Origin of the sequence: Micromonospora sp. RV43, from assembly GCF_001029515.1 — a bacterium.
Lineage (GTDB): Bacteria > Actinomycetota > Actinomycetes > Mycobacteriales > Micromonosporaceae > Micromonospora > Micromonospora aurantiaca.
The window spans coordinates 172275-253928 of record NZ_LEKG01000001.1; the positions used below are offsets into that span (position 1 = coordinate 172275).

Below are 81654 nucleotides of genomic sequence, written 5' to 3' on the forward strand. Positions count from 1 at the left end.
GCCGACCCGGTCGGGCCCGGGCAGAGGAACTGCTCGTAGCGGGTGTCGTCGTCGACGAACCGCTTCAGCCACGCGACCGTCTGCTTCGCCGTCGGCGTGTTCACGGTCTGCGGGAAGAAGTGGCTCGCGCCGTTCAGCTCCAGGTACGCCTTCTCCGAGGACGCCGGGATGCTGTTGTAGAACGGGATCGAGTGGCTCGCCACCGGTGCCACGCTGTCGCTCTCGCCGCCGATGATGAGCGTCGGCACCCGTACGTCGGACCAGGTCTTGTCCAGGTTCCACGGCGCGAGCGGGACGGCGGCCTGCAACGACGGCCGGGCCGCCGCGGCCTCCAGGCTGCCGCCGCCACCCATCGAGTGCCCGGCCACTGCCAGCCGGGAGGAGTCGATCCGGCCGCGCACCGAACTGCGCTGGGTCAGGTAGTCCAGCGCGGCCAGGAGCTGGCGGCCCCGGCTGTCCGGCTGGTCCAGCCGGGTGTTGGTCTCGATGCCGATCACCACGAAGCCGTGCGAGGCGATCCGCGGTCCGAGCCAGCTCAGGCTGGACCAGGAGGCGGTGTAGCCGGGCGAGATGGCGACCGCGCCGAAGGTGCCCTCGGCGGTGCTGGTCGGGTAGTAGATGACGCCGCCGCCGAAGCCGGTCACGCTCAACGAGGAGACGTTGATCGACGAGGTGGCGAACGGGCCGCGGCTGGCCTCCAGGATGGCGCTCGTGGGCGCCGGGCCGCGCTCGTAGGGGCTGGCCGCGCTCGCCGCGGCCGGGACGGCGAGGGCGCCGCCGGTGGCGAGCAGTGCCGCCACGGCGAGACGGGCGAGGGCACGGACGGGGGTACGGGAACGGGCGGTGGGCACGTCGGTCACTCCTTGCGCCGGAATTACATCGACATGCGTCAGCATCCGTGCCCGGACCGCCGACGCGCATCGGTGAAATCACCGGTCCCGGGGCGGTGACCCGGCCGTGACATGCACAGCGGACGATTGACCCCATGCATCCGACCCGACGGCGCCTGACCCGGCGGCACCTGCTCGGCGCCACAGCGGCGGCGGGCGTCACCGGCCTGGCCACCGGCTGCGACCCGGACCGCCCGGCGGCCGGGACCGCGGTGTCCGACGACGCGCCCGCCCTGGATCCGGCCAGTTGGGACAGCGTCCGCGCCCAGTTCGCGCTCGACCGCTCCCGGGCGCACCTGGCCACGTTCGTCTTCGCCCCGCACCCGGCCCCGGTACGGGCCGCCGTGGCCACCCACCGCGCCGGCCTCGACCGGGACGCCTCCGGCTACCTGGCCGCGAACGAGGAACGGCTGGACCGGGCAGTGCTCGCCGCGGCGGCGGGGCACCTCGGCGCCCGCTCGGACCACATCGCGCTCACCGACTCCACGACCATGGGCCTCGGCCTGGTCTACAGCGCGATCCGACTGCGACCGGGCGACGAGGTGCTGACCACCGAGCACGACTTCTACGCCACCCACGAGTCGCTGCGGCTGCGCGCCGAACGCGACGGGGTGACAGTACGCCGGGCCCGCCTCTACCGCGACGCGGCCACGGCCGGGGCGGACGAGATGGTCGCGGGACTGACCGCGGCGCTCACGCCGCGTACCCGGGTGGTGGCGCTGACCTGGGTGCACTCCAGCACCGGCGTGAAGCTGCCGGTACGCCGGCTGGCCGAGGCGGTCCGCGAGCGCAGCCCGGAGGCGTTGCTCTGCCTCGACGCGGTGCACGGCTTCGGCGCCGACGCGTCCACACCGGAGCAGCTCGGCTGCGACGTGCTCGTCTCCGGCTGCCACAAGTGGCTGCTCGGGCCGCGCGGCACCGGCCTGGTCTGGGCCGCCGAGCGGGCGTGGGCCCGGATGACGCCGGTGATCCCCAGCTTCGACAGGCGCGGCATCGGTCGCTGGCTCGCCGGCGGCACCGGCGGGCAGCCCGTGCCACCGGGCCCGGCGCACACGCCCGGCGGCTACCACAGCTTCGAGCACCGCTGGGCGCTCGCCGACGCGTTCGCGTTCCACCGGCGCATCGGCCCGGCCCGGGTCGCCGGGCGCACCCGGGAACTCGCGGACCTCCTCAAGGAGGGGCTGGCCGGGATCCGGGGCGTCCGGCTGGTCACGCCGCGCGACGCCGACCTGTCCGCCGGGGTGGTCTGCTGCGAGGTGCCGGGCGTGCCGGCGGACCGGGCGGTGGACCGGCTGCGGTCGGCCGGCGTGATCGCCAGCAGCACGCCCTACCGGCCGTCGTACCTGCGCTTCGGCGCGACGATCGCGAACGGCGAGCAGGATGTGGAGGCGGCGCTGCGGGCGGTCCGCACGCTGGTCTGAGCCGCTCCGGCTGTCACTCGGTGAACTCGCAGAAGGACAGCACCCGGTCGAACCGCCGGGCGGCGAGGTCGTCGTGGCGGATCAGGAACCGCGCGTTGACGTACTCCTCGTCCGGTACGCCGAACTGGGCCAGTGGCACCCACTCGCGCATCACCCGCTGCTCCTCCTCGTACAGAGCCACCATCTGCTCCTGGCGGGGTAGCGACCTCGCCTGCCGCTCCCGCTCCATCATGATCACCTCGGGCGGGTCCTGCGCCGAGATGGTTTGACATCCTCTCCGCCCTAAGGGACGGAGATTCCCTCCACGCTGCGCGTGGAACACGCGGCGTCCGGGTGGGTTCCCGCTTCGTTGCGCGCCGCCGGGACGAGCCCCGGTCTTACGTGCGCTCCACGGGCGTTGAAGTCCGCCTGCCCGGCGGCCTTGACGTTCTTCGCGGCGTTCACGTCCCGGTCGTGGGCTGCCCCGCAGGGGCAGTCCCACGCTCGGACGTTGAGCGCCATCTTCTCGTTGATCCGGCCACAGTCGGAGCACATGCGGGTGGACGGGAAGAACCGATCCACCCGGCCGAAGGTGCGTCCGTACCGGGCGGCCTTGTACTCCATCATGGCGGTGAAGCTGGCCCAGCCCGCGTCGTGCACGGACTTCGCGAGCCGCGTCCGGCCGAGACCGACGACGCACAGGTCCTCGACGTACACCGCTTGGTTCTCGCGGATGATCGCCGTGGACAGCTTGTGCTGCCAGTCCCGCCGCATGTCGGCCACCCGGGCGTGCGCCCGTGCGACCTTGACGACGGCCTTCTTGCGGTTGGCCGAGCCCTTCTGCTTGCGGGACAGGTCGTGTTGCAACCGCTTGAGCTTGCGCGCGGCCCGGCGCAGGAACGTCGGCGCCGCCACCTTCGTGCCGTCCGAGAGCACCGCGAAGTGGGTCAGGCCCAGGTCGATCCCGACCTCGGAGTCGACCGGCGGTAACGCCTCGTCCTCGCCCGTCTGCACGACGAACGACGCGAAGTACCGTCCGGCCGCATCCCGGATGATCGCCACCGATGACGGGTCTGAGGGCAGCGTCCGGGACCAGCGGACTGCGAGGTCGCCGATCTTCGGCAACCGCAGCCGGTCGTTGTCGAGGACCTTGAACCGGGAGTTCTTCGTGAAGCGGATGGCCTGCCGGTTGTCCTTGCGGGAGCGGAACCGGGGAGGTGCGACCTTGCGGCCCTTGCGCTTGCCCGTGATCGAGTTGAAGAAGTTGCGGTACGCGGTGTTCAGGTCCGCCAGTGCCTGCTGCAACACCACGGTGGAAACCTCTCCCGGCCACGCGCGTTCCGGCGTCGCCTTCGCCTCGGTGATCAGACGCCGGGACAGCTCCCCGTCGGAGATGTACTTCTCCCCCGCCTCCCGGGCCTGCTGACGCAGGCGCAGCCCGTCGTTGAACACAACCCGCGCGCACCCGAACGCCCGCGCCAGCTCGATCTGCTGGCCAGGCGTCGGGTACACGCGGTAGTTGTACCGGAGCTGCACACACACAAGTGTACACAAGGTTACGATGGCGACTATGAGTGACACCCGCGAAAATGAGATCAGCGTCCGCGAGCTGCGCAAGACGCTCGCCGGAGCGCTCAACGGCGTCGCCGTCTACGGCAAGACCCTTTACGTGACCAACCACGGACGCCGGATCGCTGCCATCGTGCCGGTCCCCGTGGCCGAGCAGAACGAGCGGGCGCGAGGTTAAGGCACTGCTCGGGCCTTGGCGGCCCTCCCAGCGCGGGCCTTCCCCCCTGGCCTGAAGGCCGGAGCACTGGCCCGCACTTCGGTAGCCGCCGATGAAGACGTCCTCCGGCAGCCACGACTGCCGCTCCGGCCAGAGCTGCTCGGCCAGCGCACTCATTGAGGTGCGGCATGTCGCGCAGCAGCCGGATCTGGGTGGCGCTGAGCCACTCCTCCGAGCGGTCCAGCCAGTCCGGCAGGTCCGCCTGGACGGCGGCGTACATCTCGTGCTCGGGGGCGAGGAACGGCTCCAGGTCAGGGGCCTTCGCGTGGCCGCACCGCCGGTGACCAGGTCACGTCGTAGCGCTCGGCGGCCACCGCCTCGGCGAACGCGGTCGCCGCCGCCGGCGAGCCGGCGATGCGCCAGTCCTTCTCCTTGTCCACCTCGAACCAGATCAGCCCGATCAGGTTCGGATAGCGGGGCAGGGCGCGGAACGTGTCCCGGATCCACCGGGCCTTGTGCCCGGCGGCGTCGGCGGCGCCGGTCTCGGTGACCACGAGCGGCTTGCCGGTGACCTTGCGGATCTCCGCGATCGTCGGGCCGAAGATCTGGTCGAACGACCAGTACGTCTTGGTGAAGGCGCCGCTGCCGTAGTAGCCGGTGACACCGACCCAGTCGACGTACTCGTCGCCCGGGTAGAGGCCGGTGAGCCCGGCGGTCGTCTTGTCCCAGCGGGCGTTCGGGCTCCACACCCAGGTGACGTTCGTGGCGCCGGCCGCGGCGAAGAGGTCGTGCACGTGCCGCCAGGCCCGGACGTAGTCGCCGGGGCGGTTTCCGTTGGCCCGCTCGCACCACGGGTACCAGTCGCCGTTCATCTCGTGCGCGAAGCGGATCGCCACCGGGTAGCCCAGCGACCGGACGCCGTCGGCCCAGGAGCGCACGTACGCGTCGAAGTCGCCGCGCGCGATGCGGGCCAGCCGGTAGTCCGGCTGGGTGGCGCGCAGCCGGTCGATCTGCCTGTCGGTCAGGCCGGTGCGGCGGGCCGCCTTGTCGACCGTGTGGTCCCACGGCTCCCAGCCGAGCATCGGCATCATGCCCCGCTCGGCGATCCGGTCGAACAGGCTCCGGTCGAACGCGGCCGACGCCCAGTCGGCGCCGAAGAGCATCACCTGCGGCGACCGCCCTGCCGCGTCGGCGAACCGGTCGACCGGCGCGAAGTCGTACGGTCCCTTGTCGGTCATCACCCCGAAGAACGCCTGCCCGGCCGGCGGGAACGGGCCGCCGCGCGGGCTCGGCACGACCGCCGCCGGCACGTCGGTGCTCGCCTGCGGCGTCGCCGGGGCGGGCCGCCGCACCGCGGCGTCGGTGGCCGGGTCGCGCCACGCGCCCGGCGCCACCACGAAGGCGTACGCGAGCAGCAGCACTCCGGCCAGCGCCAGGCCCATCCGGGGCAGCGTCGGCCTCAGCACGGCACACCACCCTCGGCCACGGTCCGGGGCACCACCTGGGGCTCCCGGGTCACGCCGGCGACCCGGTCCCGGCGCGCCCGCAGACTCTCCACCCAGGAGATCAACGGCGGCGCGAGCCCGGTCAGCAGTGTCAGCGCCGGCCAGACCCGCAGCAGCGGGTAGTCGTGGTCCAGCGCGAAGCTCGCCGCGAGCAGTCCGGCGGCGGCAAGCGCCCAGCACAGGTGCAGCCGGAACGTACGCGGCGACTCGACGGTGCGCAGCGCGCCCTTGGCGGTGACCACGAAGCCGAGTTTGCGGCGCAGCAGGGCGCCCACCGCCGCGGCCACGTAGACCGGTCCGGCGAACAGCGCGAGCGCCATGCCGGCCATGCCCACCTCCTCCCGCTCGTGCGGGGCGATGTTGAAGCGGCGCAGCCACAGCCAGAGCAGGAACCAGGTGCCGATGGTGGACCCCCACAGCGTCGCCCAGACCTGCGGGTCGAGGCGACCCGCGTCGACGCCGGTCAGCAGGTACAGCGCGGTGGCCGCGTTACCCAGCAGCAGGCTCACCGCCACGCTCGGGTAGTAGAACTGGAGCAGCCGGTACTGCCAGCGACGACGGGACGGCAGGTCGCGCGGTGTGCGCAGCTCGCGCCGGAGCAGGATCTCGCAGATCCCGGCCGCCCAGCGCTTCTGCTGATTGAAGTAGTCCGCCCAGGAGGTCGGTCCCTCGCCGAGCGCCACCACGTCCGGGGTGTAGACGCCCTTCCACCGGTTGCCGGTGGCCGGGTTGACGGCGGCGTGCACGCGGATGCTGGTGAGGTGGTCCTCGATGATCGAGTCCTGGTAGCCGCCGATGGTCCGCCAGGCCGCCGGCCGGTAGAGGTGCCCGGTGCCGGTCAGCAGCGGCGCGTCCAGGCCGTTGCCGCCACGGGCGATCAGCCCGTTGTAGAGGTACTGCTGCACCGAGGCGCCGTGGGCGACGAAGTTCTGGTGCATGTTGCCGTACACCTGGGGGGTCACCACGAACGCGACGTCCGGGTCGCGGAAGTAGCCGAGCGTGCGTTCCAGGAAGTTCGGCAGCGGCACGTGGTCCGGGTCGACGTTGGCGACCACGTCGTAGCGGTGCTCGTGCTCGGCCCGCCAGGCGTTGTGGTTGCCGGACTTGGTGCGGGCCCGGAACCCGCCGCCGGGCCGGTTGTACTCGGGCCGGCCCTTGCGGGTGAAGTGGCGTACGCCCAGCCGCGCAGCCATCGCCCGTACCGCCGGGTCGTCGCCCTCGTCGAGGATCCACACGTCGACGTGACCGCAGTAGACGATCTCCCGCAGCCGGCGCAGCGTCCGCTCGGCGACCTCGATCGGCTCCTTGCTCGGCACGATGGTGGTGAGCAGGGCGACCCGCAGGCCGACCGGCGGGTCGACAGGCACCGGATCCCGGGCGTGGAAGGCGAATACCCAGACCACCACGTTCTGCGCCAGGCGGATCAGCTCGACGCCGACGACGACGCAGAACGCGAGCCGGGCGGCGACTGTCTGCCAGCCGCCGAGCCCGACGACGCCGGGGCCGGGTACGTGCTGGGGCAGCAGCAGCCAGCCGACGAAGACCAGCCCGGCGGCGCTGTTGACGAGCACCAGCAGCGTCAGCACCAGCCGCGCGGCGACCGAGGCGGTGGGCCGGAACTCGACCGCCGCGTCGGGGCGCCGGGGCGGGCGCAGCGGACCGGCGGTGGCCCCGCAGCGCGCGTACGCCAGACGGGCGCGGACGTTGCGCTGCCGGCGGTCCGGATCGGCCGGCGTCCCGGGCGGGACGGGTGCGATCGGGCGGGCGCCCGGCGGCCCGGCCGTCGTGGCGCGGGACGGGCGTGTATCGGCGGCGACGGCCACGTTTCCCCCATGGTCTGCTTCCGGCTCAGGAGCCGACCGAATGCTAAGCCGACAATCAACCTCAAAAAGGGCGAATCAGGCAGACATCGCCCGTTCGTCGACCGGTCACGCGGTCAGCCGGGAAGCTGGGCCGCCACGGCGAGCAGCGCGACGAGCGCCAGCACGGCGACGGCCCCGGCGGCACGCGCCCGGGACAGGGCCACCCCGCCGAGCACCGCCCAGGCCGGCACCGTGAACAGCAGGTTCACCGCCGACCAGACCGGCACTGCCTGCGCCAGCGCCAGCAGCCCGAGCGCCGGCACCAGCGCCCAGGCGGTGCAGATCGCGGCGGCGTACCGCAGCGGGAGGCTGAACAGGGCCAGCCCGGCCAGCACGCCGCCGAGCGCGGCGACGCCGAACAGGTCCCCGGGCGTGGCCGCGAGCACTGCGGCACCGGGACGGGCGCCGGACGCGAGGTGCCCGCCGCCACTCAGGCCGGAGGCGAGCAGCGCGGCGACCGGGAGCAGCCCGAGGGCCACGGCGGCCAGCCACCGGAGAGCACAGCGGCGACGGAACGCCAGCACGACCCAGCCGTGGCCGGCGAGCAGCAGCAACGCCACCGGCTGGCACACGCCCAGCAGCAGCACCGCGCCCGCGTAGGGCACGAGCCGGCGCGCGCCCGGCCGGTCGAGCGCGGGCACCACCAGCCAGGTGGCGAGCACGGCGGCGAACACCGCCAGGGCGTACGGCTGCGCCTCCTGCGCGTACCGGATCGAGGCCGGCAGCACCGCGAAGATCACGCCGGCGAGCAGGCCGGCGGCGGGCGTGGCGATCCGGGCGGCGAGCGCGCCGACGAGCGCCGCGGCACCGACCATGGCCAGCAGGGACGGTACGCGCAGTGCGAGGTCCGCCGCGCCGAACAGCGCCGCCCAGCCGCGCATGAGCAGGTGGTACGGCCCGAGCGCGAGGTCGTCGCCGGTCAGCGTGACGCCGATCCCCGGCCAGGGCGACGTGGCCGCGCGCCGGGTCGCGAGTTCTCCGGCGCTCGCCCCGGATTCCGTGATCCGCGCGGCGCCGAGCGCACCCATCAGGACCGCCGGCACCAGCCACGCCGCGATCCGCCACCGGAGCACGCCGGTCGCGGCGCGGACGGTGACCCGGCGCGGCCGGTCCTCGCCCCACGGATCCTCGACCGTGGCGTCCCCGAGCCGGGGCAGGACCATCGTGTCCGCGTCCATCATCGTGACTCACGCATCCCTGTGGGTGCCGGCGACGGGGATCCAGCCGACCGGGCGGCGAGGCGCGATCCGCGCGGCCCCGGGTCACGGGCTGGATGACATCCTGGAGCCTACTGAGTCAAAAACGGCATAACGCCAATATGCACAGAAAGGGTCCGCCGGCCGCCCCGTGGACGACCGGCGGACCCGGCTCAGCGAAGGTCGGTCGTCGTCCAGCGGGGCGAGGCGGCGGTGATCGCGGCGGTGTCGCCGGTCAGCGTCGTCCGCGCCTGGGCGTCGCGCCGGGCGCTCGTGCCGACCCAGACGTCGACCTCCCCGGGCTCCACCACCCGGGTGAGGGTGCGGCCGGTGAACGCCAGCCGCGTGGTGGGGACGGTCAGCTCGACGGTCACCGAGGCGCCCGGCTCCAGGCGCACCCGCCGGTAGCCGAGCAGCTGCGCGACCGGCCGGGTCACCGAGGCGACCAGGTCGCGGCCGTAGAGCTGCACCACGTCGTCACCGGCGACCGGGCCGGTGTTCGTCACGCGCACCGACACCCGCAGCGCCCCGTCGGTCGGCACCTCGGCCGGCACGGTCAGATCGGTGTACGCGAACGTGCTGTAGGACAGCCCGTGCCCGAACGGCGCCACCGGAGTCGCCGGCAGGTTGGTCCCGTTCATGCCCTCCCCCAGCTCCGGGTGCAGGTACGAGTACGGCTGCGCGCCGGCCGAGCCGGGCAGGCTGACCGGCAGCCGGCCGGACGGGTTGACCCGCCCGGAGAGCACACCCGCGATCGCCCCGGCGCCCTCCTCGCCCGGGAAGAACGTCTGCACCACCGCCGCGCACCGGGACAGCGCCCAGCCGAGCGCGTACGGGCGGCCGGTGAGCAGCACGAGGACGACCGGGGTGCCGGTGTCCAGCACCGCCTCGACGAGCTGCCGCTGCACGCCGGGCAGCTCCAGGTCGTCCCGGTCGCAGCCCTCGCCGACGGTGCCGCGGCCGAACAGGCTCGCGTGGTCGCCGACCACGAGAACCGCCACGTCGGCGGCGGACGCGGCGGCGACCGCCTCGTCGAACCCGGACCGGTCCGCCGAGTCCACCTCGCAGCCGGCCGCGAAGGTGACCCGGTCGGCGCCGAACTCGGCGCGCACCGCCTCCAGCACTGTCGGCACCTCGAAGCCGGTCTCCACGCCCGGGTGGTGGGCCAGCACGTGGTTGAGGAACGAGTAGCAGCCGAACAGCGCGCCCTGCCGGTCGGCGTTCGGGCCGACCACGGCCACCCGCCGGCCCGCCGGCAGCGGGAGCACGCCCTCGTTGGCGACCAGGACGACCGACTCCTCGGCGAGCCGGCGGGCGATCGCCCGGTGCTCCGGCGAGTCGAGGTCGATCGCGCCCGGCGGCTCGTCGTCGAACGTGGCGTCGAGCAGTCCGAGTTCCTGCTTCTGGCGCAGGACCCGCAGCACCGCCCGGTCGACCAGCGCCTCGTCGACCTTGCCGGCCCGCACCGTCTCGGTCAGGGTCAGGTAGGCGTCGCCGGTGGGCAGCTCGATGTCGAGGCCCGCGCTCAGCGCCTGCACGGCCGCGTCCGCGTTGTCGGCCGCGACGTGGTGCAGCAGGTTGAGGAAGGCGACCCCGTAGTAGTCGGCCACCACGGTCCCGTCGAACCCCCACCGGTCCCGCAGCAGGTCGGTGAGCATCGTCGGGTCGGCGGCGACCGGCACGCCGTCGATCTCCGCGTACGAGTGCATGACGCTGCGCGCGTCACCGTCGAGGATCGCCATCTCGAACGGCGGCAGCAGCACGTCGGCGAGTTCCCGGGGACCGGCGTGCACCGGGCCGAAGTTGCGCCCGGCCCGCGAGCCGGAGTAGCCGGCGAAGTGCTTCAGCGTCGCGAGCACGCCCTGCGACTGGAGCCCCCGCACGTACGAGGTGCCGATGGTGCCGACGAGGTACGGGTCCTCGGCGATGCACTCGTCGACCCGGCCCCAGCGGGGATCCCTGATCACGTCGAGCACCGGGGACAGTCCCTGGTGGATGCCGAGCGCGCGCATCGAGGCCCCGATCGCCGCCGCCATCTCGGCGACCAGATCGGGATCGAACGCGGCGCCCCAGGCCAGCGGCGTCGGGAAGGTGGCCGCCTTCCACGCCGACAGGCCGGTCAGGCACTCCTCGTGCACGATCGCCGGGATGCCCAGCCGGGTGCCGGTCACCAGGTCCCGCTGGAACTTCCACAGCCAGGCCGCGCGGGCCGCGGCGTCGACCGGGCGGGTGCCGTAGGCGCGGGTGAGGTGACCCAGCCCGTGCCGGGAGAAGTCCTCGAGCCGGCCGGTGTCGGCGAACTCGCCCTGCAGGGGCGCGACCGCCTCACCGTCCTCCTTCTCCCAGAACCCGACGAGCTGCGCGACCTTCTCCTCGATCGTCATGCGAGCGAGCAGTTCCCGTACGCGCGCCTCGGCGTCGTGCCCGTCCGGCCGGTCGTGGTCCGAACCTGCCTGAGCCGGTACCGGCCCGTCCACCACCGCGTGGACCTCTGTCATGGTGTGCCTTTCCACTGGTTGTGCTGGTACCGCTGCCGCTCAGCCCTTGACCGCGCCCTGGAGGCCGCCCACGATCTGCTTCTCCGCCAGGGTGAAGAACAGCAGCGCCGGCAACATCGCCAGCGACGTGAAGGCGAGGACGCCCGCGGTGTCGGTGGTGTACTGGCTGGAGAAGTTCTGCACGCCCAGCGGCAGGGTGTGCAGGTTGACGTCCCCCAGGACGAGCAGCGGCAGGAGGAACGCGTTCCAGCTCGCCACGAACGCGAGGATGCCGACGGTGACGACCGCGGGCCGCGACAGCGGCAGCACGATCCGCCAGAGGAAGCCGAGCCGGCCGGCGCCGTCGATGGCGGCCGCGTCCTCCAGCTCCCGCGGGATGGCCGACAGGAACGGCCGCAGGATGACGATCGTCAGCGGCAACGAGAAGGCCACCTGCGGGAGGATCACCGCGTAGTAGGAGTTGATCAGGTTCAGGTCGCGCAGCATGAGGTACAGCGGCAGGATCGCCGCGCCGGCCGGGAACAGCAGGCCGAGGGTGAAGAACGTGTAGAGCCCCTCGCGGCCCCGGAACGTGTACCGGGCGAGCACGAACGCGGCGGCCATGCCGAGCACCACCACGCCGAGCGTGGTGCCGAGGGCGACCACGGCGCTGTTGAACGCCTGCTTCCAGAAGCCGCTCTGCGTCAGCACCCGGTAGTAGTTCTCCCAGACCCACGGGTCCGGCAGGCCGGCCGGGTCGTTCACGATCTGCGGCGTGGTCCGGAAACCGCCGACGACGACGTACACGACGGGTGCGATCGAGACGGCCGCGACCGCGAGCGCGATCGCGTACGTCAGCGGCGCGCTCCACTGGACCGGCCGGCGCCCGGCCGAGGGGGCGGGTACGGAGTTCACGGCCACTGTCACTTCCCCTTCCGGGTGATGGCGCCCTCGATGTCACGGCGGAGCAGGAAACGCTGGAACAGCAGCGCCGCGACGAAGGAGATGGCGAACAGGATCACGGCCACCGCGTTGCCGTAGCCCCAGAGCCGGGCGAAGAAGCCGTTGTCCACCATGTACGTCGCCATGGTGGCCGAGGCGCCGAGCGAGCGCACGGCCGGCACCGAGGTCACCCAGACCATGTCGAAGACCTGCAACGAGCCGATCATCGACAGGAACATCCAGATCCGGATGGTGGGGCCGAGCAGCGGCAGCGTGACGTGGCGCTGGATCTGCCACCAGCTCGCGCCGTCGATCTCCGCGGCCTCGTTCAACTCCTGCGGCACGTTCGACAGGCCGGCGAGCAGCAGGATGATGGCGAAGCCGACGTACTTCCAGGTGAGGACGAACAGCAGCGTCCAGATCACCACGTCCAGGTCGGCCAGCCACGCCTGCACCAGCCCGCCGAGCCCGATCGACTGCAGCAGCGCGTCGAGCGTGCCGTTCTCGGTCAGGATCAGCTTCCACATGATGCCGACGGTGACCTCGGCCAGCACGTACGGCACGAACACCAGCAGGCGGAACGCCGAGCGCCCGCGGAAGCGGCGGTTGAGCAGGAGGGCGATGCCCAGCGCGACCGGGCCCTGGATCAGCAGCGACCCGAACACGATGATCGCGTTGTTGCGCAGCGCGTCGAGGAAGATCGGGTCCTGGAAGGCGAGCGTGTAGTTGCGGAAGCCGACGTACTCGGTGGGCGGGCCGACGCCGCGCCAGCGGAACAGGCTGTAGTAGAACGCGAAGCCCATCGGCACCAGCACGAACATCACGTAGATGACGATCGCGGGCGTGGTCAGCCCGATGATCTCGTACCACTTGCGACGGGTCTCGGCGCGGCGGGAGGCGGCCCGTGCGCCGGGCCGGAGGCCCGCCGGCGGCGCTTGCGCACCGACGGCGGGCGTACGGGTCTGCGATGCGGACGTCACTTGCTTGCGGCCGCCTTCATGGCCGAGACGACCTTCTCAGGTGTCCCGTTGCCGGCGAAGATCGCGACGATCGCGTCGTTCATCGCGGTGCCGACGGTGCTGCCGTAGGCGGTGTCCAGCCAGAGCTGCACGTAGGTGGCGTCGGACGTGGCCTGGAGGATCGACTTCAGGGCCGGGTCGGTGACGCCGTCGGCCGCGCCCTTGGCGACGGGCAGGCCGGTGCCGGTGGCGGCGTAGCCCTTCTGCACCTCGGGGCTGACGAGGTACTTGAGGAACTCGACGCACTCGGCCGGGGCGTTCTTGGAGCAGGCGAACCCGTCGCCGCCGCCGAGGGCCGCCTTCGGGTCACCGGCGGAGCCGGAGATCGCCGGCACCGGGAACCAGCCGAGGAACTTGCCCAGGGCCGCCTTGTCGGTGGCGACGGTGTCCAGGGTGCCGCGGTTCCAGTCACCCATCAGCTCCATCGCGGCCTTGCCGTTCGCGAGCAGGCCGTTGGCGCTGGTCGGGTCGTTCTGACCCGGCGTGGCGATGAAGTTGTTCTGGAACGGCTTGGTGTCGATGAAGGTCTTGAGGTCCTGGCCGGCCTTGACGAAGCACGGGTCGTCGAAGTTCCGGTCCTTGGTCGCCTTCTTCAGCGTGTCGACCGAGCAGGCACGCAGCGCGAAGTTGTACCACCAGTGCGCGGCGGGCCACTTGTCACCGGCGCCGAGGGCGATCGGGATGACGTTGATGGTCTTGAGCTTGGTGACCGCGGCGTTGAGTTCCTCGAAGGTGGTCGGCGGCGCCGTGATGCCCGCCTTCGCGAACATGTCCTTGTTGTACCAGATGCCCTCGATGCCCATCCGGTACGGCAGGCCGTACTGCTTGCCTTCGACCTGCCAGATCTCGGCGGCGTTGCCGATGTCGGCGACCTCGCCCTTCACCTGGTCGGTGATGTCCTTGAGGTAGTCGGCCTCGACCTGCTCGCGCATCTCGCCGCCGCCCCACGCCTGGAAGATGTCCGGCGGGTCGTTGCTCAGCAGCGCGGCGGGGAGCCGGGTGCGCTGGAGCTGGTTCGTCTCGATCGCCTCGATCTCGATCTTGACGGTCGGGTGGGCCGTGGAGAAGTCCTTGGCGACCTTCTCCCAGTACGTCTTGCCGGGCCCGTCCTGCGACGCGTTGTGCCACCAGGTCAAGGTCACCGGGTTCTTGTACAGCTCGCTCTCGGCGGCCTTCTCCTCGTCGCCACCACCACTGCACGCGGAGGCCAGCAGAGCACTTGTCACAAACAGTGCCAGGACGGCGCCAGCACGGCGCTTCATCACCATAGATGTCTCCTCGACCACTCAGTCGGGTTACCTGCCGGGGAGTTTTACAGGGCCGTAACGTGAAGTCAATCGGTATCGATAACGTTTTCGACATCGTCTTCGATCGACCTGGGAGAGCCCTCTATCATCGTCGGCGTGGTGTTCCAGGAGCGCGTCAAGATGTCGGACGTGGCACGTACGGCCGGCGTCTCGGTGGCAACCGTATCCAAGGTTGTCAATGGCCGGTACGGCGTCGCGCAGGCCACCGTCGAGCGCGTCCAGCAGGTCATCCACGAGCTCGGGTACGAGGCCAGCCTGGGGGCGCAGAGCCTGCGCAGCCACCGCACGAACGTGCTGGGCATCCTGGTCGCCGAGTTCGAGCCGTTCTCGACCGAGCTGCTCAAGGGCGCGTCCCGGGAGGTCGCCGGCAGCGGCTACCAGTTGCTCGCCTACTCCAGCGGTGACGGGGAGGGCGCGGCCATAGGGTGGGAGCGGCGCTCGCTGGCCCGGCTGTCCGGCACACTCATCGACGGCGCGGTGATCGTGACGCCGACAGTGGTCGAGACCAAGCACGGCTTCCACGTGGTGGCCGTCGACCCGCACACCGGCCCGTCCGGTCTGCCCACCGTCGACTCCGACAACTTCGCCGGCGCGGTGCTGGCCACCGACTACCTGCTGTCGCTCGGGCACCGGCGGATCGCGCACATCAGCGGCCGCCCCGACCTGGAGTCGGCCCGCCTGCGCGAGGCCGGGTTCCGCAAGGCGATGGCCGACGCGGGCCTGACGGTGGACGAGCGGCTCGTGCGGGTCGGCGGGTTCCGCACCGAGAGCGCCGCGAGCACGGCCGCCGAGCTGCTCGCGCTCCCCGACCGGCCCACCGCGATCTTCGCCGGCAACGACCTCTCGGCCATCTCCACTGTGGACGTCGCCCGCGGCCTCGGCCTCGGCGTACCGGACGACCTGTCGGTCATCGGCTTCGACAACATCCCGGAGTCGGCGCTCGTCGACCCTCCCCTCACCACGATCCGGCAGCCGCTGCAACGCATGGGCGCCGAGTCGCTGCGTCTGCTGATCGACCTCATCGCGGGCGTCGAGCGGGACACGCACATCCGGCTCCCCACCGAGCTGGTCGTCCGGGCCTCCTGCCGCCCGCTGCGCTGAGGCGCCATCTCACCCTCCCGGCCCGGGTGATTGACGGACGGCTATCGGCGTCCGTAATGTTTCGGGCTACTTCCGGAAGCCAGACCGGAAGTTTCGGAAGCCCGCACCGTCCGTCCACCCGGGCGCCCGCCGGTCCGTTCCACGCCGCGGCGTTCCCGGCACCGCCACCGCCGGCCTCCGGCCGCGCGCACCATCCCGAAAGGAACGACCATGAAGCTGAGACGTTGGCTCGCCGCCGGCGCCGTCGCCGTCGCGACCGCCACCGCCCTCAACGTCGTCCCCGCGACGGCCGGCCGCCCCTACGACCCGGCCGCGCAGAGCCTGCGCGAGCTGGCCAAGCGCCACGGCCTGTACGTGGGCACCGCCGTCGACATGGCCGCCCTCAACGACGCCGCCGAGCCGCGGTACCGCGAGCTGGCCGCATCCGAGTTCTCCACCGTCACCGCCGAGAACGTCATGAAGTGGGAGAGCCTCGAACCCACCCGGGGCACATACAACTGGGGGCCGGCCGACGAGCTGATCGACTTCGCCCGCAAGAACAACCAGCGGGTCCGGGGCCACGTGCTGGTCTGGCACAACCAGCTGCCGGCGTGGCTGACCAGCGGCGTCGCGGACGGCTCGATCAGCAAGGCCGAGCTGCGCCAGATCCTGCGCAACCACATCACCGCCGTGGTCACCCACTTCAAGGGCAAGATCTGGCAGTGGGACGTGGTGAACGAGGCGGTCAGCGACCCCTGGGACACCCCGTCCACCCTGCACTACAAGGGGTTCTGGGCGCAGAACCTCGGACCCGGCTACATCGCCGACGCGTTCCGCTGGGCCCGCGCCGCCGACCCGAAGGCGCTGCTGTTCTACAACGACTACAACATCGAGGCGTTCGGCTCCGGCAACCCGGCCGACGACAAGACGCAGTTCGTCTACGACATGGCCCGTGACCTGCGGGCCAAGGGCGTGCCGATCGACGGCGTAGGCGCACAGGGCCACCTCGGCACCCAGTACGGCAACTTCAGCACGCTCCAGGTGGCCGCGGCCCTGCGCAAGTTCGCCGGGCTCGGGCTGGCCACGGCCCTCACCGAGGTGGACGTGCGCAGCCAGATCACCGAGGGGGTGGAGGCCGGCGACTCCGCGGAGATCAACCCGCGTCTGCAGGCGTCCGCGGCGAACTTCAGCGTGCTGATGCAGGCCTGCCTGGCCGAGCGGCACTGCCTGTCGTTCACCCTCTGGGGCTTCACCGACAAGCACTCCTGGGTACCCGGCGCGTTCTCCGACCCGCCGGAGGGCCTGGCCACCGTCTACGACGAGAACTACCAGCCGAAGCGGGCGTACCACGAGCTGAAGGCCGACCTGATCTTCTCCGGTCCGCCGTACGTGCTGCGGGACATCCCGCAGCACCCGCGCCGCTAGACGACCGGCGCACCACGGCGGGGCCGGTCCGGTGACCGGCCCCGTCGCCTGTGCCCGGCCGGCACACGCTCACGCCGCCCGGCGCCGGCCCAGTTCCGACTCCAGCCGCCCGATGAGCGTCTTGCGGGCCTTGCCGCCGCGTTCCCGGCGCAGCGCCGCGTCGAGCTGGCGGGTGTCGAGGTCACGGACCAGCTTGACCGCCTCGGTAACCGGCAGCTCGTTGATCTGCTCGGCGGCGGTGGCGTCCCGGCGGGCCCGCTTCGCCGGGCCGGTGTTCGGCACGTACTGGCGGCCGGAGCGCGACGCGCGGCGCTTGCGGGTGTCGGTGGCGCGCCGCTCGTTCTCCGACAGCTCCTCCCACGCCTGTTTGGGCAGGTAACGGCGGGTTTCGCCGCCGTTGCGGGCGCGCGTGTCGCCGCTGCGGGTCTGCCACTTCTCGCCGCCCCAGCGTTGCAGCGAGCGCTGCCGTGCGTCCTTCGGGCCCTCGAATCCCCCGCCGGCCTTCTTGTACTCGTTCGTCAGCAGCTGCGACTTGCGGGCCGACCACTGCCCCGGCCGTCCGCCCTTGTCGGAGGCGCGGATCTCGGCCTTGAGGCGCTCCCGCAGTTCCGGCTCGGTGTACTTCGCCATGACGCAGCGTTACCCGGACCGGGAGCGGCCATGCCGGTCAGCCGAGCGCCGGCCGATAGACCAGATCCATCGTGTCGGTGCGGCCCGACCAGTCCAGCCGCAGCCGCCAGCACCCGGCGGCCGGCAGGTCGACGATGGACGGCCGGGTCCGCCCTCCACCTCCCGGACGACCGGGGTGTCCGTCCCGTCCCGCGTCGCGGTGATCACCAGCGGGGTCCGCGGCGCCGGTTCGGACCGGCCGGGATCGGGGCGGGCCACCCAGAGGATCTTGTTGTTCGCGCCGTCCCCGCGCGCGTGCACCAGCGGGTACGCGAACAGGATCGCCACGATGTCGCCCCCGGTGCCGAAGACGTGCCGCACCCGGGTGTCGCCGGTGAACCCGGCGTCCGCCCAGTCCGGCAGCCGGCCGGTCTCCAGCCGCTCGGCACAGGCCGACGGCGCGGCCGGGCCGGTGGCGGGCGTGGTGCCCGGGGCCGTGTCGGGCACGCCGGCCGGGCCGGTGCACCCGGCCAGCAGCAGGACCGACACCAGCAGGACTCTTCTCGGAACGGACATCCGGCCTCCCCCGTCGACGACTCTCGTCAACAGGACACCGCCCGGCGCCCCGGGGTTCCCGGCGCCCTCACTCCAACGAGGACGCGACGTCCAGCGCCTGTTCGCGGGTGAGATCGCCCTCCAGCCGGTAGCTCACCCCGGCCCGCTCCCAGATCAGCGTGGCGGCGGACAACCGCGCGGTGGCGACCCGTTCCGTCCCCGAGCGGTCCACGTACGCGAGCGCGTGCGGCCCACCGACCCAGATAGCGAACTCGCCGCCGACCTGGGTGAGCGTCACGTCCGCCCCGACCGACCGCTTGTGGAACACGATGTCGAGCGAGCCGTCGAACGCGTCCAGCCGGACCGTCCCGCCCCGGTAGAGCAGGCTGACGACCCGGTGGGCGCCGGCACCGTCCGGATCGGCGACCAGCACCCGTTCCGGCGCGCCGAGGCGGGCCGGAACGCGGATCGGGAAGCGGACCTGCCGCTGCGCCTCGGCGAGCGCGACCTGGTGCTGCGCGGGCAACGGCGACGGCGTACCGGCCGGCGGCGGCGCGGGTGCGGTGTCGATGACGACCCCGGAGAACCGCAGCAGCCCGGTCACCGCGCCGGCGACCGCGGCCCGCCCCGGCGGCAGCGCCGCCACCAGCAGGGCGGCGAGCGCGCCGGCCAGCACGTACCGCCACCGGCGGCGCGGCGCGGGCGCGTCGAGCCGGGCCCGGACCCGGTCGGTCAGATCCGGCGTCCGCGCCGGCTCCAGCCAGCCGGTCAGCTCCCGCAGCTCCCGTTCCAGGTCATCCACGGTGCGCCACCTCCCGGTCCAGCAGGGCCCGCAGCTTCGCCAGCGCCCGGTGGGTCCGTGACTTCACGGTGCCCCGGGCCACCCCCAGCACTGTCACCGTCTCGTCCTCGCCGAGGTCGAGCAGGTAGCGGCAGACGATCACCTCGCGGTCGCGGACGGGCAACCGCCGCAGCGCACCCACCAGCGCGGCGCGGCGTTCGGACGCCAGCACGGCGTCGAGCCCGTCGTCGCCGGTGACCGCCGCGACCGGCTCCGCCGCCGCCGCGCGCAGCGTCAGCCCGTCCCGCCGGGTGCGGGCACGGTGCAGGTTCCGGGTCTCGTTGGCGACGATCGCGAGCAGCCAGGACCGGAACGACGCCTCGGCCCGGTAGCGGGACAGTTTCCGGTACGCCTTCACGAACGCCTCCTGGACCACGTCCTCGGCGTCCGGACCGGCGCCGAGCAGCACCGCCGTCCGGTACGCGGACGCGGTGTGCCGGGCGACCAGGGCGTCGTACGCCTCCCGGTCGCCGGCGCGTACGCGGGTGACGAGGTCGTCGTCGTCCAGGGCAGCCTCCGCCGTCGGTCCGCTTTCATGACACCGCCCGGGGCGGCCGGGTTCCATCAGGCGTTTGACCGGGTGCCGGGCCGGAAAGAGTGGCGGGATGAGCTGGGCGAGAAGAGCCGTACCCGCAGCCGTCGCCGCCGTCGCCGCGCTGGCGGCCCGGGACCTGCTGCAACGCGACCACGCGCTGCGCCGCAACTTCCCCGTGCTGGGCCGGGCGCGGTACCTGATCGAGTCGATCGGCCCGGAGCTGCGGCAGTACATCGTGGCCGGCAACGACGAGGAGCGGCCGTTCACCCGCGACCAGCGGCGCTGGGTGTACGCCTCGGCCAAGCAGGAGAACAACTACTTCGGTTTCGGCACCGACAACGACATCGAGCACACCTCCGGCTATCCGATCATCAAGCACCGTACGTTCGGCCGGGCGGTCCCGCCGTCGACGCCGACCGCCGGGCACGACGTGACGCTGCCCTGCGCCAAGGTGCTCGGCGCGGCGCGCGGCCGGGCGCGCGCGTTCCGGCCGGAGTCGGTGGTGAACATCTCCGGGATGAGCTTCGGTTCGCTGTCCGGCAACGCGGTGGAGGCGCTCAACCGGGGCGCCGCACTGGCCGGCTGCCTGCACAACACCGGCGAGGGCGGGCTGTCGCCGTACCACCGCAACGGCGGTGAGCTGGTCTTCCAGCTCGGCACCGCGTACTTCGGCTGCCGCGACGAGCAGGGCCGGTTCAGCCTAGAACGGCTCAAGGACCTGGTGGCGTCGGCGCCGGTACGCGCGCTGGAGATCAAGCTCAGTCAGGGCGCCAAGCCGAGCCTCGGCGGCCTGCTGCCGGCGGCGAAGGTCTCCGCCGAGATCGCCGCCACCCGGGGCATCCCGGCCGGGCGGGACTGCGTCAGCCCGTCCCGGCACGCCGAGTTCTCCGACTGCGACAGTCTGCTCGACTGGGTGGAGCTGCTCGCCGCCGAGACCGGCCTGCCGGTCGGCATCAAGTCCGCCGTCGGTGACCTCGGGTTCTGGGAGGAGATGGCCACGCTGATGCGCGACACCGGGCGCGGCGTGGACTTCGTGACTGTCGACGGGGGCGAGGGCGGCACCGGCGCCGCGCCGCTGATCTTCAGCGACTCGGTCTCGCTGCCGTTCCAGCAGGGCTTCTCCCGGGTCTACCGCACCTTCGCCGAACGCGACCTGCACGAGAGCGTGGTGTTCGTCGGTGCCGGCAAGCTCGGCCTGCCGGACAACGCGGTGGTGGCGTTCGCGCTCGGCGCCGACATGGTCAACGTCGGGCGGGAGGCGATGCTGGCGATCGGCTGCATCCAGGCGCAGAAGTGCCACACCGACACCTGCCCGACCGGCGTCGCCACCCAGAACGCGTGGCTGGCCCGGGGTCTGGACCCGGCCCGCAAGTCGGTGCGGGCCGCGAACTACATCCGTACGCTGCGCCGCGACCTGGTCAAGGTGGCCGAGGCGTGCGGCGTCGAGCATCCCGGGCTGATCGGCACCGACGCGGTGGAGATCCTCGACGGCCGGACCTCGTCGATCCCGCTGGACCGGGCGTTCGGCTACCGGCCGGAGTGGGGGATGCCGTCGGCAGCCGACCGGGCGGAGATCGTGCGGCTGATGACGGCCGAGGCGCCGCAGGGTGGCAGCGCGCCGCCCTCCCCCACCGCCGTCGGCTAGCCGGTTCCCTCGCCGGTGCGGTGCCGGCCCCGGCGGCGCGGCGGGCGCGGCCGGAGCACGACCGGCGCCACCACCAGGACCGCCGCCGCACCGAGCAGTCCCCAGGGGTGGCGGCTGGTCTCGACCACGAACGCCACCGGCCGTTCCGGCAGGTCGACGCGGCCGTGGAGTTCGTGTGCCCCGAGCACGGCGACGTCCACCGGCACCGGGATCTCGTACGTCCGGACCTGCCCTGGGCCGATGGTGCCCAGGGGCGGGGCGGCGACGATGGTGTGCGCCCGTCCGGGCCGGCCGAACAGCAGCGTGAACGTCGGGTAGACCACGTCGGCCGGGCCGGGGTTGCGCAGCGCGACGCGTACGGTGAGCGTCTCGGGCAGCCCGAACCATTCCCGCAGCGGGCGGCGGCCGGCGACGCGCAGCTCGTCGAGGTGCAGTCGCGGCGTGGCGGCCGGCGCGGGCGCCGGGGCGGCGGTCACGCCACTGACCGGCAGCGCGGCGGTGGCCTGGACGGTGCCGGTCAGGGCATGCGCGCGCAGTACGCAGGGGCAGGCGACGGGCGGTGCCGCCAGCACGATCGGCACCGCCGTCGTGCCCTCCGGCACCTGGACGGTGGTGGCCTGCTCGTTGGCGCAGTCGAGCGCGCCCCGGTGGGCGTCGTTGCCGCAGACCGTGAGGTGGACCGGGCCGGCCGGCCAGCCGCGCAGCGTGACGGTGACCCGCTGCCCGACAGTCAGCGGGCCGGACGGCACGACGACAGCGGGCCGCGGCGCCGCGGAGGCCGCACTGGACGACGGCGCGCCCGGGGCGGAGACGGCGGTGCCGTCCGGGGTGGACGGCGGCGCCGGGACCGGCACGGCCAGCGCGAGGATCGCGGCGGCAGCCGGCAGGACCGGGGTCACCGGGCACCGGCCGCCGCGCCGCCCGCCGGGGGTTCGGCCGTCCCCGCGACGGGGGCCCCGGACGCATCCGCCGGCCCGGCGGGAGCGGCCGAGGGCTCGGACACCGACGCCGGCCCGGGCGTGGTGGAGGGCGCGGCCGAGGTGGGACGGCGACGACGGCGACGCAGGTAGAGCCAGGGTCCGGCGGCCGCCAGGGCGGCGAGCAGCAGCCAGGGCGGCGCCCACACGCTCGCGGTGCGCTGCACCGGGGGCAGCGCGGTGTCGACGGTGGTGGGTGCGAGGTCGACTGTCGCGGTCAGCCGCAGCGCGGGCGGCACCCCGGTGACCCGCTCGGTGACAGTGAACTCGGCGCCGGGCAGCAGCTCCGGCAGGTCGACCGGGCTGGTCCGGGACAGCGTCCAGCCACCGGGGCCGGCGACGACCACCGCGCCGGTGCCGCCGACGCGGACGTTGCCGCTGTTGCGGATCCGGTAGGTGACTGTGAGGTCGGCGCGGCCGATCGGGTTGAGCGGGGTGTCGTAGCCGACGCGTACCGATTCGACAGTCACGGCGGGGCGGACCTCGCCGGCCACACGGAGGTAGACCCGGGCGGCGATCCGCTGGTCGAGCCGGACCCGCTGCCCGTCGGCGGTCACGCCGTCCTGGGCGACCGCGGCGATCACGCCGCCGGTGTGGTCGCCCGGCGTGGCGTTGCGCGGCACCGTGAGGCGGAACGGGATGTCCGCGCGCCTGCCGGGCTGGACGGTCCAGCTTCGCCGCTCGACGCCGATCCAGGCGCCGACGTCGGTGGCGGCCCGGTCGGAGGGCAGCAGCGCGAAGGCGCCGTCGGTGGTGGTGTACGCGTCGGTGCCGTACACCGCGAAGGTGAGCGGTCGGTCACCGAGGTTGGTGACGCCGACGTGGTCGGTGACGCTGTCGCCGGGCGCCAGGTCGTACGTGAAGTAGTTGCGCCCGGTCGGCCCGCCGGGCCCGGACGGCTGGACCGCCCAGCGGACGGCACCGGGGTCGGCGGACGGTGCGGGCCGGGGGGCGGCCTCGCCGGCGGCCGGCGGCCCGAGCAGCACCGCGAGCAGCGCGGCGGCGAGCGCGGCGCCGAACCGCGCGGCCGGGCCGGGCGTGCGCCGCCGCGGGGTGCGGGTGGAGGGCGTGAGGAGGGGCATTCCGTGCTCCGCTGCGAGGTGGTCGCCGGGAGGCGGCTGGTGGGGCACGGGCGACGTGCCCGCGCCCCACCAGGTCCGACCCGGTCGGTGAATCAGGAGAGAGTCAGGGTGAGCGTGGCGACGTAGTCACCCGCCGCGGCGGACGCCGGCACACCGAGGTTGAGCTCGGCGCCGCAGGCGAAGACGCCGTTGCTGGTCCCGGCTCCGGCCGTGCACAGGGCCCGGGCCTCACCGAGACCGGCGCCGGGAGCGGCCACCGCGCCCGGGGTGACGGCACCGGTCGTGCCGCCCAGCGGGTCGTCCACCACGCTCGCCGTCGGCGCCCAGCCGAGGTAGTTCCCGGCGATGACGCCACCGGCGGCGGAGGTGAAGTCGGAGACCTGTCCGACCAGGCTCCAGCCGGTGCCGGCGCCGCGCAGGTCGGCCACCGTGGCCGTGTTCAGCGGCGCCCGGGCGTACTCGCCCTTGCCGACCGGCGGCAGGGCGACTGTCGCGCCGGCGACGCTCAGGCTGAGCGGACCGCCGGTCACGGTGCTGGTGATCCGCTGCTGGGCCGAGTTCCCGCCCGCCCCAGTCCGGGTGAACGTGATCGGGGTGAACGTGTCCTGGCGGCGGTCGGCCGAACCGCGGGCGGCGAACGTGATGACGTAGCACTGCACCTCGGTGCAGTCCACCTCGTCGCCGTTGCGGTCGGTGTAGACGGCGCTGATCGGCAGCGTCGTGGTGAAGCTGCCGTCGGCGGCCATCCGGTCCCGGGCGTCGGTCGGCTCGTTGGTCTTGTTGACCCACTTGGTGACCTGGAGGACGCCGGCGTTGGCCCAGTGCTCGTCGACCTTTGGTCCGAACGAGACGTAGATGCCGGCCCCGTTGTTGAAGTCCGGGTCGAAGCCGGTGCCGCGTACGGTGACAGTCGCGCCGGCGGGGTCGAGGCCCTGGGCCGGGTCGACTGTCACCGCCGGGGTGGCGGGCGCGGTGCCGCCTGCCGTGGTGAACGTGAACGACACCGGGTCCAGCGCCTCACCGGCGGCGTAGAAGCCGTTGAAGGCGCCGGCTCCCACGCTGGTGAGCGCCGCGGCGAGGTTGCTGCCGGTCACCGTGTTCCCGCCGGCGGCGGGACTGCCGGTGAGGGTGGCGACGGTGGCCTGCTTCACCGAGACCGGCTCGGTCATCGTGGTGGCCAGGTCGACGTCCGCCTTCAGCGAGGCGGTGCCGCCGGAGACGGCGACGGTCGGGTTGGCCAGCGTGATGGTCAGCAGGTGCGCCGGGTACGAGAACACCACTGTGCCGCCGTACGTGGCGTTGGTCGTACCGGCGGCGGCGTCGTGCGTGCCGCCGGTCGACGGGAACGTGAACGTGCCGTCGGCGTTGACAGTGGCGCCGTTGCTGACAGCGATCGGCGGGTCCCCGTTGCCGCCCTTGACGTAGTTGCGGAAGCTGGCCTTGAAACCCCAGGTCAGGCTGCCACTGGTGATCTCGGCCTCGGCCGCCGAGGCGGGTCCGGCGCCCACGAGCGCACTCGACACGCCGAGGGCGAGCACCGCCGCCCAGCGCATCGACCGGAGGGCTCCGGCTCTGGATCTGAACATGCTGTTCCTCTCGGGAGGGGAAGCGAAGGCATTAGGTTAGGCAAACCTAAGATGATCGGGTGATCCGCGGAGCGTCCCAAGATCTTCAACCGAACGGACCCCTTGCCACCTGCGCGTTTGCCGCTTAGGTTAGCCAAACCTAAGTTGTTGCCCGGTCGGTGCACCCGGCCGGACCTGTCGTGTGAGGAGCCCGATGCGAGCACGGCGCCGCACCATCCTGACCACCGTTCTGCTCACCGCCGCCGTCGTCGCCACGCCCGCGCCGGCTCACGCCGGCACCGCCACCGGCAGCGGCGGTCAGAAGCTCACCGTCACCCCGAGCACCGGCCTGAGCCGCTCCGGCGCCACCGTGTCCGTCTCCGGGCGCGGCTACGACGTCGACAAGGGCATCTACGTCGCGTACTGCGTCGACAACGGACCGGGCGTGGCGGCCACCCCGTGCGGCGGCGGCGCCGACACCACCGGCAGCCTGGGCGCCTCGCAGTGGATCTCGTCGAACCCGCCCGCCTACGCCGAGGGCCTGCCGAAGCCGTACGGCCCGGGCGGCTCCTTCTCGGTGACGGTCAAGGTGACCCCCACCATCGGCGACGTCGACTGCACCGTCCGGCGCTGCGCGGTCGTCACCCGCGCCGACCACACCCGGGCCTCCGACCGGTCCCAGGACGTACGGGTGCCGGTCACGTTCGCCGCCGGCGCCACGAGCGCCCCGCCGAAGGCCGGTCCGGCGCCGAAGGCGACCACGCCCGCCGCCGCGCCCCGGACCGCCACCGCGCAGGACGCACCGGCCCCGGCCGCCTCCGGCAGCGCGCCGGCCGCAGCGGGGGCGGCAGGGGTGACGGGCGCCGCGACCGGGGCCGGGGCGCCGTCGCAGGCCGCGGCCGGCGACCTCCACGTCACCCGGGTCAGCGACACCTCCGGGGCCGGACGCGGATGGACCGCCGGGGTGGTGGCCGCCGCACTGGCCCTGGCCGTCCTGCTCGGCCTCGGCCGGTGGCGGCGCCGTCGCGGTGCCGGCCGGTGAGCCGCCCGCACCGGCGACCAGGCCGGGGACCGCTCGTCGCGCTGCTCGCGGTGACCATGGCGGCGACCGGCTGCGCCGCGCCGGGCCGATCGGGTACGCCGTCCGCCGCCGGCTGCGGGCCGGTCACCGCCACGGTGGACGACGCCGACGTCGAGCCGGTCCGCCCGGCACCCACACCAGCGCTACCAACCACCGTACGCTCCGGCGACGGCACGACGGTGACTGTGGACGACGTCAGCCGCATCCTCCCGGTGAACCTGCACGGCTCGATCGCCGAGATCGTCTTCGGCCTCGGCCTGGGCGGCAACGTCATCGGGCGGGACACCTCGACCACGTTCCCCGCCGCCGCGCACCTGCCGGTGGTCACCCCGGGCGGGCACGACCTCTCCGCCGAGGCGGTGCTCGACCTCGACCCGAGCGTCGTGCTCGTCGACGACGGCGTCGGACCGCCCGAGGTGCTGCGCCAGCTCCGCGCCGCCGGTGTCCCGGTCGTCCAGGTACGCGCCGAGCCGACCCTCGACGGCGTACCGGCCCACATCCGCGCGGTCGCGGCGGCGCTCGGCGTACCCGGGGCCGGGGAGCGGCTGGTGACCCGCGTGCAGAGCGAGACCGCCGCAGCCCGGCGTACCGCCCCGGCGGGCCGGGCGCCACGGATCGCGTTCCTCTACCTCCGCGGCACCGCCGGGGTGTACCTGATCGGCGGCCGGGGCGCCGGGTCCGACGCGATGATCGAGGCGATCGGCGGCGTCGACGCCGGCAGCGCCGCCGGGCTGTCCAGGTTCCGTCCGCTGACCAGCGAGGGCCTCATCAACGCCGCGCCCGACGTGATCCTGGTGATGAGCGCCGGGCTCGCCTCCGTCGGCGGCGTCGACGGCCTGGTGAAGCTGCCCGGCGTGGCGCAGACGCCCGCCGGGGCGAACCGGCGCGTCGTCGACATGGCCGACGGCACGCTGCTCACCTTCGGCGTCCGCTCCGGCCGGGTCGTCCAGGCGCTGGCCCGCGCCGTCTACTCCTGCGAGGACCCGTCGTGACCACGCTACGGAAGCGGCCCGCGCCCGCCGCCGCCCCGGCGGCAGTCACCGGCGCGCCCCGGTCCCCCGGCCGGCGGGGCACCGTGCTGGTGGCCGGGCTCGGCGTCGCCCTCGTGCTCGTCGCCCTGCTGGCCGCCGGGCGCGGCCAGGTGGCGATCTCCCCCGCCGAGGTGCTCGGCTCCGTGCTGCACCGCCTCGGGCTGGACCTCGGTCCGCTGCCGTCGGCGGCGCAGGGCGAGAACGCGCTCTGGATCGTCCGCTTCCCCCGGGTGCTGCTGGCGGCCGTCGTCGGCGCCGCCCTCGGCTGCGCGGGCGCGGTCATGCAGGGCGTCTTCGGCAACCCGCTCGCCGAGCCCGGCGTCATCGGGGTTTCGGCCGGCGCGGCTGTCGGCGCCGCCCTGGCCATCGTCACCGGCGTCACCGTCCTGGGCGGATGGACCGTGCCGCTCGCCGCCTTCGCCGGCGGCCTCGCCACCACCTACCTGGTGTACGTGCTGGCCCGCTCCGGGGGCCGGACCGAGGTGGTGACGCTGGTCCTGACCGGCGTCGCCGTCAACGCGGTCGCCGGCTCGGTGATCGGGCTGCTCATGTTCGTCACCGACCAGTCCGGCGTGCAGGCCATCGCGTTCTGGAACCTCGGCAGCCTCGCCCAGGCCGGCTGGACGGCCGTGGGTCTCGCCGCGCCGTGCCTGCTCGCCGGGCTCGCCGTCGCCTGCGCCGACGCGCGCCGCCTCGACCTGCTCGCCCTCGGCGAACCCGCCGCCCGGCACCTCGGCGTGAACGTCGAACGCCTGCGGCTGCGGCTGATCGTCGTCACCGCGCTTCTCGGCGCCGCCGCTGTCGCGTTCACCGGCATCATCAGCTTCGTCGGACTGGTCGTGCCGCACCTGATCCGGATGGTCGCCGGACCGGGCCACCGGGTGCTGCTGATCGCCAGCGCACTCGGCGGGGCCGTCGTGGTGATCGGCGCCGACCTCGCGGCGCGTACCCTCGTCGAGCACCAGGAGCTGCCCCTCGGCGTGCTCACCGCGGTCATCGGCGGCCCGGCGTTCTTCTGGCTGCTGCGCCGCACCCGCGACCGGGCCGGAGGCTGGGGATGAGCCTCCCACGTACGCCGCGCCGGTTCGCCGCCGCCCGGCCGCCGCGCCCGGCGCCCGCCGGGCACCTCCGGATCCGGGTGGCCGGGCTGCGCGTCGAGCGCGCCGGCCGGACCGTGCTCGACGGGATCGACCTTCAGGTACGCGCCGGCGAGGTGCACGCCCTGGTCGGGCCGAACGGCGCCGGGAAGTCGACGCTGCTCGGCGCGATCAGCGGTGACGTGCCGGCCGCCGCCGGCCGGATCGAGGTCGACGGGCTGCCCCGCGAGTCGTGGAGCCCGGTGGAGCTGGCCTGGCGCCGCGCCGTGCTCACCCAGCGCAACACGCTGAGCTTCCCGTTCACCGTCGGGGAGGTGGTGCGGATGGGCCGGGCGCCGTGGGCGGGGCGGCCGGAGCGGGAACAGGACGACGCCGTCGTCGCCGACGTGCTCGAACGCTGCGACGTCGCCCGTTTCGCGGCCCGGCCGTACCCCGCGCTGTCCGGCGGCGAGCAGGCCCGCGCCGCGCTGGCCCGGGTCCTGGCGCAGCGGGCCACCACGCTGCTGCTCGACGAGCCGACCGCCGCGCTCGACCTGCGGCACCAGGAACTGGTCATGCGCATCGCCCGGGAGCGGGCCCGCGCCGGGGACGCCGTGGTCGTGGTGCTGCACGACCTGACGCTGACCGGGGCGTACGCGGACACCGTGACCCTGCTCGGCGACGGACGCGTCCGCGCCGCCGGGACACCGCGCGAGGTGCTCACCGCCCCGCTGCTCAGCGAGGTCTACCGGTACGACATCGACGTCGTCCCCCACCCCCGTGACGAGCTGCCGCTGATCGTGCCCCGACGCGGCCGGCCCGAAAGACCGTCAGCCGACGAGGAGAGACAGCAGATGGATACACAGACGTTCGCGGCCCGGCTGCGCGCCGAGACACGCGACGCACACCGGAGCGCCGAGTCCCAGCGGTACGTCTCCGCGCTCACCGCCGGTGAACTCGACGTCGCCGGCTACACCGCGCTCGTCGTCGCGCACCACGGCATCTACGCGGCGCTGGAGGGCGTGGCGGACACGATGCGCGACGACCCGCTGGCCGGCCCGTTCGTCGACGACGCGCTGACCCGGCTGCCCGCGCTCGCCGCCGACCTGCGGTTCCTGCTCGGCCCGCGCTGGCGCGAGGTGATGGAGCCTGTTCCGGCCGCTGTCGCGTACGCCGCGCGGATCACCTCGGCCTGCGCCGGATCGCCCGAGCGGTTCATCGCGCACCACTACATCCGCTATCTCGGCGACCTGTCCGGCGGGCGGCACATCGGGCGCTGCGTGGCCCGGTACTACGGGGTGACCGAGGAGGCCGGGGCGTCGTTCTACACGTTCCCGGGGATCAGCGACCCGAAGTCGTACAAGGACGCCTACCGGGCGAGGCTGGACGCGCTCGCGCTGGACGAGGCCGGCCGCTCCGCGCTGCGCGACGAGGTGCTGGTGGCGTACGAGCACAACATCGCGGTCTTCACCGACCTGGGTCGCCTGGTGGCGGCGAGCGGCCGGCAGGGCGCCGCGTGAGCGCCGGTTTCCCGCCGGAGGTGGTCGCCGCCGTCAGCCGGCACATGAACGACGACCACGCCGGGGACGCGCTGCTGATCTGCCGTACGCTCGGCGGCCGGCCGGACGCCACCGAGGCCCGCACCACCGGCCTGGACGCCGACGGCATCGACTTCGCCGTCACAGTCGGCGGCACGGAGGTCCCGGTGCGCGTCCCGTTCGCCCACCGGCTCACCGAACGGGCGCAGATCCGCCGGGAGGTGGTGCGCATGTACCGGGAGGCCTGCGAGCGGGCCGGCGTACCGCCCCGGCCGGCCGGCTGAGCACCGGGACCGTCCGGGCTGCGGAAACCCGGTCGGCTGCCGCACCGCCGCGGCGTACAGTCCGCCGCATGGCTGTGGACACGAGGCCGGCGGTGCGCGCCGGCCGATTCCGGCTGCTCCCGCTGGGCGTGGTCTTCCTGACCGTCGGTCTGTCCACCGCCGTGGTGCTGCCGTTCCTGTCGCTGTTCCTCGACCGCGAGGTCCACGCCAGTCCGTTACGGGTGACCGTGTTCCTGGTCGTCGCCCCGCTGTCCGGGGTGGTCGCCTCCGCGCTGATCGGCCGGCTGTCGGACCGCCTGCCGATCCGGCGCGCGCTTCTCGTCGGCGCCGCGCTGGCCGGTGTGGTGGGCGCGGGAATGACCGCGTACGTCCGGGACTACTGGATCCTGCTGGGGCTGACCGCGACGGCCACCGCGCTGGCGAACTCGCTGTTCCCGCAGTCGTTCGCGTACACCCGGGCGCTGTTCGACAGGGACGATCCGGGGCGGGCCGCGTTCGGCGTCAGCCTCATGCGTACCGTGTTCTCGCTGGCCTGGGTGGCCGGGCCGGCGCTGGCCGCGGTGCTGCTCGACATCGGCGGCTTCCGCCTGGTCTACGGCATGGCCGCCGTCATGTACGCGCTGGCCGCGCTGGTGGCCGCGTTCCGGCTGGAGGAGCTGCCGCTGCCGACGCGGCCGGTCCCCGGCGATCCGGACGGCGCGGTGCCCGCCCCGCCCGGCGCGTCCCGGCTGCGGCTGGCGCTGACGGCGCTCGCGTTCGTCCTGCTCCAGTGCCCGCTGACGCTCGCCGTGCAGGCGCTGCCGCTGTTCATCGACGCCGAACTGAACGACGACCCCTCCCGCGCCGGGCTGGTGCTGGGCCTGTGCGCGGCGCTGGAGATCCCGCTGATGCTCGGGCTGGGCGCACTGACCGCGCGGGTCCGGCTGCGGCCGCTGATCCTGGTCGGCGGCGCCTGCGGGGTCGCCTACTACGCGACCGCCGCGACGGCGCCGGGCGTGGCGGTCCTGTTGCTCGCGCAGCCGGTGAACGCGCTGTTCATCGCCGCGGTGTCCGGCGTCGGCATCGCCTACGTGCAGGATCTGCTGCCGGGCGAGCCGGGCCGGGCCACCACGCTGTTCACCAACACGTTCCCGATCGGCGCCATGCTCGCCGGGCCGCTGCTCGGGCTCTCCGCGCAGGTCGGCTACCGGTGGGCGTACGGAATGAGCACCGCGCTGTGCGCGGCCGGGCTGCTGGTGCTGCTGCTGACCCGGCCGCACGCGCGGGCCTGACCGGCCCGGCGGTCAGCGGCGCCGCACCAGCACCACGTGGTCGATCAGCTCGCCGGTCCGGCCGTCCGGGCCGGTGGCGGTACGGCGCGCCGCGCCCAGCCGCTCGGTGTCCCAGCCGTCCGGGTCGAGGTTCATCGCGGCCAGGATCTCCTCCGGGCTGGCGAACCGGTGGTGGCCGGTGTCGGGCCCGGCCCAGGGCGGCGGCGCGCCGTGCTCGACGACGAGCAGCCGCCCGCCGGGCGCGACCGCCTCGGCCGCCGGGGGCAGCACCTTCTCCCGGGGCAGGACCAGCGGCGACTGGAAGAACTGCGCGGACACCAGGGCGTACCGGCCGGGCGGGAAGCCCTGGGTCAGGTCGTGCCGGACGGTGGTGATCCGGTCCGCCACCCCGGCCCGCTCGGCCTCCACCGCGAGGCGGTCCAGCGCGACGGACGAGATGTCCACGGCGGTGACCCGCCATCCCTTCGACGCGAGCCACACCGCGTCGCCGCCCTCACCGGAGCCCAGGTCGAGCACGGTGCCGGGCGGCAGCGCGCCGGCGACCTCGGCGAGGACCGGGTTCACCCGGCCGCTCCAGATCCGGTCCCGCTGGCCGTACCGCTCGTCCCAGAACCGGGCCGGGTCGGTGTCCGCCGCCGGTTGCTCGTGGTGGTGCCCCGTCATGTCTGCCTCCTCGCCGCCGGCCGTCTCCCGTCCGGTCACGCCATCGTGCGCCGCCGCCGATCGGACAGCAAGGAACCTTGCCGTTCCGGCAAACGAGCACACCGGACGAGCGGGTGGGGGTGGCGGGCGGGCGGACGCTGCGCTACCGTCGAGAGCAGATACCCCCGGGGGTATATGGATCCGGAAGGAGAACGCCCATGCACGAGGTCGACGTGACCACGTTCGCCACCGCCCACGCCGACGGGGCGACTGTCATCGACGTCCGGGAGACCGCCGAGTACCTCGGCGGACACGTCCCGGGTGCCCGTTGTGTGCCGCTGGGCCACCTGGCCACCCAGATGGCGCAGGTGCCGCGCACCGGCCCCGTCTACGTGATCTGCGAGGCCGGCGGGCGGAGCCGGGTCGGCGCCGAGCTGCTGGAACGCGCCGGCATCAACGCCCTGTCGGTGGCCGGCGGCACCTCCGCCTGGGTGCGCTCGGGCCGCCCGGTCACCGCTGGCAGCCGGCCGTGACCGGCCGGAGACGGCAGCCGCTCCGCGCACCGGCTTCCTCCGCCGCCTGCTCGGCCCTCGCGTCGCCCGGGTCACCCCGGCGGAGGCGGCGGCGCTGTCCGGCGCGGGCGCGCTGCTGCTCGACGTCCGCGAGCCGGCCGAGTGGCGGGCCGGACACGCCCCCGGCGCCCGGCACATCCCGCTCGGCCAGCTCGCGGGCCGGCTGTCCGAGGTGCCGGCGGACCGGCCCGTGGTGACCGTCTGCCGCTCCGGCGCGCGGTCGCGACGGGCAGCCAAGCTGCTCGCCGCGGCAGGCCACGAGGTGCACGACCTGACCGGCGGCATGCGGGCGTGGACGAACGCCGGGCTGGCGGTACGAGCCAAGGGCGGCAGGCCGGGCCACGTGGCCTGAGCAGACGCCCGTCCATCACCAGGAGAAGGAGCACGGCCGATGTTGTTCACCCAGTACTACCTCGACTGCCTGTCCCAGGCCTCGTACCTGATCGCCGACGACCGCACCGGCCGGGCCGTGCTCGTCGACCCGCGCCGGGACATCGACGAGTACCTCACCGACGCCAAGGCGCGCGGCCTGACGATCGAGGGGGTCGTCAACACCCACTTCCACGCCGACTTCCTCGCCGGGCACCTGGAGGTGGCCGCCGCGACCGGCGCGTGGATCGGCTACGGGAGCCGGGCCGAGACCGAGTACCCGAGCCGCAAGCTCGCCGACGGCGAACGGATCAGCCTCGGCGACGTGACGCTGGAGATCATGGAGACCCCGGGCCACACGCCCGAGTCGATCAGCATCCTGGTCTACGAGCGCGCCGACGACCCGGTCCCGTACGGCGTGCTGACCGGCGACGCGCTGTTCATCGGCGACGTGGGCCGGCCCGACCTGCTCGCCTCGTTCGGCGTGACCGCCGAGGAACTCGGCCGCATGCTCTACGACAGCGTGCAGCACAAGCTGATGGGCCTGCCCGACGAGGTGCGCGTCTTCCCCGCCCACGGCGCCGGCTCGGCCTGCGGCAAGAACCTGTCCACCGAGCGGCAGTCCACCATCGGCGAGCAGCGCCGCACCAACTACGCCTGCGCGCCGATGAGCGAGGAGCGCTTCCTCGCCCTGGTCACCGGCGGGCAGCCGGCCGCGCCGGGTTACTTCGCCTTCGACGCGGTGCTCAACCGCAAGGCGCGTGAGCTGTTCGACCACGCCCGGCCGGCCCGCCCACTCACCCCGGCCGAGTTCCTGGCCGCCCGGGCCGACGGCGCCGTCGTGGTCGACGCCCGCGACCCGCAGGAGTACGCGACCGGGCACCTGCGCGGCGCGCTCAACGTCCCGGCCGACGGCCGGTTCGCCGAGACCGCCGGCAGTGTCGTGGCGCCCGACCGGCCGGTGCTCGTGGTGGCCCCGCAGGACCGGGAGGAGGAGATCGTCGTCCGCCTCGCCCGGATCGGCTTCGACCGGGTGATCGGCTACCTGCGCGAACCCGAGGGCGCCTTCCTGGAGATGGTCGCCGAGATGACCCGGGCCAGCCGGGTCACCGCCACCGAGCTGCGCGCGGCCCTCGACGGTCCGGACGCGCCGGTGGTGCTGGACGTCCGCAACGCCGGCGAGCGGGAGCAGGGCGCGGTGGACGGCTCCCGGCACATCCCGCTGGCCGAGCTGACCCACCGCCTCGGCGAGGTGCCCACCGACCGCCCCGTCGTCGTGCACTGCGCCGGCGGCTACCGCTCCTCGGTGGCCGCCAGCCTGCTGCGCAACGCCGGTCACGCCGACGTGTCCGACCTGCTCGGCGGCTACGGCGCCTGGCAGGGCCTGCACGCCGCCGCGTGACCCACCGGTCCGGCCCGGGTTGGGGCCACCTCCCCCGCCCGGCCCGGACCGTCCGATCGCGCCGCCAGGATTAGCACTCCCCTCGCATGGGCAGACATTTGTCATCGGACACGCGAACGAGGGAGCTGACGGCATGGCGAAGGGCGACATCGACACCTACCAGCAGGACGGGCAGTGGAAGAACCGCCCGGAGGGCAACGAGCGCGCGACCAGCCGCCACGACACCAAGGCGGAGGCCGAGGCGGCCGGCCGGGAGATGGCGGCCGAGCGCGGCGCCGAGCACGTGATCAAGAAGCAGGACGGCACGATCGGCGAGAAGAACACGTACCCCCGCAGCCGCGACCCCCGGGAGATCCCGGGCTGAGCACGCAGCGCAGGCGATATACGGCGCCGGACCCGAGCGGGTCCGGCGCCGTATCGCATACCGGCAGGTAGTGAGTGGCTGGCTAAAAACTTTTGTTCGGTTCCTACAACGGTCCCCGCTCAGGCTTCGGCCGTTACGACATGGCGCCGCCCGCGCATAGGCGGAAAGGTGAGGCGAGCCGGGGGCATCGCCGCGCCCGGCGCGCCACCGTGGGTCAACCGAAGGGGACGGTCACGTGTTCACCCGTGTCGCCATCGTCAACCGTGGTGAGGCCGCGATGCGGCTCATCCACGCGGTCCGGGAACTGGCCGCGGAGACCGGCAGCCGGATCGAGACCGTCGCGCTGTACACCGACGTCGACCGTACCGCCACCTTCGTCCGCGAGGCGGACGTCGCCTACGACCTGGGCCCCGCGTCGGCCCGCCCGTACCTCGACCTCAAGGCCCTGGAGCGCGCGCTGGTCGAGACCGGCGCGGACGCCGCGTGGGTGGGCTGGGGTTTCGTGGCCGAGGACCCGGCGTTCGCCGAACTGTGCGAGAAGATCGGCGTGACGTTCGTCGGACCGAGCCCGGACGCCATGCGCAAGCTCGGCGACAAGATCGGCGCGAAGCTGATCGCCGAGGAGGTCGGCGTGCCGGTCGCGCCGTGGAGCCGCGGCGCGGTGGAGAGCCTGGACGACGCGCTGCGCGCGGCGGCCTCGATCGGCTACCCGCTGATGCTCAAGGCGACCGCCGGTGGCGGCGGGCGCGGCATCCGGGTGATCCGCAGCGACGCCGAGCTGGCCGACGCCTACGAGCGCACCAGCCAGGAGGCGGCTCGCGCGTTCGGCAGCGGCGTGGTGTTCCTGGAGCGCCTGGTCACCGGCGCCCGGCACGTCGAGGTCCAGGTGATCGCCGATGGACAGGGCACCGCGTGGGCGCTCGGCGTACGGGACTGCTCGGTGCAGCGGCGCAACCAGAAGGTGATCGAGGAGTCCGCGTCGCCGGTGCTGAGCCCCGAGCAGACCGCGGAGCTGAAGGCGTCGGCGGAGCGGCTGGCGGTCGCCGTCGGCTACCGGGGCGCGGCCACAGTCGAGTTCCTCTACCACCCGGGCGACCGGCTGTTCGCGTTCCTGGAGGTCAACACGCGCCTGCAGGTCGAGCACCCGATCACCGAGTCCACCACCGGGTTCGACCTGGTCAAGGCGCAGCTGCACGTGGCCGGCGGCGGCCGGCTCACCGGCGAGCCGCCGGTCGAGCGCGGCCACGCGATCGAGGCCCGGCTCAACGCCGAGGACCCGGACCGCGACTTCGCACCCTCCCCCGGCCGGATCACCCGGCTCGACCTGCCCGCCGGGCCGGGTATCCGGGTCGACACCGGGGTCAGCGAGGGCGACACCATCCCGGCCGACTTCGACTCCATGATCGCGAAGATCATCGCGTACGGCCGGGACCGGGACGAGGCGCTGGGCCGCCTGCGCCGGGCGATGGCGAACACCATTGTGGTCATCGCCGGCGGCGCGACGAACAAGAGCTTCGTGCTCGACCTGCTCGACCAGCCCGAGGTGATCGACGCCAGCGCGGACACCGGCTGGATCGACCGGGTGCGCGGCGAGGGCCGCCTGGTCGCGCACCGGCACTCCGCCGTCGCGCTGGCGGCAGCCGCGATCGAGGCGTACGAGGAGGACGAGACCGCCGAACGGCAGCGGCTGCTGTCCACCGCGGCCGGTGGACGCCCGCAGGTGCAGCACCGCAGCGGCCGGCCGCTGGACCTGAAGCTGCGCGGCGTGACCTACCGGATGCGGGTGGCCCGGGTCGGCGCGCACCGGTTCCGGGTCGGTGTCGAGGCCGGTGGCGACGTGCGCACCGCCGACGTCGAGCTGGACCGCTTCGACCGGCACACCGGTCAGATCGCCGTCAACGGCGCCCGGTTCCGCCTGCTCACCGACACCCACGGCCCGGTGCACCTGGTCGAGGTGGACGGCGTGACGCACCGGGTCAGCCGCGACGAGGGCGGCGTGCTGCGCTCCCCCATGCCGGCGCTGGTGGTCGCCACGCCGCTTCAGGTCGGCGCGGAGGTCGAGGCCGGCGCGCCGGTGCTGGTGCTGGAGGCGATGAAGATGGAGACGGTGCTGCGGGCGCCGTTCCGGGCCCGCCTCAAGGAGTCGTCGGTGGCGGTGGGCACCCAGGTGGAGGCCGGGGCGCCGCTGCTGCGCCTGGAGCCGGTCGCGGAGGACGACGCCGAGGCGGCCGCCGGGCCGGCCGGACCGGCTGTCGAGCTGGACCTGCCCACCGCGCCCGCCGACGTGCCCGCGCGGTCCCGCGCCGAACGCGGCCAGGAGGACCTCTGCTCGCTGCTGCTCGGCTACGACGTGGACCCGCACGACGAGCGCCGGGTGCTCGACGACTACCTGGACGCGCGGCGGGCGGCCACGGAGGCCGGGCACCGGCCGCTGGCCGAGGAACTGGAACTGGTGAACGTCTTCGCCGACCTGGCCGAGCTGAGCCGTAACCGGCCCGGCGGCGACGACGGGCCGGGCGGGCACGTGCACAGCGCCCGCGAGTACTTCCACACCTACCTGCAGAGCCTCGACGTCGAGCGGGCCGGTTCCCCGGAGTCGTTCCGGGCCCGCCTGGCCAAGGCGCTCGCCCACTACGGCGTCACCGAGCTGGACCGCTCGCCCGAGCTGGAGGCCGCGGTCTTCCGGATCTTCCTGGCCCAGCAGCGGGCCGCCGCGGACGCCGCGGTGATCGCCGCGCTGCTGCGCTCCTGGCTGCGCGAGCCGCCGCCGGACGAGGCGCTGCGCGAGCCGGCCGGTCTCACGCTGGAACGCCTCGTCGCGGCCACCCAGGTCCGCTTCCCGGTGGTCGCCGACCTGGCCCGGGGCGTGGTGTTCGCCTGGTTCGCCCAGCCGCTGCTGCGCCGCAACCGGGCCCGCGTCTACGCCCAGGTCCGCACCCACCTGCGGCACCTCGACGCGCAGCCGGACGCGCCGGACCGCGCCGGGCGGATCGCCGAGATGGTGCGCAGCACCGAGCCGCTGGTCCGGCTGCTCGGTCAGCGCCTGGTCCGCAACGACCTGGACAACGCGGCCATGCTGGAGGTGCTGACCCGCCGGTACTACGGCAACAAGGCGCTCACCGAGGTCCGCACCCGCACCGCCGGTGGCTGCACGTTCGTGGTGGCCGGGCGGGACGGGTCGAGTGTCGTCTCGGCCGCCGTCCGCTTCGACGCGCTCGGCGACGCGCTGCGCGGCCTGGCCGAGGTGGCCCGGGACTGCGAGGCCGTCGACGCGGACGTCTACCTGGCCTGGGAGAACCAGCCCGAGGACCTGGACGCCGCCGCCGCCGCGCTGCTGGACGTGGTGAACGCACACCCGCTGCCGCAGCAGGTACGCCGCCTCACCACCACCGTCGCCGGGCGCGGCGGCGCGGTGATGCACCACCACGTCACGTTCCGTCCGGCCGAGGGCGGCGGGATGGCCGAGGAGCGGCTGATCCGCGGCCTGCACCCGTACATCGCGCAGCGGATGCAACTGGAACGGCTGCGCGAGTTCGACCTGACCCGGCTGCCCTCGCTGGACGAGGAGGTCTACCTGTTCCAGGCGGTCGCCCGGCAGAACCCGTCCGACCAGCGGCTGGTCGCGTTCGCGCAGGTACGTGACCTGACCGAGCTGCGGGAGCAGGACGGCCGCCTGGTGGCGCTGCCGACCACCGAGGACACGGTGACGGCCTGCATCGACTCGATCCGCCGGGCGCAGTCGCGGCGGCCGTCGAAGTCGCGGTTCCCGACCAACCGGATCGTCGTCTACGTGTGGCCGCCGAGCGAGCTGACCCGCGAGGAGATGGAGCTGATCGCCGGCCGGGTACGCCCGACCACCGTGGGCGCCGAGCTGGAGGAGATCCTGTTCATCGCCCGGCAGCGCGACCGGCGTACCGGCGAGCTGACGAAGGTCGGCGTGCGGATCACGTTCGACGCCACAGGGCACGCGCAGCTGACAGTGGGCGAGCCGCCGTCCGAGCCGGTCGAGCCGCTTGACGACTACCGGTTGAAGGTGCTGCGGGCGGCCGGCCGCAACACGGTGTACCCGTACGAGCTGACCGGCCTGCTGGGCGACTTCGTCGAGCACGACCTGGACGCCGGTCACGCGCTGGTGCCGGTGGACCGGCCGAAGGGCCGCAACACCGCGGCGATCGTGGCCGGTGTGGTGACCACGCCGACACCGCGGCATCCGCAGGGCGTGACCCGGGTGGTGCTGCTCGGCGACCCGACCAAGTCCCTCGGCGCGCTGTCCGAGCCGGAGTGCCGGCGGGTGATCGCCGCGCTGGACCTCGCGCAGCGGATGGGCGTGCCGCTGGAGTGGTACGCGTTGAGCGCCGGCGCCCGCATCTCGATGACCTCCGGCACCGAGAACATGGACTGGGTGGCCGCGGCGCTCAAGCGCATCGTCGAGTTCACCCAGGACGGCGGTGAGATCAACATCGTGGTGGCGGGCATCAACGTCGGCGCCCAGCCGTACTGGAACGCCGAGGCGACGATGCTCATGCACACCAAGGGCGTGCTGGTCATGACGCCGGACTCGGCGATGGTGCTCACCGGCAAGCAGTCGCTCGACTTCTCCGGCGGTGTCTCGGCCGAGGACAACTTCGGCATCGGCGGCTACGACCGGGTGATGGGCCCGAACGGGCAGGCGCAGTACTGGGCGCCGAGCCTGCCGGCCGCGCGGGACGTGCTGATGGCGCACTACGACCACACGTACGTCGCGCCGGGCGAGGACGCGCCGCGCCGGGCCGTCACGATGGACCCGGTGGACCGGGACATCTGCGGCTACCCGCACGCGGTGGCCGGCAGCGACTTCGCCACGGTGGGCGAGATCTTCTCCGCCACCGCGAACCCGGACCGGAAGAAGCCGTTCGACATCCGTACCGTGATGCGGGCGCTCGCCGACCAGGACCACCCGGTGCTGGAGCGGTGGGCCGGCATGGCCGACGCGGAGACGGCTGTGGTGCAGGACGTGCACCTCGGCGGCATCCCGGTGTGCCTGCTCGGCATCGAGTCCCGCTCGGTGCCCCGGCACGGCTTCCCGCCCACCGACGGCCCGGACACGTACACCGCGGGCACGCTGTTCCCGCGCTCGTCGAAGAAGGCCGCGCGGGCGATCAACGCGGCCAGCGGCAACCGGCCGCTGGTCGTGCTCGCCAACCTCTCCGGCTTCGACGGTTCGCCCGAGTCGATGCGCAAGCTGCAACTGGAGTACGGCGCGGAGATCGGCCGGGCGATCGTCAACTTCCGCGGCCCGATCGTGTTCTGCGTGATCTCGCGCTACCACGGCGGCGCGTTCGTGGTGTTCTCCAAGGCACTCAACCCGGACATGACGGTGCTGGCGATCGAGGGGTCGTTCGCCTCGGTGCTCGGTGGCGCGCCCGCCGCCGCCGTGGTGTTCGCCGGCGAGGTCGCCGCCCGTACGGCCGCCGATCCCCGGGTACGCGACCTGGAGGCGAAGGTCACCGCCGCGGCCGGCACCGAGCGGGCGGCGCTCACCGCCGAGCTGGACGAGCTGCGCTCGTCGGTGCGGGCGGAGAAGCTGGGCGAGGTGGCCGCCGAGTTCGACCGGGTGCACAGCATCCAGCGGGCGGTCGAGGTCGGTTCGGTCGACGCGGTGATCCGCGCCGCCGAGCTGCGTCCCCGCGTCATCGAGGCGATCGAGGCGCGCCTGCGCTGACACGTTGCACCGCCGGGCGGCGGGCGGGCCTTCGGGTCCGCCCGCCGTTTCGCGTGCGCCGGTCCTTGACGGGCCTGCCGCCGCATGGTGTGCTCAATCGGTAATGGAAACCGTGTTCGTTAGCGATGACGGAGGACCCATGTCGCTCACCGTTCCGCCCGCCCTGCTGCACGCCGCCGAGACCGGTCCCGTGGACGAGGAGGCGTTCGTCGCCTGCGTCCGCGACTCCCTGCCGTACGCCTGGGAGACGGTCAGCCGGGTGGCCGCCGACCTGGCCGCGTCCGACGCCGAGTTCGCCGACAACGTGGTGCCGCCGCCGGGCGACGCCGAGCGCGGGCAACTGCTGCGCGCGATGGCCAGCGACGCGATCCGCGCCGGCCTGGAACGGCACTTCGGGGTGACGTTGGCGTTCCAGAACTGCCACCGGGTGGCGGCGTTCCGCCCCGGCGCGGCCGGCTCCGAGGCGTACCGCCGGTTCACCTCCAGCCGCGGCCAGTTGCTGAACCAGTCACCGGCACTGCGCAACTGCTGACGGCGACGCGCCGCGGGCGGGTCACCGCCCGCGGCGGCTCAGGCGGCGCAGCGGTCGCAGGTGCCGAAGATCTCCAGGGTGTGCCCGACGTCGGTGAAGCCGTGCTGCGCGGCGACCTGGTCGGCCCACCGCTCCACGGCCGGGCCGGCCACCTCCACGGCCCGGCCGCAGCGGCGGCAGACCAGGTGGTGGTGATGGCGGCTCTGGCTGCACCGCCGGTAGAGGTGCTCGCCGCCGGGCAGCCGCGCCGAGTCGATCTCGCCGTTGTCGACGAGCATCTGGAGCGTCCGGTACACCGTGGTGAGGCCGACCTTCGCCTGCCGCTGGACGAGCATCTGGTGCAGCTGCTGCGCGCTGTGGAAGCCGTCCAACTCCCGCAGCAGCGCCAGCACCTCGGCGCGCTGACGGGTGTTGCGGGTCGCCCCGGTCGTCGCCTGGGTCACCGTCGCCTCCCTCGTCCGGGCGCCCGCCCGGCACCCTCGTCCGGCCGCGGCCGCGCCCGGCGCGCCACGTGACACCCGGAACCATTATGCCTTCCGGGCGCACCGCCGATCCCGGGTCCGTGACGGCCCGCCGCCCGGGGTGTGACATGCCCGACCGCCCCGGCCGGAACTATCCGGCGTACCGCGCCGACAAACGGTACGAACACCGGATCTTCGAGGGGACGACGTCATGCCCAGCACCACCAGCCGCCGGTTCCTGCGCGCGGCGGCCCTGATCGGCGCCGCCGTGCTCGCCGCGTCGGTCACCGCCTGCGGATCCTCCGGCACGCCGTCCGCCGCCACGTCGGCGTCGGCCTCGGCGTCCGCCTCGGCGTCGGCGGCGGCGAGCGCGGCGGCGGGCGTGCTCACCGTCCGCGACCCGTGGGTGAAGGCCGCCGACAAGGGCATGACCGCCGCGTTCGCCACGCTCGCCAACGACGGCGACACCGACGTCACGATCACCGGCGTGACCACCGACGTGTCCCGGGCCGAGATCCACGAGATGGCCATGACCGACGGGAAGATGGCGATGCGGCTGAAGCAGGGCGGCGTCGTGGTCGCCGCCCGCTCCCAGGCCGCCCTGGAACCCGGCGGCGACCACCTGATGCTGATGGACCTGACCCGCCCGGTGCGCCCCGGCGACCAGCTCGACATCACGCTCACCTTCGCCGACGGCCGTACCCAGACGTTCACCGCCGTGGCGAAGCCGTTCACCGGCGCCCAGGAGAGCTACGCGCCCGGCCACGGCCCGAGCCCGGCGTCATGACCGGCAGGCGGGTGAGCCGGCGCGGCCTGCTCACCGGAGGCGCGATGGCCGCCGGGGGCGCGCTGGCCGGCGCCGGCGCCCTCACCGCCGTCCGTTCCGGCACTCCCGGGGTACGCCCCGGCGACGCCGTCCCGGTGGCTCAGGTCGGCAGCGCGGTCGAGCCGTTCCACGGCGTCCGGCAGTCCGGGGTCACCACCGACCCGCAGGCGCACGCGGCGTTCGTCGCGTTCACGCTGCGCCCCGGCACCGACCGGGCGGCGCTCGGGCGGATGCTGCGGCTGCTCTCCGACGACGCGGCCCGGCTCACCCAGGGCCGCCCCGCGCTGGCCGACACCGAGCCGGAACTGAGCCTCCTGCCGGCCCGGCTGACCGTCACGTTCGGCTTCGGCCCCGGGCTCTACGCCGCCGCCGGGCTCGACGACCGGCGGCCCGCCTCGGTGGCCGAGCTACCCGCGTTCGGCATCGACCGCCTGCAACCCCGCTGGTCCGGCGGGGACCTGCTGCTCCAGATCTGCGCCGACGACCCGCTCACAGTCGCCCACGCCCAGCGGGTCCTGGTCAAGGACAGCCGTCCGTTCGCCGCCGTCCGCTGGGTGCAGCAGGGCTTCCGCCGGGCGGCCGGCGCCGAGCCGGGGCGTACCCAGCGCAACCTGTTCGGGCAGCTCGACGGCACCGCCAACCCCAAGCCCGGCACGCCCGCGGACACCGCGGTGTGGGTGACCGACGGACCGGACTGGTTGCGGGACTCGACCACGCTCGTGGTGCGGCGGATCAGCATGAACCTGGAGACCTGGGACCTGCTGGGCCGCGCCGACCGGGAACTCGCCGTGGGGCGGCGCATCGACACCGGCGCGCCGCTGACCGGCCGGGCCGAACACGACGAGCCGGACTTCGCCGCGCTCGGCCCGGACGGGCTCACCGTGATCCCCGACTTCTCGCACCTGACCCGCGCCCGCGTCACCGACGACCGGCAGAAGATCCTGCGCCGGCCGTACAACTACGACGGCGTGCCGACCCCGGAGGGGACCGCGGACAGCGGGCTCGTCTTCGCCTCGTACCAGGCCGACATCGCCCGGCAGTTCCTGCCCGTCCAGCGCCGGCTCGCCGAGCGCGACCTGCTCAACGAGTGGACCACCCCGATCGGCTCCGCCGTGTTCGCCGTACCGCCCGGCTGCCCCGAGGGCGGCTGGATCGGCTCGCAACTGCTCGGCTGACCACCACAGGAAGGCGCGTCATGCGTACCCGTTCCGTCACCGCGCTGCTCGCCGCGGCCCTCACCGCGCTGCTGCTGGTCCCGGCCACGCCCGCGGCGGCCCACAACTCGCTCCAGGAGGCCACCCCGGCGCGCGACGCCCGGCTCACCGCCGCGCCCACGCAGGTCACGCTGCGGTTCCTGCAGGGGCTGAACCCCTCCTTCACCACCATCACGGTCAGCGACGCGGCCCAGCGCACGGTGCCCACCTCCGCACCGGCGGTGGACGGCGCCACCGGCACGGTGACGATCGACGAGCCGCTGGGCAACGGCACCTACACCGTCGCGTACCGGGTGGTCTCCCGCGACGGCCACCCGGTCCAGGGTTCGTACCGCTTCACAGTGGCCGACCCGGCGGCGCCCGCACCGTCGGCTCCCGCGTCGGCGGCTCCCACGCCGACGGCGGTTGCCGCGTCGGCCGGCGTGGACGGCGCGGACGAGCCGGATGCCTCGGGCGCGCGGTCCGGCGACGACGGCCCGCCGGTCGCGCTGCTGGCGGGTGGGGCGGTCGCCGGGCTGCTCGTGATCACCGGAATCGTGCTGCTGGTCGCACGCCGGGCGCGCGCTCGCCGAACGGACCACTGACGACCGGACCTCGCACGGCGGGGCCGGGCCACGGGTGAGGGGCCGCTACCGCCTCAGCGGGCGGGCGGCGGGCCGACGCTGCGGCGCGGCACCAGCGTCGGCGCGATCGTCTGCCGCAGCGGCCCGACGGTCTGCGACTCGATCTGGGCCAGGAGCAGGTCCAGGCTCGCCGCGGCGACAGCGCCGAAGTCCGGCCGGACGGTGGTCAGCGGCGGGATGAAGTACGCCGCCTCGGGCACGTCGTCGAACCCGACCACGCTGATGTCGTCGGGAACCCGGCGGCCGTGCTCGTGCAGCGCCCGCAGCACGCCCAGCGCCAGGTGGTCGTTGGCGGTGAAGACGGCGGTGACCTCCGGCATCCGGGCCAGCATCTGCCCACACCGGTAGCCCGCCGCCGCCGACCAGTCGGCCGGGACCAGCGGCGGGATCTCGGCTCCCGCCTGCCGCAGCGCCTCGCGCCACCCCTCGATGCGGCCGGCGCTGTCGAACCAGTCCGACGGGCCGGACACGTGCCACACCGTGCGATGCCCGGCGGCGAGGAGGTGCTCGGTGGCGGCCCGGGCGCCGGCGACCTGGTCGACTGTGACCAGCGGGATCGGTCGCCGCGGGTCGCCGTCGACAGTCACCAGCGGTACGTCCTGGGGCAGCCGTTCCAGCGCCTCCCCGGCGGACTCGACCGGGGCGATCACCACGATGCCGGCGACCCGGTGTGCCAGGTGCCGTTCCACGGCGGCCGAGATGGAGCGGTGGTCGAGGTCGCGGACGCTGCCGACGCTCACCGCGAAGCCGGCCTCGGCGGCGGTCTGCTCCAGCGCCGCGAGCAGCGACGCCGGGCCGTAGAGCGTGGTGTTCTGCGCGACCACGCCGATCACCTGGGACCGGCCGGTCACCAGCGCGCGGGCCGCGCGGTTGGGCCGGTAGCCGAGTTCGGTGATGGCGGCCTGCACCCGTAACCGGGTCTGCTCACGCACGTTGGGATGCCCGTTGAGAACCCGGGAGACCGTCTGGTGCGACACCCCGGCGAGGCGGGCCACGTCCGTCATCGCAGGACCGCGCACGGCCACCTCACTTTCGCCACTGCCCGCGGCCACACCCGGTCGATCTCGACCGGACCGTCCCGGGTGGCGACAGTCTACGCCAGCGGTCCCATCGGTATCGGCACCGTTGATCGCCCGTTCCCGCCGTGGCGGGGCGATATCGGGGAATCGACAGGCGGCTCATTCCCTTCCGTTACGCAGTGGCACGAACAGGCAGCTCGGAGCGGGTGGAATTGCGCCCGGGGTGCGGCATTTCCGGCGATTGCCGGAGCCGCACCCCGGGTTGTCGAAGATGTGTCAACGGCCGCGAATGGTGACCGTTGTCACGGTGTCGTCAGGGAGAACTGCCGCACCGTCACCGCGCCGCCGAGGGATTGGGTGGCGTAGTTGAAGAAGCCGAACCGGTAGCCCATGAAGAACTGCCATGCGTTGTTGAGCGTCAGCGCGTTACCGAGCGACACGAAGTTCACCCCGTCGGTGCTGTAGGAGAACCGCGCCTGCCGGCCCGAGCCGGGCCGGATGTCGGCGTTCACCCGCAGCCAGATCCGCCCGCCGGACACCGCCGCACTGGCGATCTCCGTCCCGGTGCTCGTGGTGTTCCAGTTCGAGCCCGTGGTCAGGCCGTTCGTCATCACCACGCGGGTGGCGCCGTTGTCCCGCCGTACGCCGATCCAGGCCGAGCTGTCCCGCAGCATCGCCAGGCCGGCCCGGTCACCGTCGCGCATGGTCGAGTAGTCCAGCTCGATCGTGCCGGTCGAGGTCGGACCCTGGATGCGGTGGGTGAGCGTGTTGCGGGCCCGGTACAGGTCGTTCGTGACGGTGGCGGTCTGCAACCGCAGGCCGTTGTTCACCGACCATCTGCTGTTGTCCGGGTTGTGGTTCCACTCGTACTGCACGCCGAGCGTGGTGCCGGAGAACGTGTCGGTGCCGGTGAGCGGCTTGACCGGGCGGGTCGGCAGCGGGTTGGGGTAGCTCGCGCCCCAGGCGCCGTTGACGGTCTGCACCTGCGGCCAGCCGTCGGAGGTCCAGGTGATCGGCGCCAGCGTCGGCATCCGGCCGCCCGGGTACGCGTCGGTGAACGCCATGTAGTACCAGGCGCCCGTCTGCGTCTGCACCAGCCCGCCCTGGTGCGGCACGCCGCCACCGGAGATCGGGCCGGGCAGGTTGAGCAGCACCTGCCGCTGCTCGTACGGGCCGAACGGGCCGTTCGTGGACTTCGACACGTACTGGCCGTTGGCCGGCCGGGTCAGCCAGATGTAGTACGCGCCGTTGCGCTTGTAGAAGCGCGCGCCCTCCAGCGTGCCGATGCTCGACGGCGTCTGGTAGACCTGCTGGGCCCGGACCTGGCTGCGCCCGTCGGCGGAGAGCTGGGCCACGCTGATCGTGCCGTTGCCGTACGCGACGTACATGGTGTCGTTGTCGTCGATCAGCATGCCGGCGTCGTAGTAGCAGTTGGGGATGGTGGTCAGGCGGTTCCACGCGCCGTCCACGGCGGTGGCGGTGTAGATGTGGGTCTGCGCGAAGTCGATGCACCCGGCCCAGTAGAACGTGCGGTTGCTCGGCCGGTAGTTCAGCGTCGACGCCCAGATGCCGTCCACGTACGCCTGCTCGCTGGCGCTCAGGTCGTACTTGGTGCCGAACTCCAGCCGTGGCACCGAGTGCCCGGCGAACTCCCAGTTCACCAGGTCCCAGGAACGCAGCACCGGCGCGCCGGGCGAGTAGTGCATGGTGGAGGCGGACATGTAGTAGACGTCGCCCACCCGGATGATGTCGACGTCGGCGAAGTCCTGCCAGACGGCCGGGTTGGTGAAGCTGCCGCCCGGGTTGCCCGGGTTGCCGGGGTTGTCGCCGACGCGGACGAGCTGCCACTGCTGGTTCGCGCCGTTCCAGTCGTCGTACTGGACGATGTTACCGCCGTCGGCGGTGGAGGCGTTCTGCACCTCCATCACCTTGTTCGAGTTCCGGTTGATCAGCCGGACGTACCCGCTGTCGGAGTCGGCCAGCCGGAACTGCTGGTTGGTGCCGCCGTGGTCCGTCCACTGCACCACCGCCACGCCGTTGGCTGTGGACGCGCCGGTCACGTCCAGCACCTTGCCGGAGTGCCGGGACCGCAGCCGGTAGTAGCCACCGCTGGAGTCCACGAACTGCCACTGCTGCCAGGCGCCGTCGTTGCGCGTCCACTGGGTGATCCGCGCCCCGTCGTTCGTCGCCTGGTTGTACAGGTCCAGCGCCTTGCCGCTGTTGCGGTTCACCAGCACGTAGTAGGCGCTGGTGTCCACTGTGGCAGCCGATACCGGCGCGGGCACGGCGCCCACCACCACGCCGCCGACAAGCAGTGCCACCACCCCGGCCAGCAACCGGGACAGGCGTCCACGTCCACGGGACAGTCGAGCCGTCACCACGATCCTCCTTCGTCGACCGGAGCCCGGGCACGGCAGTACGCTCCGACGACGGCAGCGTTATCGCTAACAGCGATGCCCACCCAGGCGGGAGTCGGATCCCTGGCAACTGCGGCGCAGATCGCGCCCGGAACGGCCCGCGAGCGGTGCCGGTGACCCTATCCATCGACTGTGAGCGATAACATGCCGTTCGTCAAGGCGTAACACGGACCCCGCCGCACGGGCGGCCCGAGGCGGCCCGTGGCGGCTCAGAAACCCCGGGCGAGCCGGTAGTACGCCTGGTTCCAGCGCAGCTCGTCCGCGAAGCGGTGGGGGCGCGTCTCGGCGTCGATGACCACCAGCTCGGTCCGGGCCATCGCGGCCAGGTCGCGCAGCTCCTCCATGCCGACGGCCTGGGAGAGGACGGTGTGGTGCGGCCCGCCCGCGGTGATCCACGCCTCCGCCGAGCCGGCCAGGTCGGGCTGCGGACGCCACACCGCGCGCGCCACCGGCAGCCGGCGCAGCGGGTGCGGCGGCGGCACCACGTCCACCGCGTTGGCGACCAGCCGGAACCGCTCCCCCATGTCCACCATGCCCAGCACGACCGCCGGGCCGGGCGCGGCGTCGAAGACCAGGCGTACCGGGTCCTCCCGCCCGCCGATGCTCAGCGGGTGCACCTCCGCGCTGGGTACGTCGGCGGCGATGCTCGGGCACACCTCCAGCATGTGCGCGCCGAGGATCAGCTCCTGACCGAACGTCAGGTCGTAGGTGTAGTCCTCCATGAACGAGGTGCCGCCCGGCACGCCGACGGCCATCGCCTTGAGCGTGTGCACCAGCACCGAGGTCTTCCAGTCCCCCTCGCCGCCGAAGCCGTAGCCGTCGGCCATCAGGCGCTGCACCGCGATCCCGGGGAGCTGGCGCAGTCCGCCGAGGTCCTCGAAGTTCGTGGTGAACGCCCGGAAACCGCCGGCGTCGAGGAAGGCACGCAGGCCCAGCTCCTGGCGCGCCGCGTACCGCAGCGAGTCGTGCCGGTCCCCGCCGGGCCGCAGCTCGGACGCGACGCGGAAGGTGTCGTCGTACTCCTTGACCAGGTCGTCGACCTGCGCGTCGGGCACCTGGTCGACGGCGGCGACCAGGTCGTTGACGCCGTAGGTGTTGACCGAGACGCCGAAGCGCAGCTCCGCCTCGACCTTGTCCCCCTCGGTGACCGCGACGTCGCGCATGTTGTCGCCGAAGCGGGCCAGCCGCAGCGTCCGCACCGCCGACCAGCCGATCGCGGCGCGGGCCCAGGCCGCGACCCGCCCGACGACCCGGGGGTCGGTGACGTGCCCGGCGACGGTCTTGCGCGCCACCCCGAGCCGGGTCTGGATGAACCCGAACTCCCGGTCGCCGTGCGCGGCCTGGTTGAGGTTCATGAAGTCCATGTCGATGTCGTCCCACGGCAGCGCCACGTTGGCCTGCGTGTGCAGGTGCAGCAGCGGCGTGCGCAGCGCGTCCAGCCCGGAGATCCACATCTTGGCCGGGGAGAACGTGTGCATCCAGGCGATCACCCCGACCGCGCCCTGCGCGGCCGCGTCCCGGCAGGCGGCGAGGATGTCCGCGCTGGAGGTGAGGACCGGCTTCCAGACCACGCGTACGGGGATGTCCGGCGACTCGTCCAGGCGCGCGGCGATCTGCCGGGACTGCTCGGCGACCTGCCGCAGGGTGTCCTCGCCGTAGAGGCCCTGGCTGCCGGTGAGGAACCAGACCTCGGGCTGGGGGTGAGTTGCCATGTTGTTGCCTTCCGCGCTAGGAACCGTCACTTGAACCGGATGCCGATGAGGCGCTGGAGGAGGATGAACGCGAACAGCAGGCCACCGATCACGATCTTGGTCCACCAGGAGTTGAGGCTGCCGTCGAACGTGATCAGCGTCTGGATCACGCCCAGCACCAGCACGCCGAGCACGGTGCCGAAGACGTACCCGGAACCGCCGGTGAGCACGGTGCCGCCGATCACCACGGCGGCGATCACGTCCAGCTCCATCCCGACGGCGATCAGCGGCGCGCCGGAGAGCGTGTAGAACGACAGCAGGATGCCGCCGATCGCCGAGCAGAGCCCGCTGATCGTGTAGACGGCGATCCGGGTCCGCGCCACCGGCAGGCCCATCAGCAGCGCCGACTGCGCGTTGCCGCCGACCGCGTACACGTTGCGGCCGAACCGGGTGTACGCCAGCACGTACGCCGCGATCAGCACCACCGCGAACGCGATCAGTACGCTGATCGACACGAAGTTGCCGGCCGGGTCGCCGATGCGCTGCTGCGACATCGAGGTCCAGAAACCGTCGGTGATGGAGATGGAGGCGTCGCTGATGAACGTGCACATGCCCCGGGCGAAGAACATCCCGGCGAGTGTCACGATGAACGGCTGGATCTCGAAGAAGTGGATCGCGCAGCCCATCAGAAACCCGAGCGTCGGGCCGATCAGCAGCGCGATCACCAGCACCAGGGCCGCGGGCAGGCCGTCGCGCAGCAGCGCGGCCGACACCATCGCGGTCATCGCCACCACCGAGCCGACGGACAGGTCGATGCCGCCGGTGAGGATCACGAACGTCATGCCGACCGCGACGACGAGCAGGAAGCCGTTGTCGATGAAGACGTTGAAGACGACCTGGACGTTGGAGAAGGCGCGGTACTGGGACACGCCGATGCCGTACATGACCAGCAGCAGGGCGAGCGTGGCCAGCACCGGGACGTGCCGGCGGGGCAGGCTGGGCCGCCAGGACCGGCCGGTGGTCAACGACGTGCTGCTCATGCCGGCACCTGCTCCTTCTCCCGCTGCGGTGCCGCCGGGCCGGGTTCGGTCCCGCGCCGTCGCCGGCGCAGCCGGGCCCGGAACGCCGGGGCCTGGACGAGGCAGACGGCGATGACGACGACCGCCTTGAACAGCAGCGACGTCTGCGGCGAGATGTTCATGGCGTACACGGTGGTGGTCAGGGTCTGGATGATCAGCGCGCCGAGGACGGTGCCGCCGAGGGAGAACCGGCCGCCGGCCAGTGAGGTGCCGCCGATGACGACCGCCAGGATCGCGTCGAGTTCGATCCACAGGCCGGCGGCGTTGCCGTCGGCGCTGGAGACGTTCGCGGTGACCATGAAACCGGCGAGCGCGGCGCAGACGGCGCTGATCACGTAGACGAGGAAGACGATGCGCCGCGACCGGATGCCGGCGAGCCGGCTGGCCTCGGCGTTGCCGCCGACCGACTCGACGATCAGCCCGAGCGCCGTGCGGCGGGTGAACGCGGCCACGAGCAGCGCGGCGGCGAGCGCGATCAGGACGGCCAGCGGCAGCGTCAGGAAGTGCCCGAGCCCGATCGCCCGGTACGGACCGGAGTTGATCGTGATGATCTGGCCCTCGGTGACCAGCTGGGCGATGCCCCGCCCGGCCACCATGAGGATCAGCGTGGCGATGATCGGCTGGATGCCGATGACCGCCACGAGTATCCCGTTCCAGGCGCCGAGCACGAGCGCGGCGCCGAAGGCCAGGGCCAGCGCGGTGGCCACCGTGGCCGGGCTGTTCTGATCGGCCGCCCCGCTGATGTGCAGGCAGGCGATCGCGCCGCTGATCGCGCAGAGCGAACCGACCGACAGGTCGATGCCGCCGGTGGCGATGACGAGCGTCATCCCGAGCGCGACCAGGATCAGCGGCGCGCTCAGCCGGAGGATGTCGATCGGCGTGCCGTACAGGTGGCCGTTCTTGACCTCGACGGCGAGGAAGCCGGGACGGTAGACGGTGTTCGCGGCGATCATGACCACGAGCACGAGCGCCGGCCAGAACAGGCGGTGGCCGGTCAGCGGGCGGAGGCGGTCGGCGACGGCGGTCATGGGGTCACCTCCTCCCGGGGCGTTCCACTGGCGATGGTGCGCATGACGCGGTCGGCGTCGAGCGTGTCGTCGTTGTCGAGCTGGGCGACCATCTCCCGGTCGCGCATGACCGCGACCCGGTGGCTCAGGCGCAGCACCTCCTCCAGCTCGGCGGAGATGAACAGCACCGCCATCCCGCCGTCGGAGAGCTGCACCACCAGCTTCTGGATCTCGGCCTTGGCACCGACGTCGATGCCGCGGGTCGGCTCGTCCAGGATCAGCAGGCGCGGCTCGGTGATCAGCCAGCGGGCCAGCAGCACCTTCTGCTGGTTGCCGCCGGACAGGTTGCGAACCGGCAGTTCCGGGTTGGCCGGGCGGATGCTCAGCGCCTCCACGTACCTGCGGACCAGTTCGTCCTGGCGGCGGCGCGGGATCGGACGCAGCCAGCCGCGCGCGGCCTGCATCGCCAGGATCATGTTCTCCCGTACCGTCAGCTCCGGAACGATGCCCTCGGCCCGGCGGTTCTCCGAGCAGAACCCGACGCCCTGGCCGATGGCCTGCATCGGGTTGCGCACGGGCGCCCGGCCGCCGTCGAGCCGTACCTGGCCGTGGTCGGCCCGGTCGGCGCCGAAGATCAGCCGCGCCACCTCGGTCCGGCCGGAGCCGAGCAGGCCGGCCAGGCCGACCACCTCACCGGCGTGGATGCGGAGGCTGAACGGGGCGACAGCGCCACGCCGGCCCAGTTCGGCGGCGTCCACGAGCGGGGCCTCGCCACCGGCGTCGACTGTGGCGCGCTTCTGCTGCTCGTCGAGCCGCTCCAGCACGTCCAGCTCCTGGCCGATCATCTTCTCGACCAGGCTGAACTGCGGCAGCTCCTCGGTGCGGTACTCCCCCACGAGCGTGCCGTTGCGCAGCACCGTGATCCGGTCGGCGATGCCGTAGACCTGGTCGAGGAAGTGGGTGACGAACAGGATCGCGATCCCCTCGTCACGCAGCTGCCGCATGATCCGGAACAGCTGCGCCACCTCGCCGGCGTCCAGACTGGAGGTCGGCTCGTCCAGGATCAGCACCCGGGCCTGCACGTCGATCGCGCGGGCGATGGCGACCATCTGCTGCACCGCGAGCGAGTACGAGCCGAGCGGCGCGGAGACGTCGAGGTCGAGATCGAGCCGGGCCAGCAGGTCGCGGGCCCGGCGGCGCATCTCGCCCCAGCGCACCGCGCCGAGCCGGCGGGGCTCCCGGCCGATGAAGACGTTCTCCGCCACCGACAGGTTGGTGCAGAGGTTGACCTCCTGGTAGACGGTGCTGACACCGGCCGCTGCGGCCTGCATCGGACCGGTGAACGAGACCTGCTCGCCGTCGAGCGTGACGACGCCCGCGTCGGTCCCGTAGACGCCGGTCAACACCTTGATCAGGGTGGACTTGCCGGCGCCGTTCTCGCCCATCAGGGCGTGGACCTCGCCCGGGAACAGCCGGAAGTCGACGTCGCGCAGTGCGCGGACCCCGGGGAAGGTCTTGCTGATGCCGGTCATGGTCAGGACCGGACGGTTACCCGTCATCCCATCGGACCTCTTCTTCGACGGTGGTGGTACGGGGGCCGCCGTCGGTTGCGACGGCGACCCCCGGGTGACTCAGTACTTGCGGTTGGGCAGTGCCTCCTTGGCCTGCTCCTGGGTGAACGTGGTCTCCTCGGTCTCGATCCGGGCGGGCACCTCCTCGCCGGCCTTGACCTTCTTGACCAGGTCCATCAGCTGCGGGCCGAGCAGCGGGCTGCACTCGGCGATGAAGTTGAACTTGCCGTCCGCGAGGGCCTGCATGCCGTCCTTCACCGCGTCGACGGTGATGATGGTGATGTCCTTGCCGGGCTCCTTGCCCGCCGCGGTGATCGCCTCGAGCGCCCCCAGGCCCATGTCGTCGTTGTGCGCGAAGAGCACGTCGATCTTCGGGTTGGCCTTGAGGAACTGCTCCATCACCTGCTTGCCGCCGGCGCGGGTGAAGTCACCGGTCTGCGAGGCGACGATCTTCAGGTTCGGGTTGGCGGCGATGGCCTCGGCGAAGCCCTTCTTCCGGTCGTTGGCCGGCGCCGAGCCGGTCGTGCCCTGAAGCTCCACGATGTTGACCGGGCCGGACGCCGCCTTCTTCTGCTCCACCAGCCACTCGCCGGCGAGGCGGCCCTCCTTGACGAAGTCCGAGCCGAGGAACGTCTTGTAGAGCGACTTGTCGGCCGAGTCGACGGCGCGGTCGGTCAGGATCACCGGGATCTTGGCGTCCTTGGCCTCCTTGAGCACGGTGTCCCAGCCGGACTCCACCACCGGCGAGAAGGCGATCACGTCGACCTTCTGCTGGATGAAGTTGCGGATCGCCTTGATCTGGTTCTCCTGCTTCTGCTGGGCGTCGTCGAACTTCAGCTCGATGCCCGCCTCGGCCGCCGCCTCCTTGATCGAGGTGGTGTTGGCGGTGCGCCAGCCACTCTCGGCGCCCACCTGGGAGAAGCCCAGGACGATCTTGTCGTTGCCGTCGCCGGAACCGCCGCCGGTGTCGCTGTTGCCGCACGCGGCCATGCTGGCGGCGAGCAGCACGCCGGCGAACGCCGCGATGACAGTGCGTGCCGTGCTCCTGCTTCTCATCGATTCTCCTCCGGGGGTTGGATGTTCCGGGCGCGCGACCGGCGGAAACCGGAGCGGCCCGGATGTGGTGGTGGGGGGTGCGCGGCGCGGTCCGGGGTCAGTGCGCCGACGGGCGTTGGCCGTACACGTTCTGGTAGCGGTCGTAGAGCGAGTCGATGTCGGCCGGCGCGATCGGCACCGGCCGGCCGAGCGCGCGGGCCAGGTGTGCGGTGCGGGCCACGTCCTCGCACATCACCGCGGCCTTGACCGCCGCCCGGGCGTCGCGGCCGATGGTGAAGACGCCGTGGTTGCGCATGAGCACCGCCGGTGAGCGGTGCCCGGACAGCGTGCTGACGATGCCCTTGCCGATGTCGTCGCCGCCGATCAGCGCGAACGGCCCGATCGGGATCTCCCCGCCGAACTCGTCGGCCTGCGCGGTCAGCCAGCACGGGATCGCCTCGCCGCGGGCCGCCCAGGCGGTGGCGTACCCGCTGTGCGTGTGCACGACGCCGCCGACCTCGGGCATCGCGCGGTAGACGTAGGCGTGCGCGGCGGTGTCGCTGGACGGGGCGCCGTCGCCGTCGACGACCGTGCCGTTGAGGTCGCAGACCACCATGGCCCCGGCGGTCAGGTCGTCGTAGTCGACGCCGCTGGGCTTGATGACCATCAGGTCCTGACCGGGTACGCGGGCCGACACGTTGCCGGCGGTCCAGGCCACCAGGTCGTAGCGGGTCAGTTCGCGGTGCAGACGGGCCACCGTCTCGCGTAGCGCGTTGACCTGGCTGTTCATCCGACCACCTCCAGGGTCGCGGCGGTACGGTCCGCGGCGGCGTCGACCGCCGCGTTGCGGATCGCCCGCAGGCGGAGCATGACGTCGTTCGCGCCGCGGCCGAAGTGGTCGTGCAACGCGCGGTACTCGGCGTACAGGGCGTCGTAGGCCCGCACGTTCTCCGGTACGGGCCGGTAGACGGCCTCGTCGATGCGCCCCATCGCGGCGGACGCCTCGTGGATCGTCGGGTACGCCCCAGCGGCGACAGCCGCGTGGATGGCCGAGCCGAGCGCCGGGCCCTGGGCGGAGCCGATGATGCTCAGCGGCCGGTTCGTGACGTCGGCGTAGATCTGCATGAGCAGCCGGTTGGAGGTGAGACCACCGGCCACCACCAGGTCGTCGACCGGCACCCCGGCCTGCCCGAACGCCTCGACGATCATCCGGGTGCCGTACGCGGTCGCCTCCAGCAGCGCGCGGTAGACGTCCGGCGGCCGGGTGGCCAGCGTCAGCCCGACGATCATCCCGCTGAGGTCGTGGTTGACCAGCAGGGACCGGTTGCCGTTCCACCAGTCCAGCGCCACCAGCCCGTGCGCGCCGACCGGCTGGGCGCCGGCGGCCTCGGTGAGCCGCTCGTGCGAGTCGAACCCCGCCGGGGCGGCGTGGCGGACGAACCAGCCGAAGATGTCCCCCACCCCGCTCTGCCCGGCCTCGAAGCCCCAGGCGCCGGGGCTGATGCCGCCGTCGACCACGCCGCACATGCCCGGCACCTCGGCCGGGTGGGTGCCGTTGAGGACGTGGCAGGTGGAGGTGCCCATGATGGCGACCAGCCGGCCGGGCCGCAGCGCCTGGGCCGACGCGGCGGTGACGTGGGCGTCGACGTTGCCCGCCGCGACCGCGATGCCCTCGGGCAGTCCGGTCCAGGCCGCGGCGCGGGCGCTGAGCGTGCCGGCCCGCGCGCCCAGCGGCAGCAGCGGACCGTCCAGCTTGGTCACGAAGTCGGCGAATCCGGGGTCGAGCGCGGCCAGGTAGTCCGGCGACGGGTAGCGGCCGTCCTGCCGGATGCCCTTGTAGCCGGCCGTGCAGACGTTGCGGGTCTCGGCGCCGCACAGCTGCCAGACGATCCAGTCGGCGGCCTCGATGAAGCGCTCGGCCCGCCGGTAGACCTCCGGGTCCTCCTCCAGGATCTGCAGGCCCTTGGCGAACTGCCATTCCGCGGAGATCTTGCCGCCGTAGCGGCCGAGCCACGGTTCGCCGCGTTCTTCCGCCAGCGCGTTGATCCGGTCGGCGTGCGGCTGCGCGGCGTGGTGCTTCCAGAGCTTCACCCAGGCGTGCGGGCGGTCGCGCAGTTGCGGGATCTCGCACAGCGGTGTGCCGTCGGCGAGCGTCGGGAGCACGGTGCAGGCGGTGAAGTCGGTGCCGATGCCCACCACCCGGGACGGGTCCACGCCGGCTTCGGCGAGCGCGGCCGGCACCGCGTGGCGCAGCACGTCGCGGTAGTCGTCCGGGTCCTGGAGGGCCCAGTCCGGGGGCAGCGCCGGGCCGCCGTCGGGAAGCGCGGTCTCGATGACCCCGCGCCGGTACTCGTGCACCGCCGTACCGAGTTCGGCGCCGTCCCGGACGCGGACCACGAGCGCCCGCCCGGACAGCGTGCCGAAATCGACACCGATCACGTACCGGTCGGACGCGTCCACTTCGCTCATTTGCACCTCCGCCGTGTCACGGAGTTAGTGTTAGCGCTCACATATACATCCGTCAAGACACCTCCGGGCAACAGCTACGTAACGAGGAACCACCCTCGCCGGACCACCGCGGCCGGGCGGCACGGACCGGCGGGGCCGCACCCGGAGGAGATCCACACGGACGCGCTCCCGGTCCGGCCCCCGAGTCCCGGCGAGCGCCTTGTTAGCGACAACAATCAATGCCTTAGTGGATCGTCGTGCCGCCGCGATCGGCGCGGCGGGCCCCCGGCCCGCGGAGAGAGCCTCCCGAGGTCGCAAAGCGCCCCTCAGCGGCACTTTTCCCGGCGCCTACACCCGCGCGAACGGTCGCCGACACGGGCCGGGCGGACCGTCACGCTATTTACAGGGTTTGATGTCAGCGATAACATTCTCGCCATCCCTGCTTCGTGGCGCCGCCGTCCGGGAAACCCCGGCGCCGCAGCCGGGCGGCGACGCGGACGGCGACCCCGTCGACCGCCGGACCCACCACCCACGAGCGCCCGCCGGTGACCGGCCGGCCCCTCTCCACTGCCGTGCCGCGTACGTCCCCGCGCACCCCGGGCGACGCCGCGCGATCGGCGGGCCGCTCCCAACCGGACGCCGGCACGGCCGGCGCCCGGCGACCGAGGAGGATCAGTGCGCAGATGGACCCGACGGACGCTCGCCGTCCTGGGCGTCGCGGCGGTGGCGCTCGCCGCGACAGTCACCGACCAGGCCGTGGCCCCGCGTCCCGCCCGGGCGCTGGACAACGGCGTCGCCCGTACCCCGCCGATGGGGTGGAACACCTGGAACACCTTCGGCTGCAACATCAACGAGACCCTCATCCGCCAGACCGCCGACGCGATCGTCAGCAACGGCCTGCGCGACCTCGGGTACAAGTACGTCGTCGTGGACGACTGCTGGTTCGACCCGAACCGGGACTCGCAGGGCAACCTCCAGGCGCACCCGCAGCGGTTCCCCAGCGGGATGAAGTCGCTCGGTGACTACCTGCACGCCCGGGGCCTGCTGTTCGGCATCTACCAGGTGCCGCTGGACAAGACCTGCGCCCAGGTCGGCGGCGCGTTCCCCGGCGCCACCGGCAGCCTCAACCACGAGTACCAGGACGCGCGGCAGTTCGCCGCCTGGGGCGTGGACTACCTGAAGTACGACTGGTGCTCGTCCACCGGCACGATCAACGACCAGGTGGCGCGGTTCGGCATCATGCGCGACGCGCTGGCCTCCACCGGCCGGCCGATCGTCTACAGCATCAACCCCAACAGCTACCACGCCAAGACCGGGCCGCAGCGCAACTGGAGCGACGTGGCGAACCTCTGGCGGACCACCGAGGACATCACCAACGCGTGGAACACCGGTCAGACGAACGGCTACCCGATGGGCATCCAGAACATCGTCGACGTCACGGTGCCGCTGGCCGGGTACGCCGCGCCCGGCGGGTTCAACGACCCGGACATGCTCGAGGTCGGCCGAGGGGGCATGAACGACACGGAGATGCGCAGCCACTTCGCGCTCTGGGCGGTCCTGGCCGCGCCGCTGATGATGGGCAACGACGTACGGTCGGCGAACGCGGCCACGCTGGCGATCCTGCGCAACGCGAACCTGGTCGCGATCAACCAGGACACGCTCGGCCGTCAGGCGGCCCAGGTCTCCTTCGACGGCACCCGGCGGGTGCTGGCCAAGCCGCTGGCCAACGGCGACGTGGCGGTCGCCCTGTTCAACCAGGGCAGCTCGACCACCACGGTCTCCACCACCGCGGCGGCGGTGGGCAAGAGCGGCAGCTCGTTCACGCTGCGCGACGCGTGGACCGACGCCACCTCCACCAGCACCGGCACGATCTCCGCCAGCGTGCCCGCGCACGGCACCGTGGTCTACCGGGTCAGCGGGGGCGGCACCACCACGCCGCCGCCGGTCCCGACCACGTTCCGGCTGCGCAGCGAGTCGTCCGGCCGGTGCCTCGACGTGGACAACGCCGGCACCGCGAACGGCACCGGGACGCTGGTCTGGGACTGCCACAACAACGCCAACCAGCAGTTCACCGCCAGCGGACAGGCGTTGCAGGTGCTGGGCAAGTGCCTGGACGTGCCGACGAACGCGACGGCCGGCACCCGGGTGCAGATCTGGGACTGCAACGGCGGCACCAACCAGCAGTGGACCGTCAACGGCAACGGCACGGTGAGCAACGGGCGCTTCCCGTCGCTGTGCCTGGACGTCGACAACGCGGGCACCGCCAACGGCACCCGGGTGATCGTCTGGACCTGCCACGGCAACGCCAACCAACGGTGGAGCCGGGCGTGAGCGGCTACGGCCGGTGAACGGCGGCCGGCCGGACGAAGGGGCGAGCGTCCGGCCGGCCGTCACCGGGCGCCGGCGGCCCGGCGCTTGTTCCAGATGTCGAACGCCACCGCGACGAGCAGTACCAGGCCCTTGACCACCGACTGGACGGACTGGTCGACGCCCATGAGCTGCATCCCGTTGCTCATCACCGCCATGATCAGGCCACCCACCATGGCGCCGACCACGGTGCCGACGCCACCGGTGACGGCCGCGCCGCCGATGAACGCCGCCGCGATCGCGTCCAGCTCGAACATGTTGCCCGCCGCCGGCTGGGCCCCGTTGGACCGGGACGAGTAGATGACGCCCGCCACGGCGGACAGGAAGCCCATGTTGACGAAGATCCAGAAGTTGACCCGCTTCACCCGTACGCCGGACAGCATCGCCGCGGGCAGGTTGCCGCCGATGGCGTACACCTGGCGGCCGAACACCGTACGGCGGGTGAGCAGGCCGTAGACGAGCACGAGCACGGCGAGCACGATCAGCACGATCGGCAGGCCCCGGGCGTGGGCGAGCTGCCAGGCGAACCACATGACCACGGCGCCGACCACCACGATCCGCAGGACGAACAGCGGGAACGACTCCACCGGCTGCTCGTGGCGCACCCGGGCGATCCGGGTCCGGAACACGCTCACCGCGTACCCGACCACGGCGAAGGCGCCGCTGAACAGCGTGAAGGCGTCGTAGCCCTGGCCGCCCAGCAGACCGTTGAGGAACCCGGCGGCGACCCGCTGGTACTCCTCTGGGAACGGCGACAGCGAGATGTTGTCCAGCACGCGCAGCGTCAGACCCCGGAACAGCAGCATGCCGGCCAGGGTGACGATGAACGCCGGGATGCCGGCGTACGCGACCCAGAGCCCGTGCCACGCACCGACCGCGACGCCCACCGCGAGCGCGGCCAGGACGCCCGCCCACCAGGGCATGCCCTCGCGGATGACGAGCACCGCGGAGACCGCTCCGGTGAGCGCCACCACCGATCCCACGGACAGGTCGATGTGGCCGCCGATGATCACGATGACCATGCCGATCGCGAGCACCAGGATGTAGGAGTACTGGAGGACGATGTTCGTCAGGTTGCCGGGGCTCAGCGAGACGCCGTCGGTGAGGACCGCGAACAGCGCCACGATCACCACCAGGGCGATGTAGATGCCGCTCTGCCGGAGGTTGCCCAGGATCAGCGCGCGCGGATCGCTGGTGCCGGTGTGCAGGGTCGCCGCCGCGCCGGTGTCCGGCGCGGCGATCTTCGTGGCGGGGGGAGGCTTCGTGCTGGTCATCGGACGAGATCCCTGTCCTTGGTCATGAGTTCCATCAGGTTCTCCTGGGTGGCCTCGGCCACCGGCATCTCCCCGGTGATGCGGCCGGCCGCCAGGGTGTAGATGCGGTCGCACATGCCGAGCAGCTCGGGCAGTTCGGAGGAGATGAGCACGACGGCCTTGCCGTCGGCCACCAGCCGGTTGACGATCGTGTAGATCTCGAACTTCGCGCCGACGTCGATGCCCCGGGTCGGTTCGTCGAGGATCAGCACGTCCGGGTCGGTGAACAGCCACTTCGCCAGCACGACCTTCTGCTGGTTGCCGCCGGAGAGCTTGCCCACCACCGACATCACGGTCGGCGCCTTGATGTTCATGTCGCGCCGGCCCCGCTCGGCGACCTGGATCTCGCGGTTGCCGTCGATCCAGCCGTGCCGGGCCAGCTTGTCGAGCGCGGCGGCCGAGACGTTGCCCCGCACGTCGTCGATCAGGTTGAGGCCGTAGTGCTTGCGGTCCTCGGTGGCGTACGCGATGCCGTTGGCGATGGCCTCGGCGACAGTGCGCGCCCGTACCTCGCGGCCCTTGACGAACAGCCGCCCCCTGATGTCCCGGCCGTACGCCCGGCCGAACACGCTCATCGCCAGCTCGGTGCGCCCGGCGCCCATCAGGCCGGCGATGCCGACGACCTCCCCGGCCCGCACGTGCAGCGAGGCCCGGTCGACGACCAGGCGGTCCTGCGTCGGGTGGCGCACCGACCAGTCCTCGATGCGCAGCACCTCGTCGCCGGGGGTCACGCTGCGGGTCGGATAGAAGGCGGCCAGGTCGCGGCCGACCATGCCGCGGATGATCCGGTCCTGGGTGACGGCGCCGTCGGACATGTCCAGCGTCTCGACGGTACGGCCGTCGCGGATGACTGTGGTCGAGTCGGCGACGGCGGTGATCTCGCCGAGCTTGTGCGAGATCATGATGCAGGTGATGCCCTGGTCGCGCAGCCGGCGCATCAGGTCCAGCAGGTGCGCGGAGTCGACGTCGTTGAGTGCCGCTGTGGGCTCGTCGAGGATCAGCAGCCGTACCTTCTTGGACAGCGCCTTGGCGATCTCCACGAGCTGCTGCTTGCCGACACCGAGCTGGATGACCGGGGTGACCGGGTTCTCGTGCAGCCCGACCGACCGCAGCAGCGCCGCGGCCTCCGCGTTGGTCCGGTGCCAGTCGATGAGCCCGCCGCGGCCGCGGCGCTCGTTGCCGAGGAAGATGTTCTCGGCGATCGACAGGTAGGGCACCAGCGCGAGTTCCTGGTGGATGATGACGATGCCGCGGGCCTCGCTGTCCTGGATCCCCCGGAACCCGACCGGCTCGCCGTCGAAGACGATCTGGCCGTCGTAGCTGCCCGCCGGGTAGACGCCGGACAGCACCTTCATCAGGGTCGACTTCCCGGCGCCGTTCTCACCGCAGATCGCGTGGATCTCGCCACGCCGTACGGCGAGCGAGACGTCCTGGAGCGCGGTCACGCCCGGGAAGGTCTTCGTGATGCCACGCATCTCGAGGATGTGATCGCTCATGGATATCCGTCCTGCTCGTGGTCGTGGTGTCCGGAGCGGACGGGCCCGGTGGCGCGGGCGGCCGCCGGGCCCGTCGCCGCGGATCAGCCGGCCCGGCCCGCGGCGACCTCCTGCTCGGTCAGGTAGCCGGAGTCGATCAGGACGGACTTGATGTCCTCCTTGTAGACGGTCTGCACCGGCAGCAGGAACGCCGGCACGACCTTGACGCCGTTGTTGTACGCCTTGGTCTCGTTGGCCTTCGGCTCCTCCTTGCGCAGGAACGCCTCGGCGGCGATCACCGCCTGCTCGGCCAGCAGCCGGGTGTCCTTGAAGACGGTCGAGCTCTGCACGCCGTCGTTGATCAGCTTGACCGAGGCGACCTCGGCGTCCTGGCCGGTCACCACCGGCATCTTCTTGGCGCCGCCGCGGTAGCCGGCGTTCTGCAGCGCGGTGATGATGCCGCGGGACAGGCCGTCGAACGGCGACAGCACGCCGTCGACCTTGCTGCCGTCGTTGTAGCTGGAGGTGAGCAGGTCCTCCATCCGCTTCTGCGCGGTCTCCTACTGCCAGCGCAGGATGGCGGCCTGCTCGATCTTGGTCTGCCCGGACTTGACCTTCAGCGTCCCGGCGTCGAAGTACGGCTTCAGCGTGTCCATCGCGCCGTTGAAGAAGAACCCGGCGTTGTTGTCGTCGAGCGAGCCGGCGAACAGCTCCACGTTGAACGGGCCGGTGGCGGTGCCCTTGGCGCCGTCCTTGGTGAGCAGGCCGAGCCCGACCAGGAGCGCGTTGGCCTGCGCCACGCCGACCTTGTAGTTGTCGAAGCTGACGTAGAAGCTGACGTTCGGGCTGTTGCGGATGAGCCGGTCGTAGGAGATGACCGGGATCTTCGCCGCCGCGGCGGCCTGGAGCTGGCCGCTGAGCGCGGTGCCGTCGATCGGGGCGATGACCAGCACGTCCGCGCCCTGCGTGATCATCTGGTCGATCTGCTGCGACTGGGTCGGGATGTCGTCCCCGGCGTACTGGAGGTCGACCTTGTAGCCCTTGGCCTGGAGCTTCTCCTTCACCGAGTTGCCGTCGGCGATCCACCGTTCCGAGGTCTGCGTCGGCATCGAGACGCCGATCGTCAGGTCGCCGGGCTTGGCCGAGCTGGTGTCTCCGCCGCCTCCCGCGCCCTCGCCGCTGCAGGCGGCCAGGCTGATCGCGAGCGCGGCACCGCTGAGTGCGGCCAGAAGTCGTCTGCGCACGAGCGTCCTCCCTGTCGTGGCGGTCCCTGTGACACAGGTAACCCTCACGGGGAGTGTTAACGCTCACAAGTTGCCCCGTCAACCAATCGCGCGAAATGCGCATGTCTCTTTCTCGTAACAGAGACGACAGTCCAGGTCGGACGGGACGACGTGGCGGAACACCGCGGGGGCGACGGCGCGCCGCCCCCGCGGTGGCCCGGCTCAGGTCGCGGAGCAGGTGGGCGTCATGCCCGATCCGCTGCCGTTGCCCTGGAACCCGAACTCGGTGCTCTGACCGGCGCCGAGCTGGCCGTTGTAGCTCACGTTCGCGAACCGCACCGTGCCGCTGCTCCCGCTCGCGGTGGCGCTCCAGGTGTTGGTGATGCTCGCGCCGCCCGGCAACGTCATGGTGACGGTCCATCCCCGGGTGCCCGACGAGCCCGCGGTCACCTTCACCGTCGCCACGAACCCACCGGTCCAGGAGTTCAGCGACACCGAGGCCGAACACCCGCCCTGACCCGGCGGCGGGGTGGTCGGGTTGTTCGGCGGCGGCGTCGTGGTCGGCGGCGGGTTGTTGCCGCCGGCGTTCAGCGCGTCGAGCACCGCGTTGTACGCCGCCTTCTTGTTGCCCGCGCAGTCGAACAGCAGCGCGTTGTCCGAGCCGCGCCACGAGTCGCAGTCCCGCACGCCCCAGACCGTGATGCCGGTGCAGCGCGACACCGCCAGGCAGGCGCGGGTCACGGCGGCGTAGATGTTCGCCTGGTTGCCACCGGTCATCACGTCCAGCTCGGTGATCTGCACCTCGACGCCCAGGTCGGCGAAGCGCTGGAGGTTGGCCTGGTAGTCGCCGGGGATCGTGGTGCCCAGGTGCGACTGGAAGCCGACGCAGTCGATCGGCACGCCGCGCGACTTGAAGTCGCGGACCATGTTGTAGATGCCCGTCGACTTCGCGTTGATGCCGTCGGTGTTGTAGTCGTTGTAGCAGAGCTTCGCGCCCGGGTCCGCGGCGCGGGCCGCCCGGAACGCCGCCTCGATCCAGTCGTTGCCGGTGCGCTGCAGGTTCGAGTCGCGGCGCCCGCCGCTGCCGCCGTCGGCGAACGCCTCGTTCACCACGTCCCAGGCGTAGATCTGCCCGCGGAAGTGGGTGGCCACCTGGGTGACGTGGTTGATCGCGGCGTTGCGCAGCGCGCTGCCGGACAGGCCCTGTGCCCACGACGGCTGCTGGGCGTGCCAGAGCAGCGTGTGCCCGCGCACCGACATCCCGTTCGCGCGGGCGTGGCTGACCAGCCGGTCGCCGCCGGTGTAGCTGAACCGCCCCTGCTGCGGCTCGGTGGCGTCCCACTTCATCTCGTTCTCGGCCACCACGGAGTTGAACTCGCGGTTCAGCACCGTGGCGTACGTGTTGTCGGACAGCTTGCCGGTGGCGACGGCGGCGCCGAAGTAGCGGCCCTTCTCGGCCGCCGCCGCGCGCAGCGTGGTGCCGGCGCTCGCGGCCGGCGCCAGGGCCACCGCCATCCCGGCGGCGAGCGCGCCGGCCAGGATGCCGGTGGTCAGCAAGGCTCTCTTTCGTCTCATGCGGATTCCTCTTCCGGGGGGTTGCGCGATGGTGGTGGTGCGACTCCCCGACCCCGCGTCCGGTGGCGGTGGTGTCGAGGTACGACCAGCGCGGCTCGCCCGGTGAGCCTTGCGGCGCTCATGCCCTGCCATCGACTGTGAGCGATAACATCCCCCGGCGTCAACCCCTTCGGCTCATCCCGGCCCTAGGGGTACACGTCCTCGTGCGCCTTGCGGTAGTCGACGATCTCGCCCAGCCGTCCGGCGGCGGCGTGCGTCACCCAGGCCGGGTTGCCCAGCAGCGCGCGGCCCAGCGCGACCAGGTCGAACTCCCCGTCTGCCAGCCGCGCCGCCAGGCCCGCCACCGACTCCGGGCCGTCCGGGCGCAGGAAGTCCCGCCGCAGCCCGACCGAGCCGACGGTGATCGACGGCAGGCCGGTGAGACGCTTCGCCCAGCCGGCCAGGTTCAGCGGCGAGCCGGGGAACGCCGGCTGCCAGAAGCGGCGCTGCGAGGCGTGCAGCACGTCCGCGCCGGCCTCGGCGAACGCGCCGAGGATCTGCGCCAGCTCACCCGGGGTCTCGGCGATCCGCGCGTCGAACGCCCGCTCCTTGAACTGGGAGAACCGCACGATCACCGGGTGACGCGCCGGGACCTGCGCGCGGACCGCGCGCACCACCGCCGCCGGGAACGCCGCCCGCCGCTCCGGCGAGCCGCCGAACGCGTCGGTCCGGCGGTTCGTGTACGGCCACAGGAACTCGTCGAGCAGGTAACCGTGCGCGGCGTGGATCTCGATCGCGTCGAACCCGGCCCGCACCGCGACCTCTGCTGCATTCGCGTACGCCGCGAGCAGGGTGTCCACGTCGGCCGCGGTCATCGCGTACGGCGCGGGGCGGCCCGGCTCGCGTACCCCCGAGGGTGTCCACGCCGGACGGCCGTCGACCGGTTCGCGCAGGCTGCCCAGGTGCCACAGCTGCGCGGCGATCCGGCCGCCGGCGGCGTGCACTGCCTCGACCACGTCCCGCCAGCCGGCCTCGGCCGCGCCGGCGGTCATCCGGGGCACGGTGTCCTCGTGCCCCGCGCTGGGATGGTCGACCAGCACACCCTCGGTGACGATCAGGCCGATGCCGGCCGCGGCGCGGCGCCGGTAGTAGTCGGCCATCTCCGGCGTCGGCACGCCGCCCGGCGCGCGGTTACGGGTCATCGGCGCCATCACGAAGCGGGACGGCAACGGCAGCCCGGCGACGGTGACGGGTTCCAGCAGCGGCGTCACCGGCGATCCGGTGTCCAGGGTCGCGTTCATGACCCGACGCTAGGAGTTGACACCGGTGTCAAGGGCAAGCGCTCAGGCGGCCGGATCCCGGGTGTCCTCGGTCACTGTCATGTCGGACACCACGTCGTCGAGCACCGCGACGGCGTGCGCGAGCCATGCCATCTCGGCTGTCATCCGGGTCCGCTCCTCGCGCAGCCGGTCGGTGAGCCACGAGGTGCGGACCTCCGGATCGGTCACGCAGGGCAGCAGCTCGGCCATCCGGCGGCTGCTCAACCCGGCGTCGAACAGCCGCTGGATGAGCCGGACCCGGTCCACGGCCGACTCGGCGAAGACCCGCTGCCCGCTCGCGGTGCGCACGGCGGCGAGCAGGCCCTGCTGCTCGTAGTACCGGATGGACCGGGCGCTCACCCCGGTACGCGCCGACAGCTCCCCGATCCGCATCGCGCCTCCCCGCTCGCCGGACCTCCATCATCGGGCATGCCGCACCGGTCAGGACAGCAGCTCGACGTACCCGTCGGTGCCGTGCACGCGGATCCGCCCACCGTCCGGGATCAGCCGGGTCGCGTCCGGCACCGCCACCACTGCGGGCAGGCCGTACTCACGGGCGATCACCGCGCCGTGCGTCATCAGCCCGCCAACCTCCGTCACCAGGCCCGCGACGGCCACGAACAGCGGCGTCCAGCTCGGGTCGGTGTGTGCGGTGACGAGGATGTCGCCCGGCTCCAGGTCGGCGCCGGCCAGGTCCGCCACGACCCGCGCCCGCCCCTCGACGACGCCGGCCGAGACCGCCAGCCCGGCCAGGGCGCCCGGTGGCACGTCGTCGCGCCGGTACGAGCCGTTCAGCGCCTCGCCGTCGGAGGTGAGCACCCGGGGCGGGGTGAGCGACCGGTGCGCCCGGAACTCCTCCCGGCGCCTGCGGATCAGCGCGGCGTCCACAGAGCCGGTGGCCGCGACCTCGCGGAACTCGTCGAAGGTGAGGTAGAAGGCGTCCTCCGGACCGGCGAGCACACCGGCGCGCACCAGCCGGCCGGCCTCCGCCATGAGCGCCTGCTTGTAGACGGCGTAGCGGCTCACGATGTCGTACTTCGGGTACTCCCGGTAGCCGGCGAACGTCCGTACCCGCTCGATCACGGCCTGCGTCTCGGCGGCCCTACGCTCGCCGTCGGGCAGCGCGCGCAGGCGGTCCAGCACCTCCCGGGCCTTCGCCTCGGCCCGCTCCCGGCCCTGGGCGAAGCGGCGCGCGGCGGCGCCCGGGGCGAAGGTGCGGACGTTGTCCAGGATCAACGGGACGAGCGTGGCCGGGCGCTCGCTCCATCGTGGCCGGGTGATGTCGATCTCGCCGACGCAGCGCATGCCGTACCGGTCGAGGTAGCCGGCGATGGCGTCGCGCGCCCCGACGCCGCCGGGCAGCTTCGGCAGCTCGTCCAGGAACCCGTCGTCGGCGGCGTCCCGCAGGAACGCCACCACCTCGGGGTACGCGCGGACCACGTCCGCCACGTCGAGCAGCGCCAGGCCCATCTCGGCGGTGACGTTGCCGGGCGCGGAGAGAGTGAGCGTGTCGGCGGCGTCGCGTTCACCGAGCCACTCCCCCAGCTTGTCGTTGAGCCACCAGGTGGCCTGCATCCCCGCCATGATCACCTGGGCGCTCACCGGATCGGTGAGCACCCGCTTGTGCTCGGCGAACGCCTCGATCAGGAAGTCGAACAGCTCGGGCCCGGAGCGGCCGCGGACGTCGCGGCGCAGGGCGGCGATCGACTCCCGGCTGCGCTCGACGAGCGTGGTGACGATCGCCGGGTCGGTGTCGATCGAGGGCGGCGGGCCGCCCACGGGCGGGCCGGCCGGGGCCGGGTCCGGCGCGGCCGGTACGACGTCCCGGGCGAGGACCGTGTCCAGCGCGTCCCGGGTGAGCGGGTCGGCCCGGCCGATCATGCCCAGGAACGCGGTACGACCCGCCGCCGTGGACAGGTGCGGCGTGGCGTCGACGAACAGCCGCCCACCCGCCTCGTGCATCGGCGCCATGGCGGTCAGCCGCCACATCGACAGGCCCAGCGGCTTCATCGCGTCGGTCATCATCTGCTGGTGGCCGACCGACAGGTAGACGCGGAACCGCCCGTCGGCGGCCGCCGGCACCGGGAACAGCGTGGTGATCGGCCGGCTCTGGAGGATGTGGATGTCGTCGCCGGTCAGGGCCCACTCGATGTCCTGCGGGCACCCGAAGCGCGCCTCGATCCGCCGTCCCAGCGCGGCGAGGCGTACCGCCTGCGCGTCGGTCAGCGCGGGCTGGGCCTGCCGCGCCGGGTCGACTGGCGTCTCCCGGGTGCCGCCGCCGGGCACCGCGTGCACCGCCCGCGCCTTCGCGCCGATCGTCCGGCCGGCCACCGCGCCGTCGCGCACCGTGAAGACGTCCGGGTTCACCAGGCCGGAGACCAGGGCCTCGCCGAGACCGAAGCCGGCCTCCACCGACACCACCGTCCGGTTCCCGGTCACCGGGTCGGCGGTGAACATGATCCCGGCCGCGTCCGGGACGACCATCAGCTGCACCACCACGGCCATGTCCACGGCACGGTCGTCGATGCCGTGGCGCCGCCGGTAGGTCACCGCCCGGTCGGTGAACAGCGAGGCCCAGCAGCGGCTCACGTGCCGCAGCACCTCGGCCGTGCCGACCACGTTCAGGTAGGTGTCCTCCTGGCCCGCGAACGAGGCGGTCGGCAGGTCCTCGGCGGTCGCGCTCGACCGCACGGCGTACGCGGCGTCCGCGCCAAGCCCGGCCAGCGCGGCGGTGACCGCCGCCGCGACGTCGCCCGGTAGCGCGGTCCGCTCGACGACGCGACGCACCTCGGCAGCGGCCGTCCGGAGCGCCGCCGGGTCGTCCGCGTCCGCGCGGGCGAGCCGGTCCAGCGGGCCGGCCAGCGCCGGCGTCCGCGCCACGGCCAGCCGGAAGGCGTCGGTGGTGACGCAGAAACCCGGGGGTACGCGCACCCCGTCGATCCGCGTCAACGCCCCCAGGTGCGCGCCCTTGCCGCCGACCGCGGCGATCCGCGTCTCGTCGACCTCGTGCAGTTGCCACACGTACCGTCCGGTCATGCCGTGCCCCCGTTTTCGCAGCTCGACCCGCATCGGCCGCTGATTCTGCGGCATCACCGGGGCCTTGCGGCAAGACCCGGGGTGCGATATACGTTGATAGTGGCGAGGAGAGGTGTCTCCTTGCCTTTCGTTTTGCCGCACCACGAACCCCTGCCCTGACCCGCTGCCGTCACGTGAGTCAGATCTCCCCGCCCCGGGTGGAGTGCCGGGGGCGCGACGGGGCAAGAAGCGACCACGAGGCCGCGACGCGGCCCGGACGAGCGGGACCGGACGGGGTGGGGGAGACTCGGGCGATGAGCGGCGCTGACACCGACCCGCGTACGCGCGCCGACGTCTTCGCCGTGGACGCGGAGATCGGGCCGGACCTGGCGCGGATCGACTGGTCGGCGCACCCCCTGGGCCCGCCGGACACCTGGCCGCAGAGCCTGCGGACCGCGGTGCGGATCCTGCTGTCCTCCCGGTTCCCGATGTGGATGGCCTGGGGGCCGCAGCTCAGTTTCTTCTGCAACGCCGCCTACCGGCGGGACACGCTCGGCCGCAAGTACCCGTGGGCGCTGGGGCTGCCGGCGAACGAGGTGTGGGCGGAGATCTGGGACGACATCGGCCCCCGTGTCGACACCGTGCTGCGCACCGGCGAGGCGACCTGGGACGAGGGCCTGCTGCTGTTCCTGGAGCGCGCCGGTTACCGGGAGGAGACGTACCACACGTTCTCCTACAGCCCGCTGCGCGCCGACGACGGCAGCCTGGTCGGGATGCTCTGCGTGGTCAGCGAGGACACCGAGCGGGTCATCGGCGAACGGCGGATGGCCACGCTGCGCGACCTCGGCTCGGACCCGAGCGTCATCCGCACCGAACAGGAGACGCTCGCGTTCGTCAGCCGCCAGCTGGCCCGCAACCCGCAGGACCTGCCGTTCACGCTCACCTACCTGTACGACGACGACGGCGGCGCTCGGCTGGTGGAGGCGACCGGGTTGGCGGCGGGCCATCCGGCGGCCCCCGCCACGCTGTCGCCCGGCGACCCGGCCGCGCCGTGGCCGGCCGGCTCCCTCACCGAGGGCGAGTCGGTGCGGGTCGCGCTCGACGGCCCCGCCTTCACGGACCTGCCCGCCGGTGTCTGGCCCGCCGCGCCGGCCGAGGCGCTCCTGGTGCCGCTGCGGCAGCAGGGCGGAGCGCCGTACGGGTTCCTGGTCGCCGGACTGAACCGCTACCGGGCGCTGGACGACGGGTACCGCGGCTTCGTCGAGCTGACCGCCGGGCATCTGGCCACCGGGATCGCCAGCGCCCGCAGCTACCAGGCGCAGCAGCGGCGGGCCGAGGAACTCGCCGAGCTGGACCGCGCGAAGACCGCGTTCTTCTCCAACATCAGTCACGAGTTCCGCACCCCGCTCACCTTGATCATGGGACCGCTGGACGAGCTGCGCGGCCGGTTGCAGGGCGCCGACGAGCAGGTCCGCACCGAGCTGGACGTCATCCGCCGCAACGGGCTGCGCCTGGGCAAGCTGGTCAACAGCCTGCTCGACTTCTCCCGCATCGAGGCCGGGCGGATGCAGGCCCGCTACGAGCCGGTGGACCTGGCCGCGGTGACCGCCGACCTGGCGAGCGTCTTCCGGTCGGCTATCGAACGGGCCGGTCTGTCCTTCGAGGTGGACTGCCCGCCCCTGCCCGAGCCGGTGCACCTGGACCGCGGCATGTGGGAGAAGGTGGTGCTGAACCTGCTCAGCAACGCGCTGAAGTTCACCTTCGACGGCACGATCCGGGTGGAGCTGCGCGCCGATGGCGACGCGGCGGTGCTGCGGATCTCCGACACCGGCATCGGCGTACCCGCCGACGAGATGCCGCGCCTGTTCGAGCGGTTCCACCGCATCGAGAACGCCCGCTCCCGCTCCGACGAGGGCAGCGGAATCGGCCTGGCCCTGGTCCAGGAGCTGGTCACGCTGCACGGCGGCGACATCGACGCGTCCAGCGCGGTGGGCCGGGGCACCAGCTTCACGATCCGGCTGCCGTTCGGCACCGCCCACCTGCCCGCCGACGCGCTCGCCCCGGCGGGCACCGGCCGGGCGCCGGTGTCGGCCGAGCCGTTCGTGCAGGAGGCGCTGCGCTGGCTGCCCGCCGACCCGGGCGCCGCCGTCGGCGCGGGCGACCCGGCCGAGGGGCCGGTCCAGCCGCTGCCCGGTGGGGCGCCGGCCCGGGTCCTGGTGGCCGACGACAACGCCGACATGCGGGAGTACCTCACCCGGCTGCTGCGCTCGGCCGGACACGAGGTGCGGGCCGTCGCCGACGGGCGGGCCGCGCTGGACGCCGCCCGCGCGCACACCCCCGACCTGGTGGTCAGCGACGTGATGATGCCCCGGCTCGACGGCCTGCAACTGGTGGCCGCGCTGCGCGCCGACCAGCGTACGGCCGGCACTCCGGTGCTGCTGCTGTCCGCCCGCGCCGGTCAGGAGGCCTCGATCGAGGGGTTGGAGGCCGGCGCCGACGACTACCTGGTCAAGCCGTTCCCGGCCGCCGAACTGCTGGCCCGGGTACGCGCGAACGTGGAGCTGGCCCGGCTGCGCAACCACCACGCCCGCTGGCGTACCGCGCTCGTCGACTCGTTGCAGGAGGCGTTCTTCGTCTGCGACGAGGACGGCGCGGTGGTCGAGATCAACGCGGCGTTCACCGGCATCCTCGGGTACGGGACCGAGGACCTGCCCTACCCCGCGGTGCACCCGTGGTGGCCGGACCGGGAGGCCGAGCCCGAGGCGCACCGCCAGGTGGCGGAGGCGTTCTCGAGACTCGTGGGCCAGACCCGTGGCACGTACACCGTGCCGGTGACCCACCGCGACGGGCACCGGATCTGGATCTCGGCCGCGTTCAACCAGGTCGACGACCCGGACAGCGGCCGCCGGATGATCGTCGGCACGTTCCGCGACGTCACCGCCGAGCACTACGCGGTGCAGCGGGAGACCGCCCTGGCCGGGCTCAGCATGCGGCTGTCGCAGGCCGACGACCTCACCGACGCGCTGCACGGGGTGCTGGACGAGCTGCGCAAGCTGTGGCGGGCCGCCGGCGTGCTCACCGCCGTCTTCGGCGACCTGCCCGCCCCCGAGGTGACCGCCACCGACCCGGCGGCCCGGTGGGAGACGTTGCCGCAGGAGCGCCGGCAGGCGTTGCTCGCGCTCCGGGACACCCCGCTGCTGACCCCGGTGGCGACGCGTACGCACGGCGCCGGCATCGCCGTCGAGCATCCGCACGGCACCATGGCGCTCTGGATCGACCTGGGCGAGAAGCGGCCCTGCACCGAGCAGGACCAGACGCTGCTGGCGCTGCTGGCCGGCCACATCGGGCAGGGGCTGCACCGGGTGCACCAGATCGACCAGCAGCGGGAGACCGCGCTGGCCCTGCAACGGGCGATCCTCGGCCCGGCGCAGCTCCCCGCCGGTTTCGCGGTGCGGTACTCCCCCGCCGCGATGCCGCTCAAGGTCGGCGGCGACTGGTACGACACCGTCGAGCTGCCGGACGGGCGCATCGGCATCGTGGTCGGCGACTGCGTGGGACACGGCCTTCAGGCCGCGACGGTGATGGGGCAGCTGCGCAGCGCCTGCCGTGCCCTGCTGTTGCAGGACCCGAGCCCGGCCCGGACGCTCGTGGCGCTGGACCGGTTCGCCGCGCTGCTGCCGGGGGCGTCCTGCGCCACCGTCTTCTGTGGCGTCCTCGACCCGGCCACCGGCCTGATGCGCTACTCCAGCGCCGGTCACCCACCGGCCATCGTGGTCCGCGCCGACGGCACTCCCGAACTGCTGCAGCACGGCCGGTCCCGGCCGCTGGCCGTACGCCCCGGGCAGGAACGTCCCGAGGCGGAGGCGACGGTCCCGCCGCGCGCCACCCTGATGCTCTACACCGACGGCCTGGTGGAACGCCGCCGCCAGCCGATCACCGCCGGCATCGCCCGCGCCACCGACGCCATCCAGCAGGGCCACCACGCGCCGGTCGAGGTGCTGGCGACCGAGATCATGGACCGGCTCACCCCGGACGGCGGCTACCACGACGACGTGGCCCTGCTGCTCTACCGTCACCCCGGGCCGCTGGAACTGGAGTTCCCGGCCGAGTCGACGCGCCTCGCCGAGGTCCGCACCGCGCTGCGGGGATGGCTGGACCGCTGCGGGCTGGCCCCGGCCCACGCGTACAACATCCTGGTGGCGGCCGGGGAGGCGTGCGCCAACGCGATCGAGCACGGGCACCGCGACAACCCGGGCGGCCGGATCCGGCTGCGCGCCGCCGCCACCGCCGGCGCCCTGCGCCTGAGCGTCACCGACAGCGGACACTGGCGCGACCGGGACCAGCCTCCCGACCCGCACCGCGGCCGGGGACTCGTGCTCATGCGCGCGCTGATGGACAACATCAGCGTCACTCCGGGGGCCACCGGCACCACCGTCGACATGCAGGCGAGGATCACGCCATGAGCACGTCCCTGACCCTGACCACGAGCGACAGCCCCGACGGCGTCCGCGTGCTGGCCGCCGTCGGTGAGATCGACATGAGCAACGCGTCCGCCTTCGCCGACGCGCTGGCCGAGGCCGTACGCCCCGACGGCGAGCCCCTGGTCGTGGACCTCACGAAGGTGGAGTACCTGGACAGCGCCGGGCTGGCCGCGCTGTTCCCGCACGCCGACCGGATCGCGCTGATCGCCGGCCCGCTGCTGGAGCCGCTGCTGACCATCTCCGGGCTGGCCGACCTCACCACGGTCCGCAGCGCCTGACGCCGTCGGGGCGTCAGGCGCTGTCGCGGGTCGGGCGCCGTCACGGGCTGTCGCCTGGTCGGGCGCGGTCGCGGGGTCAGGTTCCGTTGCGCACGATCACCAGCGGCGAGTGGGCGTGGTGCAGCACCGCGTGGCTGACCGAGCCGAGCAGCAGCCCGCCCAGCGCGCCCCGTCCGTGCGCGCCGACCACCACGAGCTGGGCGTCCTTCGACTCCTCCACAAGCACCCGGGCCGGGGCGCCGCGCAGCGACCGCTGCCGTACCGGCACGTCGGGGTAACGCTCGGCCCAGCCCGCGATCGACTCGGCGAGGACGCGCCGGGACTCCTCGGCGAGCGCCTCCGGGTCGTACACCAGGGGCAGGATGTCGCCGGGGCCGATCGGGGTGGGGTACAGCCAGGCGTGCACCACGATCAGCGACGCGCCCCGGCGGTCGGCCTCCTCGTACGCGTACCCGACCGCCGCGGTGGACAGCTCGGAGCCGTCCACGCCGACCACGACCGGGCCGTCGGCGCGCGCCTCGCCGCGCGTCACCAGCACCGGGCAGTGCGCGCGGGCCGACACCTGGAGCGTGACCGAGCCGATCAGCAGGCCGGCGAACCCGCCCAGACCGCGGTGGCCGAGCACGATCAGCGCCGCCTCGCTCGACTCGGCGACCAGCACCGCCGCCGGCGCGCCGTCGACCACCACGCCGGTGACCGGTACGTCCGGCGCGACCTTGCCGGCCTCGGCGACCGCCTCGGCGACGACCCGTTCGGCCTGGTTGCGCAGGCCGGCGCCGGCGGGCGCGCCCGGGGCCGGGGTGAGCGGCGCGCGGGTCAGCGGCCAGATGAAGGCGTGCACCACCTGCAGCGGCCGGTTCCGGTCGGCGGCCTCGCGGGCGGCCACCCGGACCGCGTCCAGCGAGGCGGCGGAGCCGTCCACGCCCACCACGACGGGGGCCTGCGAGTGGATCGTCATGTCGTCCTCCTTCACTCGTCCTCAGCCTGCCGGTCAGGCGGCCGGCCCGGCAGGGCCGGCGGGCCCGGCGTGGGGGCCGTTGGTCCCGCGGAAGCGGCGGGTCAGCCGCAGCACCAGCCCGGGCAGCACGCCGATCGCGGCGCAGGCGAGCAGGTCGAGCGCGCTGAGCGGCGAGGTGCCGAGCAGCTCGCGCAGGGGCGGCAGCAGCACGCCCGCCACCTGGAGCACAGCGGAGATCGCTACCGCCACCGGCAGCGCGAGGTTGCGCTCGCGCGAACCCGGGGTACGGATCGCGCGGACCGCCAGCGCCACGCCGAGCTGGGCGAGGCCGAGGACCACGAACACCACCGACTGCCACGGCCGGTCGGCCGCCGCGGCCCACACCCCGGCGCCGAACGTCGCCGCGGCGATCAGCCCGCCGGTGACCAGCACGTCCCGGCCCAGGCCGGCGCCGAGCACCGACTCCTGCGGCGAGCGGGGCGGCCGGCGCAGCGTGCCCGGCTCGGCCGGTTCCGCGCCGAGCGCCACACCGGGTACGCCGTGGGTGAGCAGGTTGATCCAGAGGATCTGCGCCGGCAGCAGCGGCACCGGCAGGCCGAACAGCGGGCCGAGCAGCATCACCGCGATCTCGGCGACGCCACCGGCGAGCGCGTAGCGCAGGAACCGGCGGATGTTGTCGTAGATCCGGCGGCCCTCGCCGATGGCGGTCGCCACGGTGGTCAGGTCGTCGTCGACGAGGACCAGGTCGGAGGCCTGCCGGGCCACCTCGGTGCCGCCGCCCATGGCCACGCCGATGTCCGCGCGGCGCAGCGCCGGGGCGTCGTTGACGCCGTCGCCGGTCATCGCCACCACGTGCCCCCGGTTCTGGAGGCCGGCGATGATGTCGAGCTTCTGTTCCGGCTGGGTCCGCGCGTACACCCGGGTCTCGGGGTGGGCGCGGCCCGGGTCGCCGTCGTCGCCGTTGGCGAGCGGGTCGCCGTCGCGCCAGAGCCCGAGCCGTCCGCCGATGGCGGCGGCGGTCGCCGGATGGTCGCCGGTGATGAGGACCAGCCGGATGCCGGCCTCCTCGAAGCCCGCGGCGATGCCGGGGGCCGCGGCGCGCAGCGGGTCGCCGACCGCGACCAGGCCCAGGGGGCGCAGGCCGGCCGGCCGGGCCGGGTCGGGCAGGGTGTCGACCACCGCGGAGGCCACCGCCAGAACCCGCAGCCCTTCGGTGGCGAGCCGGTGCGCGGCGTCGGTCAGCTCGGCCAGTTCCGCGGCGTCGGCGTCCACCAGCGGCGCGGCCAGCAGGTTCTCCGGCGCGCCCTTGCAGACCACCAGGTAGCGCCCGTCGCAGCGGCGGTGCACCGTGGTCATGCGGCGCAGGTCCTGGTCGAACGGGGCCTCCGCCACGCGGGGCCAGGCGTCGCGGGTGGTGTCCGGGTCCAGGCCGCAGCGGGCGCCGAACGTGACGAGCGCCGCCTCCAGCGGGTCACCGATCGCCGTCCACTCGGGCCGCTCGTCGGTCGGCGGCGTCACTGTGGCGTCGTTGCAGAGCAGCCCGGCGCGGGCGAGAGCGCGCAGCTCGTCGGGGGCGCTCACCGGCTCGCCCCGGTGGTGCACCTCGCCGTCGGGCGCGTAGCCGGTGCCGGTGACGGCGTAGCGGTCGCGGCCGGGGACGACCGCGTACTGCACGGCCATGCGGCCCTCGGTGAGCGTGCCGGTCTTGTCGGAGGCGATCACGGTGACCGAGCCGAGGGTCTCCACCGCGTGCAGCCGGCGGGGGATGGCGCGGCTGCCGGCCATCCGGCGCGCGCCCAGGGCGAGCGCCAGCGTGACGACGGCGGGCAGCGACTCCGGTACGGCCGCCACCACGAGGCTGACGGCGGTGACGGCCATCTGCGTGACCGGCCGCCCGTCGAGCACGCCGATGGCGAAGACCAGCCCGGAGAGCACCACGGCGGTCAGGCCGAGCACCCGGCCGAGCGAGGACAGGCGTCGTTGCAGCGGGGTGGGCGCCGGCCGGGTCGCCGCGACCAGGGCACTGATCCGGCCCAGCGCGCTCGCCGCGCCGGTGCGCGCCACGGTTCCGGTGGCGCGGCCGGTGGTGACCACGGTGCCGGCGCTGGCCTCCTCCCCCGCGACCCGGGCCACCGGCACCGACTCGCCGGTCAGCGCCGACTCGTCCAGGCTGAGGCGTACCGCGTCGGTGAGGTCCAGGTCGGCGGGTACCACGTCGCCGGCCTCCAGCCGGACCAGGTCGCCGCGGACCAGGTCGGCGGCGGGCAGCACGAGGTCACGGCCGTCGCGGACCACACGCGCGGTCGGTGCGGCGAGCCGGTCCAGCGCGGCGACGGCCCGGTCGGCGCGTACCTCCTGCACCACGCCGATCACGGTGTTGATCAGGACGACCAGCACGATCACGGCGGTGTCCGGGTAGTCGCGCAGCAGCGTGGTCACCACGGCAGCGGCCAGCAGCAGCGCCACCAGCGGGTCGGTGAGCTGGCGGAACACCCGGCCGGCCAGCCCGCGCTTGCGCGGGGCGGCCACGGTGTTCGGGCCGTCGGCGCGCAGCCGGGCGGCCGCCTCGGCCGAGCCGAGCCCGGTCGCGGGGGCCGGAGAGATCTCGGTGGGCGTCGTCGCTGTCGCCGGCCCGCCGTTGATCACCACATCGTCCTCCATGTCGTCGCCGCCCGCGCCGGGCAATCCCAGCATGCCGCGCGAACCTACGTGGGTCGCAGGGCCGAGGGCCTGTCGGACCCGGGACCAACGGCCCCCCGCGTACGGGGCAGCGCGGCCCCCGGCTCGTCGGTAACGTCGGCGCGGTGAGCCGGACACGCAGCGCCACCGAGCCGACACCTCTGTCCCGTCACCGATGGGTCCGGTGGACGCTCGCGGTGCTCCTCCTCGCGTCGGCGGGGTGCGGGAGGGGGTTCGGGGAGGAGAGCGGCGACGCGCTGGCGCGTGACACCGCGGCGGCGGAGGCGAAGCAGCTCAACACGGAGCTGGGTCACCGCAACCGGGCGCGGGACGCCGGGTCGATCGCAGCGGCCGAGATCGTCCAGGAGCCGACGGACGCCGCGTCCGGCGGCGGTGCGACAGTCCGGCGGGAGGCGCTGGCCTGGTCCGGGCGCACCGCCGGGAACGAGCGGGCCACCGTCGACGTGCGGTTCGTGGTGACGGTGCCGGAGCAGCCGCCGGTGTCGATCGGTGGCGCGAGCAACAGCGCCGGTGAGGCCGCGCGCTGCTACCGCTACGAGTTCGAGCTCTACCGCTACACGACGTACCACGAGATCGACTGTCCGAGCGGCGCCGCTCCCTCGCCGCCCACCGCCGCGCCGGTGCCGAGGGTGCCCGAGGACGGGCGGCAGCGGCTCACCGCCGTGCTGCGCACCGCCACCCCGGACACGCTTGCGGGCGCGGTGCGGGCGGCCTTCCCACAGGACTGGATCAGCGTCGACACGACAGTGCACGAGGGCGCGCTCGTCGCCGCCGTCGGCGTACCGGCCGAACGGGACTGTCTCCTGCTCGTCCGCACGCCGGCCGGGAAGATCGAGAGTCCCGGGTACGACCGGATCTGGCTGGAGCCGGGCGAGACCGGCTGCCGGACCGCCCTCTACGTGGCGCCGCCGCGCTGACGTACCGGTTTGCCGCGCGGCCGCCGGGGCACCTGACGGTCATGACTGATCCGGAGCAGTTCCAGCGGCAGCAGGAGGGCGCGCTCGAGCGCGGGCAGGTGTTCCAGGACGCCGAGGGACGGCGTACCCGGGATCCGGGCGCCGGGGCGGAGAACGCGGAAAGTGAGGCCGACCGCAACGCCGAGCACCTGGCGCGCGGCGAGGTGGGCCCGGGCGTCCCGGCGGACTGACGCGCCGGGCCGATGTCAATGTAGCGTTGACGGGTGACCCTGGACCGCCTGTCCGAGATCGCCGCGGCCCGGGTCCGGCTGGACGACCGCGAGCTGGACCTGATCGACCGGGCCCGGCACGACGGCGCCACCTGGGCCGACGTCGCGCGGGCGCTGGGCCTGGGCAGCCGGCAGGCCGCCGAGCAGCGCCGGCAACGCCTCGTGGCGGCCCGGCGGACCCGCCTGGCCCGGCTCGACCCGGGCGACTCCCCCGAACTGCCCGTGCTGCGGGCGGCAGTCACCGACCTGCACCGCTGGATCGAGACGGACCGCGCGTGGGACGGGCGCTTCGCCCGCGCGGCGTTGACGCGCCGCACCTGCGCGCTCGCGCTGGACGCCCCCGCCGGGCCGCTGTACGCGCTGGCCGCGCACCTCGCCGACGACCTGGCCGGGGCGGGGCGGCGGCTGCCCGCTCCGGCACGCGACGCCGCCCGGCGCATCGCCGCCGCGCTGTCAACATCGCATTGACGTACGCCCAAGGCATTGCCCCGAGACGGCTCAACTCCGGAGGATGTGAGTCCACCAGACTCAACCTCTCGGGGGATCCATGCGCCGCAACGCCGTCCTGTTCGTGGCCGTCTCGCTGCTGTCCGGCCTCGGCGGCAGCGCCATGGCCCTGGTCTCCGGCATCTGGATCCTCGATCTCACCGGTTCCACCGGGCTCGCCGCGCTGGCCGGGCTCTGCGTCTACGCCCCGACGCTGGCCGGACCGTGGCTCGGCGGCCTGCTCGACCGGGTGCCCCGGCGTCCCCTGGTGATCGGTGTCGACCTCGCGCTCGCCGCCGCGCTGCTGAGCCTGCTGGCGGTGCGAGGGCCCGGCGAGGCGTGGCTGATCTACGCCGTCTCGCTCGCCTACGGCATCGGCTACGTGCTCGTCGACGCCGGCGAGACCGCGTTGCTGCCCGCCGCGCTCCCCCCGGCCCGGCTGGCCGACGTCAACGGCTGGCGGTCGAGCGCACAGGAGGGCATGAAGCTGGTGGCGCCGCTGGCCGGGGCGGGCCTGTACGCGTGGCGGGGCGGGCACGTCGTCGCGGTGCTCGCCGCCGCCGTACCGGTGCTCGCGGCCGCCCTGTACGGCGCGTTGCGCCTGACGCGGACCGCCCCCGCTCCCCCGGCCGCACGCCCGGCGCGGGTGTGGGACGGCCTCGCCGCGCTGCTGGCCCGGCGGGCGGTGCGCGTACCCGTGGCGCTCGCGGCGGTGTCCATCGCGATGTCCGGGTTCACCACCGCAGCGCTGTACGACGTGGTGGTGACGGACCTGGCGCTGCCGTCGACGTTCCTCGGTGTGCTGGCGAGCGCGCAGGGCGGCGGGTCACTGCTCGCCGGGCTCGTCGTCGGCCGGCTCGTCCGTCGCCACGGCGAGATCACGGTCGGTGCCGCGGGCGCGGTCCTGTTCGCCGCCGGCTGTCTGGGGCGCTGCCTGCCCTGGTGGCCGGGCACTGTGGCCGCCTCGGTCGTCGTCGGTGTGGGTCTGCCGTGGACGCTCGTCGCGGCGGTCACCGCCGTGCAGACGTACACGCCGCAGGCGATGCTCGGGCGGGTCGCCGGGACCGCGAACACCGCGATGTTCGGCCCGATCACGCTGGCCATCCCGCTCGGGTCGGCGGCGGTCGCGGTCGGCGGCCGGCCGCCGCTGGTGCTCGCCGCGGTGGCGTGCCTGGCCGCGGCACTGGCGGCGGCCCGGACCGGAGGCCGCGGAGGCGTCATCACCGCGTCGGAGGCCGAGGCCCGGGTCCGGGCCTGACCGGATGCGGCCCGTCCCCAGGGGTGAGGGGGACGGGCCGCACGATCGTCAGCGCCAGGTGTCGCTGACGGCCCGGGTGCCGCCGGCCGGCGTGGTGAACGTCCGGTTCGCGCCGGACTCCCAGATCACCGTGCCGTCCGGGTTCTTCTTGACGTACTTGTACTCGACAGCGGTGTTCGCGGGCAGGTCGACCGTGGCCCGCCAGACCGGATAGGCGGCGGACGAGAGGGCGACGGCGGCGGACGGGTTCCAGCCGCCGAGCGCCGGGATGTTGCCGACCACGAACACGTTCTGTCCGTAGACGGTGGTCGCGGTGACGGAGAACGTGGTGGCCACAGCCGTGCTGACGGTGTCGCCGCGGAACGTCTCGGTCACCGCGTACGTGCCGGTGGCCGGCGTGGTGAGCGTCCGGTTCGCGCCGGACTCCCAGGTGACCGCACCGGCGGTGGTCAGCTTGACGAACTTGAACTCCACGCCGGTGGACCGGGGCAGGCTGACGGTGGCGCGGTAGGTGCCGCCGCCCTGCGCGGCGAGCTTGACGCCGTTCGCGGGCGTCCACGAGCCCAGCTCGGGGATGCTGCCGACGACGTAGACGTCCTGCCCGGCGGCCAGGTTCGCGGCGACGGTGAACGTGGTGGCGATCCGGTCACCCGGGCTGACCGTGGGGGACGCGGTCGGGGAGGCCGTCGGCGACACGGTCGGGGAGGCGGTCGGGGACGGGCTGGCACCCGGCCGGGCGTTCACGTGGATCGCGACCGCGTCGTTGGCCGGGAGGGTCACCGTGGCCCGGCCGCCGGCCACGGTCACCGTGGAGCCGGTGCAGCCGCTGCCGGTGGCGACGCCGGAGATGACGTCGCAGTACCGGCCGTCGGCGAGCCCGGTGACGAAGGTGGCGGTGGTGGCCGAGCCGGAGTCGTTGACGCCGATCCAGGCCCGGTCGCCCCGGTGGAAGCCGATCACGTTGCTGTTCACTGTGGTGAAGTCCGAGACGGTCTTCACCGGCCGGGCGGCGTTGGCCCAGCCGACCATGCCCTTGACGCCGGTGCTGCGGCTCAGGCAGTTCCAGGCGGCGCCGCAGGTCGTGTCGGTGACCCGTCCGGTGCCGTCGTGCGGCGGGGACTGGTTGCGGTTGGACCAGGTGAAGCTGTCGTAGACCGACGGCTTGCCGTGCGGGTAGGCCAGCGCGAAGTAGTTCGCCAGCACGTAGTCGGTGCCGTTCTTGTACGACAGCACCACACCGTCGCGCTCCAGGTCGTGGTTGGTGACCATGGCGAAGACGTTGGCGCTCGGCGCGTCGAGGTTCCAGTTCGGCACGTTCGCCAGCGCCGAGATCGAGCCCTGGAACGCCGAGCGAATGCCCTTGGCGTACGCGAAGTCGAGCACGTCGCCGTTGCCGATGTACGCCCGGGCCTGCAACGCGGGATTACTGGCGCCGTCGAAGATCTCCTGTGCGACGTACGGACGCCGGCCCTCGGCGACGGTGTTGTTCAGCTTGCCCAGGATGGCCGCGAAGTCGTCCTTGCGGATGTGCTTGACCGCGTCGACCCGGAAGCCGTCGACGCCGAGCCCGATCAGGTCGTTGAGGTAGCCCGCGATCTTGTTGCGGACCGCTTCCTTCTCGGTGTAGAGGTCGGACAGCGACAGCAGCTCGCAGCTGGTCACCTGGGCCTCGTTGTTCCAGTCGCTGATCGCGCCGCCGGTCGGGCAGTTGTCGCCGGGGCGGTGGAAGTCGCCGGCGCCGTACGGCACGGCCGGGTAGCTGTAGCCGGAGAACTCGGTGCCGGCGTAGCCGCGCGTGCCGGCCGGGTTGTTGGTGCCGGCCATGTGGTTGACGACCGCGTCGACGTAGACGCGCACACCGGCGTTGTGGCACGCGGTGACCATGGCGGCGAACTGCTGGCGGTTGCCGAACCGGCTGTCCAGCTTGTACGACACCGGCTGGTACACCTCGTACCAGGGGTAGGCGCCGTCGGCGCTGGCGGGCAGCTTCACCGACTCCTGCGGCGGCGCCACCTGCACCGCGCCGTAGCCGGCCGGTCCGAGGTGGTCGGTGCAGGCGGCGGCGACCGAGTTCCAGTTCCATTCCCAGAGGTTGGCGGTCACCTCGCTGTCGTTCAGGACGACGGCGAGGTGACCGCCACCCAACTGG

64 protein-coding genes and 1 pseudogene (1 of these 65 cut by a window edge) are annotated in these 81654 nt (G+C 73.3%); 27 read left to right on the plus strand and 38 right to left on the minus strand.

Annotation, left to right across the window (positions count from 1 at the left end):
- Positions 1-851, minus strand: the 5' portion of a protein-coding gene (locus ABD52_RS00720; protein ID WP_047890432.1) for a lipase. The gene continues 37 nt to the left of window position 1, outside the view; 851 of the gene's 888 nt are visible here — the first part of the coding sequence; it begins with the start codon at positions 849-851; the stop codon falls past the left edge of the window.
- Positions 852-985: 134 nt separating this feature from the next.
- Here ABD52_RS00720 and ABD52_RS00725 point away from each other — a divergent pair, with 134 nt between their 5' ends.
- Positions 986-2311 (plus strand): aminotransferase class V-fold PLP-dependent enzyme, encoded by a 1326-nt coding sequence (locus tag ABD52_RS00725; RefSeq protein WP_047890397.1) that lies wholly within the window; start codon positions 986-988, stop codon positions 2309-2311.
- 13 nt (positions 2312-2324) lie between these two features.
- On the opposite strand, the gene ABD52_RS00730 is transcribed toward ABD52_RS00725, so the two are convergent.
- Together ABD52_RS00730 and ABD52_RS00735 are read right to left on the minus strand one after the other, a co-directional pair.
- The gene (locus ABD52_RS00730) at positions 2325-2543 is read right to left on the minus strand and encodes a hypothetical protein (RefSeq protein ID WP_013286784.1); all 219 of its coding nucleotides are present in this window, start codon (positions 2541-2543) and stop codon (positions 2325-2327) included.
- A gap of 50 nt (positions 2544-2593) precedes the next feature.
- Positions 2594-3826: an RNA-guided endonuclease TnpB family protein gene (locus ABD52_RS00735; protein ID WP_152748162.1), complete on the minus strand. Its 1233-nt coding sequence runs from the start codon at positions 3824-3826 to the stop codon at positions 2594-2596.
- Between the two features lie 34 nt (positions 3827-3860).
- On the opposite strand from ABD52_RS00735, the gene ABD52_RS00740 reads away from it, so the two are divergent.
- On the plus strand, positions 3861-4037 hold the full coding sequence (locus ABD52_RS00740) for a hypothetical protein (protein WP_225319553.1): 177 nt from the start codon (positions 3861-3863) through the stop codon (positions 4035-4037).
- Between the two features lie 290 nt (positions 4038-4327).
- Here ABD52_RS00740 and ABD52_RS00745 read toward each other — a convergent pair whose 3' ends face one another.
- The 7 genes from ABD52_RS00745 to ABD52_RS00775 form a co-directional block, all read right to left on the minus strand.
- Complete coding sequence (locus ABD52_RS00745) at positions 4328-5482, minus strand: glycoside hydrolase family 26 protein (protein ID WP_047890395.1); 1155 nt, start codon at positions 5480-5482, stop codon at positions 4328-4330.
- Positions 5476-7344 (minus strand): glycosyltransferase family 2 protein, encoded by a 1869-nt coding sequence (locus ABD52_RS00750; protein ID WP_047890394.1) that lies wholly within the window; start codon positions 7342-7344, stop codon positions 5476-5478. Before ABD52_RS00750 ends, ABD52_RS00745 begins: the two co-directional genes overlap by 7 nt.
- Before the next feature lie 113 nt (positions 7345-7457).
- Complete coding sequence (locus ABD52_RS00755; protein WP_047890393.1) at positions 7458-8564, minus strand: glycosyltransferase family 39 protein; 1107 nt, start codon at positions 8562-8564, stop codon at positions 7458-7460.
- A gap of 188 nt (positions 8565-8752) precedes the next feature.
- Positions 8753-11077 carry a glycoside hydrolase family 3 N-terminal domain-containing protein gene (locus ABD52_RS00760; RefSeq protein ID WP_013286790.1) on the minus strand — a complete coding sequence of 775 codons (2325 nt, stop codon included), beginning with the start codon at positions 11075-11077 and terminating at the stop codon, positions 8753-8755.
- A gap of 39 nt (positions 11078-11116) precedes the next feature.
- Positions 11117-11983, minus strand: coding sequence for a carbohydrate ABC transporter permease (locus tag ABD52_RS00765; RefSeq protein WP_047890392.1), 867 nt, complete (start codon positions 11981-11983; stop codon positions 11117-11119).
- Positions 11980-12978, minus strand: coding sequence for a carbohydrate ABC transporter permease (locus tag ABD52_RS00770; RefSeq protein ID WP_013286792.1), 999 nt, complete (start codon positions 12976-12978; stop codon positions 11980-11982). The genes ABD52_RS00765 and ABD52_RS00770 overlap by 4 nt, the downstream gene beginning before the upstream one ends.
- Positions 12975-14243 (minus strand): ABC transporter substrate-binding protein, encoded by a 1269-nt coding sequence (locus ABD52_RS00775; RefSeq protein WP_232236588.1) that lies wholly within the window; start codon positions 14241-14243, stop codon positions 12975-12977. Before ABD52_RS00775 ends, ABD52_RS00770 begins: the two co-directional genes overlap by 4 nt.
- A gap of 177 nt (positions 14244-14420) precedes the next feature.
- On the opposite strand from ABD52_RS00775, the gene ABD52_RS00780 reads away from it, so the two are divergent.
- Together ABD52_RS00780 and ABD52_RS00785 are read left to right on the plus strand one after the other, a co-directional pair.
- Positions 14421-15425, plus strand: a complete 1005-nt coding sequence (locus ABD52_RS00780; protein ID WP_013286794.1) for a LacI family DNA-binding transcriptional regulator — start codon at positions 14421-14423, stop codon at positions 15423-15425.
- Positions 15426-15635: 210 nt separating this feature from the next.
- Positions 15636-16829, plus strand: a complete 1194-nt coding sequence (locus ABD52_RS00785; RefSeq protein WP_047890423.1) for an endo-1,4-beta-xylanase — start codon at positions 15636-15638, stop codon at positions 16827-16829.
- A 69-nt stretch (positions 16830-16898) separates the two neighbouring features.
- On the opposite strand, the gene ABD52_RS00790 is transcribed toward ABD52_RS00785, so the two are convergent.
- From ABD52_RS00790 to ABD52_RS00805, 4 genes are all read right to left on the minus strand, one after another.
- Positions 16899-17459 (minus strand): DUF5872 domain-containing protein, encoded by a 561-nt coding sequence (locus ABD52_RS00790; RefSeq protein ID WP_013286796.1) that lies wholly within the window; start codon positions 17457-17459, stop codon positions 16899-16901.
- Positions 17460-17468: 9 nt separating this feature from the next.
- Complete coding sequence (locus ABD52_RS00795) at positions 17469-18014, minus strand: hypothetical protein (protein ID WP_235437287.1); 546 nt, start codon at positions 18012-18014, stop codon at positions 17469-17471.
- 67 nt (positions 18015-18081) lie between these two features.
- On the minus strand, positions 18082-18795 hold the full coding sequence (locus tag ABD52_RS00800; RefSeq protein ID WP_047890391.1) for a hypothetical protein: 714 nt from the start codon (positions 18793-18795) through the stop codon (positions 18082-18084).
- Complete coding sequence (locus tag ABD52_RS00805) at positions 18788-19399, minus strand: RNA polymerase sigma factor (RefSeq protein ID WP_047890390.1); 612 nt, start codon at positions 19397-19399, stop codon at positions 18788-18790. Before ABD52_RS00805 ends, ABD52_RS00800 begins: the two co-directional genes overlap by 8 nt.
- A gap of 40 nt (positions 19400-19439) precedes the next feature.
- Between ABD52_RS00805 and ABD52_RS00810 the strand changes: the two genes are divergently transcribed.
- Entirely contained in the window at positions 19440-21014 is a 1575-nt protein-coding gene (locus tag ABD52_RS00810; RefSeq protein WP_047890389.1) for an FMN-binding glutamate synthase family protein, read from the plus strand.
- Here ABD52_RS00810 and ABD52_RS00815 read toward each other — a convergent pair.
- The 3 genes from ABD52_RS00815 to ABD52_RS00825 all read right to left on the minus strand — a co-directional run bounded on the left by ABD52_RS00815 (position 21011) and on the right by ABD52_RS00825 (position 24659).
- Positions 21011-21913, minus strand: coding sequence for a hypothetical protein (locus tag ABD52_RS00815; RefSeq protein WP_047890424.1), 903 nt, complete (start codon positions 21911-21913; stop codon positions 21011-21013). The genes ABD52_RS00810 and ABD52_RS00815 overlap by 4 nt on opposite strands.
- On the minus strand, positions 21910-23073 hold the full coding sequence (locus ABD52_RS00820) for a DUF916 domain-containing protein (RefSeq protein WP_053065249.1): 1164 nt from the start codon (positions 23071-23073) through the stop codon (positions 21910-21912). Before ABD52_RS00820 ends, ABD52_RS00815 begins: the two co-directional genes overlap by 4 nt.
- Positions 23074-23165: 92 nt before the next feature.
- Positions 23166-24659 carry an HtaA domain-containing protein gene (locus tag ABD52_RS00825; RefSeq protein ID WP_047890387.1) on the minus strand — a complete coding sequence of 498 codons (1494 nt, stop codon included), beginning with the start codon at positions 24657-24659 and terminating at the stop codon, positions 23166-23168.
- Positions 24660-24852: 193 nt separating this feature from the next.
- On the opposite strand from ABD52_RS00825, the gene ABD52_RS00830 reads away from it, so the two are divergent.
- From ABD52_RS00830 to ABD52_RS00855, 6 genes are all read left to right on the plus strand, one after another.
- Positions 24853-25680: a neocarzinostatin apoprotein domain-containing protein gene (locus tag ABD52_RS00830; protein ID WP_047890386.1), complete on the plus strand. Its 828-nt coding sequence runs from the start codon at positions 24853-24855 to the stop codon at positions 25678-25680.
- The gene (locus tag ABD52_RS00835; RefSeq protein WP_235437286.1) at positions 25677-26711 is read left to right on the plus strand and encodes a hemin ABC transporter substrate-binding protein; all 1035 of its coding nucleotides are present in this window, start codon (positions 25677-25679) and stop codon (positions 26709-26711) included. The genes ABD52_RS00830 and ABD52_RS00835 overlap by 4 nt, the downstream gene beginning before the upstream one ends.
- Entirely contained in the window at positions 26708-27811 is a 1104-nt protein-coding gene (locus tag ABD52_RS00840; protein WP_047890385.1) for an iron ABC transporter permease, read from the plus strand. The genes ABD52_RS00835 and ABD52_RS00840 overlap by 4 nt, the downstream gene beginning before the upstream one ends.
- On the plus strand, positions 27808-29346 hold the full coding sequence (locus ABD52_RS00845; RefSeq protein WP_047890384.1) for a heme ABC transporter ATP-binding protein: 1539 nt from the start codon (positions 27808-27810) through the stop codon (positions 29344-29346). The genes ABD52_RS00840 and ABD52_RS00845 overlap by 4 nt, the downstream gene beginning before the upstream one ends.
- Positions 29343-29648 carry a DUF2470 domain-containing protein gene (locus ABD52_RS00850; RefSeq protein WP_082171158.1) on the plus strand — a complete coding sequence of 102 codons (306 nt, stop codon included), beginning with the start codon at positions 29343-29345 and terminating at the stop codon, positions 29646-29648. Before ABD52_RS00845 ends, ABD52_RS00850 begins: the two co-directional genes overlap by 4 nt.
- A 68-nt stretch (positions 29649-29716) precedes the next feature.
- Positions 29717-30919 (plus strand): sugar efflux transporter, encoded by a 1203-nt coding sequence (locus ABD52_RS00855; protein ID WP_235437285.1) that lies wholly within the window; start codon positions 29717-29719, stop codon positions 30917-30919.
- A gap of 12 nt (positions 30920-30931) precedes the next feature.
- On the opposite strand, the gene ABD52_RS00860 is transcribed toward ABD52_RS00855, so the two are convergent.
- Entirely contained in the window at positions 30932-31582 is a 651-nt protein-coding gene (locus ABD52_RS00860; RefSeq protein ID WP_047890428.1) for a cyclopropane-fatty-acyl-phospholipid synthase family protein, read from the minus strand.
- A 197-nt stretch (positions 31583-31779) separates the two neighbouring features.
- On the opposite strand from ABD52_RS00860, the gene ABD52_RS00865 reads away from it, so the two are divergent.
- The 6 genes from ABD52_RS00865 to ABD52_RS00890 all read left to right on the plus strand — a co-directional run bounded on the left by ABD52_RS00865 (position 31780) and on the right by ABD52_RS00890 (position 40501).
- Positions 31780-32094 carry a rhodanese-like domain-containing protein gene (locus tag ABD52_RS00865; protein WP_047890382.1) on the plus strand — a complete coding sequence of 105 codons (315 nt, stop codon included), beginning with the start codon at positions 31780-31782 and terminating at the stop codon, positions 32092-32094.
- Positions 32095-32140: 46 nt separating this feature from the next.
- Positions 32141-32485 carry a rhodanese-like domain-containing protein gene (locus ABD52_RS00870; RefSeq protein WP_047890381.1) on the plus strand — a complete coding sequence of 115 codons (345 nt, stop codon included), beginning with the start codon at positions 32141-32143 and terminating at the stop codon, positions 32483-32485.
- Positions 32486-32524: 39 nt separating this feature from the next.
- A complete protein-coding gene (locus tag ABD52_RS00875; RefSeq protein ID WP_047890380.1) occupies positions 32525-33904 on the plus strand; it encodes a rhodanese-like domain-containing protein in 1380 nt (459 codons plus the stop codon).
- 133 nt (positions 33905-34037) lie between these two features.
- Complete coding sequence (locus ABD52_RS00880) at positions 34038-34268, plus strand: DUF2188 domain-containing protein (RefSeq protein ID WP_013286814.1); 231 nt, start codon at positions 34038-34040, stop codon at positions 34266-34268.
- Between the two features lie 235 nt (positions 34269-34503).
- Positions 34504-39969, plus strand: a complete 5466-nt coding sequence (locus tag ABD52_RS00885; RefSeq protein WP_047890379.1) for a carboxyl transferase domain-containing protein — start codon at positions 34504-34506, stop codon at positions 39967-39969.
- Positions 39970-40108: 139 nt separating this feature from the next.
- On the plus strand, positions 40109-40501 hold the full coding sequence (locus ABD52_RS00890) for an SCO5389 family protein (RefSeq protein ID WP_013286816.1): 393 nt from the start codon (positions 40109-40111) through the stop codon (positions 40499-40501).
- Between the two features lie 38 nt (positions 40502-40539).
- Here the strand turns inward: ABD52_RS00890 and ABD52_RS00895 are convergent, their stop codons facing one another.
- Positions 40540-40944, minus strand: a complete 405-nt coding sequence (locus ABD52_RS00895) for a Fur family transcriptional regulator (RefSeq protein ID WP_013286817.1) — start codon at positions 40942-40944, stop codon at positions 40540-40542.
- 229 nt (positions 40945-41173) lie between these two features.
- Here ABD52_RS00895 and ABD52_RS00900 point away from each other — a divergent pair, with 229 nt between their 5' ends.
- The 3 genes from ABD52_RS00900 to ABD52_RS00910 are packed head-to-tail and all read left to right on the plus strand — an operon-like array spanning position 41174 to position 43586.
- Positions 41174-41749, plus strand: a complete 576-nt coding sequence (locus ABD52_RS00900) for a copper chaperone PCu(A)C (protein ID WP_047890378.1) — start codon at positions 41174-41176, stop codon at positions 41747-41749.
- Positions 41746-42963, plus strand: a complete 1218-nt coding sequence (locus tag ABD52_RS00905; RefSeq protein ID WP_047890377.1) for a Dyp-type peroxidase — start codon at positions 41746-41748, stop codon at positions 42961-42963. Before ABD52_RS00900 ends, ABD52_RS00905 begins: the two co-directional genes overlap by 4 nt.
- A gap of 20 nt (positions 42964-42983) precedes the next feature.
- On the plus strand, positions 42984-43586 hold the full coding sequence (locus ABD52_RS00910; protein WP_013476443.1) for a copper resistance CopC family protein: 603 nt from the start codon (positions 42984-42986) through the stop codon (positions 43584-43586).
- A 53-nt stretch (positions 43587-43639) separates the two neighbouring features.
- Here ABD52_RS00910 and ABD52_RS00915 read toward each other — a convergent pair whose 3' ends face one another.
- The 9 genes from ABD52_RS00915 to araB form a co-directional block, all read right to left on the minus strand.
- On the minus strand, positions 43640-44629 hold the full coding sequence (locus tag ABD52_RS00915) for a LacI family DNA-binding transcriptional regulator (RefSeq protein WP_030268480.1): 990 nt from the start codon (positions 44627-44629) through the stop codon (positions 43640-43642).
- 317 nt (positions 44630-44946) lie between these two features.
- The gene (locus ABD52_RS00920; RefSeq protein ID WP_047890438.1) at positions 44947-47022 is read right to left on the minus strand and encodes an RICIN domain-containing protein; all 2076 of its coding nucleotides are present in this window, start codon (positions 47020-47022) and stop codon (positions 44947-44949) included.
- A 248-nt stretch (positions 47023-47270) separates the two neighbouring features.
- The gene (araA, locus tag ABD52_RS00925) at positions 47271-48773 is read right to left on the minus strand and encodes an L-arabinose isomerase (RefSeq protein WP_013286823.1); all 1503 of its coding nucleotides are present in this window, start codon (positions 48771-48773) and stop codon (positions 47271-47273) included.
- 26 nt (positions 48774-48799) lie between these two features.
- Positions 48800-49792 (minus strand): galactofuranose ABC transporter, permease protein YjfF, encoded by a 993-nt coding sequence (gene yjfF, locus ABD52_RS00930; protein ID WP_013286824.1) that lies wholly within the window; start codon positions 49790-49792, stop codon positions 48800-48802.
- Complete coding sequence (locus tag ABD52_RS00935) at positions 49789-50859, minus strand: ABC transporter permease (protein WP_047890375.1); 1071 nt, start codon at positions 50857-50859, stop codon at positions 49789-49791. The genes yjfF and ABD52_RS00935 overlap by 4 nt, the downstream gene beginning before the upstream one ends.
- Positions 50856-52397 carry a sugar ABC transporter ATP-binding protein gene (locus ABD52_RS00940; RefSeq protein WP_047890374.1) on the minus strand — a complete coding sequence of 514 codons (1542 nt, stop codon included), beginning with the start codon at positions 52395-52397 and terminating at the stop codon, positions 50856-50858. The genes ABD52_RS00935 and ABD52_RS00940 overlap by 4 nt, the downstream gene beginning before the upstream one ends.
- Before the next feature lie 72 nt (positions 52398-52469).
- Positions 52470-53465 carry an ABC transporter substrate-binding protein gene (locus ABD52_RS00945; protein ID WP_013286827.1) on the minus strand — a complete coding sequence of 332 codons (996 nt, stop codon included), beginning with the start codon at positions 53463-53465 and terminating at the stop codon, positions 52470-52472.
- A 97-nt stretch (positions 53466-53562) separates the two neighbouring features.
- A complete protein-coding gene (locus tag ABD52_RS00950) occupies positions 53563-54234 on the minus strand; it encodes an L-ribulose-5-phosphate 4-epimerase (RefSeq protein ID WP_047890372.1) in 672 nt (223 codons plus the stop codon).
- On the minus strand, positions 54231-55913 hold the full coding sequence (gene araB / locus ABD52_RS00955; RefSeq protein WP_047890371.1) for a ribulokinase: 1683 nt from the start codon (positions 55911-55913) through the stop codon (positions 54231-54233). The genes ABD52_RS00950 and araB overlap by 4 nt, the downstream gene beginning before the upstream one ends.
- Positions 55914-56567: 654 nt before the next feature.
- Between araB and ABD52_RS00960 the strand changes: the two genes are divergently transcribed.
- A complete protein-coding gene (locus ABD52_RS00960) occupies positions 56568-58223 on the plus strand; it encodes a glycoside hydrolase family 27 protein (RefSeq protein WP_047890425.1) in 1656 nt (551 codons plus the stop codon).
- Between the two features lie 59 nt (positions 58224-58282).
- Here the strand turns inward: ABD52_RS00960 and mmsB are convergent, their stop codons facing one another.
- The 7 genes and pseudogenes from mmsB to rph all read right to left on the minus strand — a co-directional run bounded on the left by mmsB (position 58283) and on the right by rph (position 68179).
- Positions 58283-59533 (minus strand): multiple monosaccharide ABC transporter permease, encoded by a 1251-nt coding sequence (gene mmsB, locus ABD52_RS00965; RefSeq protein WP_047890369.1) that lies wholly within the window; start codon positions 59531-59533, stop codon positions 58283-58285.
- The gene (gene mmsA, locus ABD52_RS00970; protein ID WP_047890368.1) at positions 59530-61068 is read right to left on the minus strand and encodes a multiple monosaccharide ABC transporter ATP-binding protein; all 1539 of its coding nucleotides are present in this window, start codon (positions 61066-61068) and stop codon (positions 59530-59532) included. Before mmsA ends, mmsB begins: the two co-directional genes overlap by 4 nt.
- An 83-nt stretch (positions 61069-61151) precedes the next feature.
- Positions 61152-62156 (minus strand): annotated as a pseudogene (chvE, locus tag ABD52_RS00975) (multiple monosaccharide ABC transporter substrate-binding protein).
- A 336-nt stretch (positions 62157-62492) separates the two neighbouring features.
- Complete coding sequence (locus tag ABD52_RS00980; protein WP_013286834.1) at positions 62493-63845, minus strand: endo-1,4-beta-xylanase; 1353 nt, start codon at positions 63843-63845, stop codon at positions 62493-62495.
- A 185-nt stretch (positions 63846-64030) separates the two neighbouring features.
- Positions 64031-65125 (minus strand): 12-oxophytodienoate reductase, encoded by a 1095-nt coding sequence (locus ABD52_RS00985; RefSeq protein ID WP_047890367.1) that lies wholly within the window; start codon positions 65123-65125, stop codon positions 64031-64033.
- A 42-nt stretch (positions 65126-65167) separates the two neighbouring features.
- A complete protein-coding gene (locus ABD52_RS00990) occupies positions 65168-65536 on the minus strand; it encodes a MerR family transcriptional regulator (protein WP_047890366.1) in 369 nt (122 codons plus the stop codon).
- A 48-nt stretch (positions 65537-65584) separates the two neighbouring features.
- Positions 65585-68179, minus strand: coding sequence for a rifamycin-inactivating phosphotransferase (gene rph, locus ABD52_RS00995; protein ID WP_047890365.1), 2595 nt, complete (start codon positions 68177-68179; stop codon positions 65585-65587).
- A gap of 293 nt (positions 68180-68472) precedes the next feature.
- On the opposite strand from rph, the gene ABD52_RS01000 reads away from it, so the two are divergent.
- Positions 68473-72621, plus strand: a complete 4149-nt coding sequence (locus tag ABD52_RS01000; RefSeq protein WP_047890364.1) for a SpoIIE family protein phosphatase — start codon at positions 68473-68475, stop codon at positions 72619-72621.
- Positions 72618-72917, plus strand: a complete 300-nt coding sequence (locus tag ABD52_RS01005) for an STAS domain-containing protein (RefSeq protein WP_013286839.1) — start codon at positions 72618-72620, stop codon at positions 72915-72917. Before ABD52_RS01000 ends, ABD52_RS01005 begins: the two co-directional genes overlap by 4 nt.
- 76 nt (positions 72918-72993) lie before the next feature.
- Here the strand turns inward: ABD52_RS01005 and ABD52_RS01010 are convergent, their stop codons facing one another.
- Complete coding sequence (locus ABD52_RS01010) at positions 72994-73875, minus strand: universal stress protein (protein ID WP_047890427.1); 882 nt, start codon at positions 73873-73875, stop codon at positions 72994-72996.
- A gap of 33 nt (positions 73876-73908) precedes the next feature.
- On the minus strand, positions 73909-76569 hold the full coding sequence (locus ABD52_RS01015) for a cation-transporting P-type ATPase (RefSeq protein ID WP_047890363.1): 2661 nt from the start codon (positions 76567-76569) through the stop codon (positions 73909-73911).
- Between the two features lie 110 nt (positions 76570-76679).
- Here ABD52_RS01015 and ABD52_RS01020 point away from each other — a divergent pair, with 110 nt between their 5' ends.
- From ABD52_RS01020 to ABD52_RS01035, 4 genes are all read left to right on the plus strand, one after another.
- The gene (locus ABD52_RS01020; protein ID WP_235437288.1) at positions 76680-77492 is read left to right on the plus strand and encodes a hypothetical protein; all 813 of its coding nucleotides are present in this window, start codon (positions 76680-76682) and stop codon (positions 77490-77492) included.
- Positions 77493-77533: 41 nt separating this feature from the next.
- Positions 77534-77722 carry a hypothetical protein gene (locus ABD52_RS41545; RefSeq protein WP_047890361.1) on the plus strand — a complete coding sequence of 63 codons (189 nt, stop codon included), beginning with the start codon at positions 77534-77536 and terminating at the stop codon, positions 77720-77722.
- Positions 77723-77755: 33 nt separating this feature from the next.
- The gene (locus ABD52_RS01030; protein ID WP_047890360.1) at positions 77756-78229 is read left to right on the plus strand and encodes a hypothetical protein; all 474 of its coding nucleotides are present in this window, start codon (positions 77756-77758) and stop codon (positions 78227-78229) included.
- A 79-nt stretch (positions 78230-78308) separates the two neighbouring features.
- Entirely contained in the window at positions 78309-79505 is a 1197-nt protein-coding gene (locus tag ABD52_RS01035) for an MFS transporter (RefSeq protein ID WP_152748161.1), read from the plus strand.
- Positions 79506-79553: 48 nt separating this feature from the next.
- Here the strand turns inward: ABD52_RS01035 and ABD52_RS01040 are convergent, their stop codons facing one another.
- A complete protein-coding gene (locus tag ABD52_RS01040; RefSeq protein ID WP_063778284.1) occupies positions 79554-81650 on the minus strand; it encodes a carbohydrate-binding module family 20 domain-containing protein in 2097 nt (698 codons plus the stop codon).
- Positions 81651-81654 lie beyond the last annotated feature (4 nt).

Bases quoted from the DNA above. Each gene is read 5' to 3' on its own strand.
- ABD52_RS00725 (WP_047890397.1), top strand. From the start codon at position 986: ATGCATCCGACCCGACGGCGCCTGACCCGGCGGCACCTGCTCGGCGCC.
- ABD52_RS00730 (WP_013286784.1), bottom strand. From the start codon at position 2,543: ATGATGGAGCGGGAGCGGCAGGCGAGGTCGCTACCCCGCCAGGAGCAG.
- ABD52_RS00740 (WP_225319553.1), top strand. From the start codon at position 3,861: ATGAGTGACACCCGCGAAAATGAGATCAGCGTCCGCGAGCTGCGCAAG.
- ABD52_RS00755 (WP_047890393.1), bottom strand. From the start codon at position 8,564: ATGATGGACGCGGACACGATGGTCCTGCCCCGGCTCGGGGACGCCACG.
- ABD52_RS00760 (WP_013286790.1), bottom strand. From the start codon at position 11,077: ATGACAGAGGTCCACGCGGTGGTGGACGGGCCGGTACCGGCTCAGGCA.
- ABD52_RS00785 (WP_047890423.1), top strand. From the start codon at position 15,636: ATGAAGCTGAGACGTTGGCTCGCCGCCGGCGCCGTCGCCGTCGCGACC.
- ABD52_RS00790 (WP_013286796.1), bottom strand. From the start codon at position 17,459: ATGGCGAAGTACACCGAGCCGGAACTGCGGGAGCGCCTCAAGGCCGAG.
- ABD52_RS00795 (WP_235437287.1), bottom strand. From the start codon at position 18,014: ATGTCCGTTCCGAGAAGAGTCCTGCTGGTGTCGGTCCTGCTGCTGGCC.
- ABD52_RS00805 (WP_047890390.1), bottom strand. From the start codon at position 19,399: ATGGAACCCGGCCGCCCCGGGCGGTGTCATGAAAGCGGACCGACGGCG.
- ABD52_RS00810 (WP_047890389.1), top strand. From the start codon at position 19,440: ATGAGCTGGGCGAGAAGAGCCGTACCCGCAGCCGTCGCCGCCGTCGCC.
- ABD52_RS00820 (WP_053065249.1), bottom strand. From the start codon at position 23,073: ATGCCCCTCCTCACGCCCTCCACCCGCACCCCGCGGCGGCGCACGCCC.
- ABD52_RS00825 (WP_047890387.1), bottom strand. From the start codon at position 24,659: ATGTTCAGATCCAGAGCCGGAGCCCTCCGGTCGATGCGCTGGGCGGCG.
- ABD52_RS00830 (WP_047890386.1), top strand. From the start codon at position 24,853: ATGCGAGCACGGCGCCGCACCATCCTGACCACCGTTCTGCTCACCGCC.
- ABD52_RS00845 (WP_047890384.1), top strand. From the start codon at position 27,808: ATGAGCCTCCCACGTACGCCGCGCCGGTTCGCCGCCGCCCGGCCGCCG.
- ABD52_RS00855 (WP_235437285.1), top strand. From the start codon at position 29,717: ATGGCTGTGGACACGAGGCCGGCGGTGCGCGCCGGCCGATTCCGGCTG.
- ABD52_RS00860 (WP_047890428.1), bottom strand. From the start codon at position 31,582: ATGACGGGGCACCACCACGAGCAACCGGCGGCGGACACCGACCCGGCC.
- ABD52_RS00865 (WP_047890382.1), top strand. From the start codon at position 31,780: ATGCACGAGGTCGACGTGACCACGTTCGCCACCGCCCACGCCGACGGG.
- ABD52_RS00875 (WP_047890380.1), top strand. From the start codon at position 32,525: ATGTTGTTCACCCAGTACTACCTCGACTGCCTGTCCCAGGCCTCGTAC.
- ABD52_RS00880 (WP_013286814.1), top strand. From the start codon at position 34,038: ATGGCGAAGGGCGACATCGACACCTACCAGCAGGACGGGCAGTGGAAG.
- ABD52_RS00890 (WP_013286816.1), top strand. From the start codon at position 40,109: ATGTCGCTCACCGTTCCGCCCGCCCTGCTGCACGCCGCCGAGACCGGT.
- ABD52_RS00900 (WP_047890378.1), top strand. From the start codon at position 41,174: ATGCCCAGCACCACCAGCCGCCGGTTCCTGCGCGCGGCGGCCCTGATC.
- ABD52_RS00905 (WP_047890377.1), top strand. From the start codon at position 41,746: ATGACCGGCAGGCGGGTGAGCCGGCGCGGCCTGCTCACCGGAGGCGCG.
- ABD52_RS00910 (WP_013476443.1), top strand. From the start codon at position 42,984: ATGCGTACCCGTTCCGTCACCGCGCTGCTCGCCGCGGCCCTCACCGCG.
- ABD52_RS00915 (WP_030268480.1), bottom strand. From the start codon at position 44,629: ATGACGGACGTGGCCCGCCTCGCCGGGGTGTCGCACCAGACGGTCTCC.
- araA (WP_013286823.1), bottom strand. From the start codon at position 48,773: ATGGCAACTCACCCCCAGCCCGAGGTCTGGTTCCTCACCGGCAGCCAG.
- yjfF (WP_013286824.1), bottom strand. From the start codon at position 49,792: ATGAGCAGCACGTCGTTGACCACCGGCCGGTCCTGGCGGCCCAGCCTG.
- ABD52_RS00935 (WP_047890375.1), bottom strand. From the start codon at position 50,859: ATGACCGCCGTCGCCGACCGCCTCCGCCCGCTGACCGGCCACCGCCTG.
- ABD52_RS00940 (WP_047890374.1), bottom strand. From the start codon at position 52,397: ATGACGGGTAACCGTCCGGTCCTGACCATGACCGGCATCAGCAAGACC.
- ABD52_RS00945 (WP_013286827.1), bottom strand. From the start codon at position 53,465: ATGAGAAGCAGGAGCACGGCACGCACTGTCATCGCGGCGTTCGCCGGC.
- ABD52_RS00950 (WP_047890372.1), bottom strand. From the start codon at position 54,234: ATGAACAGCCAGGTCAACGCGCTACGCGAGACGGTGGCCCGTCTGCAC.
- araB (WP_047890371.1), bottom strand. From the start codon at position 55,913: ATGAGCGAAGTGGACGCGTCCGACCGGTACGTGATCGGTGTCGATTTC.
- mmsB (WP_047890369.1), bottom strand. From the start codon at position 59,533: ATGACCAGCACGAAGCCTCCCCCCGCCACGAAGATCGCCGCGCCGGAC.
- mmsA (WP_047890368.1), bottom strand. From the start codon at position 61,068: ATGAGCGATCACATCCTCGAGATGCGTGGCATCACGAAGACCTTCCCG.
- ABD52_RS00980 (WP_013286834.1), bottom strand. From the start codon at position 63,845: ATGAGACGAAAGAGAGCCTTGCTGACCACCGGCATCCTGGCCGGCGCG.
- ABD52_RS00985 (WP_047890367.1), bottom strand. From the start codon at position 65,125: ATGAACGCGACCCTGGACACCGGATCGCCGGTGACGCCGCTGCTGGAA.
- ABD52_RS00990 (WP_047890366.1), bottom strand. From the start codon at position 65,536: ATGCGGATCGGGGAGCTGTCGGCGCGTACCGGGGTGAGCGCCCGGTCC.
- rph (WP_047890365.1), bottom strand. From the start codon at position 68,179: ATGACCGGACGGTACGTGTGGCAACTGCACGAGGTCGACGAGACGCGG.
- ABD52_RS01000 (WP_047890364.1), top strand. From the start codon at position 68,473: ATGAGCGGCGCTGACACCGACCCGCGTACGCGCGCCGACGTCTTCGCC.
- ABD52_RS01005 (WP_013286839.1), top strand. From the start codon at position 72,618: ATGAGCACGTCCCTGACCCTGACCACGAGCGACAGCCCCGACGGCGTC.
- ABD52_RS01010 (WP_047890427.1), bottom strand. From the start codon at position 73,875: ATGACGATCCACTCGCAGGCCCCCGTCGTGGTGGGCGTGGACGGCTCC.
- ABD52_RS01015 (WP_047890363.1), bottom strand. From the start codon at position 76,569: ATGCTGGGATTGCCCGGCGCGGGCGGCGACGACATGGAGGACGATGTG.
- ABD52_RS41545 (WP_047890361.1), top strand. From the start codon at position 77,534: ATGACTGATCCGGAGCAGTTCCAGCGGCAGCAGGAGGGCGCGCTCGAG.
- ABD52_RS01035 (WP_152748161.1), top strand. From the start codon at position 78,309: ATGCGCCGCAACGCCGTCCTGTTCGTGGCCGTCTCGCTGCTGTCCGGC.